The sequence below is a fragment of the Streptomyces sp. NPDC027962 genome (genome assembly GCF_055566095.1).
Genome location: NZ_JBVHTA010000024.1, coordinates 1 through 112,031, shown reverse-complemented (window position 1 = coordinate 112,031; position 112,031 = coordinate 1). Strand labels below are relative to the sequence as shown.

Annotated in this window: 98 protein-coding genes and 2 pseudogenes (1 of these 100 running past the window's edge); 55 read left to right on the top strand and 45 right to left on the bottom strand. The window is 70.9% G+C overall.

Annotated features, from left to right (window positions below):
* Positions 1 to 275 carry the 3' portion of a TcmI family type II polyketide cyclase gene (locus ACZ4SA_RS22605; protein WP_468277321.1) on the top strand. Its footprint begins 61 nt before the window's first position, so only the last 275 of its 336 coding nucleotides appear in the window; its start codon lies off the left edge, out of view; its stop codon occupies positions 273 to 275.
* Between the two features lie 79 nt (positions 276 to 354).
* On the opposite strand, the gene ACZ4SA_RS22600 is transcribed toward ACZ4SA_RS22605, so the two are convergent.
* Entirely contained in the window at positions 355 to 2,583 is a 2,229-nt protein-coding gene (locus tag ACZ4SA_RS22600; protein ID WP_468277318.1) for an MMPL family transporter, read from the bottom strand.
* 123 nt (positions 2,584 to 2,706) lie between these two features.
* Here ACZ4SA_RS22600 and ACZ4SA_RS22595 point away from each other — a divergent pair, with 123 nt between their 5' ends.
* From ACZ4SA_RS22595 to ACZ4SA_RS22580, 4 genes are all read left to right on the top strand, one after another.
* Complete coding sequence (locus ACZ4SA_RS22595; protein ID WP_468277357.1) at positions 2,707 to 3,411, top strand: response regulator transcription factor; 705 nt, start codon at positions 2,707 to 2,709, stop codon at positions 3,409 to 3,411.
* Positions 3,408 to 4,889, top strand: a complete 1,482-nt coding sequence (locus ACZ4SA_RS22590) for a sensor histidine kinase (protein ID WP_468277315.1) — start codon at positions 3,408 to 3,410, stop codon at positions 4,887 to 4,889. Before ACZ4SA_RS22595 ends, ACZ4SA_RS22590 begins: the two co-directional genes overlap by 4 nt.
* A gap of 114 nt (positions 4,890 to 5,003) precedes the next feature.
* Positions 5,004 to 7,667 (top strand): alpha/beta fold hydrolase, encoded by a 2,664-nt coding sequence (locus ACZ4SA_RS22585; RefSeq protein WP_468277312.1) that lies wholly within the window; start codon positions 5,004 to 5,006, stop codon positions 7,665 to 7,667.
* Positions 7,664 to 8,512 (top strand): ABC transporter permease, encoded by an 849-nt coding sequence (locus ACZ4SA_RS22580; RefSeq protein WP_468277310.1) that lies wholly within the window; start codon positions 7,664 to 7,666, stop codon positions 8,510 to 8,512. The genes ACZ4SA_RS22585 and ACZ4SA_RS22580 overlap by 4 nt, the downstream gene beginning before the upstream one ends.
* A gap of 79 nt (positions 8,513 to 8,591) precedes the next feature.
* Here ACZ4SA_RS22580 and ACZ4SA_RS22575 read toward each other — a convergent pair whose 3' ends face one another.
* The 6 genes from ACZ4SA_RS22575 to ACZ4SA_RS22550 are packed head-to-tail and all read right to left on the bottom strand — an operon-like array spanning position 8,592 to position 13,857.
* The gene (locus tag ACZ4SA_RS22575) at positions 8,592 to 9,839 is read right to left on the bottom strand and encodes a beta-ketoacyl synthase N-terminal-like domain-containing protein (protein WP_468277308.1); all 1,248 of its coding nucleotides are present in this window, start codon (positions 9,837 to 9,839) and stop codon (positions 8,592 to 8,594) included.
* Positions 9,836 to 11,119, bottom strand: a complete 1,284-nt coding sequence (locus ACZ4SA_RS22570; protein WP_468277306.1) for a beta-ketoacyl-[acyl-carrier-protein] synthase family protein — start codon at positions 11,117 to 11,119, stop codon at positions 9,836 to 9,838. The genes ACZ4SA_RS22575 and ACZ4SA_RS22570 overlap by 4 nt, the downstream gene beginning before the upstream one ends.
* The gene (locus ACZ4SA_RS22565) at positions 11,116 to 12,153 is read right to left on the bottom strand and encodes a cupin domain-containing protein (RefSeq protein WP_468277304.1); all 1,038 of its coding nucleotides are present in this window, start codon (positions 12,151 to 12,153) and stop codon (positions 11,116 to 11,118) included. The genes ACZ4SA_RS22570 and ACZ4SA_RS22565 overlap by 4 nt, the downstream gene beginning before the upstream one ends.
* Before the next feature lie 17 nt (positions 12,154 to 12,170).
* On the bottom strand, positions 12,171 to 12,737 hold the full coding sequence (locus tag ACZ4SA_RS22560; protein ID WP_468277302.1) for an antibiotic biosynthesis monooxygenase: 567 nt from the start codon (positions 12,735 to 12,737) through the stop codon (positions 12,171 to 12,173).
* Positions 12,734 to 13,498: an SDR family NAD(P)-dependent oxidoreductase gene (locus tag ACZ4SA_RS22555; protein ID WP_468277299.1), complete on the bottom strand. Its 765-nt coding sequence runs from the start codon at positions 13,496 to 13,498 to the stop codon at positions 12,734 to 12,736. Before ACZ4SA_RS22555 ends, ACZ4SA_RS22560 begins: the two co-directional genes overlap by 4 nt.
* Positions 13,495 to 13,857: a SchA/CurD-like domain-containing protein gene (locus tag ACZ4SA_RS22550; RefSeq protein WP_468277296.1), complete on the bottom strand. Its 363-nt coding sequence runs from the start codon at positions 13,855 to 13,857 to the stop codon at positions 13,495 to 13,497. Before ACZ4SA_RS22550 ends, ACZ4SA_RS22555 begins: the two co-directional genes overlap by 4 nt.
* A gap of 350 nt (positions 13,858 to 14,207) precedes the next feature.
* Here ACZ4SA_RS22550 and ACZ4SA_RS22545 point away from each other — a divergent pair, with 350 nt between their 5' ends.
* Genes ACZ4SA_RS22545 through ACZ4SA_RS22530 form a run of 4 tightly spaced genes read left to right on the top strand, consistent with a single transcriptional unit; the run spans position 14,208 to position 18,487 of the window.
* Complete coding sequence (locus ACZ4SA_RS22545) at positions 14,208 to 15,440, top strand: FAD-dependent oxidoreductase (RefSeq protein ID WP_468277295.1); 1,233 nt, start codon at positions 14,208 to 14,210, stop codon at positions 15,438 to 15,440.
* Complete coding sequence (locus ACZ4SA_RS22540) at positions 15,437 to 16,282, top strand: SAM-dependent methyltransferase (protein ID WP_468277293.1); 846 nt, start codon at positions 15,437 to 15,439, stop codon at positions 16,280 to 16,282. Before ACZ4SA_RS22545 ends, ACZ4SA_RS22540 begins: the two co-directional genes overlap by 4 nt.
* Positions 16,279 to 17,487 (top strand): methionine adenosyltransferase, encoded by a 1,209-nt coding sequence (gene metK, locus ACZ4SA_RS22535; protein WP_468277291.1) that lies wholly within the window; start codon positions 16,279 to 16,281, stop codon positions 17,485 to 17,487. The genes ACZ4SA_RS22540 and metK overlap by 4 nt, the downstream gene beginning before the upstream one ends.
* 1 nt (position 17,488) lies before the next feature.
* Positions 17,489 to 18,487, top strand: coding sequence for a carbohydrate kinase family protein (locus ACZ4SA_RS22530; RefSeq protein ID WP_468277289.1), 999 nt, complete (start codon positions 17,489 to 17,491; stop codon positions 18,485 to 18,487).
* 337 nt (positions 18,488 to 18,824) lie between these two features.
* On the opposite strand, the gene ACZ4SA_RS22525 is transcribed toward ACZ4SA_RS22530, so the two are convergent.
* From ACZ4SA_RS22525 to ACZ4SA_RS22505, 5 genes are read right to left on the bottom strand one after another with little or no spacing between them, the layout of a single operon-like run.
* Complete coding sequence (locus ACZ4SA_RS22525) at positions 18,825 to 19,799, bottom strand: ABC transporter ATP-binding protein (RefSeq protein ID WP_468277287.1); 975 nt, start codon at positions 19,797 to 19,799, stop codon at positions 18,825 to 18,827.
* Positions 19,796 to 20,800 carry an ABC transporter ATP-binding protein gene (locus ACZ4SA_RS22520; RefSeq protein ID WP_468277284.1) on the bottom strand — a complete coding sequence of 335 codons (1,005 nt, stop codon included), beginning with the start codon at positions 20,798 to 20,800 and terminating at the stop codon, positions 19,796 to 19,798. Before ACZ4SA_RS22520 ends, ACZ4SA_RS22525 begins: the two co-directional genes overlap by 4 nt.
* The gene (locus ACZ4SA_RS22515; protein ID WP_468277283.1) at positions 20,800 to 21,786 is read right to left on the bottom strand and encodes an ABC transporter permease; all 987 of its coding nucleotides are present in this window, start codon (positions 21,784 to 21,786) and stop codon (positions 20,800 to 20,802) included. Before ACZ4SA_RS22515 ends, ACZ4SA_RS22520 begins: the two co-directional genes overlap by 1 nt.
* Complete coding sequence (locus ACZ4SA_RS22510; RefSeq protein ID WP_468277281.1) at positions 21,783 to 22,706, bottom strand: ABC transporter permease; 924 nt, start codon at positions 22,704 to 22,706, stop codon at positions 21,783 to 21,785. Before ACZ4SA_RS22510 ends, ACZ4SA_RS22515 begins: the two co-directional genes overlap by 4 nt.
* Positions 22,707 to 22,720: 14 nt before the next feature.
* Complete coding sequence (locus ACZ4SA_RS22505) at positions 22,721 to 24,466, bottom strand: ABC transporter substrate-binding protein (RefSeq protein WP_468277279.1); 1,746 nt, start codon at positions 24,464 to 24,466, stop codon at positions 22,721 to 22,723.
* 174 nt (positions 24,467 to 24,640) lie between these two features.
* Here ACZ4SA_RS22505 and ACZ4SA_RS22500 point away from each other — a divergent pair, with 174 nt between their 5' ends.
* The 9 genes from ACZ4SA_RS22500 to ACZ4SA_RS22460 all read left to right on the top strand — a co-directional run bounded on the left by ACZ4SA_RS22500 (position 24,641) and on the right by ACZ4SA_RS22460 (position 34,372).
* Positions 24,641 to 25,795: an NAD(P)/FAD-dependent oxidoreductase gene (locus ACZ4SA_RS22500; protein ID WP_468277278.1), complete on the top strand. Its 1,155-nt coding sequence runs from the start codon at positions 24,641 to 24,643 to the stop codon at positions 25,793 to 25,795.
* A gap of 26 nt (positions 25,796 to 25,821) precedes the next feature.
* Positions 25,822 to 26,136, top strand: a complete 315-nt coding sequence (locus ACZ4SA_RS22495) for a (2Fe-2S)-binding protein (RefSeq protein ID WP_468277276.1) — start codon at positions 25,822 to 25,824, stop codon at positions 26,134 to 26,136.
* Positions 26,117 to 27,568, top strand: a complete 1,452-nt coding sequence (locus ACZ4SA_RS22490; RefSeq protein WP_468277275.1) for an FAD-dependent oxidoreductase — start codon at positions 26,117 to 26,119, stop codon at positions 27,566 to 27,568. The genes ACZ4SA_RS22495 and ACZ4SA_RS22490 overlap by 20 nt, the downstream gene beginning before the upstream one ends.
* A gap of 67 nt (positions 27,569 to 27,635) precedes the next feature.
* Complete coding sequence (locus ACZ4SA_RS22485; protein WP_468277272.1) at positions 27,636 to 28,544, top strand: dihydrodipicolinate synthase family protein; 909 nt, start codon at positions 27,636 to 27,638, stop codon at positions 28,542 to 28,544.
* Between the two features lie 30 nt (positions 28,545 to 28,574).
* Positions 28,575 to 29,579 (top strand): proline racemase family protein, encoded by a 1,005-nt coding sequence (locus ACZ4SA_RS22480; RefSeq protein ID WP_468277269.1) that lies wholly within the window; start codon positions 28,575 to 28,577, stop codon positions 29,577 to 29,579.
* A complete protein-coding gene (locus ACZ4SA_RS22475; RefSeq protein WP_468277267.1) occupies positions 29,576 to 30,958 on the top strand; it encodes an aldehyde dehydrogenase family protein in 1,383 nt (460 codons plus the stop codon). Before ACZ4SA_RS22480 ends, ACZ4SA_RS22475 begins: the two co-directional genes overlap by 4 nt.
* Positions 30,959 to 31,003: 45 nt before the next feature.
* The gene (locus ACZ4SA_RS22470; protein ID WP_468277264.1) at positions 31,004 to 31,720 is read left to right on the top strand and encodes a GntR family transcriptional regulator; all 717 of its coding nucleotides are present in this window, start codon (positions 31,004 to 31,006) and stop codon (positions 31,718 to 31,720) included.
* A 128-nt stretch (positions 31,721 to 31,848) separates the two neighbouring features.
* Positions 31,849 to 33,114: an alpha/beta fold hydrolase gene (locus tag ACZ4SA_RS22465; protein ID WP_468277263.1), complete on the top strand. Its 1,266-nt coding sequence runs from the start codon at positions 31,849 to 31,851 to the stop codon at positions 33,112 to 33,114.
* 64 nt (positions 33,115 to 33,178) lie between these two features.
* Positions 33,179 to 34,372, top strand: coding sequence for a M6 family metalloprotease domain-containing protein (locus ACZ4SA_RS22460; RefSeq protein ID WP_468277261.1), 1,194 nt, complete (start codon positions 33,179 to 33,181; stop codon positions 34,370 to 34,372).
* Here ACZ4SA_RS22460 and ACZ4SA_RS22455 read toward each other — a convergent pair.
* Positions 34,369 to 34,671 (bottom strand): hypothetical protein, encoded by a 303-nt coding sequence (locus tag ACZ4SA_RS22455; RefSeq protein ID WP_468277259.1) that lies wholly within the window; start codon positions 34,669 to 34,671, stop codon positions 34,369 to 34,371. The two genes, ACZ4SA_RS22460 and ACZ4SA_RS22455, sit on opposite strands and share 4 nt — an antisense overlap.
* Positions 34,672 to 34,738: 67 nt before the next feature.
* On the opposite strand from ACZ4SA_RS22455, the gene ACZ4SA_RS22450 reads away from it, so the two are divergent.
* The gene (locus tag ACZ4SA_RS22450) at positions 34,739 to 35,815 is read left to right on the top strand and encodes an NAD(P)/FAD-dependent oxidoreductase (RefSeq protein ID WP_468277256.1); all 1,077 of its coding nucleotides are present in this window, start codon (positions 34,739 to 34,741) and stop codon (positions 35,813 to 35,815) included.
* Positions 35,816 to 35,863: 48 nt separating this feature from the next.
* On the opposite strand, the pseudogene ACZ4SA_RS22445 reads toward ACZ4SA_RS22450, so the two are convergent.
* A pseudogene (locus ACZ4SA_RS22445) lies at positions 35,864 to 36,280 on the bottom strand (cupin domain-containing protein); the annotation flags it as partial.
* Positions 36,281 to 36,751: 471 nt separating this feature from the next.
* Between ACZ4SA_RS22445 and ACZ4SA_RS22440 the strand changes: the two are divergent.
* Together ACZ4SA_RS22440 and ACZ4SA_RS22435 are read left to right on the top strand one after the other, a co-directional pair.
* Positions 36,752 to 37,231: a cation:proton antiporter regulatory subunit gene (locus ACZ4SA_RS22440; protein WP_468277255.1), complete on the top strand. Its 480-nt coding sequence runs from the start codon at positions 36,752 to 36,754 to the stop codon at positions 37,229 to 37,231.
* 4 nt (positions 37,232 to 37,235) lie between these two features.
* On the top strand, positions 37,236 to 38,432 hold the full coding sequence (locus tag ACZ4SA_RS22435; protein ID WP_468277253.1) for a cation:proton antiporter: 1,197 nt from the start codon (positions 37,236 to 37,238) through the stop codon (positions 38,430 to 38,432).
* A gap of 36 nt (positions 38,433 to 38,468) precedes the next feature.
* Here ACZ4SA_RS22435 and ACZ4SA_RS22430 read toward each other — a convergent pair whose 3' ends face one another.
* On the bottom strand, positions 38,469 to 39,344 hold the full coding sequence (locus ACZ4SA_RS22430; RefSeq protein WP_468277251.1) for a universal stress protein: 876 nt from the start codon (positions 39,342 to 39,344) through the stop codon (positions 38,469 to 38,471).
* A 271-nt stretch (positions 39,345 to 39,615) separates the two neighbouring features.
* On the opposite strand from ACZ4SA_RS22430, the pseudogene ACZ4SA_RS22425 reads away from it, so the two are divergent.
* Both ACZ4SA_RS22425 and ACZ4SA_RS22420 read left to right on the top strand, forming a co-directional pair.
* Positions 39,616 to 39,782: pseudogene (locus tag ACZ4SA_RS22425) on the top strand (universal stress protein); the annotation flags it as partial.
* Between the two features lie 141 nt (positions 39,783 to 39,923).
* Positions 39,924 to 40,523: an Rv1733c family protein gene (locus ACZ4SA_RS22420; RefSeq protein ID WP_468277249.1), complete on the top strand. Its 600-nt coding sequence runs from the start codon at positions 39,924 to 39,926 to the stop codon at positions 40,521 to 40,523.
* 200 nt (positions 40,524 to 40,723) lie between these two features.
* Here the strand turns inward: ACZ4SA_RS22420 and ACZ4SA_RS22415 are convergent, their stop codons facing one another.
* Positions 40,724 to 41,398 (bottom strand): CBS domain-containing protein, encoded by a 675-nt coding sequence (locus ACZ4SA_RS22415; RefSeq protein ID WP_468277247.1) that lies wholly within the window; start codon positions 41,396 to 41,398, stop codon positions 40,724 to 40,726.
* Positions 41,399 to 41,631: 233 nt separating this feature from the next.
* Here ACZ4SA_RS22415 and ACZ4SA_RS22410 point away from each other — a divergent pair, with 233 nt between their 5' ends.
* Positions 41,632 to 42,564 (top strand): pyridoxamine 5'-phosphate oxidase family protein, encoded by a 933-nt coding sequence (locus ACZ4SA_RS22410; protein WP_468277245.1) that lies wholly within the window; start codon positions 41,632 to 41,634, stop codon positions 42,562 to 42,564.
* A 41-nt stretch (positions 42,565 to 42,605) separates the two neighbouring features.
* Positions 42,606 to 43,595 carry an Acg family FMN-binding oxidoreductase gene (locus ACZ4SA_RS22405; protein WP_468277354.1) on the top strand — a complete coding sequence of 330 codons (990 nt, stop codon included), beginning with the start codon at positions 42,606 to 42,608 and terminating at the stop codon, positions 43,593 to 43,595.
* Positions 43,596 to 43,669: 74 nt separating this feature from the next.
* Here ACZ4SA_RS22405 and ACZ4SA_RS22400 read toward each other — a convergent pair whose 3' ends face one another.
* Together ACZ4SA_RS22400 and ACZ4SA_RS22395 are read right to left on the bottom strand one after the other, a co-directional pair.
* A complete protein-coding gene (locus ACZ4SA_RS22400) occupies positions 43,670 to 44,371 on the bottom strand; it encodes a CBS domain-containing protein (RefSeq protein WP_468277243.1) in 702 nt (233 codons plus the stop codon).
* Positions 44,372 to 44,458: 87 nt separating this feature from the next.
* Positions 44,459 to 45,226 carry a CBS domain-containing protein gene (locus ACZ4SA_RS22395; protein WP_468277241.1) on the bottom strand — a complete coding sequence of 256 codons (768 nt, stop codon included), beginning with the start codon at positions 45,224 to 45,226 and terminating at the stop codon, positions 44,459 to 44,461.
* 283 nt (positions 45,227 to 45,509) lie between these two features.
* On the opposite strand from ACZ4SA_RS22395, the gene ACZ4SA_RS22390 reads away from it, so the two are divergent.
* The 3 genes from ACZ4SA_RS22390 (at position 45,510) to ACZ4SA_RS22380 (ending at position 49,890) form a co-directional block, all read left to right on the top strand.
* Complete coding sequence (locus ACZ4SA_RS22390) at positions 45,510 to 46,385, top strand: universal stress protein (RefSeq protein WP_468277239.1); 876 nt, start codon at positions 45,510 to 45,512, stop codon at positions 46,383 to 46,385.
* A gap of 226 nt (positions 46,386 to 46,611) precedes the next feature.
* Positions 46,612 to 47,196, top strand: coding sequence for a fasciclin domain-containing protein (locus tag ACZ4SA_RS22385; protein WP_468277237.1), 585 nt, complete (start codon positions 46,612 to 46,614; stop codon positions 47,194 to 47,196).
* A gap of 90 nt (positions 47,197 to 47,286) precedes the next feature.
* Complete coding sequence (locus ACZ4SA_RS22380) at positions 47,287 to 49,890, top strand: cation-translocating P-type ATPase (RefSeq protein WP_468277235.1); 2,604 nt, start codon at positions 47,287 to 47,289, stop codon at positions 49,888 to 49,890.
* Between the two features lie 300 nt (positions 49,891 to 50,190).
* Here ACZ4SA_RS22380 and ACZ4SA_RS22375 read toward each other — a convergent pair whose 3' ends face one another.
* On the bottom strand, positions 50,191 to 50,451 hold the full coding sequence (locus ACZ4SA_RS22375; RefSeq protein WP_468277233.1) for an SHOCT domain-containing protein: 261 nt from the start codon (positions 50,449 to 50,451) through the stop codon (positions 50,191 to 50,193).
* Positions 50,452 to 50,826: 375 nt separating this feature from the next.
* Between ACZ4SA_RS22375 and ACZ4SA_RS22370 the strand changes: the two genes are divergently transcribed.
* The gene (locus ACZ4SA_RS22370) at positions 50,827 to 51,246 is read left to right on the top strand and encodes a CBS domain-containing protein (RefSeq protein ID WP_468277230.1); all 420 of its coding nucleotides are present in this window, start codon (positions 50,827 to 50,829) and stop codon (positions 51,244 to 51,246) included.
* A 38-nt stretch (positions 51,247 to 51,284) separates the two neighbouring features.
* Here ACZ4SA_RS22370 and ACZ4SA_RS22365 read toward each other — a convergent pair whose 3' ends face one another.
* Entirely contained in the window at positions 51,285 to 51,578 is a 294-nt protein-coding gene (locus tag ACZ4SA_RS22365) for a hypothetical protein (protein WP_468277228.1), read from the bottom strand.
* 110 nt (positions 51,579 to 51,688) lie between these two features.
* Here ACZ4SA_RS22365 and ACZ4SA_RS22360 point away from each other — a divergent pair, with 110 nt between their 5' ends.
* Positions 51,689 to 52,453 carry a SpoIIAA family protein gene (locus ACZ4SA_RS22360; RefSeq protein ID WP_468277225.1) on the top strand — a complete coding sequence of 255 codons (765 nt, stop codon included), beginning with the start codon at positions 51,689 to 51,691 and terminating at the stop codon, positions 52,451 to 52,453.
* Between the two features lie 120 nt (positions 52,454 to 52,573).
* Here ACZ4SA_RS22360 and ACZ4SA_RS22355 read toward each other — a convergent pair whose 3' ends face one another.
* From ACZ4SA_RS22355 to ACZ4SA_RS22335, 5 genes are read right to left on the bottom strand one after another with little or no spacing between them, the layout of a single operon-like run.
* On the bottom strand, positions 52,574 to 53,230 hold the full coding sequence (locus tag ACZ4SA_RS22355) for a potassium channel family protein (RefSeq protein WP_468277223.1): 657 nt from the start codon (positions 53,228 to 53,230) through the stop codon (positions 52,574 to 52,576).
* Entirely contained in the window at positions 53,227 to 53,886 is a 660-nt protein-coding gene (locus ACZ4SA_RS22350) for a potassium channel family protein (RefSeq protein ID WP_468277220.1), read from the bottom strand. The genes ACZ4SA_RS22355 and ACZ4SA_RS22350 overlap by 4 nt, the downstream gene beginning before the upstream one ends.
* On the bottom strand, positions 53,883 to 56,759 hold the full coding sequence (locus tag ACZ4SA_RS22345) for a cation-translocating P-type ATPase (RefSeq protein WP_468277218.1): 2,877 nt from the start codon (positions 56,757 to 56,759) through the stop codon (positions 53,883 to 53,885). The genes ACZ4SA_RS22350 and ACZ4SA_RS22345 overlap by 4 nt, the downstream gene beginning before the upstream one ends.
* A gap of 25 nt (positions 56,760 to 56,784) precedes the next feature.
* Complete coding sequence (gene fdhF, locus ACZ4SA_RS22340; RefSeq protein ID WP_468277216.1) at positions 56,785 to 59,472, bottom strand: formate dehydrogenase subunit alpha; 2,688 nt, start codon at positions 59,470 to 59,472, stop codon at positions 56,785 to 56,787.
* Positions 59,469 to 61,154 carry an NAD(P)H-dependent oxidoreductase subunit E gene (locus ACZ4SA_RS22335; RefSeq protein WP_468277214.1) on the bottom strand — a complete coding sequence of 562 codons (1,686 nt, stop codon included), beginning with the start codon at positions 61,152 to 61,154 and terminating at the stop codon, positions 59,469 to 59,471. The genes fdhF and ACZ4SA_RS22335 overlap by 4 nt, the downstream gene beginning before the upstream one ends.
* Before the next feature lie 147 nt (positions 61,155 to 61,301).
* Between ACZ4SA_RS22335 and ACZ4SA_RS22330 the strand changes: the two genes are divergently transcribed.
* The gene (locus ACZ4SA_RS22330) at positions 61,302 to 64,010 is read left to right on the top strand and encodes a bifunctional acetate--CoA ligase family protein/GNAT family N-acetyltransferase (protein WP_468277212.1); all 2,709 of its coding nucleotides are present in this window, start codon (positions 61,302 to 61,304) and stop codon (positions 64,008 to 64,010) included.
* Between the two features lie 470 nt (positions 64,011 to 64,480).
* Here ACZ4SA_RS22330 and ACZ4SA_RS22325 read toward each other — a convergent pair whose 3' ends face one another.
* The 5 genes from ACZ4SA_RS22325 to ACZ4SA_RS22305 form a co-directional block, all read right to left on the bottom strand.
* Positions 64,481 to 65,335, bottom strand: coding sequence for a DMT family transporter (locus ACZ4SA_RS22325; RefSeq protein ID WP_468277209.1), 855 nt, complete (start codon positions 65,333 to 65,335; stop codon positions 64,481 to 64,483).
* Positions 65,336 to 65,428: 93 nt separating this feature from the next.
* Positions 65,429 to 66,298, bottom strand: coding sequence for a universal stress protein (locus ACZ4SA_RS22320; RefSeq protein ID WP_468277208.1), 870 nt, complete (start codon positions 66,296 to 66,298; stop codon positions 65,429 to 65,431).
* 151 nt (positions 66,299 to 66,449) lie between these two features.
* Entirely contained in the window at positions 66,450 to 66,731 is a 282-nt protein-coding gene (locus ACZ4SA_RS22315) for a DUF1876 domain-containing protein (protein WP_468277206.1), read from the bottom strand.
* A gap of 31 nt (positions 66,732 to 66,762) precedes the next feature.
* Positions 66,763 to 67,224, bottom strand: a complete 462-nt coding sequence (locus tag ACZ4SA_RS22310; RefSeq protein ID WP_468277204.1) for a cyclic nucleotide-binding domain-containing protein — start codon at positions 67,222 to 67,224, stop codon at positions 66,763 to 66,765.
* A 268-nt stretch (positions 67,225 to 67,492) separates the two neighbouring features.
* Positions 67,493 to 68,374 carry a universal stress protein gene (locus ACZ4SA_RS22305; protein ID WP_468277202.1) on the bottom strand — a complete coding sequence of 294 codons (882 nt, stop codon included), beginning with the start codon at positions 68,372 to 68,374 and terminating at the stop codon, positions 67,493 to 67,495.
* A 308-nt stretch (positions 68,375 to 68,682) separates the two neighbouring features.
* Here ACZ4SA_RS22305 and ACZ4SA_RS22300 point away from each other — a divergent pair, with 308 nt between their 5' ends.
* The 3 genes from ACZ4SA_RS22300 (at position 68,683) to ACZ4SA_RS22290 (ending at position 71,087) form a co-directional block, all read left to right on the top strand.
* Complete coding sequence (locus tag ACZ4SA_RS22300) at positions 68,683 to 69,558, top strand: universal stress protein (RefSeq protein ID WP_468277200.1); 876 nt, start codon at positions 68,683 to 68,685, stop codon at positions 69,556 to 69,558.
* A 64-nt stretch (positions 69,559 to 69,622) separates the two neighbouring features.
* Positions 69,623 to 70,492, top strand: a complete 870-nt coding sequence (locus ACZ4SA_RS22295; protein ID WP_468277197.1) for a CBS domain-containing protein — start codon at positions 69,623 to 69,625, stop codon at positions 70,490 to 70,492.
* A 175-nt stretch (positions 70,493 to 70,667) separates the two neighbouring features.
* Positions 70,668 to 71,087 carry a TOBE domain-containing protein gene (locus tag ACZ4SA_RS22290; protein ID WP_468277196.1) on the top strand — a complete coding sequence of 140 codons (420 nt, stop codon included), beginning with the start codon at positions 70,668 to 70,670 and terminating at the stop codon, positions 71,085 to 71,087.
* A gap of 92 nt (positions 71,088 to 71,179) precedes the next feature.
* Here ACZ4SA_RS22290 and ACZ4SA_RS22285 read toward each other — a convergent pair whose 3' ends face one another.
* Positions 71,180 to 71,719: a TetR/AcrR family transcriptional regulator gene (locus ACZ4SA_RS22285; protein ID WP_468277194.1), complete on the bottom strand. Its 540-nt coding sequence runs from the start codon at positions 71,717 to 71,719 to the stop codon at positions 71,180 to 71,182.
* Positions 71,720 to 71,816: 97 nt separating this feature from the next.
* Here ACZ4SA_RS22285 and ACZ4SA_RS22280 point away from each other — a divergent pair, with 97 nt between their 5' ends.
* Positions 71,817 to 72,728, top strand: a complete 912-nt coding sequence (locus ACZ4SA_RS22280; protein WP_468277193.1) for an oxidoreductase — start codon at positions 71,817 to 71,819, stop codon at positions 72,726 to 72,728.
* A gap of 50 nt (positions 72,729 to 72,778) precedes the next feature.
* Here the strand turns inward: ACZ4SA_RS22280 and ACZ4SA_RS22275 are convergent, their stop codons facing one another.
* Positions 72,779 to 73,255 carry an aldehyde dehydrogenase family protein gene (locus ACZ4SA_RS22275; protein ID WP_468277351.1) on the bottom strand — a complete coding sequence of 159 codons (477 nt, stop codon included), beginning with the start codon at positions 73,253 to 73,255 and terminating at the stop codon, positions 72,779 to 72,781.
* Between the two features lie 230 nt (positions 73,256 to 73,485).
* On the opposite strand from ACZ4SA_RS22275, the gene ACZ4SA_RS22270 reads away from it, so the two are divergent.
* A complete protein-coding gene (locus ACZ4SA_RS22270; RefSeq protein ID WP_468277191.1) occupies positions 73,486 to 73,944 on the top strand; it encodes an SRPBCC family protein in 459 nt (152 codons plus the stop codon).
* Between the two features lie 94 nt (positions 73,945 to 74,038).
* Here the strand turns inward: ACZ4SA_RS22270 and ACZ4SA_RS22265 are convergent, their stop codons facing one another.
* Positions 74,039 to 74,308, bottom strand: coding sequence for a hypothetical protein (locus ACZ4SA_RS22265; RefSeq protein WP_468277189.1), 270 nt, complete (start codon positions 74,306 to 74,308; stop codon positions 74,039 to 74,041).
* A gap of 320 nt (positions 74,309 to 74,628) precedes the next feature.
* Positions 74,629 to 75,378, bottom strand: coding sequence for a TetR/AcrR family transcriptional regulator C-terminal domain-containing protein (locus ACZ4SA_RS22260; RefSeq protein WP_468277187.1), 750 nt, complete (start codon positions 75,376 to 75,378; stop codon positions 74,629 to 74,631).
* A gap of 113 nt (positions 75,379 to 75,491) precedes the next feature.
* Here ACZ4SA_RS22260 and ACZ4SA_RS22255 point away from each other — a divergent pair, with 113 nt between their 5' ends.
* The 4 genes from ACZ4SA_RS22255 to ACZ4SA_RS22240 all read left to right on the top strand — a co-directional run bounded on the left by ACZ4SA_RS22255 (position 75,492) and on the right by ACZ4SA_RS22240 (position 80,180).
* Positions 75,492 to 76,703 (top strand): saccharopine dehydrogenase family protein, encoded by a 1,212-nt coding sequence (locus ACZ4SA_RS22255; RefSeq protein ID WP_468277185.1) that lies wholly within the window; start codon positions 75,492 to 75,494, stop codon positions 76,701 to 76,703.
* A gap of 247 nt (positions 76,704 to 76,950) precedes the next feature.
* The gene (locus tag ACZ4SA_RS22250) at positions 76,951 to 77,133 is read left to right on the top strand and encodes a hypothetical protein (RefSeq protein WP_468277183.1); all 183 of its coding nucleotides are present in this window, start codon (positions 76,951 to 76,953) and stop codon (positions 77,131 to 77,133) included.
* Between the two features lie 231 nt (positions 77,134 to 77,364).
* Positions 77,365 to 79,443 carry a SpoIIE family protein phosphatase gene (locus ACZ4SA_RS22245; RefSeq protein WP_468277181.1) on the top strand — a complete coding sequence of 693 codons (2,079 nt, stop codon included), beginning with the start codon at positions 77,365 to 77,367 and terminating at the stop codon, positions 79,441 to 79,443.
* Positions 79,440 to 80,180 carry a flavodoxin family protein gene (locus ACZ4SA_RS22240; protein WP_468277179.1) on the top strand — a complete coding sequence of 247 codons (741 nt, stop codon included), beginning with the start codon at positions 79,440 to 79,442 and terminating at the stop codon, positions 80,178 to 80,180. Before ACZ4SA_RS22245 ends, ACZ4SA_RS22240 begins: the two co-directional genes overlap by 4 nt.
* Before the next feature lie 24 nt (positions 80,181 to 80,204).
* On the opposite strand, the gene ACZ4SA_RS22235 is transcribed toward ACZ4SA_RS22240, so the two are convergent.
* Positions 80,205 to 81,737: a flavin-containing monooxygenase gene (locus tag ACZ4SA_RS22235; protein WP_468277177.1), complete on the bottom strand. Its 1,533-nt coding sequence runs from the start codon at positions 81,735 to 81,737 to the stop codon at positions 80,205 to 80,207.
* A 68-nt stretch (positions 81,738 to 81,805) separates the two neighbouring features.
* Positions 81,806 to 81,937 carry a hypothetical protein gene (locus tag ACZ4SA_RS22230; protein WP_468277175.1) on the bottom strand — a complete coding sequence of 44 codons (132 nt, stop codon included), beginning with the start codon at positions 81,935 to 81,937 and terminating at the stop codon, positions 81,806 to 81,808.
* Positions 81,938 to 82,184: 247 nt separating this feature from the next.
* On the opposite strand from ACZ4SA_RS22230, the gene ACZ4SA_RS22225 reads away from it, so the two are divergent.
* Positions 82,185 to 84,338, top strand: a complete 2,154-nt coding sequence (locus ACZ4SA_RS22225) for a SpoIIE family protein phosphatase (protein WP_468277173.1) — start codon at positions 82,185 to 82,187, stop codon at positions 84,336 to 84,338.
* A gap of 217 nt (positions 84,339 to 84,555) precedes the next feature.
* Positions 84,556 to 84,717, top strand: coding sequence for a hypothetical protein (locus ACZ4SA_RS22220; RefSeq protein WP_468277170.1), 162 nt, complete (start codon positions 84,556 to 84,558; stop codon positions 84,715 to 84,717).
* Positions 84,718 to 84,747: 30 nt separating this feature from the next.
* Here ACZ4SA_RS22220 and ACZ4SA_RS22215 read toward each other — a convergent pair whose 3' ends face one another.
* The gene (locus ACZ4SA_RS22215) at positions 84,748 to 85,398 is read right to left on the bottom strand and encodes a TOPRIM nucleotidyl transferase/hydrolase domain-containing protein (RefSeq protein ID WP_468277350.1); all 651 of its coding nucleotides are present in this window, start codon (positions 85,396 to 85,398) and stop codon (positions 84,748 to 84,750) included.
* Positions 85,399 to 85,684: 286 nt separating this feature from the next.
* Between ACZ4SA_RS22215 and ACZ4SA_RS22210 the strand changes: the two genes are divergently transcribed.
* Positions 85,685 to 87,904 carry an NADP-dependent isocitrate dehydrogenase gene (locus tag ACZ4SA_RS22210; protein WP_468277168.1) on the top strand — a complete coding sequence of 740 codons (2,220 nt, stop codon included), beginning with the start codon at positions 85,685 to 85,687 and terminating at the stop codon, positions 87,902 to 87,904.
* Between the two features lie 208 nt (positions 87,905 to 88,112).
* Positions 88,113 to 88,541, top strand: coding sequence for a pyridoxamine 5'-phosphate oxidase family protein (locus ACZ4SA_RS22205; protein ID WP_468277166.1), 429 nt, complete (start codon positions 88,113 to 88,115; stop codon positions 88,539 to 88,541).
* A 96-nt stretch (positions 88,542 to 88,637) separates the two neighbouring features.
* On the opposite strand, the gene ACZ4SA_RS22200 is transcribed toward ACZ4SA_RS22205, so the two are convergent.
* Complete coding sequence (locus tag ACZ4SA_RS22200) at positions 88,638 to 89,564, bottom strand: glutamate ABC transporter substrate-binding protein (RefSeq protein ID WP_468277163.1); 927 nt, start codon at positions 89,562 to 89,564, stop codon at positions 88,638 to 88,640.
* A gap of 188 nt (positions 89,565 to 89,752) precedes the next feature.
* Positions 89,753 to 91,831 (bottom strand): neutral/alkaline ceramidase, encoded by a 2,079-nt coding sequence (locus tag ACZ4SA_RS22195; protein ID WP_468277161.1) that lies wholly within the window; start codon positions 91,829 to 91,831, stop codon positions 89,753 to 89,755.
* A gap of 216 nt (positions 91,832 to 92,047) precedes the next feature.
* Between ACZ4SA_RS22195 and ACZ4SA_RS22190 the strand changes: the two genes are divergently transcribed.
* The gene (locus ACZ4SA_RS22190; protein WP_468277158.1) at positions 92,048 to 93,127 is read left to right on the top strand and encodes an AraC family transcriptional regulator; all 1,080 of its coding nucleotides are present in this window, start codon (positions 92,048 to 92,050) and stop codon (positions 93,125 to 93,127) included.
* Positions 93,128 to 93,381: 254 nt separating this feature from the next.
* A complete protein-coding gene (locus ACZ4SA_RS22185; protein WP_468277156.1) occupies positions 93,382 to 94,497 on the top strand; it encodes a hypothetical protein in 1,116 nt (371 codons plus the stop codon).
* A 423-nt stretch (positions 94,498 to 94,920) separates the two neighbouring features.
* Here the strand turns inward: ACZ4SA_RS22185 and ACZ4SA_RS22180 are convergent, their stop codons facing one another.
* On the bottom strand, positions 94,921 to 97,383 hold the full coding sequence (locus tag ACZ4SA_RS22180) for a SpoIIE family protein phosphatase (RefSeq protein WP_468277153.1): 2,463 nt from the start codon (positions 97,381 to 97,383) through the stop codon (positions 94,921 to 94,923).
* 111 nt (positions 97,384 to 97,494) lie between these two features.
* Between ACZ4SA_RS22180 and ACZ4SA_RS22175 the strand changes: the two genes are divergently transcribed.
* The gene (locus ACZ4SA_RS22175) at positions 97,495 to 97,971 is read left to right on the top strand and encodes a VOC family protein (RefSeq protein ID WP_468277150.1); all 477 of its coding nucleotides are present in this window, start codon (positions 97,495 to 97,497) and stop codon (positions 97,969 to 97,971) included.
* 429 nt (positions 97,972 to 98,400) lie between these two features.
* Positions 98,401 to 100,023: a cytochrome bc1 complex cytochrome b subunit gene (qcrB, locus tag ACZ4SA_RS22170; RefSeq protein ID WP_468277147.1), complete on the top strand. Its 1,623-nt coding sequence runs from the start codon at positions 98,401 to 98,403 to the stop codon at positions 100,021 to 100,023.
* 36 nt (positions 100,024 to 100,059) lie between these two features.
* On the opposite strand, the gene ctaF is transcribed toward qcrB, so the two are convergent.
* Positions 100,060 to 100,449 (bottom strand): aa3-type cytochrome oxidase subunit IV, encoded by a 390-nt coding sequence (gene ctaF / locus ACZ4SA_RS22165; RefSeq protein WP_468277146.1) that lies wholly within the window; start codon positions 100,447 to 100,449, stop codon positions 100,060 to 100,062.
* Positions 100,446 to 102,131 (bottom strand): aa3-type cytochrome oxidase subunit I, encoded by a 1,686-nt coding sequence (gene ctaD, locus ACZ4SA_RS22160; RefSeq protein ID WP_468277144.1) that lies wholly within the window; start codon positions 102,129 to 102,131, stop codon positions 100,446 to 100,448. The genes ctaF and ctaD overlap by 4 nt, the downstream gene beginning before the upstream one ends.
* Before the next feature lie 153 nt (positions 102,132 to 102,284).
* On the opposite strand from ctaD, the gene ACZ4SA_RS22155 reads away from it, so the two are divergent.
* Positions 102,285 to 102,719: a glutamate-cysteine ligase family protein gene (locus ACZ4SA_RS22155; protein WP_468277143.1), complete on the top strand. Its 435-nt coding sequence runs from the start codon at positions 102,285 to 102,287 to the stop codon at positions 102,717 to 102,719.
* Positions 102,720 to 102,796: 77 nt separating this feature from the next.
* Positions 102,797 to 102,988 (top strand): hypothetical protein, encoded by a 192-nt coding sequence (locus ACZ4SA_RS22150; protein ID WP_468277140.1) that lies wholly within the window; start codon positions 102,797 to 102,799, stop codon positions 102,986 to 102,988.
* A 98-nt stretch (positions 102,989 to 103,086) separates the two neighbouring features.
* Here the strand turns inward: ACZ4SA_RS22150 and ACZ4SA_RS22145 are convergent, their stop codons facing one another.
* Positions 103,087 to 104,001 (bottom strand): CvpA family protein, encoded by a 915-nt coding sequence (locus ACZ4SA_RS22145; protein WP_468277137.1) that lies wholly within the window; start codon positions 103,999 to 104,001, stop codon positions 103,087 to 103,089.
* A gap of 648 nt (positions 104,002 to 104,649) precedes the next feature.
* On the opposite strand from ACZ4SA_RS22145, the gene ACZ4SA_RS22140 reads away from it, so the two are divergent.
* Together ACZ4SA_RS22140 and ACZ4SA_RS22135 are read left to right on the top strand one after the other, a co-directional pair.
* Positions 104,650 to 105,141: an SRPBCC family protein gene (locus tag ACZ4SA_RS22140; protein ID WP_468277135.1), complete on the top strand. Its 492-nt coding sequence runs from the start codon at positions 104,650 to 104,652 to the stop codon at positions 105,139 to 105,141.
* Positions 105,089 to 106,732: a phytoene desaturase family protein gene (locus ACZ4SA_RS22135; protein WP_468277133.1), complete on the top strand. Its 1,644-nt coding sequence runs from the start codon at positions 105,089 to 105,091 to the stop codon at positions 106,730 to 106,732. The genes ACZ4SA_RS22140 and ACZ4SA_RS22135 overlap by 53 nt, the downstream gene beginning before the upstream one ends.
* 2 nt (positions 106,733 to 106,734) lie before the next feature.
* Here ACZ4SA_RS22135 and ACZ4SA_RS22130 read toward each other — a convergent pair whose 3' ends face one another.
* Entirely contained in the window at positions 106,735 to 107,118 is a 384-nt protein-coding gene (locus ACZ4SA_RS22130) for a VOC family protein (protein WP_468277130.1), read from the bottom strand.
* Between the two features lie 265 nt (positions 107,119 to 107,383).
* Between ACZ4SA_RS22130 and ACZ4SA_RS22125 the strand changes: the two genes are divergently transcribed.
* Complete coding sequence (locus ACZ4SA_RS22125) at positions 107,384 to 108,370, top strand: DUF3048 domain-containing protein (RefSeq protein ID WP_468277127.1); 987 nt, start codon at positions 107,384 to 107,386, stop codon at positions 108,368 to 108,370.
* Here the strand turns inward: ACZ4SA_RS22125 and ACZ4SA_RS22120 are convergent.
* Entirely contained in the window at positions 108,357 to 109,046 is a 690-nt protein-coding gene (locus ACZ4SA_RS22120; protein ID WP_468277124.1) for a Tm-1-like ATP-binding domain-containing protein, read from the bottom strand. The two genes, ACZ4SA_RS22125 and ACZ4SA_RS22120, sit on opposite strands and share 14 nt — an antisense overlap.
* Before the next feature lie 224 nt (positions 109,047 to 109,270).
* Here ACZ4SA_RS22120 and zwf point away from each other — a divergent pair, with 224 nt between their 5' ends.
* Positions 109,271 to 110,830, top strand: coding sequence for a glucose-6-phosphate dehydrogenase (zwf, locus tag ACZ4SA_RS22115; RefSeq protein ID WP_468277121.1), 1,560 nt, complete (start codon positions 109,271 to 109,273; stop codon positions 110,828 to 110,830).
* Positions 110,827 to 111,774 (top strand): glucose-6-phosphate dehydrogenase assembly protein OpcA, encoded by a 948-nt coding sequence (gene opcA / locus ACZ4SA_RS22110; RefSeq protein ID WP_468277119.1) that lies wholly within the window; start codon positions 110,827 to 110,829, stop codon positions 111,772 to 111,774. Before zwf ends, opcA begins: the two co-directional genes overlap by 4 nt.
* Positions 111,775 to 112,031 lie beyond the last annotated feature (257 nt).

Here is a 112,031-nt window from a genome sequence, read left to right as displayed (position 1 = left end):
CCCTGTTCGGCGCTTCCGACCGGACTTCACTAGCCGCAGACCTCGGAGTGACCCGGCGTGAACTCTTCCACTACCAGGGCGAACTCTACTTCCACCTGGTGGAGTTCGCCGGTGATGCGGACCGGGCCATGGCCGAGGCCAGGGTACGGGAGGACTTCCAGAAGCTCTGCGCCGATCTGGACCCGCTCATCTCCCCGTACGATCCCGCGACATGGCGCAGTCCTGCGGACGCCACCGCCACTTCCTTCTACCAGTGGACCCCGCAGGACGCGTAGCGCGGATCCGAACCGCGACGCGAACAAGCGAAGAGCACGGTCAAGGGCCGGCCGCGGTGACGCGGCCGGCCCCGCCGTGTCATCCCCGCCCGGCTCCGGCCGGGGCGGTCAGCCCGGGCTCGCCCTCGTCCACCGGGCCGGGCGTGTCCCGTTCCTTGCGGAGAGGGGAGGGCTCGACGCGCAGCAGCCGGGCCACGCCGGCCGGCAGCCACCAGTTCCACTTGCCCATCATCGCGACCGCCGCCGGCACCAGGAGTCCCCGGATGAGCGTCGCGTCGATGATGATGCCCAGCGCGATGCCGGAGGCGAAGATCGTCACGTCCAGCTCTCCGCCGGAGGCCATGGAGGCGAACGAGCAGAAGAGGATCAGCGCCGCGCAGGTGACGAGCCGTCCGGTCCGACCGACACCGCGCACCACCGCTTCCTTCGTGGATCCGGTGCGGTCGTATTCCTCTCGCATACGGGCCAGGATGAACACCTCGTAGTCCATCGAGAGGCCGTAGAGGAAGGCGAAGATGGTCACCGGGACGAAGGTGCCGATGGAACCGTCGGGCTCGATGCCGAACAGGGCCTCGGTGCCCCAGCCCCACTGCCACAGGACGACCATGGCACCGAGCACCGCCCCGAGCGAGAGCAGGTTCAGCAGGATCGCCTTGAGCGGCAGGAGCAGCGAGCGGAACGCCCGTGCCAGCATCACGAACGTGACCAGCGACAGGACCGCCAGCATCCAGGGGAACGCCGTGTAGGTCACGTCCACATAGTCGAGCTGCTGGGTGACGTTGCCGCCGACCAGGACTCCGTCCGGCACCTGGTCGACGACCCGGGCGATGGTGTCCTCTCCGGCGGCGGAACCGCCCTCGTCGCTCGGCAGTACGGTCAGAACCGCGGAGCCTTCCTGTCGCCACTGCGAGCCGTCCGGCGCGGCGACCGCGTAGATCCCGTCCGTGTCTCGGAGCGTGTCGGCCACCCCGGCAGGGTCCGTACCCTCGGGAACGTAGACGTCGAACGCGGTGAGGGCGCCGGACGGCACACCGCTGTCCGTCAGTTCGGTCAGCCCGGCACGCCCCGCACCGGAGTCCGCGAGCCGGTCGGTGGTCGGCACCGACAGGTTGAGGCCGAAGGAAGCGACGCCCAGGGCCAGCAGGGCGGTGCTGGTCACGCCGGCGACCACCCACCTGAAGCGCACCACTTGCTGCGCGACCGCCGTCCAGAATCGCCCGGCGGACGCCTCCCGCTCCAGTCCTCCACGGGTGGGCTTCCCCTGCTCCCGGCGCCGGGCGAGCCGGCGGGAGGAGGAGCTGAGCAGCAGAGGCAGCAGGGTCAGCGAGATCAGGGCGCTCGCGGCGGTGACCATCATGCCGCCGACACCGAGGCTGCGGAGCAGCGGAATCGGCAGCAGCACCATGGTGACCAGGCCGATGGCGACCGCACCGGCCGAGAAGACGATGGCGTGTCCCGATGTGGCCATGGCGCGGCGCACCGCTTCGTTGCCGTGGTGCCCTTTCGCCTCCTCCTCACGCCAACGGGTGACCAGGATCAGTGCGTAGTCGATCGCGATGCCGACGCCGAGCAGCGGCAGCATGATCAAGGTCGTCTCGTGCACGGAGATGAAGGGGCTCGCGGCGAGCAGGCCCAGGAACGACACCGGCACCGCAACCAGCGCCGTGAGCAGCGGCACGAAGGCGAGCGCGGACCGGAAGACGTAGAGCAGCACGACGATCGCGGCACCGATGGTGACCACCAGCTTTACCGGCACATTGAGTCCGCCCGCGTCAGAGCCCTGCGCCAGTGTGTCGAGACCGGTGACCTGGATCTCGGAGCCGGACGGCAGCTCGTCGCGCATCACGTCGGTGATCTCCGGCCCGAGGGGAGGGGCCTCGCCGAGCGCGCTGCCCGGCAGACCGCCCTGTTCCACAGGGCCGCCGAACACCAACCCGAAGGTGACGCTGCCGTCTTCGCCGAGGAACGCCTTGTCCTGGGTGTTCGCGTAGGACGCCACCCTCGCGTTGAGCTTTTCGCCGGCCGCGTCGAAGGCCCGGCCGAGCGCCTCCCGGGCCTCCGGGCTGTCGGCCCGCTGCCCCTCCGGCAGCGTCACCACGGGCACGAAGGGGCGTTCGTAGCCGCCGTTCCCGTAGGTCTGCATGATCTTCTGGTTCGCCTCGTACGCCGGCAGGCCGGGGTAGGCGTTGCCCTCGTCCATGCTCGGGATCAGCAGCCCGATGGCGCCGCCGCCCGCCAACAGCAGCAGGATGACGAGCATCCGTACGAATCGCTTCCGTTCGAGGACGAAGTCGCAGAGTTTCTTCATGCTTCCACGTCATCAGAGAGTTCTTCGACGGCTCAGAGAACGTTCTTAGAGATCTCTGTCAATCCTTCTCAGCCCCTCCGAACAGCCCACGATCGGGGTGACACTTGCGAGGTGACTTCAACGATGCTGCGTGTCCTGGTCGTCGACGACGAGAGCTATCTCGCGGATCTCGTCGCCACCGCGCTGCGCTACGAGGGGTTCGACACCGCGGTGGCCGGTTCCGGGAGCGGCGCGGCCGCGCAGGTGGAGGCGTTCCGTCCGCACCTGATCGTGATGGATGTGATGCTCCCGGACGGATCGGGGATCGACGCCACCAGAAGGCTGCGGCACTCGGGGTGCGAAGCCCCCGTGGTCTTTCTGACCGCTCGCGACTCCACCGAGGACAAAATCGCCGGACTGACGGTCGGCGGTGACGACTACGTCACCAAACCCTTCAGCCTCGAGGAGCTGATCGCCCGTATCCGGGCGGTGCTGCGGCGGACCGCGCACCCAGAGGAGCGCACCAAGCTGACCTTCGCCGACCTGGAGATCGACGACGAGGCGCACGAGGTGCGCCGGCACGGGGTGTCCGTGGACCTGACGCCGACCGAGTTCAAGCTGCTCCGCTTCCTGGTCGCCCACGCGGGCCGGGTTCTGTCGAAGCGTCAGATTCTGGACTACGTCTGGGAGTACGACTTCGGCGGCAGTGACGCCGTGGTCCAGACGTACATCTCCTACCTCCGGCGCAAGATCGACGCCTTCGAACCCCCGCTGATCCAGACGGTGCCGCGGATCGGCTACGTCGTGCGGGTCCAGGACGCGGATCTGCGGGAAGCGGACTCCCGATGACGCTGCGCACCCGGCTGGTCCTCGTGCTGGCGGGACTGCTGGCCCTCGGGACGGTGATTTCCGTCGGTGCCACCTTCGGGGCCCTGCAGGACTGGCGCAACGGCCAGAGCGACAAGGTGCTCGCGGCGGCTGCGCGGCAGCTGCACGACGATCTCACCCAGGGGCACGAACAGCACGGCGGGTCGCAGGTCGCGATACCGGAGAGCGGCACGGACCCGCTGGCCGCCGTCTGGAGCGCTTCGGCCGGGCAGGGCGACATCCCGTCCTTCTTCGAGATCCGGACCCGGGACGGCCAGGTCAGGCAGACCACCGACTTCGGCGCACGGCCGGAGTTGCCGCGGACCCTCCCGTCGACGCTGTGGCCGGACCGGCCGACGGAGAAGAACCCGTCCGGTGGCACGTTCCATGATGTGCCCGGGGCCGACGGTGACTCGGACTGGCTGCTCCACGTCTCCCGACTTCCGGACGGTTTCCTGCTCGTGGGGATGAGGACCGCCGTCGCGGACGAACTCATCTCGCGCACCGCGGCGGTCGCGGCGACCTCCGCCGTGGCCGCGCTGCTCGCGGTGACGCTGCTCTCCTGGCGTGCTGTACGCCGCGGGCTACGGCCGCTGGAGTCGATCGCTGCGACGGCATCGGCGATCGGCGGCGGGGACCTCGCCCGCCGGGTGCCGGAGGCCGGCCCGCGCACCGAGGTCGGCAGACTCGGCCGCGCCCTGAACGCGATGCTCGGCCAGATCGAGTCCGCCTTCGAGGAGCGGCAGCGGACCGAGGAGCGGCTGCGGCGCTTCGTCGCCGACGCCTCGCACGAACTGCGCACCCCCGTGGCCACCATCCGCGGCTACGCGGAGCTGTTCCGCCGGGGCGCCGCGAGCCGTCCGGACGACCTGGCGCAGGCCATGGCCCGTATCGAGTCGGAGGCCCGTCGGATGGGCTCCCTGGTCGAGGAACTGCTGCTGCTCGCCAAACTGGACCAGGGCCTGCCGCTGGCCAGGGACGCGGTCGATCTGAAGGCCCTCGCCGCGGAGGCCGTCGACGACGCCAGGGTGCGCGCCCCCGGCAGCCCGCTGTTCCTCGAGACGGTCGACGACGGACCGATGGTCGTGCCCGGGGACGCTGACCGGCTGCGGCAGGTCCTCGCCAATCTCCTGGCCAACGTGCGGCAACACACTCCGGAGGGAACCGAGGCGCGGGTACGGATCGACCGGGTGGACGGCCGGGCCCTGATCGAAGTGGCGGACAACGGTCCGGGCCTCGACGAGGAACGGGCCCAGCACGTCTTCGAGCGCTTCTACCGCGCCGATCCGTCGCGAACCCGGCCGTCCGGACTTCAGGGCGGGACACGAGAGGAGGGTTCCGGTCTCGGCCTCTCCATCGTCGCGGCCGTCGCCAAGGCCCATGGGGGCGACGTCGGCGTCGACGCCCGGCTCGGAGAGGGCGCGGCCTTCCGGGTCCTGCTGCCGATGGCTGACGACTGAGTACCGGCGCCCGCCGGCCGCCGTGAACGTGACCTGATCACCGGCGCCCGATGAACCACGTGCGTCACTGGCGCACCGTCATATCCATGCATCGAAACGGAGGGGCAGTGACCCATGCTTCCGAACAGACGGACATTCAGCAGGAAATTACACATATCCGGCAGATGGTGGGTGGCCGCCGGATCGGCACTGGCGCTCATCGCCACCGTGCTGACCTGGATGGTGGCAGCCGACCGGCCCGCCCCGGTGTACCGCGAGGAGCACCAGGTCGCCGGGGCGGACGGAGTCCCGCTCGACGCCTCCTACTTCACGTCGTCCTGGAGCGGAAAGCGGCCCGCCGCAATTCTCGCGCACGGCTTCGGCGGCACCAAGGACAGTGAGCGCGACCGGGCAGAGCGGCTCGCCCGCGCCGGATACGCCGTCCTCACCTACTCCGCCCGCGGCTTCGGCGGATCCGGCGGTGAGATCGGATTGAACGCGGCCGACGGAGAGGTGGCCGACGTCAGCCGGCTCCTCGACTGGCTCGCCGAGCGACCGGAGGTCCGCCTGGACGGCGCCGGCGACCCTGTCGTAGGCGTGGCCGGCGGTTCGTACGGCGGCGCCCTGTCGTTGATTGCGGCCGGACAGGACCGCAGGATCGACGCCGTCGTCCCCGCGATCACCTACTGGGATCTGCACGAAGCGTTGTTTCCCGGAGGGGTGTTCAAGAAGCTGTGGGCGGGGATCTTTTTCGGCCAGGGACTGACCGACCCCCGCGACCCGCAGTGCGGACGGTTCACCGCCAAGGTGTGCTCCGCCTTCCAGCGGTCGGCCGTTCTCGGACGTGCGGACGCGAGGACGGAGGCGCTGCTGCGCGGCCTCAGCCCGGCGGCGTACGCGCAGCGGATATCGGTACCGACGCTGGTGATCCAGGGGCAGACGGACGGGCTGTTCCCGCTCGACCAGGGGGACGCCATCGCCCGTGCGGTCGCGCGGAACGGCGCTCCCGTCGCCGTCGACTGGATCGACGGCGGTCATGACGGAGGTGACGGCGAGAGCACCCGGGTCGCGGACCGGACTGTCGCGTGGTTCGACACCCATCTGAAGCGGGGCGGGAAGGGCGGCGGAGCGGGCCCCGCGTTCCGGATCAGTCGCAGCGGCGGTACGGACGCCGAGGACGGCACCCCCGTACTGCGGGAGATCACCGCCGCACGCTACCCCGGTCTCGGTGGCACGGAGCAGCAGGCCATGCCCCTCGACGGCGACGAGAAGATCCTTGCCAACCCGGCCGGTGGCACCCCGCCGACCATCACGGCGGTGCCCGGTCTCGGCGCGCTCACCCGGCTCACGGCCGCTCTCGGGAGTGGCTCAGGGGCCGGCCCGGCACTCGATTCGCCCGTCCAGAGCACGGCGTTCACAGGACCGCCGCTGGACGGCGCGCTCCAGGTCACCGGTGCGCCCGCGGTGGACCTCACGGTCCGCGCGGACCGTGAGGCGGTGCTCTTCGTCAAGCTGTACGACGTCTCCCCCGACGGGCGGCAGATCCAGCCGCGTCAGCTGGCCGCACCCGTCACTGTGGCGGACGGCAAGACCGTCCGGGTCTCCCTCCCCGCCGTGGACCACCGCTTCGAGCCCGGTCACCGGCTTCGGATCGTGGTGTCCAGCACCGACCTCGGCTACGCCTCTCCGGTCGAGCCGGCCACCTACCGGGTGCGGGCAGGAGCGCTCATCCTGCCCGTGGTCCCCGCGCTCACCGCCGACGTGACGAGCACCTTGCCCTGGTGGATCTGGCCGCTGCCCGCCGCGGCGCTCGCCGTGGCCGTGGCGCTCGTACTGAGCGCCCGGCGTTCGGGCCGTACGGCCGCTCCGGACCCGTCGCTCGCCGACGTGCCCCTGTGGATCAGCGGACTCACCAAGAAGTACGCCCGTGGCAGCGACCGGTACGCGGTCCGGGACCTGTCGTTCACCGTAGAACGAGGCCAGGTGCTCGGTCTGCTCGGCCCCAACGGCGCCGGCAAGACGACCACCATGCGGATGCTCATGGGCCTGATCCGCCCCGACTCCGGGGAGCTGCGGATCTACGGGCACGATGTGCGCCCCGGCGCCCCGGTACTGTCCCGGCTGGGGTCCTTTGTCGAAGGTGCCGGATTCCTGCCCCACCTCACCGGGCGGCAGAACCTCAACCTGTACTGGCGGGCCACCGGCAGGCCGGCCGCCGACGCCCGCACCGAGCAGGCCCTGTCCATCGCAGGGCTCGGTGATGCGCTCGACCGTGCGGTGCGCACGTATTCGCAGGGCATGCGACAGCGGCTCGCCATCGCCCAGGCCATGCTCGGCCTCCCGGACCTGCTGGTGCTCGACGAGCCCACCAACGGCCTCGACCCCGGCCAGATACGTGAGATGCGGGACGTCCTGACGCGGTACGCCGCCGACGGCCGCACCGTCATCGTCTCCAGCCACCTGCTGGCCGAGGTCGAGCAGTGCTGCACCCATCTCGTGGTCATGGACCGTGGCGAGCTGATCGCTTCCGGACCCGTCGGGGAGATCGCCGGGGACAGCGACGAGCTGCTGATCGGTACGGCGACGGAGCCGGGCGGTGACCTCGCCGGCAAGGTCGCCGCGCTGCCCGGAGTCGTCGCCGCGACGGTCGCCGACGACGGCCTCCTGGTCCGTCTCGAGGGCATGACCGCCCCGGAGCTGCTCGTGGAACTCGTACGCATGGACGTGGCGGTGGAGAGCGTCGGCCCGCACCGGCGGCTCGAGGACGCCTTCCTCACCCTGATCGGAGGAGACCGATGACCGCCGCTGCCACGGGCTACCGTCCCACGCGCACCCTGCCGCTGCATGTGGAGGCGATCCGTCAGTTCCGGCGCCGCCGCACGCTGGTGGCACTCGGCTTCGTGATCGTGCTTCCGCTCGTACTGCTCGCCGCCTTCGCCGTCGGCGGTTCCCCCAGTGACGCCGACGGCGGCAGCCCCGGCCTGGTGCCCCTGGCCACCGCGTCCGGCCCCAACTTCGCGGCGTTCGTGCTCTTCGCGTCCACCGGCTTCCTGCTTCCTGTGGTGGTCGCCCTGTACTGCGGTGACACGGTGGCGGCGGAGGCGGGCTGGTCGTCGCTGCGCTATCTGCTGGCCGCGCCCGTCCCCCGGGCCCGGCTGCTGACCAGCAAGCTCGTTGTGGCCCTCGGCTACAGCGCGGTGACGGTGGTGCTGCTGCCGGCCGTGGCACTGGCCGTCGGCAGCGCCGCGTACGGGTGGAGCGACGTCCAGCTTCCGACCGGAGGTGTCATGCCGGCATCGGACGTCCTGTGGCGGATGACGGTGATCGCGGGATACGTGTACAGCAGCCTGCTCGTGGTCGGCGCGACGGGTTTCTGGCTGTCGACGATGACCGACGCGCCGCTCGGCGCGGTCGGCGGCGCCGTCGGCCTGTCCATCGTCTCCACCATCCTCGACGCGGTCACGGCGCTCGGAAAGGCGCGCGACTTCCTGCCGACGCACTGGCAGTACGCCTGGATGGACGCGCTGCAACCCCAGGTCGAGTGGGCTGGGATGATTCAGGGGCTGGTGGTGTCCGCCTCGTACTCGGTCGTCTTCGTGGCCCTGGCCTTCCGCGTCTTCTCCCGCAAGGACATCGTGTCCTGAGGGGAGCGCGGCACGGCTACGGGCCGTGAGGCGTGGATCGCCTCACGGCCCGCAGTGTGCCGTACCTCCGCCGTCCGGGTCAGGCCGTGCGACGGCCGCCCTCCGGCAGGCCCAGAACGGCAGCGGAGTTGAAGCCCCCGGTGCCGCGGGCCACCACCAGCGCGGTGCGCAGACCCGCCTGCTCCCGGGCGTCGGTGACGACGTCCAGGTCGTCGCCAGGGCCGGCGGTCAGATTCACCGACGGCGGCACGGTGTCATGGGTGAGGGCGAGGGCCGCCCAGGCCAGGTCCAGCGCCGCACCGCCGGAGTTGAGCCGGCCGGTGGCCGTCTTGGGAAGGGCGACCGGCACCCCGCGCCTGCCGAACACTTCCACGAGGGCATCCGTCTCACGGCGGTCGAGCTCCGGGTCTCCGGCTCCGTCGGCGAAGACCACGTCGATCTGATCCGGCTCCAGCCCGGCCCGTTCGACGGCTTGGCGGATTGCGCGCGCCAGCTGCCGGTGGCCGGGCGCCGGCCGGGTCGGGTGGTGGGCGTCATGGGTCGAGGCGGTGCCGAGGACCTCGGCGTACGGCGCGGGCGCCCCTCTGCCGGCTGCCCACGACGCGTCCTCCACGACGACCAGCGCGCCGCCCTCGCCCGGCACGTGCCCCGGGCTGTCCGGCGCGAACGGCCGGTACGCCAGGGCCGCGTCCCCCTCCTTGCTGAGTCCGTACTGAAGTGCGTGGCAGGCCATGGCGTACGGTGACAGCGGCGCCTCGGTACCGCCGACGACGACCGCTCCGGTGCCGCGGGCGATGAGTCGCCGGGCCTGGGCGAGGGCGTCGAGGCCGCCGGCGCCGTCTGCGACGAGCACCCCGCAGGCGCCCTTCAACTGTTCGCGGATGGAGAGCTGGCCGCTGCTGGCGGCGTAGAACCAGCCGATCGACTGATACGCCGTCACCGCGTGCGGACCCTCCTTCCACAGGTTGTGGATCTCCTGCTGGCCGAAGGCGTTGCCTCCGGACGAACTGGCCGTCACCACGGACAGATCGAAGGGGTCGTGGCGGTGCGGGTCGAGGGCCGCGTCCTCGAGGGCGAGCCGACCGGCGGCCAGGGCCATCCAGGTCCAGCGGTCGGTCTGCACCCTGAACTTGCTGTCGACGAATTCGGTCTCGTCGAAGCCGTACACCTGACCTGCGAGCCGCGAAGGCAGCCTGGAGGTGTCGAACTTCTCGACCTTTCCGATGCGGCCGACCCGCTCCAGGGTGCCTTTCCAGTGCTCGCGGACACCCACGCCGGTGGGGGCGACCACGCCGATTCCCGTGATGACACTGCGTCGTGCACTCATGCCGCGCTGCCCTTCGGGCTCCTGGAGAACACCATGGCCGACTGGAAGCCGCCGAAACCGCTGCCCACGGACAGGGCGTGGTCCACCGTCACCTCGCGTGCGGTGAGCGGCGTGTAGTCGAGATCGCATTCGGGGTCGGGGGTGTGGAGGTTCGCCGTCGGCGGCACCACCCCCCGGTCGATGGCCAGCGCACAGGCTGCCATCTCGATCGAGCCGATGGCGCCGAGCGAGTGCCCGATCACCGACTTGATGGAACTGATCGGCACCTGTCGCACCGCTTCGCCGAGCGCGTACTTGTAGGCGGCCGTCTCGTGCCGGTCGTTCTGCTTGGTGCCGGAGCCGTGCGCGCTGATGTATCCAAGGTCCTCCGGGTGCAGCCGCGCCTGCGCCATCACGTCCTTGACCGCCTCGCCCAGTTCACGTCCGTCGGGACGCAGCCCCGTCATGTGGAAGCCGTTGGCGCGTGCCGCGTAGCCGGCGATCTCGCAGTAGATCCTGGCCCCCCGCGCCCTGGCGTGCTCGATCTCCTCCACGATCAGGACCGCGCAGCCCTCGCCGAGGACAAAGCCCTTGCGGTCCGCGTCGAACGGCCGGGAGGCGAGCTCCGGGCTCTCGTTGAGCGGGCTCGTCGCCCGGATGGCGTCGAAGCAGGCGACGGTGATCGGGGTGATCGGCGCGTCGGACGCACCGGCGATCATCACATCGGCCTCGCCGTCCTCGATCAGCCGCAGGGCGTGCCCGATGGCGTCGATCCCGGACGTGCAGCCGGTGGAGACCACCGCTGCGGGTCCGTGCGCGCCGAACCGTACCGCGAGTTCGGTGGCGGCGCTGGACGGTACCAGTGCCTGGTACAGGAAGGGCATCGTGTGCTGCGGATCGACCTCCCACTCGCGGCCGTGGTCGCTGGCGACGACGTACTCGTCCTCCAGCGTGATCGAGGCGCCGACGGCCGAGCCGAGCGTGACACCGATCCGGTCGCTGTTGGCGGCAGCGAGGTCGATGCCGGAGTCCTCGACCGCCTCCGCCGCCGCGGCGAGCGCGAACTGGGCGAACCGGTCGTTGCGACGGATCTCCCGCGGGGTCAGTCCGTGTTCGGAAGGGACGAAGTCGCACTCCGCCGCGATCCGCGAGCGGAAGGGACCGGGGTCGAAGCAGGTGACCGTACGGATCGCGGACTTGCCGCTGGTGATCCGGTCCCAGAACTCCTCCCGTCCCGCACCGCCCGGTGCGACCACTCCGATGCCGGTGACGACGGCCCGGCGTGCCCGAGCGCCGGTCATCGGATCACCGCCGGTCCGCCCGGACCCGTCGAGATGGAGGCGGGCAGCGGCACAGCCGGGACGGCGAACCCGGCCGGGACGCCCGGGCCGCCGGTGACCGGTGACGCGGGAGCGACGCCCGGGGCGGCGGAAGCACAGTCCTGCGCCGGGAACCCGAAGCCGTTAGACGCCGTCGTGCCGGCCGAGCCGGAGTCCGCACCAGGCGCCGGGTCCCCGGGGCCCGCCTCGGTGTCAACGTGCCCGAGGTGGGGTTCGGGAGCGAGAGGTCCGATCTGGAAGACCACCAGGGCCTGGCTGTCACCGGTGTTGGTCAGCCGGTGCCGGACGTTGCGCGGAATATGCAGCGCCTGCTCGGTGCCGATCACCACGGGCTCCCCGTCCAGGTCGGCCCGGAGTTCTCCATGGGCGACGAACAGGTACTCCTCGGAGTACGGGTGGTAGTGCTCGGACACCCCCTCGCCCGGGGCCAGCCTGACCGCTCCGCAGAAGCCCGCGGAGGTGCCCACGTTCGGGGGCGCGAGGAGCGTGCGCAGGTCGCCGCCGCGCCGGGTGTTGGACGGCACGTCGTCCATCCCCACCACCCGGCAGCGGCCCCGTTCCACCCGCTTCTTGATGAGCTTCATCTGGACGGTGGTGTTGTGGTTGATGCGGTCGGTCATCGCCGCCGTGTCCACCGGCGCATCCGGTTTCATGTGGAAGTCCTGGACCCAGCGCATCCGCGTGCTGTCCGGCCCGAGCTCCTCGTAGGTCCAGTTGATGTTCATGAACTCGAAGGGCCCGGTCTCCACCCGCCGGGCCCTGACCACGCGCGCGGCCTTGTCCCAGCGACGCTCGGAGACCCAGGACCACACCCGGCCCTGCTCGTCCGGGTGCATGGTCAGCCGGAACGTGGCCGAGCCTGCGGTCTCCTGAAGAATGTCGATGCTCGCGTACTCGGAGAACAGCTCCGGCCAGTTCTGGAGGTCGTTCGTCCGCTCCCATACGAAGGCAACGGGGGCATCGATGTCGATGAAGTTGTCGGTGTGGCCGATCATGATGGGAACCCTCGTTCTCAGACCGTGGCGGACAGACGCGCGCCGATGAGCTGCTCGACGTTGGCGGGTGTGCTCTCGGGAGTGATCTCCTCCTCGATGTCGATCCGGTACCGGCTCTTGATCCGGCTCGCCAGCTCGACGCGTGCGAGGGAGTCGAGGTCGAGTGCCTCGAAGGACCTGGTGAGCGCCGCCTCGCCGAGCCCCGGGTCGAGGCCGACCGCGGCCAGCATTCCGGTGAGTTCGTCCCGGATGGGAGTCGATGACGTCATGGCTGTTCCCCCGTCTGTTGAGGTGTGGATGTGGAAGCGGAGCGAACGGGCTTCCGTGAAGCAGTCCCGCATGGGCTTCACCAGATCCCGGTGGTCCTGGGACTTCTCCCAGTCCTCGAAATCCTTGATGTCCCGCCACTCACTGGTGATGAGCCACTGCTCGGGATCGGTGGCCGACCGGCAGACCTGGTCCTTGATGTGGCCCACGACTCCTCCGGCGACCTGGAACCGGATCTTCTCGTAGGCATCCAGGAACTCCTGCTGCCGCACCGCCGGGACGCGGATCAGGAAGACCACGCGGGCCGCGGCGCTCAACGGGACGGCCTTCCGGCACCCGGCGGGGGACCGCCGGCCAGCGCGGAGCTGAAGCCGAACCTCCCGATGACCGGCATCACACTGCCGTACATCCCGTCGGAGTCCTCGCTGGTGAGGAACCGCACCGCGCGGGCGACCAGTTCGGCGTCGACGGTGAGCGCGGGGTCGACGTGCGGCATCTCCTTGCGCATCTCGGGGGTCTCCACCAGCGTCAGCGAGATCGCGTTGGCGTGGATCCCCCGGTTCTTGACCTCGTGGGCCGTCGAGCGCATCCAGGAGATCAGAGCCGCCTTGCTCGCGGCGTACGCCGACATGGCGGCCAGCGGCTCGTCCGCGAGCGGAGTGCCGAAATAGACCAGCTTCCCGCCCTCGGTGAGATGTGGCAGGACCGCCTGGGTGGCGACCACCGCCGACAGGAAGTTCGCCCTGAGCAGGTCCTCGTACGAGGACACGTCGGTCAGCATCAGTGGACCCACCGAGAAACTGCCGACCAGATGCACCAGTCCGTCGAGACTGCCGAACCGCGAGGCCGCCTCGGCCGCCGCGTGCTGGGCACCGTCCGGCCGGGCGGTGTCGGCCACCAGGACGGCGGCCTCGCCGGGCCCGCCCAAGGCGGCGGTGGTCTCGGCGAGTTCGGCGAGCCGGGCTCCGTTGCGCCCGGTGAGCAGCAGCCGGTCGCCGCGCTCGCGCAGGGCACGCACCGTGGCCGGGCCGAGCCGGCCGGTGGCCCCGGTGACCAGCAGGGAGCGAGGGGCGCTCACGCGCCCTGCTCCTCGAAGACCGCCACGCGGCTGGTGACGTGCTCCATCATCGCCTTCTGGAAGAAGGCCCTGGCCCCGGCCGGCGACGACATGTCACGGGGCTCGACCAGGAACTCGTCGAGCTTGCGCTCCAGTTCCTGTATGGCGGGCTGCCGTGCCAGATGTGCCATGACGCGGGGAAGGCTGCCGTCGATCTCCATCATGCGGACGACCAGGCCGTCCTTCATGAAGATCGAGGTACCGAGCAGTCGGGCACCGTCCGGCGTGGTCCACTCCGGCGGTGAGTAGTTGGCCAGCAGGTCCTTGACCACCGCCTCGGTGCCCGGCTTGACCTGGAAGCTGATTGCATAGCGCTCCATGAGAGGCCTTCTCTCTGGCGATCGGATGTTCGGAACGACCGGTGTCACCGGCCACGGCCAGCGTGCCGTTCCGGCTCCGCCCGGGTCTTCCGGCGGCCGGGCGAGATTCCTTCTCCTCATTCGGGAGGAGCTCTCCCCCGGCCGCCCCGGGGACCTCCTCCCGGGGGCTGCCGTCTCCTCCTGGCGGTGGTCAGCCGGTTCGTCCCGGCGCAGGAAGACGCCGCTTCTGCACCGCCCTAGCGTTCCGGGCAGAGCGGCGCGACTTGCCCCGCAACTGCTCTGCCGCGCCGCACTTCCCCCTCCTGTGGTCCCGGACTGCAGCCCACACCGAAACCAGCAGAGGAGATGCGATGGCCGACCGACGCGACGAGGTCGTCGTCATGGGCGGCGGAATCGCCGGCCTGACCACCGTGCTGGCCCTGCGGTTCGCCGGCATCCCTGCGAAGGCGTACGAACACGCCCCGGCGCTGCGTGCCGCCGCCTCGGGCAACGGCCTGGTCGTCTGGCACAACGCCGTACTCGCGCTGCGCACCATCGGCCTGGAAAAGCACCTGGACAGCATCGGGGCGGAGCTTCACCGCTACCGGTTCCGTTCTCGCCGCAGCGGGGGCCTCGCGGACTGGTCCGTAGAGGACGGCGCCCGCCGGCACGGGGCTCCCGCGTACACGGTGAGCCGACCCGCCCTGCACGGGATGCTCAGCGAACTGGTCGGCGACGACCTGGTGCTGGGCGCCCGGTGCAAGGCATTCACCGAGGACCCCGCAGGCGTGACGGTGCGGTTCGAGGACGGCCGGGAAGTGCGCGGCCCGCTCCTGATCGGGGCCGACGGACTGCGCTCAACGGTCCGCAACCAACTGATGCCGTACGAACCGCCGCCCCGCTACGCGGGTATGACGGCCTGCCAGGGCGTTGTCCAGATGCCGCTCGACAAGGTCCCGGCGGGCGTGTTCGTCAACACCTTCGGAGAGGGGCCCTGGTTCGTCTACTACCGGCTCGGTGACGACTCCGTCTACTGGGACGCCGTCCTCGACGACCGTACCGGCCGCCGTCTCGGCAGCAGCGCCCCCTCACTGGGCCTCGGCGCCCGGGAGGCGCTGCTGCGCGAGTTCGGCCAGTGGCCCGACCCAGTGCCCGCGCTGATCGAAACCACCGCCGAGGACGAGATCCAGCCGGTCGACATCTACGACCGCGACCCCGTGCCTCGATGGAGCACCGACCGGGTGACGCTGGTCGGCGACGCCGCCCAGCCCATGACCTTCAACCTCGGCCAAGGGGCCAACCAGGCCATCGAGGGCGCGGTCGTCCTCGCCCAGTGCCTGTCCTCGGCCCAGGGCGACACGGCCGCCGCCCTCGCCGCCTACGAACGGCGCCGTATCGACCGGGCGGCGCGCGTCGCCCGCCGCTCCCGGATGAACGGTGTACTCAGTCGCTGGCAGAACCCCGTCGTGTGCCTGCTGCGCGACGCGTTCATGCGGGTGGCCTTCGACCGGCTGGTGTACCGCAAGACCTACCAACTCACCATGGACACCGACTTCGGTGCGCTCGACAGCGGCACCGGACAACAGGAGGACAGCCACCGATGACCACCGACACCCGCCCCACCAGCGGAGTCAGCCGGACCGCCGTCATCATCGCCCAGGCGCGCGCGACCGAGGACGCCCGGCCCGACCGGCTGTTCGCCGACCCGTACGCGCAGCCCTTCGTCGACGCCGTCGGATGGATCCAGGTCGCCGAGGCGGGCCGTCTCAACCAGGGCCACTTCGTTCTGCGCACACGCTTCTTCGACGACTGGTTCCGGGAGTCGGCCGAGGCCGGGTGCCGACAGGCCGTCCTGGTCGCCGCCGGACTGGACACCCGCGCCTTCCGCCTCGACTGGCCGGAGGGCTTCCGCCTCTTCGAGATCGATCTGCCCGGTCTGATGGCCTTCAAGGAGGCCGTACTGGGCGTGCGTCGGGCCGAACCCTCCTGTGATCGCACAGCGGTACGGTCCGATCTCCGGGGCGACTGGCCGGCGGACCTGCTCGCAGCCGGTTTCGACCCGCGCCGGCCGACTGCCTGGCTGATCGAGGGCCTGATGATGTACCTGGAACCGGCCGACAACGACCGCCTCCTGGAGCGCATCGGGATGCTCTCCGCCCCGGGCAGCCGGCTGGCGATCGAGCACGTCAACAAGGAGTACACCGAGCTGCCCCAGCTGCGCGCCGTGCACGAGCGGCTGCGCAAGGTCGGCGCCTCCTGGCAGTCCACGGTCGAGGACCCGTGCGCGTGGCTCGGCTCCCACGGTTGGGCGGCGAGGGTGGTCCCGCAGGCCGAACTCGCCGCCCGGCACGACCGCCCGGTCCCGGAGCTCACCGACCCGGAACGTGTCGGTGACGCGCGGATGTGGCTGGTCGAGGCGACGAGGAACGCCCTGGAGGGCTCATGAGCAGGCGCCTGTTCACCTCGGAGTCCGTGACCGAGGGACACCCGGACAAGATCGCCGACCAGATCAGTGACGCCGTCGTGGACGCCATGCTCACCGAGGACCCCACGGCACGGGTCGCGGTGGAGACCCTGATCACCACGGGCCAGGTGCACGTGGCGGGTGAGGTCTCCACGCGGGCGCGCCCGGACATCGCCGCCCTGGTCCGCCGCACCGTCCTGGCCATCGGGTACGACAGCTCGACGAAGGGGTTCGACGGCGCTTCCTGCGGTGTGTCGGTGTCGATCGGGGCGCAGTCACCTGACATCGCCCGGGGCGTGGACACCGCGTACGAGCACCGGATGGGGGCGGACACCAACGATCTGGGGCGGCAGGGCGCGGGTGACCAGGGCCTGATGTTCGGCTACGCGTGCGACGAGACCTCCGAACTCATGCCGCTGCCCATCAGCCTCGCGCACCGGCTGTCGCGCCGGCTCTCTGCAGTCCGCAAGGACGGCACCGTCCCCTACCTCCGCCCCGACGGCAAGACCCAGGTCACCGTCGAGTACCTCGGCAGTCGGCCGATCCGTCTCGACACCGTGGTGGTCTCCTCGCAGCATGCCTCGGACATCGATCCGGACTCACTGCTCGCGCCCGACGTGCGCACCCATGTCGTCGAGCACGTCCTGGCCGGGCTGGCGCGGGACGGAATCAAGCTGGAGACGGAGAACTACCGGCTCCTGGTGAACCCGACCGGCCGTTTCGAGATCGGCGGCCCGATGGGAGATGCCGGCGTGACCGGCCGGAAGATCATCATCGACACGTACGGCGGCACGGCCCGCCACGGCGGCGGCGCGTTCTCCGGCAAGGACCCCTCCAAGGTGGACCGGAGCGCCGCGTACGCGATGCGCTGGGTGGCCAAGAACGTGGTCGCCGCGGGCTTGGCGCGCCGCTGCGAGGTCCAGGTCGCGTACGCCATCGGCAAGGCGGAGCCCGTCGGCCTCTTCGTCGAGACCTTCGGCACGGCCGCCGTGGGCCAGGACGTGATCGAGGAGGCGGTCCGCTCGACGTTCGACCTGCGTCCGGGCGCCATCATCCGTGACCTGCGGCTGCTGCGGCCTATCTACGCGCAGACGGCGGCATACGGCCACTTCGGCCGCGAGCAACCGGACTTCACCTGGGAATGCACGGACCGGGTCGCCGCCCTGCGCACCGCGGCAGGACTCTGACATGCGCATCGCGGTCTCCGGTTCCATCGCGACCGACCACCTGATGGCGTTTCCCGGGCGCATCACGGACCAGCTGATCCCGGACCGCCTGGACAAGGTGTCGCTCTCGTTCCTCGTCGACACCCTCGAGGTGCGCCGTGGGGGCGCCGCAGCCAATATCGCGTTCGGACTGGGCCTGTTCGGGCTGGATCCGATGCTGGTCGGGGCGGTGGGGAGCGACTTCGCCGACTACGAGGTCTGGCTCAAGGAGCACGGTGTCGACACCGGCGGTGTGCGCGTGTCGGCCGGGCGGCCGACGGCCCGCTTCGTCTGCCTGACGGACCAGGACACCAACCAGATCGCCTCGTTCTATGCGGGAGCGATGACGGAGGCACGGCACATCGACCTCCGCGGGATCGCACCGGGCGGCCCCGGCTTCGATCTCGTCGTCCTCTCGCCGGACGACCCGGAAGCCATGCGGCTCCACACCGATCAGTGCCGTGAACTTGGCCTCCCCTTCGCAGCGGACCCGTCCCAGCAACTCGCGCGGCTGACCCGTTCCGAGACCCGTCACCTCGTGGCGGGCGCCCGGTGGCTGTTCACCAACGGGTACGAGTCCGCCCTCCTGCTGGACCGCACGGGGTGGCGCGTGCAGGACGTGCTCGACAGGGTCGGCGTGTGGATCACCACGCTCGGGCGTGACGGCGTCCGCATCGAGAGCGCCGCGGCGGGCACCACCATGGTGCCCGCCGTGCCGGGGGTGCGTGCGGTGGACCCGACGGGGGTGGGTGACGCCTTCCGCGCCGGATTCCTCGCTGGCACGGGTTGGGGACACGCCCCGGACGCCGCGGCCCGGCTGGGCTGCGCCCTGGCCGCGTCGGCCCTCGGCGGTGTGGGCCCGCAGGACTACGATTTCTGCCTGGAACGGCTGCTGGCGGCCCTCGCCTCCGCTTACGGGGAGCGGGCGGCCGGCGCGCTCGCACCGGATCTGCGACGCGTGGCGCGGCCGCCGACGCGATGACCGGCCGTCGACCGCACTACCGGGCACCGCCACACACCCACTTCGGTGTGCGCCGGCGCCCGGTCGAGTGCGGTCGGAAGCTGTGTCCGAGTCCCCTGGGCATGCCCGACCGGGGAGAATCCGCGACAACCCCGGTGAGCCGCGGCTGCTGCGGCGGCGTGCGAGGGGAACACTCCCGCGCAGGCGCTGCGGCCGGTGTCCGGATCGACGTACTGAGCGCCGACGGATACGGCGAGACCGTGCGGGTCACCAAGTCGTAGCGCAACGCGGACGGCTGTGCCCGGCCCCTCGGCGGGAGCCGGGGCACAGCCGTGATCAGCGCAGGTCGGGCACCAGTTCAGGCCCCTTCGGGGAAGTGGCAGGCCACCTGCCGCGCCGCGCCCGGCGCCGTGTTCCCCAGTGACGGTGCCTCAGTACGGCAGATCTCCCGGGCTTTGGGGCAGCGCGGATGGAAGGTGCAGCCGGGCGGGGGCGAGGCCGGGCTGGGCGGGTCCCCGAGCAGGGTGACCCGCTCTCGGCACCGTTCGGCAGCCGGGTCGGGCAGCGGTACGGCGGACAGCAGCGCGCGCGTGTACGGGTGGGCCGGGGCGGCGTAGACCTGGTCCTTCGGGCCGATCTCGACGATCCGGCCCAGGTACATCACGGCGACCCGGTCGCACACCCGCTTGACGACCGACAGGTCGTGGGCGATGAAGAGGTAGGTCAGGCCGAGTTCGTCCTGGAGCTGCTCCATCAGGTTGACGATCTGGGCCTGGACGGAGACGTCGAGGGCGGAGACCGGCTCGTCGGCGACGACCAGCCGGGGGCCGGTGGCCAGTGCGCGGGCTATGCCGATGCGCTGGGCCTGACCGCCGGAGAACTCGTGGGGATAGCGGTCGATGTGCTCGGGGATGAGCCCCACCAGCTCCATCAGCTCGGCGGCGCGCGTGCGGGCGTCCGTCGCCGAACCGCCCTGTACGAGCAGCGGATCGGAGATGATCCGGGCCACCGTCTGGCGGGGGTCGAGGGAGGAGTGCGGATCCTGGAAGACCATCTGCAGGTCCTTGCGGAGCGGCTTCAGTTCCCGCTGGGACAGGTGACTGATGTCGCGTCCGTCGTAGGTGACGGAGCCGGTGGTGGGTTCCAGGAGCCGGACAATCATGCGGCCGGTGGTGGACTTGCCACAGCCGGACTCTCCGACCAGTCCCAGTGTTTCGCCCGCCGCCACGTGGAAGGTGATGCCGTCGACGGCCCGGACCGGGGCGGATCGCCGCCGTCCCGGGAACGACATCGTCAAGTCCCGCACGGACAACAGGGGTTCGGTGGACGTCATGAAGCCATGCCTTCGTATGCGGGGAAGTGGCAGGCGGCCGGATGCCCGGCCGGGCCAGAGAGGAGCGGCAGCACCGTCTCGCAGCGGGAGCGCTCCTCGGCGGAGGCGCCGGCGAGCCTGGGGCAGCGGGGCGCGAACGCGCAGCCGGGAGCCGGGGTGAGCAGGGACGGCGGGGTGCCGGGGATCGCTCGCAGCGGTTCGTCGTCGTTGTCGTCGAGGCGGGGGAGGGAGTCGAGCAGGCCGCGGGTGTAGGGATGGTCCGGTGCCGTGAACAGGGTGTCCACGTCGGCCCTTTCGACAGCCCTGCCCCCGTACATCACCAGGACCTCGTGGGCGACGCGGGCGACCACGCCCAGATCGTGCGTGATCATGATGACGGCCAGACCTCGATCCTGCTGGAGCCGTGTGATGAGCTCCAGGATCTGCGCCTGCACGGTGACGTCCAGGGCGGTGGTCGGCTCGTCCGCGATCAGCAGCTCGGGTTCGCAGGACAGGGCCATCGCGATCATCACGCGCTGGCGCATGCCGCCGGAGAACTGGTGCGGGTACTCCCGAGCCCGGCGTCTCGGCTCGGGGATGCCGACCTCGGCCAGTGCCTCCACGGCCCGCTCACGGGCGGCCCTTCTGCCGCTGCCGAAGTGCACGCGGTGGTGCTCGGCTATCTGTTCGCCCACGGTGTAGTACGGATGGAGGCTGGAGAGCGGGTCTTGGAAGATCATCGCCATCTTGCGGCCGCGCAACCGGTTCAGCTCGCGCTCCGGCAGACCGGTCAGCTCCCGGCCGTCCAGGGTGATGGAGCCCGTGACCGAGGCGTCGGTGTGCAGGCCCATCACCGCCAGGGAGGTGACGGACTTGCCGGAACCGGACTCGCCGACGATGCCGAGGGTCTCTCCGTGCCGCACCTCGAAGCCGAGGCCGTCCACGGCCCGCACCGGACCGCGAGTGGTGGCGAAGGTGACCGTCAAGTCCCGTACCGAGAGCACGGGTTCGGGGGTGCCCATCAGTACCTCACTCGGGGGTCGACGACGGCGTAGAGCAGGTCGACGGCCAGGTTGGCGACGACGATGAAGGTGGCGGCGAGCAGCGTGACACCGAGGATGACCGGCTGGTCGCCCGTCGACAGCGCTCCGTAGAAGAGTCGCCCGATGCCGGGGATCCCGAAGATGGACTCGGTGATCACCGCGCCCGCGAGCAGGCCGCCCAGGTCCATCCCGAAGAGGGTGAGGATCGGCGTCATGCCCGCCCGCAGCCCGTGCTTGACGACCACAGTGTGGCGTGGCAGGCCCTTGGCGCGGGCGGTGCGGATGTACGGCTCCGCCATCGTCTCGATCATCGAACCGCGGCTCTGCCGCGCGTACATGGCCGCGTACAGGATGGCCAGGGCCAGCCAGGGCAGCAGCAGGTTCGAGGCCCAGCGGAGGGGGTCGGAGGTGAGCTCCACGTACTGCGGGTAGGGGAGGAGTCCGGCCGTCCGGATCAACCCGTAGATGAGTATCACCGAGGTGAAGTAGACGGGCATCGAGGCAGCGGCGACCGCGCCGACCATCAGGGCCCGGTCGGTGAGCGTGTCCTTGCGCAGGGCGGCGGTGACTCCCGCGGTCAGGCCGAGAGCCAGCCAGATCACCGCGGCGCCCAGGGCGAGCGAGGCGGAGACCGGGAGCCGGTCCATGAGCAGGTCCCACACGCCTTGGCTGTTCTCGTACGAGTAGCCCAGGCACGGGAAGTCGCAGTGCAGCGCGTACTGACCGCTGCCCATGGTGCGGCCCGTGAAGATGCCGGTGACGAAGTCCGCGAACTGCCGCCACAGCGGCTGGTCCAGTCCCATGTGGGCGCGGATCGCCTCCAGCCGCTCGGCGCTGCATGACTTGCCGCAGGCCGCGGCGGCCGGGTCGGAGGGGAGGACGTAGAAGATGGTGAAGGTGACGGCCGCGATGGCGATCAGGACGCCGGCGACGGCGACGATCCGGCGGGCGAGGAAGATGATCACGTGCGGCTGCCCCTCGGGTCGAGGACGTCGCGCAGCGCGTCCCCGAGCAGGGTGAACGCGAGCACGGTGAGAAACAGGCAGAGGCTCGGGATGACGAAGTACATGGGATCCGTGTCGTAGAAGGCGACGCTCTCGGCGATCATCTGCCCCCACGAGGGGGTGGGCGGACGGACGCCGACGCCCAGATAGCTCAGCGCCGCCTCGGTGGCGATCATCCCGGGGATGATCAGGGTGGTGTACGCGATGACGGGCCCGGCGACGCCCGGGAGGATGGACCGGCCGATGATCCGCCAGGGCCCCGATCCGGCGACGCGCGCGGCATCCACGTACTCGCGATGCCGCAGCGAGAGGGTCTGGCCGCGGACGACGCGGGCGATGCCCGGCCAGCCGAACAGGCCGATCACGGCGGTCATCAGGACCACCCGGTTGACGTCCCTGGCCACGGACATCATCGCGATCATGAAGATGAGGGACGGGAAGGACATGGTGAGGTCCATCAGCCGGGAGAGCACGGCGTCGGTGCGGCCGCCGAAGTAGCCGGCCGCGATCCCGGCCAAGGTCCCGGCGACAACGACGATCGCGGTGGCGGCGAAGGCTATGAGCAGGGAGATCCGGGCGCCGTGCACGACACGGGCGAACAGGTCCCGGCCCGTGACGGGTTCGACGCCGAGCCAGTGCTCGGCCGAGACGCCACCGAGCGGGCCGATGGGCTGGCCGCCCAGATAGGGGTCGATGGCCGACTTGTCGAACTCCTCGGGTCCCCAGCCGCCCAGCGCGCTGAGCAGTGGGGCGGCCGCGGCCATGACCGCGAAGAGCGTGACCACGACGAGGGAGACCTTCACGGAGGGGCGACGGCGCAGTTCCGCGCGGGCGAGCTGCCAGGGGCTGCTTGCCACCGGAACGGAAGCGGTGGAAGCCATGAGGTGACGTTCCTTCAGTTGCTGCTCTTCGAGGGGTCCTTGAGGCCGACCGTGGCGTAGTCGAGCTGGCCGCCGAAGGACGTGTGGCCGAAGGCGCCCGCGACGTTGGGGCCGACGAGCAGGGGCATGCGCTCGATGACGGCGGGTGCCGCCGGGGCCTTGGCGAGGATCTGGCCGTCCAGTTCGCGCCATGCCTTACCCGCCTGCCCGGCGTCAGTCATGGCGGCGATCTCGTCCATCCGCTTCATGGTCGCCTCGTCACGGAAGAGCGAGTGGTTCCCGGAGTTGCCCTTCTCCTTGATGTAGCGGCCGTCGAAGACGAAGGGCAGGAAGGTCGAGCCGGAGGGGTAGTCGGGGCACCAGCCGGTGTAGACCAGGTCGGTACGGCTCTTGGTGTCGCCGATGGTGTCGTAGAAGGCGGACGGGTCCACCGTCTCGATGGTGACCTTGATCCCGGCCCGGCCCAGCGACTGCTGGACCGCCTCGCCGACCCCCTTGTCGCCGTTGGAGACGGTGATGCTGGTGGAGAAGCCGTCCGGCTTGCCCGCCTCCTTCAGCAGCTGCTTCGCCTTCTCCACGTCACCGGTCACGGGAATCTTCAGGGTGTCGGGCTGGCCGCTGCCGAAGAGCGGGCCCGGCATGTAGGCGGTGGCCACGTCGTTGAGTGCCGGCCCGCCGGAGGCGGTCATGATGCCCTCGCGGTCCAGTGCGTACTGCACGGCCTGACGCACCTTGACGTTGTCGAACGGCACACGGCCGGTGTTCATCTGCACCATCTCGGTGCAGTTGGAGGACTCGGCAAGCAGCCGCTTTCTGACCTCGTCCTTGGTCAGCACCTTGGGAGTGGACTCGGGGCGCAGCTTGCCCCAGGACACGGCGGAGGCGTCCGGGCCCTGGCCTGCGATGAGCCGGTCGTCGACCTGGTTCGCCTTGAGGCCCATCACCACGACCATCTTGTCCGGATACGCCTTGCGCACGGCGTCGGTGGCGGGGTCCCAGTGGGTGTTCCGGACCAGCACGAGCCGCTTGTCACGGTCGTACGACTCGATCTTGTACGGCCCTGACGAGAACGGGCGGTTGTCGTACCGGGGGCCCGTGTCCTTGGCCTGGGGCACGGGGGCGAAGGTGGGCAGCACGGTGGCGTAGGGGAACTCGGCGAAGGGCTTGCGCAGTTCGAAGACGATCGTGTGCTCGTCGGGGGCCTTGACCGAGGCGAGGCGCTTGCCCCCGGCGGGGCCCCGGTAGCCCTCGGCGCCGGCGAGGTAGCGGGCTGCGTAGTCGGGGCCGCCGGGCAGGTCGGGGGAGAAGGACCGCTCCACGTTGTACTTGACGTCCTGGGCGGTGATCGGCGAGCCGTCCTCGTACTTCAGGCCCTTCTTGAGCCTGAAGGTCCACGTCCTGGCCCCGTTGGACGAGACGCCGAGATCCTCGGCGAGGTCGGGGACGAGCTCCCCGCCCTTGGCGCCCGGTTCCGCCTTGTACGTGAGGAGGGTGCGGTAGAGCAGCCGGGTTCCGAAGTCCATGTCGCCCATCACCCAGTTGCGGGCCGGATCGAGGTGGGTGAAGTCCTGGTTGGAGAGGACGGTGAGGGTGCCGCCCTTCTTCGGTGTCCCGCCAACCACCTGTCCGTTGTTGGCGGTTGCCGGGTTCTTGCCGTTGCGGGCGCCGCTCGCCTCCGGCCCGCCGGAGCAGCCGACTGCGCCGAGGGTGAGGGTCGCCACCAGCGCGGCGGCGAGAACGGTTCGGGTGTGCGTGTCCATGAGTGGTCGCTCCGGAAGCAGTTGGACAGCCGGGGGAGGCTGGAGTGTGACCTGTAACATAGTAATGTGAAATTGCACTGCACAAGGTGTCGGCCGGCTCGTTACCCAGCCGTGTCCAAAGAGCCTGACGTTGCGGTCTGGCGAGCAGGAGGTGCAATGTGAAATATTACTGTCGTGCTCACGAGAAACTCTTCGGACGTGATTGTCGTCGGTGCCGGTGTGGTCGGCGCGGCCTGCGCCTACTACGCCGCTGGTGCCGGTCTCCGTGTCACCGTGATCGACCGCGGTTTCGTCGCGGGCGGCACCACGGGGGCCGGTGAGGGCAACCTCCTCGTCTCCGACAAGGAGCCGGGTCCCGAACTGGAACTCGCCCTGCTGTCCACGAGGTTGTGGACCAAACTGGCGGGGTTGCTGCCGCCGCAGATCGAGTACGACCCCAAAGGCGGTCTCGTCGTCGCCTCGGACGAGGCAGGGATGGCTGCACTGGGGCAGTTCGCGGCGCGGCAGCGGAAGGCGGGCGTCACCGCCGAGGAGATCTCCGGTGGCGGGCTCCACGACCTGGAGCCCCACCTCGCCCCCGGCCTGGCGGGCGGCTTCCACTACCCCGAGGACGCCCAGGTCATGCCCGCACTCGCCGCCGCGCACCTGCTGCGCGCCTGCGGCGACCGGGTGCGCCTGAGGCTGGGGGACGAGGTCATCGGACTGCTCCTCGGCGCCGGCCGCGAGGTGCGCGGAGTACGTACGGCCACAGGGGAGATCCACGCCCCCTGCGTGGTGAACGCCGCCGGTGCCTGGGGCGGCGAATTCGCCCGCCTCGCGGGTGTGGACCTTCCCGTGCGGCCCCGCCGGGGATTCGTCCTCGTCACCGAGCCGCTGCCGCGGGTCGTGCGCCACAAGGTGTACGCGGCCGACTATGTGGCGGACGTGGCGAGCGGGTCCGCCGCGCTGCAGACCTCGGCGGTGGTCGAGGGCACACCGGCGGGACCGGTCCTGGTCGGCGCCAGCCGTGAGCGGGTCGGCTTCGACCGGACGCTGTCGGCGGAAGCGCTGTGGCGCCTCGCGGCCGGGGCCACGGTGCTTTTCCCGGTGCTCGCCGGGGTGCGTGCGATGCGTACGTACGCCGGTTTCCGCCCGTATCTCCCGGATCACCTGCCCGCCATCGGTCCCGACCCGCGCCTCCCCGGCCTGCTGCACGCGTGCGGCCATGAGGGGGCGGGAGTCGGACTGGCGCCGGCGACGGGTCTGATCGTCGCCAGATGCCTCACGCATGGTGCACCACCGCTCGACATCAGCCCGTTCAGGCCGGAACGCTTCCCTTCTGCCGCCTGAGACGTTCGTCATGAGAGGAGGGGCCCGTGGCCCGTACCCCCGCCGAGCTGGTCGGGGCGCAGCCCGATCCGCCGTTCGAGATCACTTTCGACGGTCGCCGCATCACCGCCCGGCCCGGGCAGTCGGTAGCCGCCGCACTGTGGGGAGCCGGGATCCTGGCCTGGCGTACCACCCGCGGTGCAGGCCGCCCGAGGGGCGTGTTCTGCGGCATCGGCCAGTGCTTCGACTGCCTGGCCACCATCAACGCACAGCCCAACCGCAGGGCCTGCCTGGTGCCCGCGCGACCCGGCGACATGATCACCACACAGGAGGGACACGGCCATGACCACCTCGGAGTCTGAGCCGTACGACCTGGCGGTCCTCGGAGCCGGGTCCGCCGGACTGGCCGGAGCCGTCACGGCCGGTGAACTCGGCCTGTCCGTAGCTCTGCTGGACGCCTCCGCGCACACAGGAGGGCAGTTCTACCGCCATCCCGCACCTGCCCTGGGAGCTGTGCGGCCCGAGGCCCTGCACCACGACTGGTCCGCCTACGCCGACCTGCGCCGACGGCTGGCGCAGAGCGATGTCAGCCATCTTCACGGACATCACGTGTGGAGCGTGACGAAGGACGACGAGGCCACCGGCATGTGGGCCGTGCACGCCGTCACCGGAGCCGACGGAGATGAAGAGCGGCCGGTGCGCGTGCGGGCCCGCGCGGTGCTGCTCGCCACCGGGGCGTACGAACGCCAGCTGCCGTTTCCCGGCTGGACCCTGCCCGGTGTCGTGGCCGCCGGTGGAGCGCAGGCCATGCTCAAGTCCGGCCTGGTGCTGCCGGGCCGGCGGATCGTCGTGGCGGGAAGCGGCCCCTTGCTGCTCGCGGTCGCCTCCTCGTTGGCAGCCGCCGGCGCGAGGGTGCCGGCCGTCGTCGAGGCATCCGGTTATCTGCGGTACGCCCGGCATCCCCGGGCGCTCGTCGCCAATCCGCACAAGGCGGTCGAGGCGCTGGTCCACGGCGCCGCGTTGCTGCGGCACCGGGTGCGGGTGCGACTGCGCAGCGCGGTCACCGAGGTGCACGGCACCGACCGGGTGGAGGCGGTCACCGTCACCCGTCTCGACCCGGACTGGCGTCCCGTACGGGGGTCGGGACGCCGGATCGAGTGCGACGCGCTGGCCGTCGGGCACGGTCTCGTCCCCCAGATCGAACTGGCCACGGCGCTCGGCTGCGCCACTCGCTCCCTGCCCGACGGCACCAGTGCCCTGGCTCTGGACGGTCTCCAGGAGAGCTCGGCGCCCGGTCTGTGGGCGGCGGGCGAGACCGGGGGAGTGGGAGGGGCGGCACTGGCCCGCACGGAAGGAGAGCTTGCGGGGATGGCCGCCGCCGCCCGCGTGCTGGGACGCCCAGCCCATGGCGGCCGGGTCCGGGGACTCCAGCGCCGCAGGGACCGGATGCGCGCCTTCGCCGACGCGATGTCCGCCGCTCACGCGCCCGGCCGGGGGTGGTCACGCTGGCTGACGGACGACACCGATGTGTGCCGTTGCGAGGAGGTCACCGCCGGGCGTATCGATGAAGCCGTCGAGGACCTCGGGGCGCGTGACGCACGCACCGTCAAGCTGCTCACCCGAGCCGGCATGGGCTGGTGCCAGGGGCGCATGTGCGGTCCGGCGGTCGCCTGCCTCGCGGCCCGGGGCGAGGTCGCCGAACCCCCACCCGAACGCCGCCCCTTCGCCGTCCCCGTTCCCCTCGCGGCACTGGCCGCGCTCGACGACCCTGTCGTGCCTCGGCGTGACGCCTGACCGGGGTTCCCTCGTGGACGCCCCACCCCATAGTGAAATGTCACATTCCATAGAGAGGTTGTCCGACATGAACGCCCCCACCTGGAACAGCACCCGCCCCTGGCGCGGCGTCATGGTCGCCACCACCCTGCCCCTGCGGGACGACCTGTCCGTCGATTTCGACGCCTACGCCGCCCATGTGCGCTGGCTGCTCGACAACGGCTGCGACGGCGTCGTGCCCAACGGCTCGCTCGGCGAGTACCAGACCCTCACCGACGAGGAGCGGGCCCGCGTGGTGCGGACCGCCGTCGAGGCGGCGGGCGACGGGGCGCGCGTCATGCCGGGCGTCGCCGCCTACGGCAGTGGCGAAGCCCTGCGCTGGACCGAGCGCGCGGCCGAGGCGGGCTGCGGCTCGGTGCTCCTGCTGCCGCCGAACGCCTACCGTGCCGACGAGACCGCTGTACGCGCCCACTACGCCGAGGTCGCCCGGGCCGGGATCCCGGTCGTCGCCTACAACAACCCCATCGACACCAAGGTCGACCTCACCCCCAACGTGCTGGCCGGGCTGCACCAGGACGGCAGCGTCGTCGCCGTGAAGGAGTTCACCGGTGACGTCCGCAGGGCGTACGAGCTCGCCGAACTCGCCCCGGAACTCGACCTGTTGATCGGCGCCGACGACGTCCTGCTCGAACTCGCCGTCGCCGGTGCCGTCGGCTGGATCGCCGGCTACCCCAACGCCTTCCCCGCCAGCTGCTCCGAGCTCTATCACGCCGCCGTCTCCGGAGACCTGGCCACGGCCCTCCCGCTCTACAAGTCCCTGCACCCCCTGCTGCGTTGGGACTCCAAGACGGAGTTCGTCCAGTCCATCAAGCTGTCCATGGACATCGTGGGGCGGCGTGGCGGACCTACCCGCCCGCCACGCTTCCCGCTCACCGGGGAGATCGAAGAGGGCGTGCGCGACGCCACCGAGAAGGCCGTCGCCGACGGCCACCGGTGACCACACCGCCCACTGACGGAAAGGAAGCCCGTGCGTACGCGCCACGTTTTCCACGCAGTCGACTCGCACACCGAGGGCATGCCCACGCGCGTGATCACCGGCGGCGTCAGGGTCATCCCCGGCGCCACCATGGCCGAGCGGCGGCTGCACTTCATCGAGCACATGGACGATCTCCGGACGCTCCTGATGTACGAGCCGCGGGGGCATGGCGCCATGAGCGGCGCCATCCTCCAGCCGCCCACCCGCCCCGACGCCGACTACGGAGTCCTCTATATCGAGGTGTCCGGGCTGCTCCCGATGTGCGGGCACGGCACGATCGGCGTCGCCACCGTCCTGGTCGAGACGGGCATGGTGCCCGTGGTCGAACCGGTCACCACCGTCCGGCTCGACACCCCGGCGGGGCTCGTCACCGTCGACGTACGAGTGGAGGACGGTGCGGCCAGGTCGGTCACGTTCACCAACGTCCCGGCGTTCTGCGCCGCACTGGACAGCAAGATCACAGTGCCCGGCCACGGTACGGTCACCTACGACCTGGCGTTCGGCGGGAACTTCTACGCCTTCGTCGAACTGGACGCGCTGGAGCTGCCGTTCGACCGCGCCCGCAAGGACGAGCTGCTGTCCGCCGGGCTCGCGATCATGGAGGCGATCAACGCCTCGCCGCAGCGGCCCGTGCACCCGGAGCGGCCGGAGATCGCCGGAGTCAAGCATGTCTACCTCGCGGCCCCCGGTTCCGGCGCCCGCCACTCCCGGCATGCCATGGCCATCCATCCCGGCTGGTTCGACCGTTCCCCGTGCGGCACGGGCACCTCGGCCCGGATGGCCCAGCTGTACGCCCGTGGGCAACTGCCCTTGGGCCGCGACTTCGTCAACGAGTCCTTCATCGGAACGCGCTTCACCGGCCGCCTGATCGAGAAGACCACGGTCGGCGGGGTGCCCGCCGTCGTGCCGACCGTCAGTGGACGCGCCTGGATCACCGGCACCGCGCAGTACGTCCTCGACCCGGACGACCCCTTCCCCGGAGGTTTCCTCCTGTGACCGCCACCAAGTCCCTCATCATCTCTCGCAATCCGGCCGATCCGTCCGACGTGCTCCTTCGGATTCCGGCGCCCGGCGCCTTCGCCGCGGCCGACTCCGTGAACCTGGCGCGCGCCGCCCAGCCGGGGTGGCTCCTCGGCGGGGCGACAGCCCGCTCGGCCGCCCTCGGGTCGGTCGCGGACGCCATCGACGACGCGGGGGCCGAGCTGACCGCTCTCGCCGTCCGGGAGGTGGGCAAGCCGCTCACCGAAGCCCGCGCCGAGGTCGCGCGCACGGCTGCGATCTGGCGCTACTACGCCCAGGCCCCGTACGAGCCCGTCGGTGCGGTCCACGAGACCGCCGTGGGCCCCGGCCTGCTGCTCACCCGCCGTCGACCGCACGGTGTGGCCGGACTGATCACGCCCTGGAACTTTCCCTTCGCCATCCCGAGCTGGAAGGCCGCCCCGGCGCTCGCGGCCGGGAACGCGGTCGTCCTCAAGCCCGCCCCCGAGGCCACCGCCTGTGCGCAGCGCTTGGCCGAGATCGTCCAGCGGGCCCTGCCGGCCGGGGTCTTCACCGTCCTGCCCGGTGGGGCGACGGAGGGCAACGCGCTCGTCTCCTCCGCCGATGTCGTCTCCTTCACCGGCTCGACGGCCGTGGGCCGGGCCGTCTCACGCGCCGCCACGGCCCGGGGCATTCCGGTGCAGGCCGAGATGGGCGGCCTGAACGCGGCGATCGTCCTCCCGGACGCCGACATCGAGCAGGCCGCAGCCGACATTGCCGCCGCGATCGCCGGGTACGCAGGGCAGAAGTGCACCGCCACCAGCCGCGTCATCGCTGTAGGTGCGGCTCTGGACCCTCTGCGTGAGGCCCTCTCCGAAGCGCTGCGGGCCGTTCCGGTCGGCGACCCGGCCGATGCGGCGACCGTGAGTGGGCCGCTCATCGACCAGCAAGCCCGCGAGCAGGTCTGCGACGCCTGGCACGGCCTGTGTGCGCTGGCCGGCGGCACCGTGCCGGACGGGCCCGGCTGGTTCGCGGCCCCGACCTTGGTCGAGAAGGTCCCCCCGGGGCACCGCCTGCTGCGCGAAGAGGTGTTCGGGCCCGTAGCGGCCCTGCTGCCCGCCGAGGACGTGGCCCACGCGGTGCGGCTCTCCAACTCCGTGCCGTACGGCCTGGTCACGTCGGTCCACACCGCCGATCTGAACACGGCCCTGAGCGGACTCGACCGGCTCGACACCGGCATGATCAGGATGAACGCACCGTCCACCGGCGTCGACTTCCACCTGCCGTTCGGAGGCGCCAAGGCATCCAGCCACGGGCTCCGCGAACAGGGCCGGGCGGCGTCGGAGTTCTACACCTCCAGCCGGACCTACACCCTGTCACCTACGAAAGCAACGTGACATTGTACGTTGGGTGCGTAACGTACCGAAGGGATCACGACCTCCATGGGCCACCTGAAGCAGACCGATCTGGGCGCCGGCCGGGAGCGGCTGCGTGACCAGGTGAGCCACGCCTTGCGGGCGGCATTGATCTCCGGTGAGCTGCGTCCGGGCATGGTGTATTCGGCGCCCACGCTCGCAGAGGACTTCGGTATCTCCGCCACCCCCGTGCGCGAGGCGATGCTCGACCTGGCCCGTGAGGGCCTGGTCGAGCCCGTACGGAACAAGGGCTTCAGGGTCACCGAGGTCAGCGAGCGTGATCTCGACCAGTACACGGCGATCCGTGCCCTGATCGAGATCCCGACGGTTGGCCGGGTCACCCACAGCGCCACGCGCGAGGAACTGGAGGCGCTGCGCCCGGTCGCGGAGGAGATCGTCCGGGCCGCCCGCGACCACGACCTGATCGGCTATCTGGAGGCCGACCGGCAGTTCCATCTGTCGCTCCTCGCGCTCTCCGGCAACGAGCGCCTTGTCGAGACCGTCGGCGACCTGCGCAAGCGTTCCCGCCTGTACGGACTCACCGCCCTCAACGAGCGCGGCGATCTCATCCCCTCGGCCGAGGAGCACCTGGAACTCCTCGACCTGATGCTCGCGGGCGACGCGAAGAAGGCCGAGAAGTGCATGGCCAGGCACCTGGGACACGTCCGATCCCTGTGGGCCGGCAGCGACAGCTCGCCCGGGACCGGGCGATCGACTCGAGACACGGGGAAGCGCTCGGCCTGAGGCGGCACGGGCGGCCCATAACCCTGTGCCATGCCCGAGTGAGAGCTCCTCGGAACGAGGCCACTGATTCACGCCAGTCATGCAATGTCACATATCACTCGATGTCCGTGTGCTGTGAAAGGGGCCCCATGAACCCGGCGTACGCAACCACCGATCACATCTTCACCGTCCCGCTGGACCACTCCCATCCCGCCGGCCCGACGATCCAGGTTTTCGCGCGCGAGGTCGCCGACCGGGCCCGTAACGGTGAACAACTCCCGTGGCTGCTCTTTCTCCAGGGCGGCCCCGGTGGCAAGAGCCCACGGCCTTCGGCGGGTTCGCCGGGGTGGCTGCCCCAGGCGCTGAAGACCCACCGGGTGTTGCTTCTCGACCAGCGCGGCACCGGCCGCTCCACGCCGATCACCGCTCGCACGGCCTCCCGGTTCGACTCCCCGGCCCGCCTGGCCGCGTATCTGGCCCGCTTCCGTGCCGACGCCATCGTGGCCGACGCGGAACTGATACGCCACCAACTGTGCGGCGGCGCGTCCTGGGAGACGCTCGGCCAGAGCTACGGCGGCTTCATCACCCTCACCTACCTCTCCGAGGCTCCGGAAGGTCTGCGGGCCTGCTACGTCACCGGCGGCCTCCCCGGTCTCACCGCGACCGCCGATGACGTGTACGCCCGCACGTACCCCCGGGTACGGGAGCGGGTCCTCGACTTCTACGCCCGCTACCCGGACGACGCCCCTCGACTCCGCAAGATCGCCGACCTCCTCGCGGCCGACGACACCCGGCTGCCGGGCGGGGACCGCCTCACGCCCCGCCGCCTGCGCACCCTCGGACTCGCTCTCGGCATGGGTGACGGCTTCGAGCGCATTCACTGGCTGCTCGACGAATCCCTGGACTCGGACGGCGAGCTGACGGACACCTTCCTCCACCAGGTGGAGGCCCTGACCGGCTTCACCGACAACCCGCTGTTCGCCGTCATGCAGGAGACCCTGTACGGGCAAGGGGCCGGTCCGACCGGCTGGGCGGCCTCCGGGGCACTCGCCGCCTTCCCCGAATTCGCCGAGGACGCGGATCCTCTCCTGCTCACCGGGGAGATGATCTACCCCTGGATGTTCCAGGACATCAAGGGCCTGCGCCCCTTCGCGGACGCGGCGGACCTCCTGGCCCGGCGAAGCGACTGGCCCCCGCTCTACGACCCTCGCCGCCTGGCCGCCAACCAGGTCCCCCTCGCCGCGGTCGTCTACCACGACGACATGTACGTCGACGCGGACCTCTCCCTGCGCACGGCGCGTGACGTCGGCGCCGCACGTGTCTGGGTCACCAACGAGTGGGAGCACGACGGCGTCACCACCTCAGGCGGCCACGTACTCGCCCGCCTGATGGATCTCGCCGCGGGCCGTGCCTGACCCGCCCGCCCTCGCTTCGCCGCCTTTGCCCCTTCAGTCATCGCCCGCCTCTGACAGGAGTTCCATGTCCGTTCTGCCGACCTGTCTGCGTTCCGTCACCGCGGCTCTCGCCCTCGCCTCGTGCCTGACCGCCCCCGCCACGGCGAACGCGGCCGCCCCGTCCCCCGCACCCCGGTCAGCTCCGGCCTCCGATTGCGCGCTCCCCGGCAGGACCGGGTGGACCGACGAAGGCCACGACACCGATCGTGTCCAGTTCCAGCCCGCCACAGGAACGCGGCGCGTACTGACGCTGTTTGTGGACTTCCCCGACGCTCAGGCCACCGACTCCACGGACGCGTACGCCGCTCAGCTCGCCCCGGCCGCCGCCTGGGTGCGCACAGCCAGCTACGGCCGCTCCCGACTCGCCCTCACCTCCCTGCACCGCTGGATCCGCATGCCGGCGGATTCGGACTCGTACGGCTTCGACCGCGGCCTCACCTTCGAGACCCACGAGAAGTACGTACGCGACGCGATCGCCGCCGCCGACCCGCACGCGGACTTCTCCCGCTACGACATGGTCTACGTCGTCCCCACCAGGGCGGCGTCCGCGATCTCCTTCTCCCCGGCCTATCTCCACGACCCCGTCTCGTCCGGCGTGACCGCCGACGGCACCCGTCTGAAGTGGGCCGTGACCTTCGGACAGGATCTCTGGCGCTGGGGCCACAAGGTCGTCGCCCACGAGACAGGCCACACCTTCGGCCTCCCGGACCTGTACTCCTTCACCGGCGCCACCCATCAGTACGTCGGCGGCTGGGACGTCATGGGCGACATCGCCGGCCACGCTCCCCAGTACCTGGGCTGGCACTCCTGGAAGCTGGGCTGGATCCGCGAGGGCCAGGTCGCCTGCCTGGCTTCTCCCGGACGGCGCACCGTACGCCTGACCCCTGTGGAGCGGCCCGGCGGAACCAAGATCGCCGTACTGCGCATCAGCGAGACGACGGCGTACGTAGCGGAGTCCCGCCGGGCCGAGGGCAACGACCGGCACGCGTGCTCGGCCGGCGTCCTCATCTACAAGGTCGACTCCGCGACCTCCACCGGCGAGGGCCCGGTCCGGGTCGTGAACGGCAGCCGGTCCGCGACGCCGCGCACCGGCTGCACCGGACTCGACCTGGCGGCGTACACACCCGGCCAGACCTTCACGGACGCGGACGACGGCGTCCGTATCGAGGTTCTCGCGGGTGGCAGAGCGGGGGATGTGGTGCGGCTCCGCATGTCCTAGGCCATGTGGTCGGGAGCCGATCCCGCCACCGGTTCCGGTCTCCGGGCGTTCAAGAGCGCGTCCGGGAATCCGTCGGTTTCGTGTGCCGGCCCGTTTCCTGTCCACCGCGCCTGCCTGCTACCGCACACCCGGGCGAGCACCACCCACTTCAGCTGGGGTGGGTTGTCCACCAGCTCCGTGCTTGGCAGTTGCGGGACCCGCTGCAGGTCTGGAGAGAACCCGTGCAGGCCGCCGGACATCTCGCCCTCCTTGCGGCCCTCGGACTCCATGATCTGGTTCCCCCGGTCCAGCACTGACATCGGCCGGGTTCTTGCCGAAACGGCATGATTCCTTGCTCCGGGTGAAGTGCCGGGCGAGGCTGCGGGCATGACAGAGAGCGCGAACAACCCCAGTGATGTGGACGTCGTGGTCGTCGGTGGCGGAGTCGCCGGCCTGTCCGGAGCGGTGACGCTCGCCCGGTCCCGGCGGTCCGTGGTGGTCATCGACTCCGGCCAGCCCCGCAACGCCCCGGCCTCCGGGGTGCACGGCCTGCTGTCCCGGGACGGCGTCGCCCCGGGTGAACTTCTCCGGCTCGGCCGGGGAGAGGTCACCGCGTACGGCGGCAGAGTCGTCACCGACCGGGCGACCGGCGCACGCCGGGAGGGTGAGGGCTTCGTGGTGGAAACGGCGGGCGGACGCCACTACCGGGCCCGGCGGCTGCTGGTGAGCACCGGGCTCGTCGACCAGCTGCCCGACATCGCCGGGCTGCGCGAGCGGTGGGGGAGGGACGTGCTGCACTGCCCGTACTGCCACGGCTGGGAAGTACGGGACCAACCGATCGGAGTGCTGGCCACCGGCCCGGCCTCCGTCCATCAGGCGCTGCTGTTCCGTCAGCTGTCGGACCGGGTCACCCTGTTCCGGCACACCGGCGGAGAACTGGGCGAGGAGGAGTGGGAGAAGCTGGCCGCCCGCGGCATCGCCGTGGTGGACGGGGAGGTCACCGGGCTGGAGGCCGAGGACGACCGCCTGACCGGAGTCCGACTGGCATCGGGAGTGCGCATGGCGCTCGCGGCCCTGGTCGTGGCGCCGCGGTTCGGGGCCCGGGACGACGTGCTCGCGGGGCTCGGCCTGAGGGCCGCGGAGCACCCGATGGCCATCGGGGACCAGGTGGGGTCGGACGGCACTGGACTCACGGCGGTTCCCGGGGTGTGGGTCGCGGGCAACGTGTCCGAGGTGCTGGACGGGGTCCCGGCCGCGGCCGCCGCCGGCGTACGGGCCGCCGCCGCCATCAACGCCGATCTGGTTGCCGCCGACACGATCGCCTCCCTCGCCCGCCGCCGAGCGGGAGACTCCGCGGGATTGTTCACCCCGGAGGCGGAGGCGGCTCTCTGCGAGCAGGTGACGGGCTACCGCCGCCACGGCCTCGACAGCCTGCTGCCTCCCAGTGAGCCCCAGCAGCGCTGATACCCGTCCACGGTCCCGCACGCCGACGGTCCGCCCGCTGGGCGTCAGTCAGGTGGTTCGCGCCCGCAGGTGGGCGCGCTCGCCCTGACTGCCGAACAGCACCAGCAGTTCGACCGGCTGGGCCTCGGCCGATCCCATCCAGTGCGGCACGTGGGTGTCGAACTCGGCGACCTGACCGGGGTCGAGGACGAGATCCCGGTCACCGAGGACGAGACGCAGCCGACCTGCGAGGACGTAGGCCCATTCGTAGCCCTCGTGCGTCCTCGTCTCCGGCTCGGCCTCGTGCGGACGGGGCGGGATGACAGGCTTGTGGGCCTGCATGCCGCCGGCCCGGCGGGTCAGCGGAACGTACGTCATGCCGGGGCGGTGGACCGGCCGCAGGTGGACGCGGGGATCCCCGGTCTGTGGGGCTCCGACCAGTTCGTCCAGCGGGACACCGTGGGCACGGGCCAGCGGCAGCACCAGTCCGGACAGGAGCAGCTGAATACGGGTTAATGCGCAGATTCAGCGGCGCCTGGCTATTGCCGCGTGAGGCCCTCGCGCCCGATCCTGACGTGTCGAGTCATGGCGCGAGCGTGGCCTCGTCTTCAGTCGCAGTCCTTCGGGACCTTGGTCCACGCGTCAGCGATCAGTCGGCCGATGTCCGGCACGTTCACGCCGAGGACGGCGAGTGCCCCGTGGCCATCGTCCGCCCGCGCCCCGAGCCCGCCTCGGCCTGAACGACGCTCCGGCGGGACGGTCAGGGAGCTGTTTGCCCTGTTCGGCGGAAGACCGCCGACCGGACGCGGCACCCGCGGTCACGCTCGACTCGGGGTCCGTGCTGAAGCGGGCCACCTGCCGGCCAAGCCGGTCGGACTGCCCGCTCTGCGGAAAACCCCCGTATGCCCATCCCCGCCACGTGTGTGCGGGATCGCGTGTGGCGTGATGATGGGGCGCATGGATGTGAACGAGGTGCTTCTCCCCGGTGTGGGGCTGCGTTACGAGTTCACCAATCAGGACGGCGATCGGATCGGCGTCGTGGCCCGGCGGTCGCGCCAGTTCGAGCTGGTGGTGTACGCGGCCGACAACCCCGACCAAGCCAGGTCCGTCCTGCGGCTCACCGGTGAGGAGGCCGACACCCTCGCCGAGATTCTGGGTGCTCCGCGTATCGCTGAACGCTTCGCCGATCTCACCAGGGAGGTGCCCGGGCTCAGCGCAGGACAAGTCGAAGTGCTGGCTGGTACCCCGTTCGTCGGCCGCCCGCTGGGGGACACCCGGGCGCGGACCCGCACCGGTGCGTCGATCGTGGCGATCGTCCGCGGTGACGACGTGATCGCTTCACCGGGTCCGGGCCAGGTGCTGCGCGCCGGGGATGTGCTGGTGGTGATCGGCACCCACGACGGGATCGCGGGCGTGGAACAGATCATCCAGGGCTGAGCCGGTGCACACCTCGATCGCGCTGCTGCTGGAGCTCGGCATCATCCTGGCGGCTCTGAGCGTGCTGTGCGCCCTGGCGCGGCGCTTCGCGCTGTCGCCTGTGCCGCTCTATCTCCTGGCCGGACTGGCTCTGGGCGAAGGGGGCATTGCCCCTGTTCCGGCCGCCGGCGAGTTCGTGGAGACCGGGGCGTCCATCGGGGTGGTCCTGCTGCTGCTGGCCTTGGGGCTGGAGTTCACCATTCCGGAGTTCACCGCCAGCCTGCGCCGTCATGTGCCGTCTGCCGGTGCCGATCTCGTGCTGAACGCGGTGCCGGGAGCCCTGGCAGGATGGCTGCTCGGCTGGGACGCGGGAGGCATTCTGGCGCTCGCGGGCGTCACGTACATCTCCTCGTCCGGCATCATCGCCCGGCTCCTGGGCGACCTCCGGCGGATGGGTAACCGGGAAACCCCGGCTGTCCTGTCCGTGCTGGTGTTGGAGGACTTCGCGATGGCCGCCTACCTGCCCGTGCTGGCCGTCGTCGTTTCCGGCGGCACCTGGCGGCAGGCGCTGCTGGGGGTGGTGGTCGCGGTGGGCGCGGTGTTTGTCGCGTTCGCCGCTTCGTACTGGTGGGGACGCCACCTGGGACGGCTGGTGTCGCATCCGGACGCGGAACAGGTTCTGCTCCGTGTGCTGGGCATCACGCTGATCGTGGCCGCGCTGGCCGAGACCGTTCATATCTCCGCTGCGGTCGGCGCCTTCCTGGTCGGGCTCGCGCTCAGCGGTGAGGCGGCGGACCGGGCCCGTGCGGTTCTCAGCCCGCTGCGGGACCTGTTCGCCGCGGTGTTCTTCCTGGCCATCGGCCTGTCCGTCAGCCCCGGTTCCCTGCTGCCCATGCTTCCCGTCGCTGTGGCCCTGGCAACGGTCACGGCGGCGACGAAAGTGGCGGTCGGCTGGTACGCCGCCTTGCGGGACGGTGCGGGAGTGCAGGGCCGGCTGCGGGCCGGGACCGCGCTCATCGCCCGCGGTGAGTTCTCCATCGTCATCATCGCCCTGGCAGGTACGCAGGACGACAGGCTCGGCCCGCTGGTCGCTGCCTACGTCCTCCTCCTCGCCATCGCGGGGCCCCTGATCACGCGCTTTGCCGGCACCCGCCCGTCAGCAGGCGCGGCCGCGCGGCAACGGAGCGCGTCGGCCGGGTGGAAACCGCCGGCGTCTGCCTGATGCACCGGCGTCGTCGGCTGCCCACCGTGGCTCGGCTCAGTCATGGGGGACGACGGCGACGGGGCAGCGCGCATGATGGATGGCGGCTTCGGCCACAGGCCCCAGGTGTGGTGTCAAGGGGGGACGGTGCTTGCGCCGGCCGACGATCAGCAGACCGGCGCTCTCCGTGTCCTGTACGACGGCCTTGGCGGGGCTGTCCAGCCGGACCGTCTCGACCACCTCCACCCCGGAGAACTTCTCGCGCCAGGGGCGGAGGGCTTTGCTCAGGTGCTTCCGCGCGCCCTGTGCGATCTCGTCGGTGACGTCATGGTCCACGCCCCAGGGTGTGTATGCATGGAGCGGCACGCTTCGGCCATGGACGGCGCGAAGAGGCACCCCGCGTGCCGCTGCGGTGGCGAAGGCGAATTCGAGCAGGTCGTCGCTCGGGCCGTGGAGTTTCAGTGCCACCCGCACGGCACCTGCTGCGCTTGGAGTGGGCCGTGGTCCTTCTTCGCGCTTCTCAGCACGCACCAGGACCACCGGCCGCTCGGCCCGTGCCACGACGGGCAAGCTGATGTCGCCCAGGAAGTAGCTCTCGACGGGCCTCAGCCCCCGCGAGCCGAGGACGATCATCTCGGACTCCGACGCCGCTTGCAGCAGTGCGTCCTGGGCGTCGTCGGCGACCAGGTTGCCGACGACAATGAGGCCCGGGTGGCGTGCTTGGAGCTCCGTCCGCGCGTTGTGCACGATCCGCTTCGCCCAGTAGTTCTGATCGATCTCCGAGGGGATGCGGGTCGGTTCCGGCACCAGCAGAGGCCACGCATGCAGCAGGCGCAGCGTGAGCTTGCGCCGCTCGGCTTCCTCGGCGGCCCAATGAGCGGCGGCAAGACTCTCGGGTGAGCCGTCGAGGCCCACGGTGATCACTGGCTCCATGGCGACTGCCTCTGCCCTGTAGGAAACTGGAACAACGGTGAACGAGTCCGCCTGTCCCGACTGTGTCGGCTCACTGAGCACGACCCCTTCTCGTTCGAGGAGTACCGCAAAGCATCCTGCGGCGCACGCGGACGCCGCTGCGGCAGGGCTGGGACGAGCGTGAAGTCCGGCATGGGCCGGAGGCGAGAGCAGTGGCGATTCCCCTGGTGGTCGGCATCGACGGGGCCGAGGCGGGCGTGGATGCCGTGAACGGTGCCGCTGACGCGGCAGTCCGGCACGTCAGGCGCTCGCGGCGGCCGCGTCGGACGCCGGCCTGCTCATCGTCGGAGCCTGTGGGCGGCGTGGGCACCTGGGGCCGCAACTGGGCTTGGTCGACCACGCGGTACTGCATCGCGCGCTCACGCGCCGTGTCCGATCGCCGTCGTTCCGCAGACGTGACGGTTCACCGCGAGGGGGACGGGACCGTAGGGAGGGCCGGGTGGCGGCCCGGCCGGGACCTTCGGCCCCGTGACCGTGGCCCGGTGCCGCTCGATCGTGGGTGCGGGAGGGAACGGATCAGCGAGAGCTGGAGGCGGGAACATGAGCGCACATGATTCGCCGTACTCGTCCCCCCAGGAGCAGACGCCCCCAGGGGCGAACCCGCTGAGGCGAAGGTCCGACAGGATCGAAGCCCGGGTCCGCCGCTTCCTCATGGTCGTCCTGGTCCTCGGAGTGCCGGCGGCCTCGCTGAGCGCGGGCCTGACGGCCTACGAATCTTCGATGCGTACCGTGGAAGTGCACGCGGCGGAGCGGCAGGAGGCCACCGCCCGGCTGACTTCGGACGTCGAAGGGTCGCATGGCCGTACTGAAGACGCGGTGCAACGAGCACACGTCCGATGGACCGGCAAGGACGGCAAGGAACGGACCGGAACGGCCCTCGTGAAGTCAGGTACGCCCCGAGGCGCGACCGTGCAGGTCTGGGTGGGCCCCGACGGAACCCTCACCAGTCCGCCGGTGTCCGCCGACGACGCGATGGCCACCGGATGGATTGCGGGCGGGCTGGCGGCAGTTGTGGTGGCCACCGGGGTCCGTGCCGCAAGGGCGGGCATGCGCCGGATGCTGGACCGCGGCAGGTACGCGCAGTGGGACGCCGAGTGGGACCTGGTGGAGCCCCCTTGGTCCGCGCGCTTCCGCCAGTGACAGGCCGGGGGGCGCACTGCTGTCGAGGAGGTGAGGGTGGTGCCCGAGACGTACGGATCGCCGCCGCCGGCGGCAGACTCGACGAGTACGCACCGGACGAACTGGTCCGCTCCGGCGTGCCGACGCCATGCGGCGCCAGAGCCGGGAACGCAACGGTGATCTCGCCATTGGTTCGCGCTCCGACCCCACTCCGGGTCGACTCATGTGCCTGTGGCGGAACGCCTCGCGTCGTCGGTCCGACAAGTGACGTGCGTCGAGACCGAGACCACGCCGTCCACGCTCCGGCACAGGCGTTCGATGATGGGGATCAGGCTCCTGAACTCGACGGATCCGTCCAGGGTTACCTGCCCCTCACGAACGTCGACCGTCAGATCTGAGGGAGCAAGGTCCATCGTCTGCTGCAGCACGTCCTGGGTGATTTCCTCGCGGATGGCGTCGTCGCGGCGCAGGAAGGTCCGCAGCAGGTCACTGCGGCTGACGATGCCCTGCAGCTTGTCCGTCTCGTCCACGACGGGCAGCCGCTTGACACCGTGGACCTCCATCAGGCGGGCCGCCTCGACCACGGTCCACTCCGGACGCGCACACACCGCGGGAGCCGACATCAACTCCTCGGCCCTGGCCCCTTCGGCCTTGGCCCGCTCCCAGGCCTCCAGATGCGGAATCGGTGTCAGGCCGGACGGGTCGGCCTGGTCCGCGGACTTGCGCAGCAGGTCGGCCTCGGAGACCACACCCATCGGGCGGTCCTGCTCGTCCACCACCGGTACGGCGGTGACATCGTTCTCCGCCAACAGCTTGACGATCTCCTTGAACGGCAGGTCACGCCGTACTCGCACGACCTGTCGGGTCATGAGCTCTGCGACCGTTCTGTGATGCATGTCGCCTTTCCCTTCGAGGCCTGTTACAGCGAGACGTGGTCACGTGTCGAGCGTGTCGGGAACCAGCCCGCCCATGAGTGAGCGGCTCCTGTCCGCGTTGGGGCCGGCAGGCCCGGGCCAGTGGGGTCGGGACCGGTCCGGTCGGCCCCGGATCAGGGCTTCTCGGCCCGTGCGGCGGCCCGCCGTGCGTGGCACGTTGGGTACAGCAGCATTCTGAGGATACGGCGGCGATCATGCGAGCTCACCTCGGCGATCAACTCGTCATCGAAAGCCCGACGACAGGCGCCAACAGGCGCGACGGCGAGATTGTCGGACTCCACCACGCGGATGGAACACCGCCCTACGACGTGCGATGGTCGGACACGGACGAGGTCACGCTGGTGTTCCCCGGGTCCGATGCGCACATCCATCACGTAGAGCATCTGCCCGGGACAACGCCTGCGCCTTCTGCGCCGGGCACGGACGGACCGGGCACGGAGGGGCCGGGTGCGGTATCCGACGGTCCCCGGCCCGACAGGGCGACCAGCTCTGGAGACGTCGGCCGGCGCGTGGCCGCCGAACGCGAGCGGCGGGGGCTCACCCGGGCTGCCCTGGCAAGCCGCGCGGCAATGGCGCCGGAGTACCTGGCGTACCTCGAAGAACGCCCGGCTGACCCGAGCCCGGGGACTCTCACCCGATTGGCAGGCGCGCTGGGAACGAGCGTCGCAGCCCTTCGCGGGGGCGGCATCGATCTGCCGCCCGGCCAGGGCCGGGCGCTCCTCCACCCCCAGTTGCGGGACCTCAGCCCGGACGAATGCCGCGCCCGGCTCTCCACTCACGGTGTGGGCCGCGTCGCGGTGGCCACACCCGACGGCCCGGCGGTCGTTCCGGTGAACTACGAAGTCACCGACGATGCGATCGCCTTCCGGACCGCGCCCGACTCCGTGCCCGCGGTTGCCGTGGGGACGGACATCGCCTTCGAGGTCGACCATCTGGACGAGGCCGCGAGCCAGGGGTGGAGCGTTCTTGTCGTCGGCCCTGCGCGGCATGTCACGGAGCCCGACGAGGTGCGACGGCTGGCCGAGGGTGCTCACACCGAGCCATGGGCGGGTGGCGAACGAGAGATGTGGGTGTCGATCCAACCCCAGCGCCTCACGGGCCGCCGTATCGGTCCGGCCGATCAGTGAGCAGCGAATGGCTGCCGCTTCTGCGAAGGGAGGCTCCGGTGATCCGACAAGCACCGTCCGACGAGCGTGTGACCGACCTGGTCTACGACGCTGCTGCCGCCCCGTCGATGCACAACGCGCAGCCGTGGCGCTTCAACTATCGCCAGGGCAGCCGTACTTTCCGTCTCCTCGCCGATTTCGACTGCGTCATGCCGCACTCCGACCCCGACGCCCGCGGCCTGCACCTCGGCTGCGGCGCCGCCCTGCTGAACCTTCGGGTCGCGGTGGTCCACGGAGGCTGGTACCCGGCAGTCCGGCTGCTTCCCGACCCCGACGACCCTGTGCTGCTCGCGACCGTGCAGCTGACCGACGCCGAGGGCGGCGAGAGCGACCTCGCCGCGCTGTATCCGGCGATCCACCGGCGGCACAGCAGCCGCTTCCCGTTCGAGGAGACGGAGATCTCCGAGAGCATACGAACGGCCCTCAGCGACGCCGCCGACCGTGAGGGAGCCACCCTGAGCTTTCCCGGCCCATGGCACCAGCAGGAGGTACTGGACTTGGTTGAGGAGGCCGAGCGGCGCAACCGCACCGACCGCGGCAGCGACCGGGACCTGGCGCAATGGACCCGCATCGACGCTCCGTCCGTGAACACAGCTCCCGACGGGATCCCGGACTACGCCTTCGGGCCGCGCAAACGCGGTGGCAAAGCCCCCATGCGCGACTTCGCCGGAATCAGGCCGGTGGCCGGCCGTGGCACCGCCGACTTCGAACAGTCACCTCAACTGGCCCTCCTCGGCACGACGGACGACCGCCCGGAGGACTGGCTCCGCGCCGGCCAGGCCATGGAACGCGTCCTCCTGCTGGCCACGCTCGAAGGCTTGTCCGCCTCCTTCGCCACCCAGGCCATCGAATGGACCGACCTCCGCTGGCCGCTGCGCGACCCGGTGACGGGAAGGACCTGCACGCAGATGGTGCTGCGCCTCGGATACGGCCCCGAAGGCCCCACCACACCGCGCCGACCGGTGCCGGACGTGCTCGACATCCAGCCCTGAGCACCCGTGGCGCCGGTTGGTGTCTGTGATTCCGTCGCCACCGCCGAGAGTACCGGTACTCGTCGCCGGAGCCGTCACTCTGCTCCCGCTGGTCCGGTCCATGCGGATCCCGCTGGTCCGGTCCATGCGGAGGACTCGCCGGTGAGACGGGACTCGACGTCCACGACGCCCTCCACGGTGCGGACCAGGCGTGCGGCAACGGAAATGAGCGAGGTGTCGCCGATCTGCCCGCGGAGGGTGACGACTCCTTCGTGCACGTTCACATGTACGGCGTGGCTGAACGCGGGGAAGAGATAGGCGATCACCGTGCGGCGGACCTCCTCCTCGATCTCCTCGTCCGGGCGCAGGAAGACCTTCAGCAGGTCGGCACGGCTGACGATGCCCTGCAGCATGTCCTCGTCATCGACCACGGGGAGCCGCTTGACGTGCTTCACAGCCATGATCCGCGCAGCCTGTGCCAAGGTGACGCCGGGGTGCACGGTTACGGCGGGGGTGCTCATGAGCTCCTCGGCGGTGACCGCTCCCGCTTTGGCGATGTCGGGCATGCGCCGTCCCTGCTCATAGAGGCTCATTGCCGTGTCGTGAAACTCCTCCTTGGGCAGCAGGTCGGCCTCGGACACGACACCGATGACGCGCCCGTCGCCCTCCAGGACCGGCAGGGCACTCACCTTCCACTCCTCCATCGTCCGCACGATCTCCTTGAAGGTCGCGGCGCGCCCGACGGCTACCACCCTTGGCGTCATCACATCGCTCACGATGTGCGGGGTCTCAGGCACTTCAGGCCTCCTTTCGCGTCAGCGTTTCAGGGCTCAGAGCCGGCGCCGGTCCTCGGGGCACCGCCCCGGCGCGACCACACTCCGTGATCACGGTGACCTCTCCCAATGGACCGCAGCGCCCCCGGCGTCTTCAGGGACGGGAGGTGGCGTCTCGCGGGCAGGCCGCGAGCCGGAGTCGTCAATGCGGTGGGTCAGCTTGTCGATGACGGCGACCACGCCGTCCACCTCCTGGGCCAGCCGGACCGCGACCTGGATGTCGCTGAACCGCTCCAGCTGTCCTTCGAGGGTGACCACACCGTCGATCACATGTACCCGGACCGCGTCCGGGGACAGCCACAGCGTCTGGTCCAGGATCTCGTCCGTGATCTCCCGGCGAATGTCAGGGTCCGGCCGGAGGAATACCTGAAGCAGGTCGCGACGGGTCACGATGCCCACGAGACGGCCTTCCTCGTCGACCACGGGAAGCCGCTCGATGCGATGCTGCGCCATGGTGCGGGCAGCCATGGCGATGGTGTGGCCGGCCTGGACGGTGATCGCAGGTTGGGACATCAGCTCCCGGGCGCTGCTCGCCTGCGCCTTGGTGTCTGAGCCGCTGGTCTCCTCATCCCCTGTCGGCGGTGACCGCCAGGCCGACTGCGCGCTGCGAGCGGGTTCCGCCTTGGGCGCAACGCCCGCCTGCCGGAGTACGAGGTCGCTCTCGGAGATCACACCGAGCACCTTGTCGTCGGAATCGACCACCGGCAGACCGCTGATCGCGTGCACTGCCAGCAGCTTGGCGACCTCTTTGAACGGGGTCTGCGGAATCACCGAGACGACATCCTGCACCATCAGGCTGCCGATCTTGCTGTGCTTCATCGTCGGCTCCCTCTCGCGGGTGGGGCTCACTCGCGCCACTTGTGCTGCTCCCAGTCCTGCTCTCGGCTTCAGCCTCCGGCGAGAAGACGCCCGGCTCCAGGGCCTTACGGGGCATGGCGGTGGGCCGACCGGCCGTATGACTCCACCATTGCTGACGGGCGGCGTGATGCAACCCGGCCGCAGGTCGCCGGGAGCCGGTTCCGTGTGTCGCGGGGCCCCCTGGGTGGTGCGACGGTATTCACAGGGGCGCTCGAAGAGGCCGGAGAGGAAGACGGTGGAGACGATGGAACTCCCGCTGGTGATCGGCGTAGACGGATCGGATTCCAGCCTGCAGGCGGTCGACTGGGCGGTCGACGAAGCGGCACGCCACGGGCTGCCACTGCGTCTGATCTACGGCTCCCTGTGGGAGCGGTACGAGGGCAGCCGCCCGTCCACCAGCACCGATCGTCCCGCCGAAGAGATCATGGCGGAACACATCATCGCCTCCGGCGCGGAGCGCGCCCGACTGCGCAATCCAGAGGTCAAGGTGTCGGGCGAGGTGCTGCCCGACGATGCCGTGTCCGCGCTGCTACGGGAGGGACACGAGGCATCTGCCCTGGTCACGGGCGCCCGAGGGCGTAGTGAACTCGCCGGGCTGCTGCTGGGGTCGGTCAGCCTCACGGTGGCGGCCCGTGCCGTGTGCCCGGTCGTCGTGGTCCGCGGCTCCGAGCCGAACCGGCGGGGAGCCTGCGGGAGGGTGGTGGTTGGCGTCGGCGATTCGACCGAGGGCTCAAGCGCCGTACGGTTCGCCTTCCGCGAGGCCGAGGCACGCGGCTGTGCCCTGGAGGCCGTGCGAGCCTGGCGCTGCCCGGCCCACGAGCCCGCGGACCACCCCCTCCTGGCGGGCGATGCCGCCCGTGCGCACGAGGAGCGTGCCTCGGCCACCCTCAGTGACGCGCTGCGCGAGCCTGTACGCGACCATCCCCGGGTCGAGGTGCAACGCCGGCCGGTCGAAGGCCCTGCCCACAAGGTTCTCCTGGACGCGTCGGCCCATGCCGACCTGCTGGTCGTCGGCGCCCTGAGGCGGCACGGGCACCTCGGTCTGCAACTCGGCAGGGTCGCCCACGCCCTGCTCCATCACTCCGAGTGCCCGGTCGCCGTCATCCCACAGCGAGCCTGACACCGCGGGAGTCGACTTCGCTCCCGTCCGGCAAGTTGATCCTTCCCGGGGACAGCAAAGAGATCAGCGGTCCAGGACCGCGGGCACTGTGGGGCTCCACGAGCCCGAAGTGCGCTCCCCGGTGGGGGCTGGTTACGTGGAGGTTCGCGGTCCCATGGCCGGTCGGGCAGCTGTCGCCGGCACGTGCACGAAGTCCGTCCCCCAAGGAGGATTCACGATGAGGTTCATGGGAGTTCGCACGGCACGGGCCGTCATTGCAGCGGCGGTCGCAGTTCCGCTCTCGCTCGGCGCGTTCGCCTCGCAGACCTACGCACAGGAGCCGACTCCCGGTCCGACGGGAACGTTCGGCCCCGACTGCTCGGAACTGCCCGAGAGCGGAGAAGGCAGCATCGCCGCCATGGCCCAGCAGAAGGTGGCGGATGCTGCGGCCGGAAGCCGCCAGTTGGCCGAGCTGTCAGCGGCGTTGACGAATGCAAGGCTGGACAACGCCCTCAACCGATCGGACAACATCACCCTCTTCGCGCCGACCAATCACGCCTTCAACAGCTTGTCCCAGGCACAGCGCGACTCACTGATGACGGACCCGGAGCAGTTGAAGAAGGTACTGACCTACCACGTGGTGGACGACGACATCACACCGAGCCGGCTGCCGAACGGCTCGTTCAAGACGATGGAAGGCTCCGAACTCACCACCTCCGGCGCGGGTACGTCGTACAAGGTCAATGACACGGCAAACATCGTCTGCGGCAACATCACCACCGCCAACGCCACTGTCTATCTCATTGACGCGCTCCTCACCCCTCCTGGCTGACCCGGGACGAGGGGTTCGCGATGGCCGTGGGGACGCAGCTCCGCTGAGGCAGTGAACCAGCACGGGGGCGACCGAAGGTCTGAGTGGGAAGTGGACGAACTCCGGAGTACGCCACCCGGAGCGGCGGGGCTGTCGCTTGACGAGGCCGCGCGGCGATTCGAACTCTACGGGCCCAACGAGGTCCCGTCGGAGCCGCGCACCCCCGTGTGGCGGCGGGTGCTGCAGCAGTTGCGTGACCCGTTGATCCTGGTGCTGCTCGTGGCCGCTGCTCTGACGATCGCCACCGGTGATTTCACCGACGCCGCCGTGATTCTGCTCGTGATCACTGTGAACACAGTGGTCGGCGTGGTGCAGGAGGTGCGGGCAGAACAGGCCGTGATGGCCCTGTCCGCCATGAGTGCCCCCGCCGCCAGGGTGGTGCGGGACGGCGAAGAACGTTCGATCCCGGCTGCCGAGGTGGTGCCCGGTGATCTGATCCTGGTGTCCGAGGGTGACATCCTTCCCGCCGACGGAGACGTACAGGCCGCGGCACTGCTGATGGCTGACGAGTCCTCGCTGACGGGCGAGTCCGTTCCGGTGGAGAAGGCTCCTGACAGTGACCCGTCGTGCGGCAGGGTGTCGGCGGGCACGGTCATTGTCCGCGGCCGCGGCCGCGTCGTGGTCACCGCCACCGGAGCCGACAGCGCGCTCGGCCGGATCGCCTCCCTCATGGGTGCCGGGCCCGGTCTGACTCCGCTGCAGCATCGGCTGGCGAGGTTCGGCCGGATCCTGGCAGCTGTCATCGTGGCGCTGTGCGCCGTCGTCCTCGCTCTCGGGCTGGTGCGCGGCCAACCCGTGGAGCTGATGATCGTCGCAGCGATCAGCCTCGCCGTCGCGGCCGTTCCGGAGTCCCTTCCCGCCGTGGTGACGCTCGCGCTCGCGTTGGGTGCACGGCGGATGGCGGACCGGCAGGCCATCGCCCGCAGACTGCCCGCAGTGGAGACTCTGGGCTCCGTGACCGTGATCGCCACCGACAAGACCGGTACCTTGACCGAGGGCCGGATGGCAGCCGAACAGCTGTGGACGCCACGCGGAGAGGCCACGGTCACGGGTGAGGGATACGAACCTCAGGGCCGGGTCGTCCGCGAGGGCGAGACGGTCACCACGGGCGATGCGCCGGACCTGGCGGCGCTGCTGCGCGTCGCGATGCTGTGCAACGACGCCGCGCTGGAGCCCTCGTCGGACCGCTCGACGGAGTGGCGCGCGCTGGGCGATCCCACGGAGGCAGCCCTGCTCGCGGCCGGGGCGCGCCTCGGGCTGGACAGAGCGGAGCTGGACCGGGAGCTGCCCCGCGTCGAGGAGATTCCGTTCGACAGCGGCCGCAAGCGCATGACGACCGTGCACCGTCGGCCGGTGGGCGGACTGCGGGTCGCGTGCAAAGGAGCGCCGGAATCGCTGCTCCGGCCGGAGGTTCTGGCCGACGGCCCTGACGTACTCGCACAGGCGGCGGCGCAGGCCGAGGTGCTCGCACGCCACGGTTACCGAGTGCTCGCCGTCGCCTCGGCCGACCACGAGGAATCGGCGGAACGGCCTCGGACATGGGAGTCGGGTCTGTCGCTTCTCGGCCTCGTCGGCATCCTGGACCCGCCACGGAGCGCGTCGGAGGCGACCATGGCCGCCTGCAAAAGAGCCGGCATCGTCCCCGTACTCGTCACCGGCGACCATCCCCTGACCGCACGGGCCGTGGCCGAGCGCCTCGGCATCGCCTCCCGGGACGAGGAGGTCACCACCGGCGAGAGGATCCGGGAAGGCACAGCGGGCGATCTGACGAGCGTACGCGTCTACGCCCGGACCACCCCCGAACAGAAGCTGGACATCGTGCAGGCCTGGCGCGGGGCGGGGCACGTGGTGGCGATGACAGGTGACGGCGTCAACGACGGCCCCGCTCTCCGCCGGGCCGACATCGGCGTGGCCATGGGGCGGCGCGGCACCGAGGTGGCACGCCAAGCGGCCGATCTTGTGCTCGCCGACGACAATCCGGCCACGATCGTGTCGGCCGTCGAGGAAGGGCGCCGGGTCTACGCGAACGTGCGCCGGTTCCTCCTCTACGGCCTCGCCGGGGGCACCGCGGAGATCCTGGTCATGCTCGTCGGCCCCTTCCTCGGGATGCCGCTGCCGCTGCTCCCCGCGCAGATCCTGTGGATCAACCTGCTCACGCACGGCCTGCCCGGTGTCGCCCTCGGCGCGGAGCCCGTCGCCCCGGACGCGATGCGCCACCCGCCCCGGCCTCCCGCCGAGAGCGTGCTGGGTGCCGGCCTGTGGCCGCGGATCCTGGTCATGGGGGCCTTCGTCGCCGTAGTGACCCTTGCCGCCGGGGTCTGGGCCCGGGAGACGGGCCGCCCCTGGCAGTCCATGATGTTCCTGGTTCTCGGCGCGACACAGCTCGGCGTGGCACTCGGTTCCCGGGCCCGCCCGGGAAGCCTGGCCAACCCGTTCCTGCTGGTCGCGGTCGGCACGGCACTGCTCCTCCAGGCGGCCGGTGTCTATCTGCCTCCCCTGCGGGCCCTGCTGGGTACCGAGCCACTTCCGCTCACCGACCTGGCGATCGCCGCCGCGCTGTCCGGCCTCGGCCATGTCGTCATGCGTCTCCAGGCGCGCTTGTGGCCTGAGCCTCCGCCGCGTGCGACGGTCCCGTCGAGAACGCCGGAGCACTGAGCCTTCTGCAACGGCCATGCCTCTCCTCCACCGGGAGCCCGGCCGGATCGACCCCGCCGAAGCCCTCGGACGCACCCTTGACCCGGGCGGTTCCGTGCTGCCGGACGTGCGCGAGGCGCACGAATGGGCCGCGGGCCACGCCCCGGCGGAGGCCGTCCACCTGCCTCTGAGCGCGCTCGTCGCTGAAGCGGCGCTTCCCGAGCCGGCCCCGGGCCGTCCGCCGGTGGTGATCTGCCGGTCCGGTCGCGCCGGCCACCGCGACGACCAGAACGGTCAGCGGCAACCAGCTGCGCGGCGTGGTCACCCGGGCCCCGTCCGGTGGGCGGCGAGGCGTTTGCGTGCTTCGGAGTACGTGTCCGCGTCGATCTCGCCGGAGGCGAAGCGGCGGTCAAGGATGTCCTCCGGCGTTTCCCTCCGTGGCTTCCAGGGCTCCGTGGCGTCGTGACGACCAGCCGAGTGCTGCGTCAGCCGCAGGACCGCCCACACCACAAGGCCCAACAACACGATCCACAGCAGCGGCATCAGGGTCATCCAGACCCAGCCACCATTCCAGTACGTCACCGTGGCTCACCTCCTGAGACTCCCTACTCTCCGCGCGTACGGAGGAGGGCGGCCAGTGCCGGCCGGCCTCGCTCGCGGGCCACTCGGGCCCTCTTTGTCCGTCCACTCGGTGGCTGCTCGGGACCGCGCCGGTTCCGATGGCCGGCGCCGTGGCGTGCGGGTCTGGCCGGTCGCACCGGGCTGGGCCGTACCGGAGCAGACGTGGGTTGGCCGTTGGCCTTCGCGCAGCGTGGGCACGGCGGTCGGTCGCCACCGATTCGCCGGCATGCGTACGGGATGCGACGGACCCACACTGGGCTCAAGGAGTACAGGCCGGGGAGGGCCCGGCTCCATGGGCTCTCCCCGCGCAGATCGCAAGGGCCGAAGGAGACGACCATGACCACTGCACGGGAGATCATGCATGCCGGTGCCACCTGCATCCAGGAGAGCGAGACACTGGAGGCCGCGGCGCGCCGGATGAGTGAGCTGGGCGTCGGAGCTCTGCCGATCTGCGGGCCGGACGACCGGCTCCACGGGATCATTACCGACCGTGACATCGTGGTGAAGTGTCTGGCCAAGGGCAAGGACCCGAAGACCATGACTGCGGGCATGCTCGAGCAGGGCAAGCCGATCACGATCGACGCCGACGCCGACACGGACCAAGTCCTGCAGGCCATGGAAGAGCACAAGATCCGGAGGCTGCCGGTCATCGAGAACCGCCGCCTGGTGGGCATGATCAGCGAAGCGGACCTTGCACGTCGCCTGCCGGAGGAGCAGGTGGGCCACTTCGTCGAGGTCGTCTGCGCCGCGAAGTGACCGGCTCTGCCGGACCAGGTCGGGGAACTCGTCGGTGATCACGGTGACCGGCCCTGGAACCCCGAGGGTGAGCAGGGCGTCACCAGCGTCTCCCCGTCCACGCCGGGCGAGTGCAGGCTGCCGGTGTCGCAGGGCCGGCCGATGTGGGCGTACACCGGCCGCCGAACGCCGTGTCGTGCGATTCGGATGCCCACCTCGCGGACACGCGCGTCGACGCCGACGCCGACGCCGACGCCGACGCCGACGCCGACGCCGACGCCGACGCCGACGCCGACGCCGACGCCGACGCCGACGCGGACGCGGACCGGCCTCGGCTCCTTGTGGAGCCGCATCGCAGGCTCCTTCGCATGCAGCCACCGGCATGGGAGTCGCTCCCGACTCCGATGCCGAGTGTTGGCCTCGTCCGGGCTGCAGGGAGCAAAGGTGCTGAGGGAGGAACGGCATGCTTGAGAGACTCAAGGACGTGCCTGCCGGAGTCGACGCGGTAAAGGCGGTCGGAACCGTTTCGAAGGACGACTACGAGATGGTGATCGAGTCGCTCGTCGACAGTGCACGAAGCGAAGGTCGCCGTATCCGGTTCCTGTACGAATTCGGCCCGGAATTCCGGTCGTTCACGCCCGGGGCCGGGTGGGAAGACCTCAAGATCGGGACTACCTCCCTGCGGCTGTTCGAAGGCTGCGCGGTCGTCAGCGACATCGACTGGATCCGTCGGTCGACTCGGCTCGCGAGCTTTCTGATGCCCTGCCCGGTGCGCGTCTTCGGCAACCGGGAGCGGGACGAGGCCCTCCGCTGGCTGAGTTCGCTGCCCGAAGGTCCCGGAATTTCCCAACGACTCCTGCCCGAGTCCCACGTCATCGTTGTCGAGGTCGAACAGCCCTTGCGCGCCCAGGACTTCGATGCCCTGTCACTGACCACGGACGGCTGGCTCGAAACACACGCCGAGTTGGCCGGCGTCGTGCTCCACGTCCGGGAGTTTTCCGGCTGGGAGAACGTCGGGAGCCTGCTCCGGCATGTGCGTTTCGTCCGCGACCACCACAGGAGGGTCAGGAGGGTCGCGCTGGCGGCCGACAGCAAGCTCGCCGGCCTGATGCCTCATCTTGCGAACCACTTCGTCCGGGCCGAAGTGCGGCGGTTCGGTTACGACGCACTCGAAGACGCGGTCGCATGGTCGGCGAGCCCTCCGGACCACCCGGCCGGCGCGGGTTGACGCGACGGCCGTGACGGCAGGTCGGCGGTCGCGAGCAGGCACCCGCGTCGGCCATCTCGAGGCGCCCGGACACGTGGTGGTGAGGCACTGCGGGAACGGGCCTGGCGGGGCTCGTGGCCGCTACTGGAAGGCGGCCTGGATTTCCTGTTCAGTGGCGGCGTGGGAGACGACGAGGAGTTCGTCGCCGGGCTGGAGCCGCATCTCGCGGGTGGGGACGGTGGGCTGGCCGGCGCGGATGACGGTGGCGATGACACTGCCCGCGGGGAGAGTGATCTCCGCGAGAGTGCGGCCCGCGGCGCGGGACTGCGGTGTGATGGCGGTTTCGATGACGTCGACGCCCGCTTTGCTCAGGCGCAGGAGGGCCACCGTGTCCGTGGCGCCGGTGGCTTCCTCGATGAGCGAGATGAGGGGCATGGCGGCGGGGACTGCGGTGTCGACGCCCCAATGCTGGTCGAAGAGCCAGGTGTTCTCGTTGTCGTTGACGCGTGCGGCGACGCGGGGGACGGCGAACTGCCGCTTGGCGAGGAGGCTGATGACGAGGTTGTCCTCGTCCTTGCCGGTGGTGGCGATGACGAGGTCCGTGGTGTGGGCACCGGCATGTTCGAGGAGGGCGGGTTCGCAGGCGTCCCCTTCTACGAGGCGAACGGGCAGGTGGCCTTCGAGTTCGGTGATGCGGTTCTCGTCGATGTCGATGAGAGTGACGTCGTTGCGGGCGGCGGCGAGGACCTGGGCGACCTGGGTGCCCAGGCGGCCGGCGCCGGCGATGAGGGCCTTCACGTCCCGAGCTCCTTGTCCAGGAAGCCGCGCAGGCGGCCGAGGGCGGTGGCGGCGACGGCGAAGGTGACCAGGTCGCCGGGTTCGGCGGGGGTGCTGTGGGCGGGCACGAGGGAGCGGCCTGCCCGGGTGACCTCCACGACGCGGATCTCGCCGTCGATGTCGAACTCGGTCAGCCGTCGGCCGGTGAGGTACGCGGGAAGCCGGGAGCGCACCAGGAGGGTTTCGCCGTTGCCGAAGGTGAGTTCGGGGGTGAGATGGCGGTGCAGCAGCATCTGGTGGATCTGGTGGACGGTCCAGCGGACGCTGGCGATGGTGGGGATGCCGAGTTCGCGGTAGATGTCGGCGCGGCGGGGGTCGTAGATGCGGGCGAGGACGACGGGGACCCGGTAGGTCTCCTTGGCGGTCCGTGCGCTGACGATGTTGCTGTTGTCCCCCGAGGTGACGGCGACGAACGCGTCGGCGTGCTCGATGCCGGCGGCTTCGAGCACGGTCCGGCTGTAGCTGTTGCCTTCGTGGAACTGCCCGGGGAAGCCGGTGGGCAGCAGTCGGCGGGTCCTGCGGCTGCGGTCGATGAGCCGTACGTCGTGGCCTTCGGCGGTGAGCTGGACGGCGAGCGTGGATCCCACACGCCCGCAGCCCGCGATGATCACTCTCATCCTGTTTCTCCCTTTGCGCTCGTCGGCCGGTGGCGGCGCAACCACGCTTTACGGGTCTCCTCCGCAGCCAGCAGCACTGCTCCGAAACCGGCGAGAACTGCCCAGTCGGCGACGTCCAGCGGCGCGGTGTTGAAGAGAGCCTGCAGCGGGGGAAGATAGCTGATCGCCGCCATCAGGGTGACGCCGAAACAGCCGGCGGCGATCAACCACGGGTTGGACAGCAGCCCGATCCGGAACAGGCTCTGCCGATCGGTGCGCACCGCGAGAGCGACGAAGAACTGACTGAGCACGATCCCCGCCTGGACCAGGGTGAGCGCCTCGCGGTAGACGGGGTTGTCCTCGGTGAAGTCGGCGTACGGGATTCCCGAGGCGTGGATGTGCCAGAAGAACACGGCGGTCACGCCGAGGGCCTGGATGCCGCCCAGGAACAGGATGCGCCCCATCACGGTGGCGGAGAAGAGTCGTTCGCGCCGTGAGCGGGGCGGGCGGTCCATGACATCGGGTTCCGGCGGCTCGGCGCCGAGCGCCAGAGCGGGCAGGACGTCCGAGCCGAGGTCGATCGCGAGGATCTGGACCGCGGTGATCGGCACCAGGGGGAACCCCGCGAAGGTCGCAGCAACGATCGGGACGAGCTCGCCGATGTTGCTGCTGAAGACGTAGACGAGGAACTTGCGGATGTTCTGGTAGACGGACCGGCCGAGTCGCACCGCCGCCGCGACGGAGGCGAACGAGTCGTCCAGCAGCACCACCACTGCGGCTTCCCGGGCGACGTCGGTGCCGGAGGCGCCCATCGCGACGCCGATGTCCGCGTGCTTGAGGGCAGGGGCGTCATTGGCGCCGTCGCCGGTGACCGCGACGACCTCGCCGCGCCGCTGCAGGGCGGTGACGACGCGCATCTTGTGTTCGGGGCCGACCCGGCACAGCAGCAGCTCGCCGGACGCGGCGAGCAGTGCGTCAAGGCCGTCGTCGTCGAGCGAGTCCAGTCGGGTGCCGGTCACGATCGTGGGCGCGGGCTGCCGCACGATCCCAACGCGGCGGGCGACGGCCTCCGCGGTCAGCGGATGGTCGCCGGTGACCATGACGATGCGGATCCCGGCCCGTCGGCAGGCGTCGACGGCGTCGCTGACTTCCGGCCGTGGCGGGTCGAGCATCCCGACCAGGCCGAGAAACGTGAGCTCCGATTCAACCTTGTGCTGGGCGGGGCGGGGGTCGGCCAGAGGCTGTGACGCCGCCGCCAGCACGCGCAGCCCTTGGGAGGCCAATTGGTCGTTGGCGGCGGTCACCACCGCGCGAAGCTCATCGGTCAGCGGCAGCCGGTCACCTCCCCACTCGATGGCCGTGCACCGGGCCAAGAGCTCCTGTGGTGCGCCTTTGACATAGGCGCGGTATTCGTCGGGGGTCCCGTGCACGGTGCTCATCAGCTTGCGGGTCGAGTCGAAGGGGTACTCCGCCACACGGGGCGTGGCGGCTTCCTCGGCGGTCAGGTCAAGGCCGGCCTTCGCTGCGGCGACGAGCAGGGCCCCCTCGGTGGTGTCGCCGAGCACCCGCCAGCCCTCGCGGTCCGTCTGGGGGAACCTCCCGGCGATGTTCCCCCCGGACCTGACGGCCCCGGAGGTGCCCCCAGGGGGAGGGACGAGCCGGGCGTTGGAGCACAGCCCTGCCGCGCGGAGCAGCTCGCGCACCGGCCTGGGATCGGTCACTTCGCCGACAGGCGCGTACCCCACGCCGGACACGGGGTGTGACGCGCCGCCGGCCCACACCTGGGCGACGGTCATCTCGGCCTGGGTGAGTGTCCCGGTCTTGTCCGTGCACACGACGGTGGTGGAACCCAGCGCCTCCACCGCCAGCAGCTGCTTGACCAGTGCGTGCCGACGGGCCATGCGCCGTACGCCGATGGCCAGCGACACCGACAACGTCGCCGGAAGCCCCTCGGGTACGAGCGCGACCATGACCCCGAGGGCGAAGACGAAGGTCTCCACGAGCGGCTGCCCGGTGGACGCCCGCACGGCGAACAGGGCCGCGCCGATTGCCAGGGCCGTGCCCGCGACCCGGCGGGCCATCAAGGCGACCTGGCGTTGCAGCGGGGTCTTCTGCCGCGGTGCTGCCGCGGTGAGCCGGAAGACGCGTCCGAACTCCGTTGCCGCACCGGTGGCGAACACCACGCCCTTCGCGGAGCCCGCCACCACATCGGTGCCCATGAACACGCAGTTACGGGCTTCGAGCACCGGGCCGACCGCCACCGGTTCACCCGTGCGCCCGACGGCATCGCTCTCCCCGGTCAGGGCCGCGTTGTTCACCGAGACCTCGTGTGCCTCCACCAGGCGGCAGTCCGCAGACACCGCGTCCCCGGCTTCCAGGACGACGACGTCTCCGGGCACCAGGTCGCGGGCGGGCAGCTCCTGCCGCTCACCGTCGCGGAGCACCAGGCAAGAGCGCGGAACCATGGCCTGCAGCGATTCCGCCGTCCGCTCGGCCGAGTACTCCTGCGCGAAGCCGATAGCCGCGTTCAGCACCACCACGCCCAGAATCGCCACCGCCAGCTGCAAGGTGCCCACGTCACGGGGCTCTTGAAGCCCATGGGCCAGAAACGTGATCGCCGACGCGCCGAGCAGCACCACGGCGAAGAGGTCGGTGAACTGTCCGACGAGATCTCGCCACAGTCCCCTCCGCTTGGCGGGCGGCAGCTCGTTGGGCCCGAACCGGTTCCGCCGCGCTGCCGCTTCCGCCGACGTCAGTCCCCGCGGAGAGGTGCCCAGCGCGGCGAAGACGTGCCCGGCCGACAGGGGCTGTACGGCGGGGCCGCTCGTCCCACTGGGGGCCGCCGGCCTGCGTCCCCCGTCACCGGGCTTCAGTACGGGGGTTCCGGTACCCATGTCGGGACACCCTGGCGGGACGAGGTCACGGCGCGGCCACGCGTACGGCTGTGACCTTGTACTCGGGGCAGGACGTGACGGTGTCCGCATGGCTGGAGGTGAGGCGGTTCACTCCGCTCGCGGGGAAGTGGAACGAGCAGAAGACCTGGCCTGGGGCCGTCTGTTCACTGATCCGGGCGATGAGCCGGGCCCGTCCGTGCCGGCTCTCCACGGCGACCCGCGCGCCCTCCCTCACGTCGTACCGGATGGCGTCGTCGGGGTGGAGGTCGAGGAAGTCGTCCGGATCGAGTGCGAGGTTGCCGCCGCGGCGGGTCATGCTGCCGGAGTTGTAGTGGGCCCATCGCCGACCGGTGACCAGAACCAGCGGATAGTCGTCGTCGGGCTGTTCGCCCGGTGGGACGTAGGGGGCCGCGGCAAGGTGGGCCCGCCCGTCCGGCGTGGCGAACCTCTCCGCGTACAGCGTGGCCTCGCCAGGGCGGTCGGGATCCGGGCAAGGCCACGGCACGGCGCCCTCCCGGTCCAGACGGTCGTGGGAGAGACCGGCGAAGACGGGCGCGACCCGACCACATTCGGCCAGTGCGTCGGCCGGAGTCGGGCAGCCCATGCCGCTGCCCATGGCTGTCGCGATGGCGTGCACGATGTCGAAGTCCGTACGTGCCTCGCCCGGCGGGGGCACGGCGCGACGGACTCGCTGGAACCGGCGGTCGAAGTTGACGAAGGTGCCGTCCTTCTCCAGCCAGGACGCGACCGGCAGCACGATGTCGGCGTGGCGGGCGGTCTCGGACAGGAACAGTTCGTTGCACACCACGAGCGGGCACGCTTCCAGGGCTTCCACCACCCGGTTCGCGTCCGGGTCGGTGGCGCAGACGTCCTCACCGATGACCCACAGGGCCCGCAGATCCCCGGCCCGTGCGGCGGCGAACATGTCCGGGATGCGCAGGCCGGGGCGACCCGGAACCGGTACGCCCCATACCGCCTCGGCCCTGGACCGTGCGGCCGGGTCGGTCACCCTGCCGTAGCCGGGCAGGAGGTCGGGGAGCGCGCCCATGTCGGAGGCACCCTGGACGTTGTTCTGTCCGCGCAGCGGGTTGACCCCGTGTCCGCGGCCGGTGCCCACGGCACCGCGCAGGATCGCCAGATTGGCCAGGGACCGCACCCCGTCCGTGCCGTGGAGGTGCTCGGTGACGCCCAGGCCGTAGACGATCGCGGGCTGTTGGGCACGGCCGTAGAGCCGGGCAGCGGCGACCAGGTCCGCGGCGGGCACCCCGGTGATGTCGGCGACCCGGTGGGGCGGGTAGTCGTCCAGCAGCTCGGTGAGGCCCGGCAGACCGGTGGCCCGCTCCCGTAGAAACTCCTCGTCGGCGAGTCCTTCGGTGAGCAGGATGTGGGCGAGCCCGTGGAAGAGCGCGACGTTGGTGCCGGGACGGGGCCGCAGATGCACGTCGGCGTGCAGAGCGAGGCCGACGGCTCTGGGGTCGGCGACCACGAGCTTGGCGCCGTGCAGCACGCGCCTCAGCAGTCGCGCTCCGACCACCGGGTGGGCTTCGACCGGGTTGGCCCCGACCACCAGCAAGCAGTCGGACCGCTGCACGTCGTCGAAGCTGTCGGTGCCGCCGGAGAGCCCGAAGGACGCGGTCAGACCGGCGGCGGACGGAGAGTGGCACAGGCGCGAGCAGTTGTCGACGTTGTTGGTGCCGATCACGACCCGCATGAACTTCTGGACGAGGTAGTTCTCCTCGTTGGTGGCGCGGGCCGAGGAGATCGCCGCCACGGCGTCCGGCCCGCCGGCGTCAACGGCTTCGCGCAGCCTCTGGGCGACACGGCCGAGCGCCTCGTCCCAGCCGACCGGTTCCAGGCGGCCGTCGCGTCGCATCAGGGGCCGGGTGAGCCGTTCGGGAGAAGTGAGGTATCCGTGCGCGAAGCGCCCTTTGACGCAGGCGTGCCCCTGGTTGACCGGGCCTTCCCGGGCCGGGAGTACCGCCGTGACCTCGCCGTCGCGGGCGACGACATCCAACGCACACCCGACGCCGCAGTAGCCGCACGTGGTGCGTGTGCGGGCCGCCGTCGGGCGGATCCCGGAAGTGAGCCCGCGCGCCGGACCGGGCTCGGTGATCGCCCCGGTTGGACACGTGTCGACGCAGCCGCCGCAGGCCACACAGTCAGATTCGGCCCAGGACCCGCCGGTGCCCGGGGCCACGACGGTGTCGGCGCCCCGCCCGACCAGGGTGAGGGCGAACGTTCCCTGTACCTCGGCGCACATGCGGACACACCGGCCGCAGGCGATGCACAGGTCACGGTCGAGATGGACGTACGGGTGGGAGTCGTCCCCGCCCAGGCCTCCGGCCCCGCGAGCCGCCTCAGGGCCGATGCCCAGTGACCGGCAGACATGCGCGAGCTCGCTGGGGTTGTCGTCGACGAGGGCACGGGACGGGAGAGCGGAGGCGATGAGCTCCACCGCCTCCCGACGCAGCACTCGCAGATCGTCGGTGTCGGCTTCGACCCGGGCCCCGGTTGCGGCCGGCGTGACACAAGCCGCCGCGATCCTCCCGTCGGCCCGTACCAGGCAGGTGCGGCACGATCCGGCAGGGCTGAGCCTGTCGTCGGAGCAGAGTGCGGGCAGCTCAACCCCGGCCGCCCGCACCGCCGCGAGCAGCGAAGCCCTCTCGGGCACGGCGACGCCCGCGCCGTCGACCTCGATCTCGATTCCGGTCATGGGGCCCATCCCGCCAGTCGGTCCCCGTAGGCGCGGGCGAGGCTGTGCACGGCAGGTGGGATCCGCCGTCCGAAGGCGCACAGGCTCGCCTCGGTCAGGACCCGCGCCAGCCCTTCCCACTCTGCCCCCGGCGGGCCGCCCGCGGCAGCCAGTTCCAGGCCGCGGCGCGAGCCCACGCGGCAGGGCGAGCACGCGCCGCAGCTTTCGGCGTCGGCGAACTGCCAGATGTGCCGCATGACATCCTCCGGAGCCACGCGCCGGTCGAAGGCGACGAGGCCGGCGTGGCCGAGTGCCGCGCCTCGGGCATCGAGGTCGGCAGCGGTCAGCGGTACGTCCAGAGCCCCAGGGGCGAGGAAGCCGCCCAGCGGCCCGCCGACCTGGACCACGGCCGGCTCGGCGCCGTCCTTCAGGCCGCCGCCCAGCTCCGTGACGATCCGTTCCACCGAGGTGCCGAGCTCGACTTCGTACGCGCCCGGCCGGGCGAACCGTTCCGACATGCAGACCAGCTTCGTCCCGGTTTCGTCGAGAGCCCCGCGCCCGGCGTACGCTTCACCGCCCCGAGAGACGATCCACGGGACGGCGGCCAGGGTTTCGACGTTGTTCACCACGGTCGGCGCATTCCACAGCCCGCGCTGGGTCGGGTAGGGCGGGCGCGGGCGGGCGCAGCCCCGGTCGCCTTCCAGGCTCGCGATCAGGGCGGTCTCCTCACCTGCGACGTATGACCCGGCGCCCTCGACCACATGGACGTCCAGGGAGGTGTCCGTGCCGTGCACGGACGGGCCGAAGTGCCCGTCGGCGTATCCCTGCCGCACCGCTTCCCGCATCCGTGCCAGGGCCCGCGGATACTCCGAGCGGACCAGCACCACACCCCGGAGTGCCCCGCACGCGAAGCAGGCCAGTGCCAAGCCCTCCAGTACCCGCTCCGGATCCGCCTCCATCAACAGCCGATCGGCATACGAGCCGGGATCCCCCTCGTCTCCGTTGACCACCACGACAGTGCCGGGCGCCCGGCCGGCCGCCTCCCACTTCGCGGCGACCGGGAACCCCGCCCCGCCCCGCCCCCGCAGCCCGGATGCCGACACGTCCCGCTGGACCCCGTCAGGAGTGCCGGCCGTCACCGTCCGCGGCCAGACCTGCCACGGAGGCTCACCGGCCACCACGCCTGCCAGCAGAACCGGGTCGCCGGTGTCGTCGGCCGCCGGGATCTCCGGAGCTCGACGGGGCTCTCGTCCCGCGAGCTGATCGGTGAGCGTCGGGCCCGTGCAGGGCGTGTCACCGTCGAGTGCCGCGGGACCCGCGTAGCAGTACCCCAGGCAGCGGACGCTCTGCAGCGACGTCTCGCCGTCAGGTGACGCAGTGCCCGTGATGACGCCCAACTCGTGCTCCACATGGGTGAGGTGCCGTCCGGCTTGCGCGGCAAAGCACGCCGTCGCCGCGCAGACCCGGACGTGACGGCGCCCGTGCGGGGCGGCGAGATCCGCGTAGTAGCGGGCTGGGCCGAGCGCGGCGGCAGCGGGCAGGCCCATGCCGGCGGCGACAGCTGGAGCCCAGTCCTCGGGGCCGTCCACCGTTCCGGCCCCGACCTCGGCCAGGGCCTCGACCAGTCGGTCACCCGGCCGCCCACGCCGGTCGGCCAGGGCCCGAAACGCGTCGAAGCGGTCTGCGGGACCCACGGGAACCATGACCTCATCGTGGAGGCAGTCCCACGAGGCTGCAATCCGGCCGTCCGGCCCTCCGGCGAGCCGCGGAAAGCCCCCCGTGCGCCGGTGCGTGCCCGAGCCGATCCTGGAGGAGAGGCCCGTTTCGAGAGGTCTGCTGGGAGGTTCGACATGGCCGAGGACGACCGAACCCCCGAGCCCGTCCACGTGTTGCTTCCGGACGGCACCACTGTGCGGATACGCCCGGTGGTACCCGGCGACGAGGACGCCGTGCGGAGACTCTACGAGGAGATGTCGCCCGAGACCCTGCGCCTGCGGTTCTTCACCCTCAGCCGCGACTCCGGCCGGAAGGCCGCTGAGAGGCTCTGTTCGCGCGCTCGCGCCGGTGCCCGCGCGCTGCTCGCCGAGAGCGGCTCCGAGCTCGTGGGGCTCGCCCAGTACGAGCGGCTCGACGGCGACGGCGACGGCGACGACGGCTCCGACGCGGACGTGGCGCTGGCCGTCGGCGACCGGTGGCACCACCGGGGCGTGGGGACGCTGCTTCTGGAGCACCTCGTGTCCCTGGCCCGCGCCGACGGGATCACGTCCTTCGTCGCGGACGCGCTCTCCGAGAACCGCGAGGTGCTGAAGGTCTTCGCCGACCTCGGGTTGAACGTCAGCCGGCACTTCGAGGGGCCCGAGGTGCACTGCAGGGTCCGGCTCGCCGAGAACGAGACGTATCTGTCAGCCGTCGAGGCGCGGGGGCGGACCGCCGATGTCGCCAGCCTCCGGCCGTTGCTGCGGCCGCGGTCGGTCGTGGTGGTCGGGCCGGGACGGCATCCCGGTTCGGTCGGCCGGGCGGTGCTGCGCAATCTGCGCACGAGTGGGTTCAGCGGGCGGCTTTACGCCGTGCACCCCGAAGCATCCGTGGTCCTGCGCGTGCCGACGTACCGCTCAGTGGCCGCGTTGCCGCAGGCACCCGACCTCGCCGTCGTCGCCGTGCCCGCCCCTGCTGTGCCGGCCGTCGCCGAGGAGTGCGGTGCCCGTGGCGTGCGTGCGCTGCTGGTGCTCTCCGCCGGCTTCGACGCACGGCAGGCGAACGCGCTGCTGTCCGCCTGCCGCCGGCACGGGATGCGGCTCGCGGGCCCCAACTGTCTCGGGCTGGCCAACACGGAAGCGGGTGCAGGGCTCGACGCGACGTTCGCGGCCGACCGCCCCCGCGCGGGCACGGCGGGCGTCGCCGTGCAGTCCGGCGGGGTCGGCATCGCGCTGCTGGCGGGGCTGTCCCGGCTGGGCATCGGGGTGTCGAGCTTCGTGTCGCTCGGCGACAAGTACGACGTCAGCAGCAACGACATGCTGCAGTGGTGGGAATCCGACGGGCACACCGACCTGGCCCTGCTGCACCTGGAGTCCTTCGGCAACCCCCGCGCGTTCTCCCGGACCGCCCGTCGCGTGGCCCGACGCATACCCGTGCTCACCGTCGACGCGGGACGTACGGACGCGGGCCGGCGCGCCGCGGCCTCACACACCGCTGCCGCCGCCACCCCGACCGTGACACGCCGGGCGCTCTTCCGGCAGGCCGGTATCACCGCCACACGGAGCATCGCCGAACTCCTCGACACCGCCACGCTGCTGCACGCGCAGCGGCTGCCCGCCGGACGACGCGTGGCGGTCGTCGCCAACGCCGGCGGCACGGGTGTGCTCGCCGCGGACGCCTGTGTGGAGGCCGGGCTGGACGTGGCGCCCTTCCCGCCGGAGCTGGTGGACAAGCTCCTTGCCGTGCTGCCCACGGGAGCCTGCGCCACCAACCCGGTGGACACCACTGCCGCGGTATCGGAGGACCAACTGCGCGACTTCCTCGACGCACTGACCGCGCACGACGCGGTGGACGCCGTCCTGGTGTCGCTCGTCCCCACCGCCGTCGCCACCGCGACCGGCGACGACCTCACGCGCGCCGTGACCGAGGTCGCCGGTCACCCGGACTGCACGCTCGCCGCCGTGCTGCCCGACCAGGACGTCTCCGTCCGGCTGCTCACCGCCGCTTCCGGCGCGGTTCCCGCCTACGCCGATCCGCAGGCCGCGGCCCGGGCCCTCGCACACGCCGCGGCGCGTTCGGCATGGCTGGCCAGGCCGCCCGGGACCGTTCCCGCCCTCGTCCGCGTCGACGCCCCCACGGCCGTCGCGGCCGTCGAGGCGCATCTCGGCCGCGAGGCCGCGGGCGGGTGGCTGTCCCCCCGGGACTGCGCGGCGCTGCTGGACTGTTACGGCATTCCCCAGCTCCCCTGGGCCTGGGCCCGGACCAGGGACGAGGCGGTGGCAGCGGCCGGGCGGCTACGGGAGGCGGACGGCGCGGTGGTCCTCAAGGCCCACTGGCCCGGACTGGTCCACAAGAGCGAGGAACACGCAGTGCGGCTCGGACTGCGGGGTGACGAGCAGGTGCGCTCGGCATACCGCGACTTCGTGGACCGCTTCGGCGACAAGCTCGACGGCGTGCTGATCCAGCCCATGGCCGAGGGCGGCGTCGAACTCTTCGCAGGCGTCGTGCAGGACGAGGTCTTCGGCCCGCTGGTGCTGTTCGGCCTCGGTGGAACGGCGACCGAGCTCCTGGCCGACCACGCGGCCCGGCTCGCCCCGTTGACGGTCGAGGACGTCCATGACCTGACGGCAGCCCCGCACTGCGCCCCACTGCTCCACGGCTACCGCGGTGCCGACCCCGTCGACCTCGAAGGCATCGAACAGCTGCTCCTGCGACTCTCCCGCATGGCCGCGGACCTGCCGCAGCTCGCCGAGGCCGACTGCAACCCCGTCCTGGCGAGCCCGGCCGGCGTTGCCGTGGCCGACGCCCGCGTGCGACTGGCGCCCCGGCGGCCACACGACCCGTATCTGCGCCGGCTCCGCTGAAGGAAGGCGCGGACACCCCGTGATCGGATCCTCCGCGCACCATCCGCTTCCCGCCCTCCGCTTCCTGGGCCGGGTCATACATGCGGGTTCCTGGGCCGGGTCATACATGCGGGCGAGGAGGACGTGGTGGACATTCGGCCGGATCTCGACGGGCCTGCACTTGAGGAGCTCTGAAGTACCTGTCTTCCCGCCCCGGACACGGTGCCCCGCGCAAACGGACCCGGCGGTGGAGACCGTTCGGCCTTGTGTCCGATGCGACGCGGGCATGATCGAGGAGGGCCGCGCCTGCGGGGGCACTCGGGTGGGGACGGCCGCTCGCTGCCAGCCGGGGCCACCGAGCCGCGGCGCTTCGGTACGGCAGGTGCCGAAGCCGGACGCGGTCGACGACACCTGAGTCATCGGGCAGACCGCGTGCCGCGCCGCTCCGCCGTGCGCCGGCCCCCGGCGGACAGCCCCGCTCCTGCGCAGCCTCAGGTCCGTGCCAGCGGCGAGCGGTCCAGGAGCACGATGCCGACGATCGCGGTGGCTGCCCCCAACGCCTGGACAGCCAGGCCCCAGGTGGACGAGGCGAGCTGCTCTCCGAAGACGGCGATGCCGATCAGCACGGCGCCGATCGGTTCCAGGGTGTCGATGACCGGCAGGCTGATGGCCAGTGAGCCTGCCTGGTAGGAGCTCTGCGAGAAGACCAGGGCCATCACGCCGACGGTGAGCAGAGCGTAGGGCTCCCAGTGGGTCAGTGCGCCGAGCCCGTCGGCGCGGAACCGGCCTGCCGCACTCTTGGTGAGGCTGTCGAGCAGTGCGAGCAAGAGGGCCGCACAGGCCGCGTACAGGGCCGTCCGCGTTGTCGCCCGGCTTCTGCGTCCGATCCGAGCCAGCAGCGCCACCGCGCCGCCGACGACCGTGAGCACCGGTAGCCACTCGTGCCCCGCCAGAACGTCCGACCCCGCGGGGGAGGGCGGAAGGACCGTCAGGAACAGGGTCACGCCCCCCGCCGTGCAGGCGATTCCGGCCATCTCCCGGTAGGTCAGGGGCATGTTGCGGCGCCAGGCGAGCAGCGGCAGGGCGAAGACGAGATCGGTGGCCGCCAGCGGCTGGACCAGGACGAGTGGGCCGAAAGCGAGAGCAAGGCCGAGCAGTGCGTAGGAGGCGATGGTCAGGACCATGCCCGCCAGCCATTTCGGTCGGCGTGCCAGGTCGAGGACCAGCCGCGGCCGCAGCGACTCCCAGGCAGGCGCCTCGCTCGCTGCCTGCTGCTGGAGTACGGACGCGACTCCGAAGGTGAGCGCGGACAGCAGGGCGGCCGGCACCGCGACAGCGGTGTTCACGGGCCCAGCATTCCGGCACGGGTGACCGTGGCGGGATCCGACACGCGAGAGCCGGGGAACGTGGGGGCGCTGCCCAGGTCTGACCGAGGGAGGTCAGTGGTGGGCGACGATGGCGACGGGTGCTGTGCAGTGGTGTATCACCGCGTGGGTGACGGGTCCGACGTGGGCGCCCAGGGGAGACCGGCGGCTTCGCCTGCCGACGACCACGAGCTCCGCGTCGGCGGCGGACTGCACCAGCAGTTGGGAGGGTGCGCCGATGGGCGTCAGCTCGACGACCGTCACCGAAGGGTACTTTCGCTGCCAGGGCGCCAGGAGGTCCCCGAGGCTGCGGGCGATGCCGGGGGCCATGTCGCGCTCGGCTGCTACGAGTGCGGAGGCGTCACGGACGACCGGCGGGAGGGACCAGCCGTAGAGCGCCCGCAGGTGGCCGCCGCGCCGTGCGGCCTCGTCGAACGCGAAGTCAAGGAGTGGGTCACAGGACTGGTGGATGTCGACGCCGACGACCACGTCATGTGCGGATCCGGCTGAAGCGTCCTGGCCGGCACCCTTCGGGACCCGTACGAGAACGACTGGCGGCTCGGTGGCGGTGATCGTCTCCATGGCGACCGACCCGAGGACGAAGCCCATGATCCAGCCCATTCCGCGCGAACCGAGCACCAGCAGGTCGGCCTCGGCCGCCTCTGCAGCCAGGACGGCGGGCGGCCGCCCTGGCGACTGGCGCGTGGCGACTTCCAGGGACGGGTGTTTGCGCCGCAGTTGTTCCGCGGCCTCGGTCAGGAGCTGGTCGGCCCAGCGTCGTTGTATGTCGGCGACGGCCACAGGTTCAGTCGTCCAGACCGGCCACTCGTTCGCGTGCACGAGTCGCAGTGGCACCTCCCGCAGCAGCGCCTCCTGTGCCGCCCATTCGGCGGCGGCGGCGCCTTCGGGCGAACCGTCCAGGCCGGCGGTCACATGGCGGGACATCGGTACCGACCTCCTTCCGGCCGCATGCACGGCCACAGCTACAGGGTCCTGGTGCGGCGCCCTTGCCAGGAAGGGCCGAGCGAACCCTGCGGGACACCCACCCGGGCACACCTCGGTCCTGTACTGGCTGACCGGCTGAGCATGTCCGGTATCAGGGGGCGCCGCGTGTGGCGCCCGGTGCCGACTGCCCGGTCGGCAGGGCCTCCATGTCGCCGTGGGCCGTGGTCATCAGCTGTCGCCCGAGGTCGTTGAGGGCGCGGCCCGCGGCCAGTTCGTCGCCGATCTCCGGCACGTCCCTGTCCTCGGGGTTGCAGCGGGCGACCCCGAGGCCGCTCAGCACGTTGGCCCCCGTGTCCAGTACGACGCGGACTTTCGTCGCCCTGTCCTCTTCGAACAGGTAGAGCCGGATCTTCCACTCCGCTATGCGTGTCATGACGTCTCTCCGTTCGGATACCGCAGGAGGTTCACTGCGGGACCTGCATCTCGCCGCTGCCGTGGGGAGCGTAGAGGTCGAGGAGGCGGATCCGGGTGGCCTGCAGCCGGCGCGCGACGACCTCCAGGACGCGGCGGGTCAGTGCGAGGCCGAAAGCGGGATCCAGATCGCACAGGGCGCGTACGGCTTTGGCGTCGAAGTCGTGGGCCCGCACCAGGCTGAAAGCCTCAGCCCCCAGCCGCCAGTCGTACGGGGGCACCAGCCAGGACCAGCCGAGAAGATCACCGTGGCCCAGCGTCTCCACCGTGGCGGCGCGGCGGCCGTGCGCCTGCAGGTCGAGGGTGACGGCACCGGTGCGGATGATCCAGAAATGGTCGGCCGGGTCGCCCTCGTCGAAGATCCGCGTGCCCGCCGGGAACGAGACCTCGTGCGAGCACGCCATCAGACGGTCCCGGCCCTCCGACGGCAGGCCGTGGAGAAAGGTGCTGTTCATCGGTGTCCTCCCGGGTCCTGGCCGGCGGCTGCTCCATGCGGGTGCCGGCAGTGTCCACGCCTTAAGGCTGCGACAGCGGCCCGCCGCGCGCTTGGGCCATGAGGTCCCCGCTGTGTGCCCATGCGGCCTTGGTTTGCAGCGGGTCGGGTCGTGCCGCGTTGTGCAGGACGGACCGTAGCCGTGTTCTCCCACGAGGGACCCCCGGGGTAGCCGCGGCGATCGCGCCTCGTGTAGTGCGGGCAGAAGACCCTCTTGTCGGGCACGGCCATCAGTGGTGGGCGACGATGGCGACGGGTGCCGGGGAGTGGTGGATCACCGCGTGGGTGATGGGGCCGATGTGAGCCCCCAGAGGGGACTTGCGGATGCGCCGGCCGACGACCACGAGATCGGCGTCGGTGGCGCAGTGGGCCAGTTGCTCTCCCGGAGAGCCCACGAGCGCCCGTTCGACAACGTCCACCGACGGGAACTTCTGCCGCCAGGGCATCAGCAGGTCGGCGAGCGCGCGGTCGACTTCCGCAGCCGCCTCCCGGCGGACTCCCCTGTCGAGCAAGGGATCCTGGGCGAGTGGCAGGGGGAGTGACCAGCCGTACACGGCGCGCAGCGTGCAGTCCCGCCGTGCGGCCTCGTCGAAGGCAAAGGCCAGAAGCGCGTCACAGGGCTGGTGGACGTCCACACCGACGACCAGGTCGCGGTAGGGACCGATACGTGCGGGTGGCGGCACATCGTCCGGCCGTTCGGCCACGCGTACGAGCACGACCGGCCGCTCGGTGGCACTGATCGTGGCCATGCCGATCGAGCCGATGAAGAACCCCGTGATGCGGCCGAGCCCCCGTGAACCGAGCGCCAGCAGGTCCGACTCGCCCGCCTCGGCGGACAGGGCCGCCGGGGGCCGCGCAGACAGCCGGAGGGTGGTGATCTCCAGGCCGGGATGGCGCTCCCGCAGGTCGTTCGCGACCTCGGTCAGCATCTCGTCGGACCAACGCTGCTGCGTCTCGAGACCGCTCACCGGCATGGTGACGGAGATGGGCCAGTCCTCGGCGTAGACGATCCGCAGCGGCACGCTGCGCAACACGGCTTCGTCGGCAGCCCACGCCGCCGCCCAGCGGCTTTCGGGCGAGCCGTCCACGCCGGCGGTCAGATGACGGGTCATGGTGCTGATCTCCTTCTGACCAGGCTCCTCGGTATCGCGGTTACTGCATGTCCAGTCCACCGCACCGGATTCAAGATCGCAGGGGCCGAACAGGCAGCCTCGGGAGCCGAAGGTCCCCGGGCTTGCCGATTCACGGACGAACGGCTCCACGAGGAACGGACGAACGGCTCCACGAGGAACGGACGAACGGCTCCACGGAGGGGACCACTCGGTCCTGCCGCGCCGACCTCCCTCTGCGTAGCCTGCTGGTATGAGCCGGCCGCAGCCGATGGCTGCCGCCACCTGGGATGCAGACCGGTGGAGGAGTTATGACATCTGCCCGTGTACTCCCGGTCGTCTTCGGCGTCGACGCCGTGAACCGGCAGGATGCCGCCCTGGACTGGGCGACCGACGAGGCCGCCCGCCGCGGGGTGCCTCTGCAGTTGGTCCACGCGGTGCTGCCGGTGACCCACCACGTGCGTGGCGTCGAGGAGACCGCCCATCACAAGGCCCTGCGGCAGCTGGGGGACGAGGCGCTCGACAAGGCCGTGGTCCGTGCCCATGAACGGCAGCCGGGTCTTGAGGTGACGACGTTCGTCACGGACGTCGATCCTGCGCAGGCGCTGGTGCGGCAGTCCGCACGGTCGGGGTTGGTGGTCCTGGGCTCGCGTCGGCTGGGGCGGCTGGCGGAGGTGCTCAGCGCGGCTTCCACGACGGTCCCCGTGAGCGCGAACGCCGCCTGCCCGGTGGTTGTCGTGCCGGAAGCCGAGCGCACGGTGGGGGAGCCGCCGTATCTCGTGGCCGGAGTGGACGGCAGCCCGTCGGCAGACGCGGCCCTGGACCATGCCCTGGAAGCCGCCGCCTCGCGAGGTGCCTCGGTACACGCGGTGTGGGTGTGGCAGCGGCCGCTGTGGGCATTCATCGATGAGCAGGCCGCACTCGAGGCGTGCCACAGGCAGTTGCACGAAGCGACCGCCGGGCGGTCCGCTGCCCACCAAGATGTACCGCTGAGTCACACGGTGCTGCGGGGGCATCCGGTCGAGGCACTGGCCGAGGCTGCCGAGCATGCCCTCGCCGTGGTCGTCGGCCGTCGTGGCCGGGAGGGCTTCACCGGCATGCGACTCGGCTCCGTTCCGCACGGTCTGCTGCACAGGGCCGTTTGCCCCGTGATCACCGTGCCCCCATCGGCCCACGAGGGCCGCTGAGCTCTGGCAGCGGGAGACGTGGAGGGCAGGGCCGCCTCGGCCCGAGTGAGTTGAGGAGCCGACCATGAGTGAGCGCGAGAAATCTTCGGCAGGAGCCGAAGCCCGCCGCGCGGTCCCCGGCAGGACGCCGAGGCCCGATGAGCCCCGGCGCGAAGAACTGCTGCTGCGATACCTCGGTGCGGTGGCTTCGGTGTCGGCGAAACAGGCTGCCGCACGCCGGCCTACGGCCTCCGGGGCGGCATCCTCCGAGCCGACGCCGACGATCGGGACTGCTGCGGCCGGCGCTGAGCCCGAGCCTTTGCTGGTCCGTGAGGTCATGGACGTCCCAGCCGCATCGGTGCGCGGAGACGTGCCGTTCCTGGACATCGCCCGGCTTCTGACCCGTGAGCACGTCGGCTGCCTGCCGGTGGTCGACGCAGAGGATCACGTGCTGGGTGTGGTGTCGGAGTCCGATCTGCTGGCCAAAGCCGCCGTCGAGGCGTCGGGGCACAGTCCGGGCGCGCTCGCCCGGTTGAGGGAACGGCGGCTGCACGACAAGGCACGCGGCGAGACCGCCGAGACGTTGATGACCACGCCGGCCGTGTCCGTGTACCCCGGGCAAACGGTCGCCGAAGCGGCCTGGCTGGTGTCCCTGTCCCGTCTCAAGCGTTTGCCGGTGACGGACCACGACGGGCGCCTGGTGGGTGCAGTGCACAGGAACGCCCTGCTCAACGCCCTGATACGTGATGACGCCAGAATCCGCGAGGAGATCGAGTCCAGGATCCTCGCCGACCACTTCCCCGCTGCCGCCCCGAACACCGTGAAGGTCACCGTACGCAACGGTGTGGTCGACCTCAGCGGCCACATGGCGGAGGCCGATGTGCCACGGCTCCTTGCGCAGATCACGGACCTCGACGACGTGACCGAAGTGATCAACCACCTCAGCGGTCCGTGAGTGTCACCACAACGGCCGAACGGCGGCAGAAGGGCGGACCGCCTCCGTCGCGCCGGTCCGAAGGACTCGCAGTCCTCCTCGTGCTCGCGGGGCGGGAAATGATCCAAGAGTGGGGCTACAGTGCTGAAAGGGCGTGCACAAACCAGCCTCCCGGCGCATATTGGGGCGTTCGCTCATGAGCCTGAGTATTCGTAATCAGCTTCCCGGCACCGTCACGTCGGTCACCACCGGCGAAGCCATGGCGACCGTCGGGGTCCGTCTCGAGGGCGGCCAGAACGTCACCGCCGCGATCACGGCCGATGCCGTCGAGGAACTCGGTCTCGGTGAAGGCGCCGCGGTGCGCATCTTGGTGAAGTCCACCGAAGTGGCCCTGGCCACCGGCCCCGTGGACGGGCTGAGCATCCGCAACCAGATGCCCGGCACGGTGACCGACGTGTCGACGGGTGGTGCCATGGCCAGTGTCAAGGTGGACATCGAAGGTGGCAGTCTCACCGCGGCCATCACCAAGGACGCAGCCTCGGACCTCGGTCTCGCGGCCGGCACGTCGGTCGTGGCGCTCGTCAAGTCCACCGAGGTCTCTCTCGCCAACGCCTGACGACGGATCCGCAGTTGACCGGGTGCCCCGCACGTGTCGCGTGCGGGGCACACCGCCTGTGCCTCGCGGTGCAGCAGGGCGCTCTGCCGGTGTCAGGCCAGGACGGAGCGGAGCGCCAGTTCGATCCACCGGTCGCGGGCCGCCGCGGGCAGGGTGTCGTCGGGTGCCGTGGCGGCGATGAGGGCGAAGTCCGCCGTGGTGATGTCCGGGTGGAGGAGGCCACGGGCATGTGCGACGGCGGTGATGCGATCCACTTCGGCGAAACCGCGGCTCTCCATCTCCTGCAGGGCGTCGGCGGCAAGACCCGTCGCGGCCGCCTTGATCGCTTTGTCGGCGGCGGGCTTGGTGATGAGCCACTCGAGCAGGCCGCGCAGTTCCGCGACCGGGTCGGCGCCGTTCTCCACCCGGTCGGCCGCCGCCCGGACATCGGCGACCAGCCGCTCCGTCAGTTCGGCCAGGGCGGCGGCGATCAGGCGGGATTTCGTGGGGAAGTGGCGGTACAGCGTCCCTACGGCGACCCCGGCCTCCGCGGCGATCTCGTCCATCCCCACGCCCTCGCCCCGGGCGGCGAGCAGAGCGCCGGCGGCGGTGAGGATGCGCTCCCGATTGCGCAGTGAGTCGGCACGGACCACTGGAGCCTCCCATTGTCTGCGTACTGCCTGCTTGACCGAACATGAACTGAGGTTCACTATAAATGGTGAACCTCAGTTCATGTTAAGGAGATGCCCCATGACCGGCTGGACCGAAGAACACGTCCCCCGCCTCGCCGACGGCACCCTCGCCGTGGTGACCGGCGCCAACGCCGGACTCGGGCTCCACACCACCCGCGTCCTCGCCCAGCAGGGGGCGACCGTGGTGATGGCCTGCCGCAATGAGGGGAAGGCCGCTGCCGCACGCCGGTCGCTCCTCGGCCTCGGCATCGACCCCACCCGCCTGCGCACGGCACCGCTGGACCTCGCGGACCAGGAGTCGATCGCGCGATTCGCCGAGAACCTGCCGGACGACCGCATCGACCTGCTCATCAACAACGCGGGTCTGATGGCCATGCCCCGCTCCCGGACGGTCGACGGCTTCGAGACCCAGTTCGGCGTCAACCACCTGGGCCACATGGCCCTCACGCTCCGGCTCCTGCCGCGGCTGAACGCCACACCGGGTGCCCGCGTCGTGACCCTCACCAGCATGGGACACCGCCCCGGCCGTATCCGGCTGGACGACCCGAACTTCGAGCGCGGCCGCTACAACCGCTGGACCGCCTACTTCCAGTCCAAGCTGGCGAACATGCTCTTCGCCGCCGAACTCGCCCGGCGCAACGAGGGCCGCGGCGCCCTGTCCCTCGCCGCGCACCCCGGCTACGCGGCCACCGAGCTAGGCAAGGACAACGGCGTACAGGCGCGGATGCTCTCCCTGTTCGACAGGGTCGCCGCGCAGCCCGCCGCCGCCGGCGCCTGGCCGACCCTGCGCGCCGCGACCGACCCGGCCGCACACAACGGCACCCTCTACGGTCCGCGCCGACTGGTCTTCGGGCCCGCAGGACCGGAGACGCCCAGCCGCACGGCACGCCGACGGGATCTGGCGGCGCGGCTGTGGGACCTCTCGCTCGAGCTGCTCGCCCCGGCCAAGGCCGAAGACCCGCTGCGCTGATGCGCGTCGCCGGCCGCTCCCGCCATCTGCTCCTGCCGGGCGGTGCCTGTTCACAGCATGACGTGTTTGACCTGCGTGTAGTCCAGCAGACCTGCCATCGACAGGTCGCTGCCGTATCCGGAGTGCCGCACGCCGCCGTGCGGCATCTCCGAGACCGTGGTCCCATGCGTGTTCACCCACACGATGCCCGTGTGCAGCGCCCGCGTCGCCCGCATGGCGCGGTCGTGATCGGCGGTCCAGACGCTCGCCGCGAGGCCGTAGCAAGTGTCGTTCGCGAGACGCACAGCCTCCTGCTCGTCGGTGAAGGACTGAACGGTGACAACGGGTCCGAAGATCTCCTCCTGCACGATCACGCGAGGACGTTGGCGGGGCGCCAGGGGAGCTGGCCCGTGAAACGCGGTATCGAGGCGGGGGAGTTCGCCGACTGCGACGTCGACGCCGTCAGCACGACGCTCCTCGCCCTGTGCGACGGCTTCGGCATCCGCCTGATGCTGGGCGACCCACGGGTCACCGTCGACTCGGCGCAGGGGGTGATCTGGGCGACGGCAGCCGGGGCGCTGAAGGTCGCGCCGGAGTTCCCGCAGCTGTGATGCCTGCGGCCCAGGGCTCTCGTGTCTCCGTTCTCCGGCGACGGGGGCGCCGCCGACGGGCCGGGGTAAGCGGGCATCATCGCGGCGGCCCCGGGTACCCGCCTTCTCGTCCCCGACCGCGCGGCGGAAAGCCCCCGCGTGACGGTCGAAGCTGGAGGAGGCACAACATGAGCATGGTGAAGGAGTCCGTGGACGTGGACGTCCCGCTGCACACCGCTTACAACCAGTGGACGATGTTCGAGGATTTCCCCCGGTTCATGGAGGGAGTCGAAGAGGTCCGGCAGGTCGACGACCGGCACAACCACTGGACGACGAAGATCGGTGGCGTGCGCCGAGAGTTCGACACCGAGATCGTCGACCAGCTGCCCGACGAGCGGATCGCCTGGCGTACCACCAGCGGGGAGACCCGCCAGATGGGCATGGTCCGCTTCCAGCGCCTGGACGACAGCCACACCCGTGTGGAGCTCGTCATGGACGTCGAACCCCACGGCATGGCCGAGAAGGCCGCCAGCGCGTCCGGCATGATCGACCGACGCGTCAAGGGCGACATGAAGCGTTTCAAGGAGTTCATCGAGCACCAGGGCGGAGAGTCGGGCGGCTGGCGCGGCCGGGTGACTCCTGGGTGAGCGTCGCACCCCACGACCGACGCGTGTGCCGGGGTTCCCCACCGCTGGGGGTGCCCCGGCACGCCTGCGGGGCGGCTCGACCAGCTCCCGGCCGTCAGGGGCTGTCGCCCTCCCAGTCGAATCGCTGGGCATCCGCGATACGCGGCCCGTACAGAGCCCGACCGCCGGCTCCGTAGCGGCCGAGTTCGGTGGGCAGGGCCGCGCCTTCGTGGAGTTGCCCGGCTGTCCAGCCGGTGACGTCCAGCAGCAGCCCGTCGAGCGGACCGCCGACCAGTTCGACGTAGGCGCGCCCCGGCCGGGGCCCGGGATCGGGATCGTCGTGATCGGCTCCGTAGACACGCCCCCGCATGATCTGCTCGTCCATGCGGGAAGCATCGCAGCCGCCACTGACATTGATACCGGTAGGCGGGTACGCGGTGATATGGGTGAGCGGGTACGCGGTCAGGACGCTGCGCGGTCGGTACCGGCGGCGGTCGACGCACGCTCCGGCACCGCGCCGGGGCTCGGAACGAGCTGCAGGGCTGCACGAGGGGCGGGGCGTGGAGTGCGGCGGCGGGGACGAGGAGCGGTGATGGCGAAGGCCTACCGGATCGGTGCGGGCACGAAGGCACATGGTGTGCGGCGGGACACCGACCGGACCTGACCTCCGGAGGCCGAAGGCGCGGCAGCAGATGGAAGTTGACGTCACGTCAAGTTCGCAATGCCCCTGTCGCGTTTTGCCGGCCGGTCGCGCCGGACCGCTGTGAGCGTCGCCTCCGCGCTGTCCAGCAGCATGTCCAGAGCATGCGGATACGCGCTCTCGTTCATGCGGGCGACGAGTAGCGGCGCCGTGGCGGCGATGTTCGGGTGGGTGTCCGCGGGCAGCCCGGCATAGGTCGCCTGCCAGACCGTCTCGTCAGCGGTCCGGGCCGTGTCCGGAAGAGCGAGGCTCGCGGCGTCGAGCGCCGCGAAGGCGAGCGTCTGGTCGATGAAGGCCTGGTAGATCCGCACCGCTTCCGGATCGGGGAATCCGGCGGAGCGCAGTACGCCGAGGATCGTCTCGTCTGCGGCGATCTCGTTCGCCCGGCCGCTGACCCGGCTGGCCGTGAGGACAGCGGCCTGCGGGTGGGCGAGATAGGCGGAGTGGATCCGCAGCCCGAGATCTCTCAGGTCGGCACGCCAGCCGCCCACGGACCGCCGTCCCCGCATCGCCCGGCCCATCAGCTCGTCGGCTATCGCCAGCGTCAGATCGTCGGTGCCGCGGAAGTACCGGTACAGGCTGCTCGGGTCGGCCCCCAGCGCGGTGCCGAGGCGCCGCACCGTCAATCCTTCCCGGCCGTGTTCCTTCAGCATCCGCAGCGCCGTATCCACGATCAGCTGCTCCGAAAGAACCACGCCGTTCTTCGTCGGCCGCCTGCGCCGGCGCGCCGACTCCGTCACCACCTGCTTCGCCATGAGGGCTCCCTCCGTCCTCCGTCCAGCTTATGCCAACGTGATTGACGTGTTGCGAAGAGGGCGCGTTTCATGGCTGCACCAGGGCTGCTGGCCCCCGAGGAAAGGCGTTTCTCATGCGAGTACTGCTGGTCGGCGCGGGCGGTGTGGGTACCGCGATCACCAAGATCGCCGCCCGTCGGTCATTCTTCGACCACATCGTCGTCGCCGACTACGACCTGTCACGTGCCGAGGCGGCGGTCGCCGCGCTCGGCGAGGACGAAACCCGTTTCAGCGCGGTCCGGGTCGACGCCTCCGACCGGGAGGCGGTCACCTCGCTGCTCGTGGCCCAACGGTGCGACGTGCTGCTGAACGCCACCGATCCGAGATTCGTGATGCCGCTCTTCGAGGCCTCGCTCGAGGCACGGGCGCACTACGTCGACATGGCGATGTCACTGTCGTACCCGCATCCCGACCGCCCCTACGAGGAGTGCGGGGTCAAGCTCGGCGACGCGCAGTTCGAGCGTGCCGCGGAGTGGGAGAAGGCGGGGCGGCTGGCACTCGTCGGCGTCGGGGTCGAGCCGGGGCTCTCCGACGTGTTCGCCCGGTACGCGGCGGACGAACTGTTCGACACGATCGACGAGATCGGCGTCCGCGACGGGGCGAACCTGACCGTCGACGGCTACGACTTCGCCCCCTCCTTCTCCATCTGGACCACCATCGAGGAGTGCCTCAACCCGCCGGTGATCTGGGAGAAGGACCGGGGCTGGTTCACCACGGCGCCCTTCAGCGAGCCCGAGGTCTTCGACTTCCCCGGGGGCATCGGCCCAGTCGAGTGCGTCAACGTCGAGCACGAGGAGGTGCTGCTGATCCCGCGCTGGGTGGACGCCGGCAGGGTCACGTTCAAGTACGGTCTCGGTGACGACTTCATCGAGACCCTGAAGACGCTGCACAAGCTCGGCCTCGACCGCACGGACAAGGTGACCGTCCCGGGCGGGGCGCAGGTGTCCCCGCGCGACGTCGTCGCCGCCTGTCTGCCGGACCCGGCCACGCTCGGCGACCGGATGCACGGCAAGACCTGCGCCGGCACCTGGGTGAAGGGAACCAAGGACGACGCCCCGCGCGAGGTGTACCTGTACCACGTGGTCGACAACCAGTGGTCGATGCGCGAGTACGGATCGCAGGCAGTCGTCTGGCAGACGGCGATCAACCCCGTCGTCGCCCTGGAGCTCGTCGCGAGCGGCGTGTGGGCGGGATCCGGCGTCCGCGGCCCGGAAGCCCTCCCGCCGGTGCCCTTCCTCGACCTGTTGAACGAGTACGGCTCTCCGTGGGGCCTGCGCGAGCAGTAACGGTACCCGCAGGGCCGCGGGGCGCATACGCCCCGACGCGCAAGGAGAGTTGCCGAACGGCCGGTCGCGTCGTTCGACGTGCTCCTTCGTCCCCGCGCGGCGGTCGCCGGTGGCTGTCCGTGATGGCCTCGGCGAGGCCGCGACGGGCGGCCACGACCACTGGCCGGCGCGTGCCGGCAGGGACGGCCGCCGCGGCGGCGGGTATCGCCGTGCTCATGCCGCTGGTGCCGTTCCTGCTGGAGATGAGATGAGAGCCCTCCAGCGCATCGGCAAGGCCACGTACGGCACGCTGGCCGGCCTGGAGTCCGCCGTCAGCCTGCTGGCGGGCATGGTCCGCATCGCGCAGACGCCGGCGGTGCTGCAGGTGGCCGGAACGGCATGGGTCGTCACCGCCGGCATCGGCGCGACCCGGGCCGAGTCACGGTGCTGAACGGGGCTCCCGCACGAGGGGCGCGTCACCGCACCGGCCACGCGAAGGCCGCGGCACGACACCGGCCCCGCGCGGGCGCGGCGTCCCGGCTTACGCGCAGGCTTCGACCTCTGCACAATGGGACGAAAAGGATGTCTTGCCCTCGCCCCGCCTCCCGCGGATAAGGCAAGGGCCCGGGCGTCGTGCAGCAGAAGGGACAGTCACGTGCCGTCAGACCGGTCGGGGAACGGGATGGATCCCACGCCGCTCTGGTCCGAGCCCGGGACACTGCTGGAGCACATCCCGGTAGCCGTTTTCGGCATGGACGAGGACGACCGGATCTGCCATTGGGGTCCCGGTGCGAAGGACCTCTTCGGGTACGACGCCGCCTCGGCGCTGTCCCGGCCTGCCGGCATGCTCTTCCCCGAGCCGCCCCCGGGCGAACAGCCCGCGTCCCAGCGGCTGGGGGAGCGGGGCAGGACCCTCGGATACTGGCGGGTCCGGCATCGCGCCCGGCACCGGGACGGCACCGTCTTCCCGTGCGGCTTCCGGGCTTTCCCGGTGACCGGCACCGGGGCCGGTTCCGTCGTCGTGGTCCTGGCCAGCCGCGGCGACGAGCTCGACCGGGTGAAGACCAACCTCGCGTTCCTCGACGCCCTCTTCGAGACCTGTCCCATCGGCCTGGTCATGCTCGACGAGGAGCTGCGGTACGTCCACGTCAACCATGCGCTCGCCGAGATGGACGGCCTGTCCATCGAGGAGCACCTCGGCCGGCGCATGGACGAGGTCCTGCTCACCACCGACGGAGGGGAGTTTCCGCGGATGCTCCGCGCGGTCGCTGCCGGCGGCCCGCCTGTCGTGGGGGAACTGGTCGGTCTGCGTACACCGGGCCACCCGGACCGCGACCAGGTGCGGTCGGTGAGTCTGTTCCCGCTCAGCCGGGCAGGCGACACCCGGCCCGGAGTGGGCGGGCTGCTCCTGGACGTGACCGACCGCGAGCAGGCCATCGTCGAAGCGACGGCGACCCGGCGGAGGCTGGCGCTGCTCAACCGCGCCACCGCCCGCATCGGTACCACCCTCGACGTGGAGGTGACTGCCCGGGAACTCGTCGCGGCAGCGGTACCGGACTTCGCGGATGCCTCTGTCGTCGAAGTCGTGCAGTGGATGGACGAATCCGAGGTGTTCGACCCGGAACTGCCGCTGATCACCCACAGGATCGCCTCAGGAACCATCCTTCCCCCGCCCGCCACCGAGCTCGTGAGCGGGCTCGAGATCGTGACCTACCCGCCGGGCTCCAGCATCCACCGGATGCTGCGCACGGGCCTGCCCGTATCCGTCCCCGTGGACGCCGACTTCGTCACCACGACCGTGATGGACCAGAACCGTGCCCAGCTCCTGGTCGACAGCGGTCTGAGCCGGCTTCTCCTCGCGCCCCTGATCGCCCGGGGCACTGTCCAGGGCATCACCATGTTCGGCCGCTCCGCCGCTCGGCCCCCCTTCACGGAGCAGGACCTCACTCTCGCCGGGGAGCTCGCCTCCCGCGCCGCGCTGTGTCTCGACAACGCACGCCTCTACAGCCGGGTCCAGCACATCGCGCTCACCCTCCAACGCGCGCTGCTGCCCTCTGCCCTCGCCACCAGCTCCTCTGTGGAGGTGGCCCATCGCTACGTCCCTGGCAGCCACCTCACCGAGGTCGGCGGCGACTGGTACGACGTGATCAACCTGCCGGGCGACCGCGTCGCACTCGTCGTCGGCGACGTCATGGGACACGGAGTGCCCGCCGCCGCCGCCATGGGCAGGCTGCGCATCACCGCCAAGGCACTCGCGAGGAGCAACCAGGAACCGGACGGTCTCCTCGGTGAACTGGACGCCTGCGCCCAGGAGGCCGGCATCGAACTGGCGACATGCCTCTACATCCTCTACGACCCCGCGACCGGCCGCGCCCGTATCGCCAACGCCGGCCACCCGCCGCCGCTGGTCCTCCACCCGGACGGCACGGTCAGGACGATCAGCGATGTGCTGGGAGTCCCCCTCGGGGTCGGCGGCCTTCCCTTCGAGACGCTCGACATCGACCTGCCCGACGGCGCCGTTCTCGCGCTCTACACCGACGGTCTCATCGAAGCGCGCGGCCAGGACATCGAGGACGGCATGGCCGCCGCCCGCGCCGAACTGCGACGGGCACCGGCAGATCTGGAGGAGGCGGCGGACACCATCCTGTCCCGTCTGCGTCCCGACCCTCCCGACGACGACACGGTGCTCGTCCTCGCACGCGTGCGGCGCCGGCAGCAGTACGCTCCCGGCGACAGCCCCACCCCAGGAGCGACTCCATGACCGTCCCCGCCGCCTCGCCGTCCACCGACGGCGGCCTGCGCTACGACGACCTGCGCGCGCTGTTCGTCAACTGCACCCTCAAACGCTCCCCTGAGGTCAGCAACACCCAGGGACTGATCGACAAGAGCCGCGCGGTGATGGAGGCCAACGGTGTCACCACCGAACTGGTCCGGGCCGTCGACCACGACATCGCGACCGGTGTCTGGCCGGACATGACCGAGCACGGCTGGGCCACGGACGCGTGGCCGGCGCTGTACGAGCGCGTGATGGCCGCCGACATCCTGGTCCTGGCGGGGCCCATCTGGCTCGGTGACAACAGCTCGGTGACGAAACAGGTCGTCGAACGGCTCTACGCCTGCTCGAGCCTGCTCAACGACCGTGGACAGTACGCCTATTACGGCCGGGTGGGCGGCTGTCTGATCACCGGCAACGAGGACGGCGTCAAACACTGCGCGATGAATGTCCTCTACAGCCTCCAGCACCTCGGCTACACCATTCCCCCGCAGGCCGACGCGGGCTGGATCGGCGAGGCCGGGCCGGGGCCCTCGTATCTCGACGACGGCTCCGGAGGCCCGGAGAACGACTTCACCAACCGCAACACCACCTTCATGACCTGGAACCTGATGCACCTGGCGGCCCTGCTCAGGCGCGCCGGCGGAATCCCCGCCCACGGCAACCAGCGGTCCGAGTGGGACGCGGGCTGCCGTTTCGACTTCCCCAACCCCGAACACCGCTGAACGCTCCCACGTGGCAACCGCCGGTCAGACCCGCACGTCCCCCGGCCGGCGTACGCGGTCGGCAGGAGTGGGTGCGAGCGTTCTGTGCAGGTTGGTGCGCATCGTCGTCGCGGCGTCGAGCACGTAGTTCTGCCTGACCTGCCACGGGCCGCGGTCGCCCTGGCGGGGGAAGGCGTCGATGGCGCGCTGGACGTATCCGGAGGCCAGGTCGAGCAGCGGGCGCTCGTTCAGTGTGGTCGTCGGCCGCGGTTCCACGGCCGCGTAGTCGTTGTGGCGCATGTGGTTGAGCACCTTGCACACCAGCCGGGAACTGAGGTCGGCGCGCAGGGTCCACGAGGCGTTGGTGTAGCCGATGCACATCGCGAAGTTGGGGACGCCGGTCATCATCGCGCCGCGCCACACGAACTGCTTGTTGAGCTCCACCGGTTCGCCGTCGACGTGCGGAGTGATGCCGCCGAAGGCCAGCAGCCGCAGTCCGGTGGCGGTCACGACCACGTCCGCCTCCAGGACACGGCCCGACCTCAGCCGGATGCCCTCCGGGACGAACCGGTCGATGTGGTCGGTGACGATCGCAGCCGCACCCGTCTTCAGCGCCCTGAACAGATCGGCGTCGGGGACGGCGCACAGCCGCTGGTCCCACGGGTTGTAGGTGGGCGTCAGATGGTCCTCGACCAGCCGGTCGTCCTGGACGATGCGCTTGTTGATCGCTGTCAGCAGGCGTCGCGCCGCCTTCGGGCTGCGCCGGCAGAACTGGTAGAGGCCGAGGGCGAAGAGGATGTTCTTGGTCCGCACCAGCCGGTGCGCAGCGCCCGCGGGCAGTACGGCGCGGATGCCGTCGGCCAGCCTGTCCCGTGACGGCAGCGAGCCGATCCAGGTCGGCGTGCGCTGGAGCATGGTGACCTGCGCGGCGCTCTCCGCCATGGAAGGCACCAGAGTGACGGCGGTGGCGCCGCTGCCGATGACCACCACGCGCTTTCCCGCGTAGTCCAGCTCCTTCGGCCAGAACTGCGGGTGCACGACCGGGCCTTCGAACGCGTCGATTCCCGCGAACTCGGGCGCGTGCCCCTGGTCGTAGTCGTAGTAGCCCGCGCAGCAGTACAGGAAGTCGCACGTCAGGGTGGTCAGGGTGACGCTGCCGTCCGCACCGGTGCGCTGGAGGGTCAGGGTCCAACGGGCCGTCTCGGTCGACCAGTCGGCGCCGAGCACCTTGGTGCCGTAGCGGATCCTGCGGTCGATGCCGAACTGCGCGGCGGTCTCCTCGATGTAGCTCAGGATCGACCTGCCGTCGGCCAGCACCCTCGCGGCCCGCCACGGCTTGAACGGGTAGCCCAGCGTGAACATGTCGGAGTCGGAGCGCACGCCCGGGTAACGGAACAGGTCCCATGTTCCGCCCATGGACTGCCGCGCCTCGAGGATCGCGTACGAGCGCTCCGGGCACTCCGTCTGGAGCCGGTACCCCGCGCCGACGCCGGACAGACCGGCGCCCACGACGACGACGTCGATGTGCTCGGCGGGGGCGTCGGAGCCGGCGGTGAAGGTGTCTGCGGTGTGCGTCATGTTTCCCATTGTCCGGAACTACGTTCGGTAAGATTTGACCTCGCGGTGAGTGGCGCAGCCCGACGCCCTCAGCGTCGCGGCGGAAGGCCGGTTTCGTGAGCGATCACCACGCAGGCACCCACCACGGGCACCACGACCACGAGCGCCACCAGCACCACTTGCACGGCCGTGTCCTCGGACACGCACAGCACGGCGCCCATGCCCACGACGACCCCATGCCCACGACCACGGTCATGAGCCTCGGCTCACCACAGGCGCGTCACCGCATGCGTGCCCTTGGGCAGGCCACCGCCAGGCGCAGCCAGGGCCGGGCCGCGGGCGCCGAGGCTGCCCGAGTTGTCCGGAACCGGCAGTTGAGCGGGCAGCGGCGCGGGAGCATGCTGGGAGTGCCGGGAGCGGTTCCTGGGACAGCGTGCGGCGCGGTGCGAAAGGGCGAGTGGAGACCCGATGGCCCAACAGGTGACCGGTCGGCCGGACGACGGCGGCGCCGGGCCGGAGTCGGCGGTGCCCGGCCGTGAACTGCAGCGGCGGATCCTGGAGCAGTTGCCGGTCCCCGTCATGTTCTTCGACCGGAGCCTACGACTCGTCGCCGTCAATGCGGCAGCCGCCAGTGCGGCGGGCAGGCCGAAGGAACAACTGATCGGTCTGCGGCCGGGCGAGGTGGTGCCGGGCGTTTTGCCCGAAGGCGCGGAAGGCCTCGAAAAGGCCGTCGAGCAGGTGATGCGGACCGGTGAGCCCCGGACCTACGAGACCTGCCCGCGTCCCGGCGTGACCTGGCCGCCCACCGGCGGCAGCCCGGAGCAGGCGCGGGTGGCCGTCCTGTCCCCGGTGAAGGACGACACGGGCGCGGTGCAGGGTGTGGCCGTGGTTTCGCAGGACACCACGGAGCAGTACCGGGTGCGGCAGCGCATGGCCGTGCTCAACGAGGCCAGCCGGCGTATCGGCAGCACGCTCGATCTGCGCCGTACCGCGGAGGAACTCGCGGAGCTCGCCACGGAGAACTTCGCCGACTTCGTCGCCGTCGACCTGCTCGCCCCCGTCCTTGAGGGCGAGGAAGGACGGCCGGTCGGCGGTACGGACACCATCGTCTTCTGCCGGGCGGGACAGGCGTCCGTGCTGCCGGATTGCCCGGAGTCGATGGTTCCGCTGGGGGAGACGCACTCCTTCGACCGCGACTCGGCCGTGGGCCGCGCCCTGGCCATGGGGAAGACGGCGAGATACCCCGTCGACGAGGAGGTCCTGCGCAACTGGACCGGAGCCGACCCGCAGCGGATCCGCAGCATGCGTGACCACCGGGTCCACTCCGCGATCGTGGCACCGCTCCTGGCCCGCGGCACCACCCTCGGCATGGCCGTGTTCTGCCGCCACCGCACTCTGGACCCGTTCGACGAGCACGACCTGCAACTGGCCGCGGAACTCGCCGCCCGCGCCGCCGTGTGCGTCGACAACGCACGCCGCTACACCCGCGAGCGCGCCACCGCCCTCGCCCTGCAGCGGAGTCTGCTGCCCCGCCGGACGGCACGGCAGCGGGCGGTGGAAGTCGCCTCCCGCTATCTGCCCAACACCACGGGCGCCGGCATCGGAGGGGACTGGTTCGACGTCATCCCGCTGTCGGGGGCCAGGGTCGCCCTCGTCGTCGGCGACGTCATCGGCCACGGTGTGCAGGCATCGGCGACCATGGGACGTCTGCGCACCGCCGTACGGACCCTGGCCGAGGTGGACCTGGCTCCGGACGAGCTGCTCACCCAGTTGGACGACCTCGTCCAGAAACTGGACCACGAGGAGGCGGGGGACGCCGCCGACAGCTGGCCCGTCGCGGGGGCGACCTGTCTGTACGCCGTGTACGACCCGGTCGCGGGGCGCTGCACCATGGCGAGCGCCGGTCACCCCGAGCCGGTACTCGTCCGGCCCGACGGCGCCTCGCCCCTGCTCGGTCTGCCGAGCGGTCCGCCCCTGGGCGTCGGCGGGCTGCCGTTCGAAGCAGCGGAGTTCGAGCTGCCGGAGGGCACCCTGCTGGCCCTGTACACCGACGGCCTGACCGAGGCCCCTGGACCTGACGTCGACACCTCGCTCGCGCTGTTGCGCAAGACCCTCGCCCGTACGCCGGCCTCGCTCGAGGAGACCTGCGACACCGTCATGGACGCCATGCTGGTCGAGCGCCCGCCCGACGACGTCGCCCTGCTCCTCGCCCGCACCCACCGGCTCGACGCCCACCGCCACGCGTCCTGGGACCTTCCCGCCGATCCCGCGGTGGTCGCCGACGCCCGCAGGCACGCCTCGGCCCAGCTGGAGGAGTGGGGCCTGGGCGACGCCGCCTTCACCACCGAGCTGGTCGTCAGCGAGCTCGTCACCAACGCCATCCGCTACGGCGGCGATCCCATCCGGCTCCGTCTCATCCGGGACGCCTCGCTCATCTGTGAGGTGTCCGACGGCAGCAGCACCGCGCCCCATCTGCGCCGGGCCCGGATCTTCGACGAGGGCGGCCGCGGCCTGCTGCTGGTCGCGAGTCTCACCGAACGCTGGGGGACCAGACACAGCCCCTCGGGGAAGACGATCTGGGCCGAGCAGGCCCTCCCGGAAGCAGACGCGACCACTCCGTGAGACACGTCCTGACCCGGATCCTCGTCGCCACCGGCGACCCGGATCGGATCGTTCTGCGAGGTCACAGCGGTGCAGAGGGGTTCGCGGGGCCTCGGGGCGGGAGCGGGGGAAAGGGGTGCCGACAGGAGCGCACACCCCACCTCCTACACTCGGTCACTGCTCTCGGCCGTCACCGATGGCGGCACGAAGCGACCCCTGGGAAAGGACCCTGTTCGAGATGAGTTCCGCAGACCGCACCGAGGCACCGATCTACGCGGACCTGGTGGACGAGCGGGGCGACGTGCCCGCCGACGTCCGACGCACCGCCGAGGAGACGCTGCGCGAGATGGGGCGGATTTTCGACTTCGGCGACGGTATGGCCACCGCGGGCCGCCGTTAGGGGTCTGCCCGGCCTGGTCGACCGTTCCGGTCAGACCTGGTCGAGCAACCGGAGCAGCGGCCCCGGTACCCGGCCGGGGTCCAGTTCCTCGACCAGCATCCGGGCATAGTGGATCTTGCGTCCGCTGTGGGTGCCCATGAAGCGCCGCAGCTGCTTGTGAACGGTCCGCTCCCGTTGTGCGGGCTGTTTCTGGAAGGTACGGAACGACCGCAGATCGCCCTGGGCGGCGAGGACCCGCTCCACGGTGTCGGTCCCCAGGGCCCGCAGGAGCTCGTCCTCGAGGTCGGCCTCGCAGACCTGGAAGCCGCGCCGTTGCAGCGCGTCACGGTCAGGGTGGGACCCGAGGCCCGCTCGCTCCAGGGCGCGCCGGAAGAAGCCCTCTTCCGCGGCGTCGCACAGCCCCGCGGACTCGACGTCGAGCCCTCCTTTGCCGACCAGCTCCAGGAAGCGGCCGATGTTCGTCGCACCTCCCATGGGGACGACGGAGACGCCTTCCGCGTCGAGATCGCGTCCCTGGTGAAGCGCCAGGGCTTCCACCGCGGCCCTGTCACTGCGGCCCTCGACGAGCACGATCGTGCGCAGTCCGGCGGCCACGGCCTCCTCCTGCGCGGCCGCCGCCGCGGCCGCGCCGCCCGATCCGCCGGCCGCCCACGCGACGACCGTCGAGCGCAAACTGTCCATGCTCATGACGTCCACGGGGCCGGAGCCTACGCGTGCCGAGCCCGTCGGCCCACCGCTTTACGCCGTCGCGACGCCCCGCTGCAAAGCCGCGGCGATCCCAGTACCGCCACCGCGATCCCCGTCCTGCCAGGCCCGCTGCACCGACACGACGACCCTGACGGCAGCCCCCGGAACACCCGGCCGGGCCGGCTTGGTCCGCCCCGGGGCAGGGCCCTGTCGAGTGGGGAGCGATCACGGGATATCTTGATGTCGAGCAATGTTGCAGACGTGGAGAGCGGAGCACCCGGTGACTGACTCGACCATCATTTACACGCACACTGACGAGGCGCCCGCCCTGGCGACGTACTCGTTCCTGCCTGTGATCCAGGCGTACGCATCGACGGCCGGTGTCACCGTGGAGACCCGTGACATCTCGCTCGCGGGACGGATCATCTCCCAGTTCCCCGAGTACCTCGAAGAGGGCCGGCGCATCGACGACGCCCTCGCTGAGCTCGGGGCCCTGGCCAAGACGCCCGAAGCGAACATCATCAAGCTGCCGAACATCTCGGCCTCCATCCCGCAGCTGAAGGCCGCGGTCGCCGAGCTCAAGGAGCAGGGCTACGCGCTGCCGGACTACCCGGACGACCCGAAGACCGACGAGGAGCGCGACATCCGCGCCCGTTACGACAAGGTCAAGGGCAGTGCCGTCAACCCGGTCCTGCGCGAGGGCAACTCCGACCGCCGCGCCCCCGCCTCGGTCAAGAACTACGCCAAGGCCCACCCGCACCGCATGGGCGCGTGGACCGCGGACTCGAAGACGAACGTCGCCACCATGGGCGTGGACGACTTCCGCTCCACCGAGAAGTCCGCGGCCGTCGCCGAGGACGGCGCCCTGCGTATCGAGCTCAAGGGTGACGACGGCACCACCACCGTGCTGCGCGAGTCGGTCCCGGTCCTCACAGGTGAGGTCGTCGACGCGTCCGTCATGCGCGTCGCCGCCCTGCGTGAGTTCCTCACCGCCCAGGTCGCCCGCGCCAAGGCGGAGGACGTGCTGTTCTCCGTGCACCTGAAGGCCACGATGATGAAGGTCTCCGACCCGATCATCTTCGGCCACGTGGTACGCGCCTTCTTCCCGAAGACCTTCGCCCGGTACGGCGAGGCGCTCGCCAAGGCCGGCCTCACGCCGAACGACGGCCTCGGCGGCATCTACAAGGGCCTCGAGGCCCTGCCCGAGGGCGCCGAGATCAAGGCCTCCTTCGACGCGGAGCTCGGCGAGGGCCCTGCCCTCGCGATGGTCGACTCCGACCGCGGCATCACCAATCTGCACGTGCCGTCCGACGTCATCGTCGACGCGTCCATGCCGGCGATGATCCGCACGTCCGGCCACATGTGGGGCCCCGACGGCCAGGAGGCCGACACCCTCGCGGTCCTGCCGGACAGCAGCTACGCGGGTGTCTACCAGGTCGTCGTCGACGACTGCCGCGCCAACGGCGCCTTCGACCCGTCGACGATGGGCTCCGTGCCGAACGTCGGTCTGATGGCGCAGAAGGCCGAGGAGTACGGCAGCCACGACAAGACCTTCGAGATCCCCACCACGGGCACGGTCCGCGTCGTCGACGCCGCCGGCAACGCGGTGCTGGAGCAGGTCGTGAGCGCCGGCGACATCTTCCGGATGTGCCAGACCAAGGACGCGCCCATCAAGGACTGGGTCAAGCTCGCCGTCACCCGCGCCCGCGCGACCGGCGTCCCGGCCGTGTTCTGGCTCGACGAGGGCCGCGCGCACGACGCGCAGCTGATCCAGAAGGTCAAGACCTACCTGGCCGAGCACGACACCGAGGGCCTGCAGATCGAGATCATGTCTCCGGTCGAGGCGACCGCGTACTCCCTGGAGCGCATCCGCCGCGGCGAGGACACCATCTCCGTCACCGGCAACGTGCTGCGCGACTACCTGACCGACCTGTTCCCGATCCTGGAGCTCGGCACCAGCGCCAAGATGCTCTCGGTCGTCCCGCTGATGAACGGCGGCGGACTGTTCGAGACGGGAGCCGGCGGCTCGGCCCCCAAGCACGTGCAGCAGCTCGTCAAGGACAACTACCTGCGCTGGGACAGCCTCGGCGAGTTCCTCGCGCTGGCCGTCAGCTTCGAGCACCTCGCGACGACCACGGGCAACGCCCGCGCACAGGTCCTCGCCGACACGCTCGACCGGGCCACCGGCACCTTCCTCAACGAGGACAAGTCCCCGAGCCGCAAGCTCGGCGGCATCGACAACCGCGGCAGCCACTTCTACCTGGCCCTGTACTGGGCCCAGGAGCTGGCCAAGCAGACCGAGGACACCCAGCTCGCGGAGGCGTTCGCGCCCCTGGCCAAGACGCTGGGCGAGCAGGAGCAGACCATCGTCGACGAGCTGATCGCGGTGCAGGGCTCCCCGGTCGACATCGGCGGCTACTACCAGCCGGACCCCGCGAAGGCCTCGGCCGTCATGCGCCCGTCGAAGACCTTCAACCAGGCTCTGGCGACCCTGAGCTGACGCTGACAAGATCTCGGGCGGCCCGCCGCCCCCGCACCGCCCCGGCCGGCACTTCTGCCCGGCCGGGGCGGTCGTGTCAGCGGCCGCGATCGAGTCTGTCCGGCCGGGGCGGGAACACGGCGCGGCGGGGCTGCTGTTGACACAGGGGAGGAGAGCCGGACGGGCGCCGCCCGCCCGGCGGGCGGCCGAACCCTACGAAGGAGTCACTGTGGCGCTCACCCGTGAAGACCGCGAGAAGTTCCTGGCAGAGCCGCATGTCGCAGCACTCGCGGTCGATGCCGGCGAGGAGAACCGGGCGCCCCTCACGGTGCCGATCTGGTACCAGTACGCATCCGGCGGCGACATCTGGATCATGACCGGCCGCGACTCCCGGAAGGCGCGGGCGATCGCCTCCGCCGGCCGGTTCTCGCTGATGGTCGACCGCGTGGAACCAACGGTCCGTTACGTCTCGGTCGAGGGCCCCGTCGTCGAGACGGTCGCCGCGACCCGGGAGCAGCTGGTGGAGATCTCGGCGCGCTACCTGGAACCGGAGAAGGTCGAGCCCTACGTCGACTTCGCCTGGAAGCACCACGGTGACCAGCTGGTCATCCGGATGCGCCCGCAGCGCTGGGTCAGCTCGGACCTGGGCGAGGTCTGAGGGAGCGCGGTCCGAGCGGCCGCGGGGGGCGGCTCGGACCGATCGCACGCGGTCCGAGCGGCCGGTGTGCCGATGCGCACCGCCCGCCGGCCGGCGTCAGGGGCGCAGCACCATCGGCGGACCCACGTAGTGGGAGCCGGACAGGCCGAGCGTCGCGTCGTACGCCATCTTGTAGTCGCCGTTCTCGTCGTGCGCCACGATGGCGTCGGAGACGGCCTCGCGGAGGGCCTTGTCGCCCTTCGCCATGCCGATGCCGTACGGCTCCTCGGTGAACGGGCGGCCGACGACCTTCAGCTTGTCCGGGTGCTGGGCGGCATAGCCCTTGAGGATGGCGTCGTCCGTGGTGACGGCGTCGACCTCGGACTCGAGCAGCAGCTTGACGCACTCGGTGTACTTGGTGGTCTCGACCGTCGTGGTGTTGTAGTCGGGCTTCTTGATCTCCCGGAGCGCCGTCGAACCCTTGGCCGAGCAGACCTTCTTGCCCTGCAGGGAGAACGGCCCCGCGATGGTCCTGTCGTCCTCGCGGATCAGCAGGTCGGCGCCGGCCATGTAGTAGGGGCCGGCGAACCCGACCTTCTTCCTGCGCTCGTCGTTCATGGTGTACGTGCCGACGTACAGATCGACCTCGCCGCTGGAGATGGCCTCCTCCCGGACTCCGGTGTCGACCGTCTTGAACTCGATCTTGTCGGTGGGGAAACCGAGGTCGGCCGCGACCATCTTGGCGATCTCGATGTCGAAGCCGGAGCGCTTGCCTGTCTCGTCCTCGAAGCCCAGGAACGGCTGGTCGTTCTTCGCTCCGATGACCAGCTTGCCGGCCGCCTGCGCCTTCTGCAGGGTCGGGGAGTCGATGTCGACGTCCTTCGCGACCTTGTAGGTCGGCAGCTTCGGAAGGTCCCTGGCGTCCGCGCTGGTCGTCGTCGGCCCGTCACCTGAAGTCTCGGAGTCGCCACCGCAGGCGGTTGCCGTGAGGGCGACGGCGAGCACGGTGACAGCCGCGGTCGCGGCGGACTTGTAGGCCTTCATGGTGCGACATCCTTCACTCGATTTTGCGAGGAGGGTAAGGAGTTGCAGGGCTCAGCGTCATTACATCTGAGCAGAACTTGAGCATTACATTCCGGAAACGGTCGGGTGTGCACCGGTCATTTGTGCGAGTGCACGGTGGTTGCATGCATGCGCACCCGGTGTGCAGCCACCGGGTGCGCCGCCCCCCGTCAGCCGACCGTGAACGTCCCCGTCGCCCCGCTGAAACCGGTGATCCTGCCGAGGAGGCTCTTCGCGTCACCCCGGTGCACGATCCGGTACGTGCCCGCCGGTGTTCCGGGCGCGATCTTCCAGGTGACCACGGCCTTGGAGGTGCCCGTCAGGCCGTTGAGCCGGACCCAGCGGTACGTGGTGTCCCAGTCGCCGTCGTTGAGGTGCCGGACCCAGGCGCCGTTCACCTGGCGCTGCACCTCGAGGAAGGTCCCGTTGCGATGCAGATCGTTCTTGGGATGCCCGGTCACGAACTCGGCCGTCACCGTGGCTCCCCGCGCATAGGAAGCCGCGGGCCCGCTCAGTACGTCACCGAACTTCTTGCCCGAGGGCGGGTTGTCCATCACCACACCGGTCTGCAGAGAGACCTGCCGGTTCGACTGGTCGGGCGGCGTCGGGCCCTGGCCGACGGACGTTCCGTCCCGCAACGAGGCGGCGAGGGAGGCGAATTCCTGCTGGTGCGCGGGCAGTGTGTGACGTCCGTAGAGCGTCGAGCCGCCCTCGTAGTGCTGCAGGTCGTACTCCTCCGGCGTCGTCACGTACTGGCTGTAGGCGTTCGCATAGCCCTGCATCAGCACGTTCTCGAGCGGCACGCCCAGTTCCTCGGCGACCGATCGGCGGATGCGCAGCCCCGAGACGATCGTGTATTCGGCGGGCCCGGCGACCAGGTAGAACTGGCCGATCTTGACGATCTGCAGGGGCAGGATCGTGGGCGTCGTCGGCGTCACCGCGTTGACCAGCCCGGTGGGCACCAGACTCGCCTTCGGATACTGGCAGCTCACCAGCCACTCGGGCGGATCGATGTCGAACGGCTTCAGCAACGCGGCCACCGGGCTGTTCATGCCCTCGGTGAAGCCGGGGATCGCGGGTCCGTCCTCGACGCTGCCCGCGAGGGTCGAGGCGCCGACCACGGCAGGGCAGGTGCGGTGCTCCTTGCCGTCCGGGGTGTACTTCCCGGCGACGGTGACCCCTTCCATGTTCACGTACCGCAGGCGGGAGTCCACGCTGCCGCTGACCGGGGTGGCCGCGTCGGCGTAGATCTCCTGTGCCTTACGGAACTGCCGGTCGCCGATGATGCGGGTGTTCTCGAACTCGTCCTCCGTCGGCCCCGAGCCGGGCTTCAGATTCAGGTTGGGCGACATGTCGCCGGCGTTGGTGTTGGGAAACGCGGCGACGAAGCCCTCCCGGTTCTCGAGGTAGCGCACGCCCTCCTTGTCGTGCTCCCACTCGTACGCTGCATAGCCCTTGTTGTCCGGGCTGAGGAGGGTGTTCTTGTTCGTGAGCGACGTGTTGTGCGTGGCGAACCAGCTGATGGCGCCGATGTCGCTGTCGCCCTGCCGGAAGCGGAGCACCGTCATCGCGGGGTCGATGGCGCCCGGGAAGGCCGCCTTGTCGCGGGCGGGATTCTTGTCGAACGCGGTCCTGGAGCGGTTCACGCTCGCGTTCGTCAGCTCGCCCCTGCCCAGCGTGATGGTGCCCGGCGCGAGGTCCTCGTGCGCCTCGGCCACCGACTCGACGATGCCGTCGACGATCGCCCGGTAGGTGTCCTTCTGGAAGCCGAGCGAAGCCAGGTTGTACGCCAGGTGGTGCGAATGGCCGCCGGAGCCCGCGTGGGTGTGCGTCGCGGCGAGCAGCACGTTCTGCTCGCCGTAGAGCGAGCCGTAGCGCTCGCGGAGCTCGGCGAGCACGCCCTGGCGCACGGACTGGAAGATCATGGCCAGGTCGGCGTTCACGTACACCACCCTGCTGCCGCCTGGCCGGTCCGCCACGATGAACGCCCGCGAGCGCTGCCGTTGATGGATGCCGCTCGCTTTCTGGTCGAAGCTCGAGTAGCCCATCATGCCGACTTCCGCGGCTTCCCCGGTGACGTCGGAGATGCCCCGGCCGACGAGATAGGTCGTCGGCTCGGCGGCCGCCGCCCCTGCCGGAGCCGCGCCCGCGGGGACGGCGCCGGGCACGGCCGCCAGGGTCAGCGCGCCGAGCGATCCCGCCAGCAGCAGGGAGAGCGCCTTCGCGCTCGAACCGGGGAACAACCGCATGTCCACTCCCTCGTACCGCAATCCGTGCCGGCTGTGTGTGTGCGCAGCTTCGCGCCTTGCCCGGCCGGGTCGTTCGTGACAGGTGTGACCGACGGTAAGGGGGCTGGGAGGCCGGCGGAGAGGACTCAACCGGCCAGTAACGGGACTTCAGCGGCCACGACCCCTGTCCTCCCGCTGCCGGAATCCCTACAGTGGCCGCCCGGAGGTGAAGCCACGGTGCCGTACAGACCGGGACGCACGTCCATACAAGGACAGTTCCCGGCGTGCCTCGCCGACCCGCGGTACGGATCCGCGACCATCACACCCCATCTCCTGCGCTACCTCACCCTCGTGGCCGCCGAGCGCGGCCACGACCTCGGCCCGGCACTTGCCCGCGCCGGACTCAGCGAGGCCGCGCTCAGCGCCGTCGGCCTGCGGGTGTCCTACCGGCAGGGCAGCTCGGTGATCAGGGAGGCGGTGCGGGACCTCGGCGACCCCGCCCTCGGCCTGGCGGTGGGACGCCGTCAGCGGGTGACCGCATGGGGGCTGGTCGGCCTCGCCCTGCAGGCCAGCGCCACGCTCCGCGACGCCGTCGAGCTCGGAGTCCGCCACCACGGCGCCACCGGATCCATGCTCGACTACCGCCTCGAGACCGTACCGGCCGGCGCCGCGATCCTGGCGACCGCACGGTACACCGACTCCGAACTGCGGGCGTTCCTCCTCGAGGAGGCCTTCGGCAGCATCGTGGCCCTGATCAGGGACGCCTGGCGGGAGGAGTTCACGCCGCACTCCATCGCCGTACGGCACCAACGCCCGGCGTACGCGGACGAGTACGAGCGGTACTTCCGATGTCCCGTCACCTTCGACGCCCCCGACGACCGGCTGGTGTTCGCCGCCGACGATCTGCGCAGCCCCCTGCCCGGCGCGGACTCGTACACCCTCGCCCAGGTGGCCGGACTGCTCGACACGGCACGCACGCACGGACACGAGCGCCAGGACCTGGTGCAGGGGTTGGAAGTGTCCGTCGCCCGCGGCCTGCCCCACGTCCCGCCGCTGGCACAGCAGGCGCTGGCCCGGGGGATGAGTGAACGGACCCTGCGCAGAAGGCTCGCCGAACACGGCACCACCTACGAGGCGCTCGTCGACTCGGTCCGCCTCGTCCGGGCCGAGGAACTCATGATGACCAGCGACCTGCCGCTGCACAGGATCGCCAGGATGCTCGGCTTCAGCGACGCGCGGACCCTGCGGCGAGCGGTGGCACGCTGGTTCGGCACGAACCCCTCCGCCATGCGCGGCTCCGCCTCACGTCCCCGATGAGCCGCGTACCGCACCGCCGGCCCGGACACCCCGCTCGCCGCCCGGCGTTCGGCCGGGCGCAGCTGTCGAGCAGCTGCTCGACAGCTGCTTGGACTTCACCTCATTCGGCGACTTGACCGGACTGTCGGCATGGTGGGGCAGTCTCACGGTCACCGTGCCGGCGCGGGTCGACGGCTCCGGGCGGAACCAGGACCGGCCGTGCGTCGTGATACCAGCGACAGCGTAAGGGTGCCGGGAAGAGGGGGGAGTTCGCCGTGTCGGAGAGCGCCGTGCGGATCGATGGAAACAGCCTGCTGCTGGGCGGGGGAGCGCGGGTCCGGTTCATCAGGACGCTGCGTCTGCCGGAGTCGGGAACGCACCCGCTGCCGCCGGGACTTGGCGAGTTCCCGATACGGCGGGTCGAGGACCACGCAGGCACCGTGCCGCCGCAGATGCTCGAGCGGGGCGGAGTGATGCTGCCCGTGTATCTGCGCGAGGCCATGTGGCTGAGCTTCGCGGGCAGTACCGAACCCGCCGCGCTCCAGGTCGGCGTCGGCAAGGTGTGTGCCATTTCCGGCGAACCGTGGCGCGGGACGCTGACGCGGAAGCCGCAGAACTACGTGGTGCTGCCGCGCCAGCCGTGGCTGGACGGCATCAACTCCGGCAGGGGCACGGTGCGTCAGTTCGTCGCCGTCCCGCTGGGTCTCGGCGCCACCGTGGAGGGGCAGGTCACCGGCGAGGAGACATGGGGCGGCGTCCAGTTGCAGGCGTTCGGGCTGTCGGGTTCGGCGCTGGCGGCCTGGCGCGAGGAGGAGCGCGTACGCGCGGAGCGTGCGGCGCGTAACGCGTGGTCCGTGGCGGGGGCCCCGCCAGCCGCGCCCCAGGCGCCCGGGGCCGCGCCCCCGGCGCCCCCCGCGCTCCAGGCATTCGGAGCCCCGCCCCCGGCGCCCGGTTCGGCGCCCGCCGCGCCTTCCCGGTCCGGCGGGCCGCCTCGCGCGCGTGCGGCCGCGATGGGTCTCGGCGTGGGCGGCTCCATGCGGCAGGAGGTCCACCGCGACGACCGGCCCTTCTCCGACTGGGCGAAGGAGCCTGCCGGCCGGGTGTTCGTCCACCTGGTGACCCCGCCCGAGTGGCGCCGTATCACCGGCGAGGACGCGCCGCCGTCGCCGGTCGACCGTGCCGCCTATACGCGGGCCGGGCTGCCCTGGTTCGAGTACTACGACGAGACGGCCGCCGACCTCCCGCCCGCGCAGGCTCTGGGCGGCGTGCAGCCGGTCGGCGACTGGCTCGGTGACGACCACACCCCGTGGCAGCCCCCGGCTCCCGGTCAGGTCCTGCCCCTGGGCGACGCCCCCCGGCCGGGGAAGGCGGTCGCCGACGGCGACTGGTGACGCCGGACGCGGCGAGCGTGCCGATGAGCCGCCTGCGGTACGGACGGCCCGGAACGCGGTCCGCTCGTCGAAGCGGAGGCGGGCACGGGCCGGGCGAGCCCGTGCCTGGTGGCTCCCTCCGGGACTGCCGGGTCGCGCCGACCCGGATCGCTCGGGAATGCGCCAACTCCACTTCCGTGACCGTAGCTTGGGTGGGGGTTTCACCGCGGCACCATGCAAGTCGAGACCGAAGTGGCGACGTTGTCCGAGGCGATGCCCCCGCGCCGGGTGCGGCGCGGGTTGGCGTGATGCCGCCCGGCGCCGTAGCCCGCGGCCCGGGGTGGCGTGCCGTGGCCCGGGGCGGTAGCCCACGGCCCGGGGTGGCGTGACACGTCGCGCGGCGTCAGTTCACGCCCTGCGTTGGCATCACCCGTCCCGACACGGCTACGGCACCACGCCGGGTCCGGGCAGCCCACCGAGGAGCGAAGGCAACTCCTGCTCGGTCCAGACGGTCTTGCCTTCCCGTGTGTGCCGTGTGCCCCAGCGTGCCGTCAGCTGGGCGACCAGGAGCAGGCCCCGCCCGCCCTCGTCGGTGCTGCGCGCCCGCCGCAGGTGGGGGGAGGTGCTGCTCGGGTCGGAGACCTCGCAGATGAGCCGTTGGTGGTGGATGAGCCGCAGCGTCACGGGACCGCCCGCGTAGCGGTAGGCGTTGGTGATCAGTTCGCTGACGATCAGCTCCGTGGAGAAGACCATCTCCTCCAGCCCCCACGCCACCAGCTGGTCCGCCGTGAGCTGACGCGCCCGTGCCGGAGCCGTCGGCTCCGCCGGCAGCTCCCAGGTGGCGACCAGCTCCGGTGCCAGTGTGTGTGTCTGAGCCAGCAGCAGCGCGACATCGTCGCTGGGCCGCTCCGGCAGCAGCCGGTCGACCACCGCCTGTGCGGTCTCCTCCAGCGGCCGGGCCGGTCCCGCCAGCGTCTCGCACAGCTGGGCCAGTCCGGCCTCCATGTCGTGCAGCGCACCGTCGATCAGCCCGTTCGTGTACAGGGCGATGATGCTGCCTTCCTCGAGCGTCAGCTCCGCCGCCTCGAACGGCAGTCCGCCGAGACCCAGCGGGGGCCCGGCGGGCAGGTCCGGGACGCTCACGGCTCTCTCGGGCGTGACCACCGCCGGGGGCGGGTGCCCGGCCCGGGCGAGGGAGCAGCGCCGGGTCACCGGGTCGTACACGGCGTACAGACAGGTCGCGCCCACGACCTGTTCTCCAGGCCCGCCGTCCTCGGCGTCCTGCTCCTGTTCCCCCGCCAGCCGGTTCACCAGGTCGTCGAGGTGGGAAAGCACCTCGTCGGGCTCGAGGTCGAGATCGGCCAGTGTGTGCACGGCGGTCCGCAGACGGCCCATCGTGGCTGCGGCGTTGATGCCGTGCCCGACGACGTCGCCGACGACGAGGGCGACACGGGCCCCGGACAGCGGGATGACATCGAACCAGTCGCCGCCGACACCGGTCATTCCGCCCGCCGGCATGTAGCGGTGGGCGACAACGACCGCCGGGTGAGCCGGCAGCTCCCGCGGCAGCAGGCGCCGCTGCAGCGCGAGCGCGGCCCGGTGCTGCTGGGTGAAGCGGCGGGCGTTGTCGAGGGAGACCGCGGCACGGGCGGCGAGCTCGCTCGCCAGTGTGAGGTCGTCCTCCTCGAACGGCTCCGGCAGCCGGGACCGCCACAGGCTGACGAATCCCAGCACCAGCCCGCGTGCCGTCAGCGGGACCACCATCAACGAATGCACGTTCTTGAGTCCGGTCGTCGCTCCCCGGCCCATGGTCGTGAGGAACTCCGAGAGATCGATGTACGGCTTCAGGACGGGCCGCCCGGAGGCCAGGCACTGCCCCTGCGGCGTGCTCTTGGGGAACGAGTTCACGGTGCCGAGGGGGAAGAGGAGATGGGCGGTCTCCGATGTGATCGTCCTGTTCGCCGTCCTGCGCACGGGGCCCACGCCTCCGGGGACGGGTTCCTCACCGCGGCTGACGGGCTCGAGAAGGTCGACCGACACACAGTCGGCCACGCCGGGCACCGCCGCCCGTGCCAGTTCCTCCGCAGTGGTTTCCACGTCCAGCGTGGTTCCGATGCTGGCGCCCGCCTCGGTGAGCAGAGCGAGCCTGCGGCGGGCTCGGTGACCGTCGGTGACGTCCTCCACCAGCTGCGTCACCCCCAGGACGCGGCCGGCGGAATCCTCCATGCGGAACGCGGACACCGAGACGTACCGGTCCCTGCCGGGGCTGCCCGGGACCCGGCACGGCTGCTCCGTGAAGATCATCGGCGTGCCGGTCTCCAGCACCTGCCGCAGCCCCGCGTCGACGGTCTCCGCGTCGGGGCGGATGAGGAAGTCGCCGATGCGGTGGCCACGCGCCTGTTCGCTGCTGATGCCGCCGAGCCGGGCGATCGCCCGGTTGATCCGCAGAATGCTCAGGTCGGTGTCGTGCACCGCGAGGCCGATGGGCGACCTGCGGAACATACCGTCCATGACCGACCGGTCGATCTCCCACTGGGTGACCTCTTCGGCGGGCGCGGCCACCAGGAACCACTCCTGGACCCCTTCCGCGCGTGTCACCCAGCGGGCCCGGATCCCCAGGCCGATCCTGCTGCTGTCGCTCGCCCGCACGGGAATGATCCCGAACCAGCCGCGATTCCTGATGCACGTGGAGGTGGCCTCCGCGACCACGTCACGATCGGCCGGGTCCACCAGGATCTCCATGGCGGGACGGCCGAGCACGTCCTCGGCGGAGTAGCCCGTCAGCTCACGAGCGCGTTCGCTCCAGCCGGACACCCGGCCGCGCCGGTCGAGCACCACGGAGGCGGATCGACCGTGCGAGTACGGGTCCTCCGGGCTCTCACTGATCAGAGTCACAGATCCGGTCATCGCTCCTATCCTCCGCCCGGGGCTGTGGCGACGCGAGCGATGAATTCCGGGCGGTGCGATGGTCAGTAACGCAACAGAGCGCAAGCCGACCCGACCATGAAGGAGCACGCGATGCCGCGCATCACCCCGAACCTCTGGTTCGACACCCAGGGCAAGGAAGCGGCCGAGTTCTACGTCTCGATCTTCCCGAACTCGGAGATCAAGCACATCTCGTACTACGGCGAGGCGGGCCCCCGGGAGGCCGGCACCGTGCTGACCGTGGACTTCGTCCTCGACGGCCAGGAGTACACCGCGATCAACGGCGGCCCGGAGTTCACCTTCGACGAGGCGATCTCCCTGCTGATCAACTGCGCGGACCAGGAGGAGGTCGACTACTACTGGACGAAGCTGGGCGAGGGCGGCGAGGAGGGACCCTGCGGGTGGCTGAAGGACAAGTACGGCCTGTCATGGCAGGTCGTCCCGGCCGCCATGGGGGAGCTGCTGACGGACAAGGACGAGGGCCGTGCCCAGCGAGCGATGGCGGCCATGCTCGGCATGAAGAAGCTCGACGTGTCCGCGCTCTACGCAGCCGCCGACCGGGCGGAGTGATCCGCCCGCGGACCCGTAGGGCCGTCCGGCGGGCCTTGGGCCGAGGCGGACGGCGCTCGACGGCCTGGCCGGTGGGAATGCCCGAACAGCTGTGACCCACGAGGACGACGTCGCGGAGATCGTTGGCCACGACCTTGTCGACGATGCCCTGCGGCGTTCGCGGCGCGCCCGACCCCGGCGGCCGTGCGAGCCACGACGACACCCCGTACGAGACACGGCAACGCCCCGTGCGAGCCACGACGACGCCCCGTGCGGGACACGGCGCCAGGTCGGACAGCCTCGTCAGGCGTCAGGCGTCAGGCGTCAGGCGTCAGGCGACGGCGCCCGCGCATCCGGCGACGTTGAGGGACAAACCGCCTTTTCCGGGTATGGCTGACCTCGGCCGCAAGGCCGCGGAAGGCCGGATCGTGGGTGAGAGGTGCGTGGCGGGTGCTGCTGTCGCGGAGGAGGGAACAAGTGAGGCGCAGGGCCGAACGGGCGGCGAAGGACACGTCCGTCGCCCTCGACGCCCGTCTGCCGCTGTTCGACGGCGGCGCTCTGCTGCGCAAGGCGTTTCCTGACCACTGGTCGTTCCTGCTCGGCGAACTGGCGCTCTACAGCTTCGTGGTGCTGCTGATCACCGGCGTCTACCTGACGCTGTTCTTCGAGCCGGGCATGGGCGAGGTGGTGTACCGCGGCGCGTACACCCCGATGATCGGCATCCGCATGAGCGAGGCGTACGCATCGACGCTGGAGATCAGCTTTGACGTGCGGGGCGGTCTGCTGATCCGTCAGATCCACCACTGGGCCGCGCTGGTGATGGTCGCGGCGATCGGCGTACACATGCTGAGGGTGTTCTTCACCGGTGCGTTCCGCCGACCGCGCGAGGCCAACTGGGTGATCGGCGTGACCCTTCTGGTCGTGACGATCCTGGAGGGATTCGCCGGCTACTCCCTGCCCGACGACCTGCTGTCCGGCACCGGGTTGCGCACGGCCCAGGGGTTCATCCTGTCCGTCCCGATCGTCGGCTCCTACCTGAGCATGTTCGTCTTCGGCGGCGAGTTCCCGGGCGAGGACATCATTTCCCGGCTCTACCCGGTGCACATCCTGCTGCTGCCGGGGTTGCTGCTGGCCGCGGTGACAGTGCACCTCATCCTGGTCTTCCATCTCAAGCACACCCAGTGGGCGGCGCGGGGAAGGACCAATCACAACGTGGTGGGCCGCCCCATGGTCCCGCACTTCACGGCCAAGTCGGGCGGCCTGTTCGCGATGGTCTTCGGCGTGCTCGCCGCGCTCGGCGGGCTGGCGCAGATCAACCCCGTCTGGGCCTACGGGCCCTACCGTTCGGATCAGGTGTCCACCGGGGCGCAGCCCGACTGGTACCTGGGCTTCCTCGAGGGCGCGATGCGTGTCATGCCCGGCTTCGAGACCCGGCTGTGGGGCCACACCGTCCAGTGGAACCCGCTGATTCCGGCGGTCGTGTTCCCCGGCGTGTTCTTCCTCGTCCTGTACGCGTACCCCTTCCTGGAGCGCTGGGTCACTGCCAAGCGGGGCGAACAGCATCTGTGCGACCGTCCCCGCGACCGGCCGGTGCGCACGGGGCTCGGCGTCGCCGCCATCGTGTTCTACGGCCTGCTGCTCGTGGCCGGAGGCCAGGACATCGTCGCGTTCACCTTCGACGTCTCCGTGAACGCCCTGACGTGGACCATGCGTGTCCTGGTGGTTCTCGGGCCCGTCGCGGCCTTCTGGCTCACCAAGCGGCTGTGCCTGGCGCTGCAGGCACATGAGGCGGAACTGCTGGCCGAGGGGGAGGAGACGGGCGATCTCCGGCAGTCGATCGAAGGGACCTACGGCGAACGCCGTCGGCCGCTGTCCCCCGAGGTGCGGTACGTCATGACGCACCGTGCCCCGCCCAGCCCGCTGCAGGCAGCCGGGAGGGGCGCCGAGGACACCCGGCGGGAACGGGTCCGGCGCGCTCTCAGTGCCTGGTTCCACCCGGACAACCGGGCGGACGCCGAGCACCGCGCCGCCGGCCCGGAGGAAGAACACGAGAAGCCGGGCACCAGGGCGTAGCCGAGACCAGCGAGACCCGCCGCCGCGTACAAGGGCTCATGGTTCGGTGTCGTTGTACTGGAAGACGAACCCGAAGACGCCGGGTGCGAGCAGCCCCGCGCCGATGATGAACAGCCACAGCCCGTAGACGACTCCCAGCGCCAGGACGGCGGTGCCCACGGCGGCGAGCACCGGGTAGTAGCTGCGCGGCGGGAAGAAGGCGACGGGGCCGGCGGTGTCACGGACCTCGGCCTGACGGCGGTTCTGCGGGACGGTCCCCAGCCGCCGGTCCTGCCTCCACAGGAAGAACGTGACGAGGGCGGCCATCAGAAACGACACGACCAGCACCACGGTCCCGGTCGGATCCGCCGCCCACCACCCGTAGATCGCGGCGGACGCGGCGAAGAACACGGCGACTCCGAGGAAGAGCAGGGCTTCCGGCTTCATGACAGCCGCTCCGAGCCCTCGCCGGCCCTCTTGGTGCGCGCCGCAGCGACCTGCGGATGGTGCAGGTCGAAGGCCGGGCACTCGGAGCGGATCCTGGGCAGCGCCACGAAGTTGTGCCGCGGCGGCGGGCACGAGGTGGCCCACTCCAGCGACCGGCCGAAGCCCCACGGGTCGTCCACGGTGACCTTCTCGCCGTACCGCCGGGTCTTCCAGACGTTGTAGAAGAACGGCAGCGTCGACGCCCCCAGCAGAAAGGCCCCGATGGAGGAGAGGGTGTTGAGGGTGGTGAAGCCGTCGGCGGCCAGGTAGTCGGCGTAACGGCGGGGCATCCCCTGGGCACCGAGCCAGTGCTGCACCAGGAAGGTGAGCTGGAAGCCCACGAACAGGGTCCAGAAGTGGATCCTGCCGAGCCGCTCGTCGAGCATCGTCCCGGTGAACTTGGGCCACCAGAAATAGAACCCGGCGAACATGGCGAACACGACGGTGCCGAACAGCACGTAGTGGAGGTGGCCGACCACAAAATAGCTGTCGGTGGTGTGGAAGTCGAGCGGCGGCGAGGCCACCAGCACCCCGGTCAGCCCTCCGAAGAGAAACGTCGTGAGAAACCCGATTGCCCAGAGCATCGGCGTTTCGAACGACAGCGATCCGTGCCACATGGTGCCGATCCAGTTGAAGAACTTCACCCCGGTCGGCACGGCGATCAGCAGCGACGCCAGCGAGAAGAACGGAAGCAACACCGCGCCGGTCGCGAACATATGGTGCGCCCACACCACTGCCGACAGACCGGTGATGGTGACGGTCGCACCGATCAGCCCGAAATACCCGAAGACCGGCTTACGGCTGAACACCGGCAGGATTTCGGTGATGATGCCGAAGAACGGCAGGGCCACGATGTAGACCTCCGGATGCCCGAAGAACCAGAACAGGTGCTGCCACAGCAGTGCCCCGCCGTTCGCCGGGTCGAAGACATGGGATCCGAACCGGCGGTCGGCCTCGAGCGCCAGCAGGGCGGCGGTCAGCACCGGAAAGGCCAGCAGCACCAGAATCGACGTGAACAGCACGTTCCACGTGAAGATGGGCATGCGGAACAGCGTCATACCGGGCGCGCGCAGACACACGACGGTGGCGATGAAGTTGACCGCGCCCAGGATGGTGCTCAGACCCGAGACGACCAGACCCATGGCCCACAGGTCGCCGCCGGTGCCCGGCGAGTGCACCGGCCCGTTCAGCGGGGCGTAGGCGAACCAGCCGAAGGAGGCCGCCCCGTTGCTCGTCAGGTAGCCGGAGACCACCATCAGACCGCCGAACAGGAACACCCAGTACGTGAAGGCATTGAGCCGGGGAAAAGCGACATCCGGCGCGCCGATCTGCAGCGGCATCACGGCATTGGCGAATCCGACGAAGGTCGGTGTGGCGAACAGCAGCATCATCACGGTGCCGTGGATGGTGAACAGCTGGTTGTACTGCTCGTTCGACACGAGCTGCAGTCCGGGCCTGGCGAGCTCCGCACGCATCAGCATGGCCAGCAGTCCCGCGAAGAGAAAGAAACCGAACGCGGTCACCAAGTACATGTTCGCGATCGTCTTGTGATCGGTGGTCGTCAGCCAGCGGAGCACCGTCGCGCCCGCGGTGCAGCGCGTCCCGCCCCGCCCGGACGTCGAAATGCTGTCCACGTCCGTCATCCGCTGCTTTTCCTGTCGCACCTGTCGCATACGAAAAGCGGGCCACATCAAACCGGTGTAACCGATGCGGACTCGCGGGAAACCTGAGCATTCCCCTGTTCGCACCCCCACGCGATCGGGGGGATTCTGAGGAGATCGACGACCACCATCGGCGTGGAGGAGGAGTTCTTCCTCGTCCACACTGCCACCCGGGCCGTCGAACCGGCGGGCAGCCGCACCGTGGCACGGGCCCGCGAAACCGTCGGGGACCTGGTCTCCGGTGAGTTCCACGAGGGGCAGCTCGAGGTGCGGACACCACCGTGCGACGACGCCGAAGAGCTGCTCCGGCAGCTGACCGCGGTGCGCAGGGCCGCGTATGACGCCTCCCGCGCCCACGGACTCGGCCCTGTGCGCCGCGGGAATCTGCGGGCCGCGTCGACGGCGCGTCCGGCCCGCGCGGTGGCGTCATCGCCCGACGCGGCTGGGAAGTCGGTGCCGGGGTCCATCGGATTGCCACCGCCCTTTCTCCGGCAGGACATGCGATGTCGGGCCTTTGCCATCCTCGGCGCGTTGAGCGGCCGCACTCCCGCACGGCCTGCGGTCCCGTGAGCGCCACATGATTGGCAGCTTCGTGCCCGGGAACCCGGCGCCTGTGTCATCCGGCTCAGACGGTGAGGAGTGGTCCCATGAGTGAGCAGACACCCTCGCAGGCCGAGGGCGAACGGGACGACGATCCGGTCCGCGGACAGAACTTTCCCCGCACCACCCCGTCGCAGGCCGAAGGGGAGCGGGAAGAGGACGAACCGGTACGGAAGGAGGCGGGTGCGCCCGACCGGCGCGATGCCGGCCGGCGCGGTCCCGAGAGGAACGGTCCGTAGCGAGACCATTCCCGCAGCCGACCGCCGCAGGCTTTCCGCATCGGCGGGCGGGCCGTCGCGGAAGACCGAAGGCGGCTCTGCGGCACGGGGCGGGGCGCTCAGCTGTTGTTCGTCGCGCCGGTCGCCGGCTGCCGGCGCAGGAGGACGGAGCCGGCGATGATCGCGCCCGCGCCGGCGCACAGCACGGCGGCCGCTCTTGCCCAGCCGAACGAAGCGCCCAGGCTGCTCTGCAGCAGATTGAGCGCGTCCAGGCCCGTCAGCGCGTGCAGCGCGATGATGCCGACGGCCAGTCCCGCGGCGGCGGCCCAGAGCATCACGGTGTCCCGTACGGCGACCCACACGGCCACGGCCAGGCAGAGCGCCGTGACGGCCACGGAGAGCGTCTCGGCATAGCCGCCGGAGCGCAGGCCCGCCACGTCGGCAGGCAGGTGGACGATGCCGCAGCCGAACAAAGCGAGGGCCGCGGGCCAGCGCAGCCCCGAACGCATCGCGGGGGAGACGGTGTGGCTGTTCGGACCGGCGGCGAGCGCGCTGTCCAGCGCCGCCATGGACCACGGCGTCGACTGCTTCGCCTGCTCCTCTTCGGGTGCGGGTGCGGCTGCTTGGGCGGGGGAGGCCGCAGGCGCGGGTGTCGTGGTGCCGGTGGGGCTCTGACCCCGGTCACCGGCCGCGTCGGACGGCGGCTGCGGCTCGTCCGTGGAGGGGCGTTCCTCGCCGGAATCAGGCAGTGGACTCAGCGAGGGCACCGGCGTCGTGCGCAGCGGATGCGGGTCCGCGACCGCGTCGCGCACCGGTGTCGGATCCCCTGGAGACTCGCGCACCGGCACCGGGTCCGCGGCGAAGTCGCGCACCGGCTGGGGCCCGCCGGACGTGCCGTTCAGCGGGGACGGCGTCTCGGTCGTGCCGTTCAGTGGCCTGAAAGACGCGGCGTTCAGGGGCGAAGGCTGCTCGCTCGAGGCGGAGTATGTCCTCGGGGCCTGGTCCGCCTCCTGCGGCGGGAACGTCTCGGGCACCGGCCGCGGGTCCTCGTCCGGGTGCCCCGTCCCGGGCGCCGGGTGGACGGGCGCCGGGTGGACGGGCGCCGGGCGGAGGGGGGCCGGGGTGACGGGTGCCGGGCGGAGGGGGCCGGGGTTGACGGGTGCCGGGTTGACGGGGTCCGGAGTCGGGGGACCGAACGGGCCCGCGGTCACCGTCGGGGCCGGGGGGAACACCGGCGGGTGGGGAGGGAGCGGCGGTATGTGCGGTACGGCGCGAGTCGTGGGCGTCGGCGCGTCGTACCCCGGGCCAGAGGTCCTGTCGGGCGACCGCGGTCGGTCGTCCTGGTAGTCGGACGGGAAGGAAGCGTTGGGGTCGGTGGTCATGGCGCGGGCTCCGTTCGCGGAACATCCGGATTGGCGTACACCGTGTCGTTCGTCGTGCACCGCCTCAGCGCGCACACTTCGTTACATCTAATGGGCATAAAGCGACATTGCGCCATCCCGGGAAAGGTACGAGTGGGCCGGTCGACGGATTTTCGGCGGGCGCCGCGCCGAGGAGGATCGGCGGTCCGGGTCCGCCGGCGCGACGCGGCACCCGATTGCCCGTCCCGATGCCGGTAATGGATCGTGAAGAAGTGGGCACCCGCGAGCCCGGGAACGTCACTGCCTAGTCTTGGAGGACCCATGGCCGTGCACCACCAGCTGATCAGAAGGTCCCCCGACGCGGTGTGGTCCGTCCTGGAGGACAGGGACCGCTACAGCGACTGGGTCGTCGGCACCTCGGACAGCAGGCCCGGCCCGGGCGACTGGCCCGACGTCGGTTCCGCTCTGGAGTACACCGTGCGGCTCGGCCCGTGGACCCTGAACGGCAGGACGACGGTGCGCCGCTGCGAACCGCCGCGCATCCTCGAACTGGAGGCGGAGAGCGGGCCGCTGGGCAGTGCGAGGGTCGCCATCGACGTCCGGCCGTGGGGCGCGTACACCCTGGTCATCGTCGACGAGCATCCCCTGACCGGGGCCGGAGGGTTCCTGCACAACTCCGCCTTCGACGTCTTCCTCGTCCTGCGCCATCGCAAGATGCTCAGCCACCTGGCACACGTCGTCGAAACTTCAGGAGACAACGATGCCGGACGCAGTGGTCATCGGAGCGGGACCGAACGGGCTCGTCGCGGCTAACCTCCTCGCGGACGCGGGATGGAGCATCGAGGTCCTGGAGGCGCAGCCGGAACCGGGTGGCGCCGTGCGCAGTGACCGGGGTGTCCACCCCGACTTCGTGAGCGACGTGTGCAGCGCCTTCTACCCGCTGGCCGCGGCTTCCCCGGTGCTGTCCGCGCTGGAGCTCCAGCGGGACGGGCTGCGCTGGAGCCACGCCCCCAAGGTGCTCGCCAACCCCCTGCCCGACGGCCGGTGCGCCGTCCTGGAACGCCGGGCCGCGGACACCGCGGCCGGCCTGGACACCTTCGCTTCCGGCGACGGCGCGGCCTGGCTGGATCTGTACGACGTGTGGGAGCGGCTGCGGCCGGACATCCTGGACCTGCTGTTCACGCCCTTCCCGCCCGTGCGGGCCTCCGCCCGGCTGGCCGCCCGGCTGCGTGCCGGAGGAGGCCTGCGGCTTGCGCGCACGCTCCTGCTGCCCGTGCGCCGGCTGGGGGAGGAGGAGTTCGGGGCCGAGGCGGGCAGGCTGCTCCTCGCGGGGAGCGCGCTGCACGCGGATCTCGCGCCGGAGGCGGCGGGCAGCGGCGGGTTCGGCTGGCTGATGTCGATGCTCGGCCAGAGCCACGGCTTCCCCGTGCCCGTCGGAGGTGCCGGCAGGCTGACGGCGGCCCTGGTGCGCAGGCTCGAACACCGCGGCGGTGCGGTGAGATGCGGCGAACGGGCCGTCGAGGTCGTCGTGCGCGCGGGCCGTGCCGTGGCCGTACGGACCGCGGCGGGCGAGTCGGTGCCGGCCCGCCGCGCCGTGCTGGCGGATGTGTCCGTACCGGCTCTGTACGGGGAGTTGGTCGACGAGCGGCACCTGCCGTCCCGGCTGCTGCGGGATCTGCGGCGCTTCCAGTGGGATTTCGCCACCTTCAAGGTCGACTGGGCGCTGGACGGCGCCGTTCCGTGGACCGCCGGCGGGGCGGCCACTGCCGGCACGGTCCACCTGGCCGACGGTGTCGACGGGCTCACCCGGTTCGCCGCACAGCTGGCGATGGGTCAGGTGCCCGACCGCCCGTTCGTGCTCATCGGCCAGATGACCGCGGCGGACGTCACCCGGTCGCCCGCGGGCACCGAATCGGCCTGGGCGTACACGCATGTCCCGCACCGCACCAAGGGCGACGCGGGCGACGCCGGTCTGACCGGCCGGTGGGACACGAGCGAGCAGGAGGTCATGGCCGACCGGTTGGAGGAGGAGGTGGAGCGGTACGCGCCCGGCTTCCGCGCACGGATCATGGCCCGCCGCATCCTTGCGCCACCGACCCTCGAGGCCCTGGACGACAATCTGCGCGGCGGAGCGATCAACGGCGGCACGACCGCCGTCCATCAGCAGCTGCTTCTTCGCCCGATGCCCGGCACGGGCCGCCCCGAGACCCCGGTCGAGGGGCTCTATCTGGCCTCGGCGGGCGCGCATCCCGGTGGTGGAGTGCACGGGGCGCCGGGTGCGAACGCCGCGCGTGCCGCGCTGCGCGTGCTGTCCCCCGGCGCGCTGCTGAGCCGGGCCCAGCGGGCCCTCGCACGCCGGGACCGCGGCGGGCAGCCGACGGACCGTGGCGTGCGAGGGGCGTGACGTCAGCTTCCGCTGCCGTACGGCCTGGTGATGACCTCCATGCCATGACCGGCGGGGTCGTTGAAGTACATCCCGCGGCCGCCGTCGTTGTGGTTGATCTCGCCGGGCCGCTTGCCGTGCGGGTCGGCGTAGTACGTGATCTCCGCGTGCTGGATCCGCTGGAAGACCTCGTCGAACTCCGCCTCGGAGATCAGGAACGCGTAGTGCTGCAGCGGGACGTCGTGGTCGACGGTCGCGAAGTCCAGGGTGACGTTGTTGCTGAGGGTGAGAGGGATGAACGGCCCCCATTCCTCACCGAGTTCGAGCCCCAGAATGTGGGCGAGGAATTCGGCGGACTCCCGGTTGTCCCGGGCCAGAACGATGGTGTGATTCAACTCTACTGACACTGTGGAATGCCTCCGTAAGGCAAACTCACGGGCACCTCCATGTCTCACCCGGTCGGTGACCGACACGCGATGCCGTGCCGAAGATCCTAAAACCTCCCCCGGTCCGCTGTCACGTTCGATTACCGGCCGTGCGACATCGCGACGAACGGCAGCTGCGGAGCAGCTGCTGCCCTGACCGGCCGGTGTCAGGGTCCGTCCATATGCCGTGGGACTGTCGACATGCCGTGGTTCGTGGTCCACTTGAAGCCACGGGGAACGAGGGCCGATGGACACGAACAGCAGCCGCCGAGGCGGACCGGCACGGGGCGGCGCCGTGGTCGCCGCGTTCACCGCTGCCGTCCTGGCCCTCTCCCTCTCCGGGTGCACCGATCAGCAGCCGGGCCAGAGCGCAGCGAATCAGCTGCGGACCTCGTACTTCACCGGTATGCCCGCACGACCCGGGCCGGTCCTCGCAGTCAAGATCGACAATGTCGGTCCGGCGCGGCCCCACACCGGACTCGGTGCGGCCGACATCGTGTACGTCGAGCAGGTCGAGTCGGGACTCACCCGGATACTGGCGGTGTTCTCCTCGCAGTTGCCGCCGCTGGTCGGACCGGTACGCAGCGCCCGTGAGTCCGACCTCGCGCTGCTGGGGCAGTTCGGCCGGCCCGCGCTCGCCTACTCCGGCGCCCAGTCGGCGCTGCGACCCCTGATCGAGGCGGCCCCCATCGCCACCCTGCCCCAGGGGACGGCCCCCGGCGCGTTCGTCCGCTCCGGCGACCGCCCGGCACCCCACAACCTCTATGTGCGCCCCGACCGGGCTCTAGCCGCCGCGGACGACGTGAGCGACGCCTCCGACATCGGCATGCGCTTCGGGCGAGCTTCCCACCCGGGCCGGCCGCTGGAGAAACACACCGTGCGTTACCCGTCGGCATGGTTCACGTTCACCTGGTCGGCCGAGCAGAAGCGGTGGCAGGTGGCCATCGACGGCACCGCCGCGCGGACCACGGACCAGGGGCCTCTGGAGGCGGCTACCGTCGTCGTGCAGTACACCGAGGTCCGCCCCTCGCAGTTCCACGACCGCTCGGGCAGCGTGTCCCCGTACACGGAGACGGTCGGTTCCGGCACCGCGCTGGTGCTGCGCGACGGCCGGGCACACGACGCCCGGTGGCAGCGGACGACCGCCGACGGGGACACGGTCTTCACCGACCCGGCGGGGGACCGCATGAACTTCGCCCGCGGTCAGGTGTGGGTGCTCCTCACGGCGCGCTGAGGCCCCGCCCGCTTGCCGTCAGCGGACGCCGGCTGCCGCCCTGTGCGCGCCGATCAGCAGGTGCAGACGGTCCGCCGCGGCCCTGCCGAACGACGGGCTGTTGATGTCCGTTTCGTACTCCACCACGCCGACTGCGCTGCCCCGCAGCTCCTCCCGCAGGGTCGCGAACAACGCCTCGTCCAGCGCCGGATCGTGGTATGGGCGCCCGGCGCTCCCGGCGGTGCGAGCCCCCGCAGCGGCACGCGGACCTCGGCGGGGCCGGTGGCCGCACGCAGCTTGGCCGCGATCCGGCGGCGAGCTCCGCGCACTCCTCCGCCGTACGGACGACGGTGATCGACGGATTGTGCACCTGTACATGGCGCCGGCGCAGTGCGGGCGGAAGCGTGTCGAGCGGACCGAACTTCACCACGTCGAGGGCGCCCAGGCTCACCACCTGCAAGATGCCCTGTCGTCCGGCGGCACTCGGCCGGTCCGGGCCCGCCGTCTGGATACCGCCGGCCAGGTCGGCGCCCGCGGCACGGGCCACCTCGGCGCGCGGGACGTCGGCGCGGATACGCGGCTCGCCCGCCACGCCCGCGTCGACGACCTCGACGCCGCCGGCCGGCAGCCGCTCACGCAGCCAGCCGTACTCCACACCCTCGGTGTCCAGCGTGCCCACCAGCACAACTGTCGCCATGACACGTACTGTTCGCGGATTCTGGGCAGCAGACAAGAACACCTGCGGACACCGCGCGCGGCTCTGGTCACTGCGGCGGGCCCACCGGGCCGGTACGCCGTTCGTGGCGGGGTGGGAATCAATCCCTGCGGGCGCGCGCTGACGTACCCGTACAAGATCAGTGGGAGATGCGATGCTCGGAACGGACCCGTCCGAACGCCGTTCGCGCAAGGAGGCCTGACCCCATGGCCCAGAACAGGTCGCAGCACACCGCACGGAACAGCGGGTGGACGAATCCGCTGCGGGACGTGCTCGACCGGCGGCTGCCCCGTATCGCCGGCCCCTCCGGGCTGGTGATCTTCGGAGTGACCGGTGACCTGTCGCGCAGAAAACTCATGCCCGCCGTCTACGACCTGGCCAACCGGGGACTGCTGCCGCCCGGCTTCTCGCTCGTCGGCTTCGCGCGCAGGGAGTGGCGGGACCAGGACTTCGCCGAAGAGGTCCACCAAGCGGTCAGGGACCACGCGCGGACCCCGTTCCGCGAGGAGGTGTGGCGGCAGCTGTCGGAGGGGATGCGGTTCGTCCAGGGCGACTTCGGCGACGACGCCGCGTTCGAGCAGCTGAAGGCGACCGTGGAGGATCTCGACAAGGCGCAGGGCACCGGCGGCAACTTCGCGTTCTACCTCTCCGTGCCGCCGAAGTTCTTTCCGGAGGTCGTCCAGCAGCTCAAGGACCACGGGCTGTCGAACGCGTCCGAGGGCTCCTGGCGCCGGGCGGTCATCGAGAAGCCGTTCGGCCACGACACCGAGAGCGCGCGTGACCTCAACAAGATCGTGCACGACGTGTTCGCGCTCGACGAGGTCTTCCGTATCGACCACTACCTGGGCAAGGAGACCGTCCAGAACATCCTGGCGCTGCGGTTCGCCAACACGCTCTTCGAGCCCATCTGGAACCGGTCGTACGTCGACCATGTGCAGATCACGATGGCCGAGGACATCGGCATCGGCGGCCGGGCGGGCTACTACGACGGCATCGGCGCCGCCCGTGACGTCGTCCAGAACCACCTGCTCCAACTGCTCGCGCTGACCGCCATGGAAGAGCCCGCCTCCTTCGACGCCGCCTCCCTCGTCACCGAGAAACTCAAGGTGTTCAAGGCCGTCGAACTGCCGGAGGACCTGGCCCTGCACACCGTGCGCGGGCAGTACGCGGGCGGCTGGCAGGGCGGCGAGAAGGTCGTCGGCTACCTCCAGGAGCAGGGCATCGCGCCCGACTCCAGGACCGACACCTATGCCGCGATCAAGCTGGGGATCGACAACCGCCGCTGGGCCGGAGTCCCCTTCTATCTGCGGACCGGCAAGCGGCTGGGACGGCGCGTCACCGAGATCGCGGTCGTCTTCCAGCGCGCGCCGCACTCGCCGTTCGACTCCACCGTGACCGAGGAGCTCGGTGAGAACGCGCTGGTCATCCGCGTGCAGCCGGACGAGGGCGTGACGGTGCGGTTCGGCTCCAAGGTGCCGGGTACGTCGATGGAGCTGCGCGACGTCACGATGGACTTCGCCTACGGCGAGTCGTTCACGGAGTCCAGCCCCGAGGCGTACGAACGCCTCCTCCTCGATGTGCTGCTGGGGGACGCCAACCTCTTCCCCCGGACGGAGGAGGTGGAGGAGTCCTGGCGGATCCTCGACCCGGTCGAGGACTTCTGGGACCGCAGCGGCAAGCCGGCGCAGTACGCGGCGGGCACCTGGGGCCCGGTGGAAGCGGACGACATGCTCGCACGAGACGGACGGAGCTGGCGCAAGCCATGAAGATCGACCTCACGGACACCACGTCCAGCAAGATCAACAAGGCGCTCGTCCTGGGCCGCCGCGCGATCGGCACCCCGGCCGTCGGCATGGTCCTCACCCTGGTCATCGTCACCGACGAGGAGAACGCCTACGACGCCATCAAGGCGGCCGGCGACGCCTCCCGCGAACACCCCTCCCGCACCCTCGTCGTCATCAAGCGCCACGTCCGCTCGCCGCGTGACCGCCACGACACCCGGCTCGACGCCGAGGTGCGCCTCGGCAGCGACGCCGGCGCCGGGGAGACCGTACTGCTGCGCCTGCACGGTGAACTCACCCAGCGCGCCGACTCGGTGGTCCTCCCGCTGCTGCTGCCGGACGCCCCCGTCGTGGTGTGGTGGCCGGTGGACGCACCACCCGTGCCGGCCAAGGACCCGCTCGGCGCCCTCGCGCAGCGGCGGATCACCGACGCCTACGCGGTGGAGCGGCCGATCGAGGAACTGGACGCCCGTGCCGCCGGATACGAGCCCGGCGACACCGACCTCGCCTGGACCAGGCTCACACCGTGGCGTTCGATGCTCGCCGCCGCCCTCGACCAGGCCCGGGCCGACGTCGTGTCCGCCGTGGTCGAGAGCGAGGCCGACAACCCCAGCGCCGAACTGCTCGCCCGCTGGTTCGCCGACCGGCTGAAGGTGCCGGTCGAACAGGTCGTCACCGAGGGGCCGGTCGTCACCGCGGTCCGGCTCCACACCGCCGACGGCGAGATCCATATCGACCGGCCGGAAGGGCCGGTGGCCCGGCTCAGCATCCCGGGTCAGCCCAGCAGGGTGCTCGCCCTCAAAGTGCGCAGTACCGCGGAGCTCATCGCGGAGGAACTGCGCCGTCTCGACCCCGACGAGGCATATGCAGCGGCGCTGCACGCCCAGATCACCGCGCCGGTCGGCGAACCCCCGGCGGACACCGTCTGAGGCAACGCTCCGCAATTGGCCGGTCACCCGATTCCCGGGCGGCGGAAATCTCGTGCCGCATCGGTGTGAAGGATCTGTGAGGCCCCGTCAAACAACCTTCGCCTGCCATGGATCTGCACACCGAATACGCAGGCGGCACACGGTCTCCCAACCTTGTATTCCCCTCTGACGCGTAAATAGCAGCAGGTCAGGGTCGGTGTGGGCAGTACTGGACGCCCGGTGGCCGTGGGGTCGCCGGGTGTCCGGGGTCGTCGGTC

What these genes read in the sequence shown, in the direction of transcription:
- ACZ4SA_RS22600 (WP_468277318.1), bottom strand. Translation starts at nt 2,583, where the DNA reads ATGAAGAAACTCTGCGACTTCGTCCTCGAACGGAAGCGATTCGTACGG.
- ACZ4SA_RS22595 (WP_468277357.1), top strand. Translation starts at nt 2,707, where the DNA reads ATGCTGCGTGTCCTGGTCGTCGACGACGAGAGCTATCTCGCGGATCTC.
- ACZ4SA_RS22590 (WP_468277315.1), top strand. Translation starts at nt 3,408, where the DNA reads ATGACGCTGCGCACCCGGCTGGTCCTCGTGCTGGCGGGACTGCTGGCC.
- ACZ4SA_RS22585 (WP_468277312.1), top strand. Translation starts at nt 5,004, where the DNA reads ATGCTTCCGAACAGACGGACATTCAGCAGGAAATTACACATATCCGGC.
- ACZ4SA_RS22580 (WP_468277310.1), top strand. Translation starts at nt 7,664, where the DNA reads ATGACCGCCGCTGCCACGGGCTACCGTCCCACGCGCACCCTGCCGCTG.
- ACZ4SA_RS22575 (WP_468277308.1), bottom strand. Translation starts at nt 9,839, where the DNA reads ATGAGTGCACGACGCAGTGTCATCACGGGAATCGGCGTGGTCGCCCCC.
- ACZ4SA_RS22570 (WP_468277306.1), bottom strand. Translation starts at nt 11,119, where the DNA reads ATGACCGGCGCTCGGGCACGCCGGGCCGTCGTCACCGGCATCGGAGTG.
- ACZ4SA_RS22565 (WP_468277304.1), bottom strand. Translation starts at nt 12,153, where the DNA reads ATGATCGGCCACACCGACAACTTCATCGACATCGATGCCCCCGTTGCC.
- ACZ4SA_RS22550 (WP_468277296.1), bottom strand. Translation starts at nt 13,857, where the DNA reads ATGGAGCGCTATGCAATCAGCTTCCAGGTCAAGCCGGGCACCGAGGCG.
- ACZ4SA_RS22545 (WP_468277295.1), top strand. Translation starts at nt 14,208, where the DNA reads ATGGCCGACCGACGCGACGAGGTCGTCGTCATGGGCGGCGGAATCGCC.
- ACZ4SA_RS22540 (WP_468277293.1), top strand. Translation starts at nt 15,437, where the DNA reads ATGACCACCGACACCCGCCCCACCAGCGGAGTCAGCCGGACCGCCGTC.
- metK (WP_468277291.1), top strand. Translation starts at nt 16,279, where the DNA reads ATGAGCAGGCGCCTGTTCACCTCGGAGTCCGTGACCGAGGGACACCCG.
- ACZ4SA_RS22530 (WP_468277289.1), top strand. Translation starts at nt 17,489, where the DNA reads ATGCGCATCGCGGTCTCCGGTTCCATCGCGACCGACCACCTGATGGCG.
- ACZ4SA_RS22525 (WP_468277287.1), bottom strand. Translation starts at nt 19,799, where the DNA reads ATGACGTCCACCGAACCCCTGTTGTCCGTGCGGGACTTGACGATGTCG.
- ACZ4SA_RS22520 (WP_468277284.1), bottom strand. Translation starts at nt 20,800, where the DNA reads ATGGGCACCCCCGAACCCGTGCTCTCGGTACGGGACTTGACGGTCACC.
- ACZ4SA_RS22510 (WP_468277281.1), bottom strand. Translation starts at nt 22,706, where the DNA reads ATGGCTTCCACCGCTTCCGTTCCGGTGGCAAGCAGCCCCTGGCAGCTC.
- ACZ4SA_RS22505 (WP_468277279.1), bottom strand. Translation starts at nt 24,466, where the DNA reads ATGGACACGCACACCCGAACCGTTCTCGCCGCCGCGCTGGTGGCGACC.
- ACZ4SA_RS22490 (WP_468277275.1), top strand. Translation starts at nt 26,117, where the DNA reads ATGACCACCTCGGAGTCTGAGCCGTACGACCTGGCGGTCCTCGGAGCC.
- ACZ4SA_RS22485 (WP_468277272.1), top strand. Translation starts at nt 27,636, where the DNA reads ATGAACGCCCCCACCTGGAACAGCACCCGCCCCTGGCGCGGCGTCATG.
- ACZ4SA_RS22470 (WP_468277264.1), top strand. Translation starts at nt 31,004, where the DNA reads ATGGGCCACCTGAAGCAGACCGATCTGGGCGCCGGCCGGGAGCGGCTG.
- ACZ4SA_RS22465 (WP_468277263.1), top strand. Translation starts at nt 31,849, where the DNA reads ATGAACCCGGCGTACGCAACCACCGATCACATCTTCACCGTCCCGCTG.
- ACZ4SA_RS22460 (WP_468277261.1), top strand. Translation starts at nt 33,179, where the DNA reads ATGTCCGTTCTGCCGACCTGTCTGCGTTCCGTCACCGCGGCTCTCGCC.
- ACZ4SA_RS22455 (WP_468277259.1), bottom strand. Translation starts at nt 34,671, where the DNA reads ATGTCAGTGCTGGACCGGGGGAACCAGATCATGGAGTCCGAGGGCCGC.
- ACZ4SA_RS22450 (WP_468277256.1), top strand. Translation starts at nt 34,739, where the DNA reads ATGACAGAGAGCGCGAACAACCCCAGTGATGTGGACGTCGTGGTCGTC.
- ACZ4SA_RS22440 (WP_468277255.1), top strand. Translation starts at nt 36,752, where the DNA reads ATGGATGTGAACGAGGTGCTTCTCCCCGGTGTGGGGCTGCGTTACGAG.
- ACZ4SA_RS22430 (WP_468277251.1), bottom strand. Translation starts at nt 39,344, where the DNA reads ATGGAGCCAGTGATCACCGTGGGCCTCGACGGCTCACCCGAGAGTCTT.
- ACZ4SA_RS22420 (WP_468277249.1), top strand. Translation starts at nt 39,924, where the DNA reads ATGAGCGCACATGATTCGCCGTACTCGTCCCCCCAGGAGCAGACGCCC.
- ACZ4SA_RS22415 (WP_468277247.1), bottom strand. Translation starts at nt 41,398, where the DNA reads ATGCATCACAGAACGGTCGCAGAGCTCATGACCCGACAGGTCGTGCGA.
- ACZ4SA_RS22410 (WP_468277245.1), top strand. Translation starts at nt 41,632, where the DNA reads ATGCGAGCTCACCTCGGCGATCAACTCGTCATCGAAAGCCCGACGACA.
- ACZ4SA_RS22395 (WP_468277241.1), bottom strand. Translation starts at nt 45,226, where the DNA reads ATGAAGCACAGCAAGATCGGCAGCCTGATGGTGCAGGATGTCGTCTCG.
- ACZ4SA_RS22390 (WP_468277239.1), top strand. Translation starts at nt 45,510, where the DNA reads ATGGAACTCCCGCTGGTGATCGGCGTAGACGGATCGGATTCCAGCCTG.
- ACZ4SA_RS22385 (WP_468277237.1), top strand. Translation starts at nt 46,612, where the DNA reads ATGGGAGTTCGCACGGCACGGGCCGTCATTGCAGCGGCGGTCGCAGTT.
- ACZ4SA_RS22370 (WP_468277230.1), top strand. Translation starts at nt 50,827, where the DNA reads ATGACCACTGCACGGGAGATCATGCATGCCGGTGCCACCTGCATCCAG.
- ACZ4SA_RS22365 (WP_468277228.1), bottom strand. Translation starts at nt 51,578, where the DNA reads ATGCGGCTCCACAAGGAGCCGAGGCCGGTCCGCGTCCGCGTCGGCGTC.
- ACZ4SA_RS22360 (WP_468277225.1), top strand. Translation starts at nt 51,689, where the DNA reads ATGCTTGAGAGACTCAAGGACGTGCCTGCCGGAGTCGACGCGGTAAAG.
- ACZ4SA_RS22350 (WP_468277220.1), bottom strand. Translation starts at nt 53,886, where the DNA reads ATGAGAGTGATCATCGCGGGCTGCGGGCGTGTGGGATCCACGCTCGCC.
- ACZ4SA_RS22345 (WP_468277218.1), bottom strand. Translation starts at nt 56,759, where the DNA reads ATGGGTACCGGAACCCCCGTACTGAAGCCCGGTGACGGGGGACGCAGG.
- fdhF (WP_468277216.1), bottom strand. Translation starts at nt 59,472, where the DNA reads ATGACCGGAATCGAGATCGAGGTCGACGGCGCGGGCGTCGCCGTGCCC.
- ACZ4SA_RS22335 (WP_468277214.1), bottom strand. Translation starts at nt 61,154, where the DNA reads ATGGTTCCCGTGGGTCCCGCAGACCGCTTCGACGCGTTTCGGGCCCTG.
- ACZ4SA_RS22330 (WP_468277212.1), top strand. Translation starts at nt 61,302, where the DNA reads ATGGCCGAGGACGACCGAACCCCCGAGCCCGTCCACGTGTTGCTTCCG.
- ACZ4SA_RS22320 (WP_468277208.1), bottom strand. Translation starts at nt 66,298, where the DNA reads ATGTCCCGCCATGTGACCGCCGGCCTGGACGGTTCGCCCGAAGGCGCC.
- ACZ4SA_RS22315 (WP_468277206.1), bottom strand. Translation starts at nt 66,731, where the DNA reads ATGACACGCATAGCGGAGTGGAAGATCCGGCTCTACCTGTTCGAAGAG.
- ACZ4SA_RS22310 (WP_468277204.1), bottom strand. Translation starts at nt 67,224, where the DNA reads ATGAACAGCACCTTTCTCCACGGCCTGCCGTCGGAGGGCCGGGACCGT.
- ACZ4SA_RS22305 (WP_468277202.1), bottom strand. Translation starts at nt 68,374, where the DNA reads ATGACCCGTCATCTGACCGCCGGCGTGGACGGCTCGCCCGAAAGCCGC.
- ACZ4SA_RS22300 (WP_468277200.1), top strand. Translation starts at nt 68,683, where the DNA reads ATGACATCTGCCCGTGTACTCCCGGTCGTCTTCGGCGTCGACGCCGTG.
- ACZ4SA_RS22295 (WP_468277197.1), top strand. Translation starts at nt 69,623, where the DNA reads ATGAGTGAGCGCGAGAAATCTTCGGCAGGAGCCGAAGCCCGCCGCGCG.
- ACZ4SA_RS22290 (WP_468277196.1), top strand. Translation starts at nt 70,668, where the DNA reads ATGAGCCTGAGTATTCGTAATCAGCTTCCCGGCACCGTCACGTCGGTC.
- ACZ4SA_RS22280 (WP_468277193.1), top strand. Translation starts at nt 71,817, where the DNA reads ATGACCGGCTGGACCGAAGAACACGTCCCCCGCCTCGCCGACGGCACC.
- ACZ4SA_RS22270 (WP_468277191.1), top strand. Translation starts at nt 73,486, where the DNA reads ATGAGCATGGTGAAGGAGTCCGTGGACGTGGACGTCCCGCTGCACACC.
- ACZ4SA_RS22265 (WP_468277189.1), bottom strand. Translation starts at nt 74,308, where the DNA reads ATGGACGAGCAGATCATGCGGGGGCGTGTCTACGGAGCCGATCACGAC.
- ACZ4SA_RS22260 (WP_468277187.1), bottom strand. Translation starts at nt 75,378, where the DNA reads ATGGCGAAGCAGGTGGTGACGGAGTCGGCGCGCCGGCGCAGGCGGCCG.
- ACZ4SA_RS22255 (WP_468277185.1), top strand. Translation starts at nt 75,492, where the DNA reads ATGCGAGTACTGCTGGTCGGCGCGGGCGGTGTGGGTACCGCGATCACC.
- ACZ4SA_RS22250 (WP_468277183.1), top strand. Translation starts at nt 76,951, where the DNA reads ATGAGAGCCCTCCAGCGCATCGGCAAGGCCACGTACGGCACGCTGGCC.
- ACZ4SA_RS22245 (WP_468277181.1), top strand. Translation starts at nt 77,365, where the DNA reads ATGGATCCCACGCCGCTCTGGTCCGAGCCCGGGACACTGCTGGAGCAC.
- ACZ4SA_RS22240 (WP_468277179.1), top strand. Translation starts at nt 79,440, where the DNA reads ATGACCGTCCCCGCCGCCTCGCCGTCCACCGACGGCGGCCTGCGCTAC.
- ACZ4SA_RS22235 (WP_468277177.1), bottom strand. Translation starts at nt 81,737, where the DNA reads ATGACGCACACCGCAGACACCTTCACCGCCGGCTCCGACGCCCCCGCC.
- ACZ4SA_RS22230 (WP_468277175.1), bottom strand. Translation starts at nt 81,937, where the DNA reads ATGGGCGCCGTGCTGTGCGTGTCCGAGGACACGGCCGTGCAAGTGGTG.
- ACZ4SA_RS22225 (WP_468277173.1), top strand. Translation starts at nt 82,185, where the DNA reads ATGGCCCAACAGGTGACCGGTCGGCCGGACGACGGCGGCGCCGGGCCG.
- ACZ4SA_RS22220 (WP_468277170.1), top strand. Translation starts at nt 84,556, where the DNA reads ATGAGTTCCGCAGACCGCACCGAGGCACCGATCTACGCGGACCTGGTG.
- ACZ4SA_RS22215 (WP_468277350.1), bottom strand. Translation starts at nt 85,398, where the DNA reads ATGGACAGTTTGCGCTCGACGGTCGTCGCGTGGGCGGCCGGCGGATCG.
- ACZ4SA_RS22200 (WP_468277163.1), bottom strand. Translation starts at nt 89,564, where the DNA reads ATGAAGGCCTACAAGTCCGCCGCGACCGCGGCTGTCACCGTGCTCGCC.
- ACZ4SA_RS22195 (WP_468277161.1), bottom strand. Translation starts at nt 91,831, where the DNA reads ATGCGGTTGTTCCCCGGTTCGAGCGCGAAGGCGCTCTCCCTGCTGCTG.
- ACZ4SA_RS22180 (WP_468277153.1), bottom strand. Translation starts at nt 97,383, where the DNA reads ATGACCGGATCTGTGACTCTGATCAGTGAGAGCCCGGAGGACCCGTAC.
- ACZ4SA_RS22175 (WP_468277150.1), top strand. Translation starts at nt 97,495, where the DNA reads ATGCCGCGCATCACCCCGAACCTCTGGTTCGACACCCAGGGCAAGGAA.
- ctaF (WP_468277146.1), bottom strand. Translation starts at nt 100,449, where the DNA reads ATGAAGCCGGAAGCCCTGCTCTTCCTCGGAGTCGCCGTGTTCTTCGCC.
- ctaD (WP_468277144.1), bottom strand. Translation starts at nt 102,131, where the DNA reads ATGACGGACGTGGACAGCATTTCGACGTCCGGGCGGGGCGGGACGCGC.
- ACZ4SA_RS22150 (WP_468277140.1), top strand. Translation starts at nt 102,797, where the DNA reads ATGAGTGAGCAGACACCCTCGCAGGCCGAGGGCGAACGGGACGACGAT.
- ACZ4SA_RS22140 (WP_468277135.1), top strand. Translation starts at nt 104,650, where the DNA reads ATGGCCGTGCACCACCAGCTGATCAGAAGGTCCCCCGACGCGGTGTGG.
- ACZ4SA_RS22135 (WP_468277133.1), top strand. Translation starts at nt 105,089, where the DNA reads ATGCCGGACGCAGTGGTCATCGGAGCGGGACCGAACGGGCTCGTCGCG.
- ACZ4SA_RS22125 (WP_468277127.1), top strand. Translation starts at nt 107,384, where the DNA reads ATGGACACGAACAGCAGCCGCCGAGGCGGACCGGCACGGGGCGGCGCC.
- ACZ4SA_RS22120 (WP_468277124.1), bottom strand. Translation starts at nt 109,046, where the DNA reads ATGGCGACAGTTGTGCTGGTGGGCACGCTGGACACCGAGGGTGTGGAG.
- zwf (WP_468277121.1), top strand. Translation starts at nt 109,271, where the DNA reads ATGGCCCAGAACAGGTCGCAGCACACCGCACGGAACAGCGGGTGGACG.
- opcA (WP_468277119.1), top strand. Translation starts at nt 110,827, where the DNA reads ATGAAGATCGACCTCACGGACACCACGTCCAGCAAGATCAACAAGGCG.